The organism is Streptomyces sp. NPDC088194, from assembly GCF_040702025.1.
Taxonomy (GTDB): domain Bacteria; phylum Actinomycetota; class Actinomycetes; order Streptomycetales; family Streptomycetaceae; genus Actinacidiphila.
Window position 1 is genome coordinate 1 of sequence record NZ_JBFBIV010000005.1, and the last position, 115,343, is coordinate 115,343.

The 115,343-nt window shown below is 72.3% G+C and carries 103 protein-coding genes, 1 rRNA gene and 1 pseudogene (1 of these 105 running past the window's edge); 69 read left to right on the forward strand and 36 right to left on the reverse strand.

Features of this window, described 5'->3' with window-relative positions:
* The 9 genes from rrf to AB0399_RS03510 form a co-directional block, all read left to right on the forward strand.
* A 5S ribosomal RNA gene (gene rrf, locus AB0399_RS03470) occupies positions 1–91 on the forward strand; the annotation flags it as partial.
* A gap of 78 nt (positions 92–169) precedes the next feature.
* Positions 170–817, forward strand: a complete 648-nt coding sequence (locus AB0399_RS03475) for an HAD family hydrolase (protein WP_366410088.1) — start codon at positions 170–172, stop codon at positions 815–817.
* A 112-nt stretch (positions 818–929) separates the two neighbouring features.
* Positions 930–2,324, forward strand: coding sequence for an MFS transporter (locus AB0399_RS03480; protein ID WP_366410089.1), 1,395 nt, complete (start codon positions 930–932; stop codon positions 2,322–2,324).
* The gene (locus tag AB0399_RS03485; protein ID WP_366410090.1) at positions 2,293–3,480 is read left to right on the forward strand and encodes an acetoin utilization protein AcuC; all 1,188 of its coding nucleotides are present in this window, start codon (positions 2,293–2,295) and stop codon (positions 3,478–3,480) included. Before AB0399_RS03480 ends, AB0399_RS03485 begins: the two co-directional genes overlap by 32 nt.
* A gap of 101 nt (positions 3,481–3,581) precedes the next feature.
* On the forward strand, positions 3,582–4,382 hold the full coding sequence (locus tag AB0399_RS03490; protein ID WP_366410168.1) for a phosphatase: 801 nt from the start codon (positions 3,582–3,584) through the stop codon (positions 4,380–4,382).
* Between the two features lie 129 nt (positions 4,383–4,511).
* Positions 4,512–4,724 carry a helix-turn-helix domain-containing protein gene (locus tag AB0399_RS03495; RefSeq protein ID WP_202235362.1) on the forward strand — a complete coding sequence of 71 codons (213 nt, stop codon included), beginning with the start codon at positions 4,512–4,514 and terminating at the stop codon, positions 4,722–4,724.
* A gap of 146 nt (positions 4,725–4,870) precedes the next feature.
* Positions 4,871–4,969, forward strand: a complete 99-nt coding sequence (locus AB0399_RS03500) for an AURKAIP1/COX24 domain-containing protein (protein WP_003948845.1) — start codon at positions 4,871–4,873, stop codon at positions 4,967–4,969.
* Positions 4,970–5,133: 164 nt separating this feature from the next.
* The gene (locus tag AB0399_RS03505) at positions 5,134–6,177 is read left to right on the forward strand and encodes an NAD-dependent epimerase/dehydratase family protein (protein WP_329366066.1); all 1,044 of its coding nucleotides are present in this window, start codon (positions 5,134–5,136) and stop codon (positions 6,175–6,177) included.
* A gap of 112 nt (positions 6,178–6,289) precedes the next feature.
* Positions 6,290–7,504 (forward strand): 1-acyl-sn-glycerol-3-phosphate acyltransferase, encoded by a 1,215-nt coding sequence (locus AB0399_RS03510; RefSeq protein WP_366410091.1) that lies wholly within the window; start codon positions 6,290–6,292, stop codon positions 7,502–7,504.
* Between the two features lie 93 nt (positions 7,505–7,597).
* Here the strand turns inward: AB0399_RS03510 and AB0399_RS03515 are convergent, their stop codons facing one another.
* The 3 genes from AB0399_RS03515 to AB0399_RS03525 all read right to left on the reverse strand — a co-directional run bounded on the left by AB0399_RS03515 (position 7,598) and on the right by AB0399_RS03525 (position 11,346).
* Entirely contained in the window at positions 7,598–8,962 is a 1,365-nt protein-coding gene (locus AB0399_RS03515; RefSeq protein WP_366410092.1) for a DUF5667 domain-containing protein, read from the reverse strand.
* 198 nt (positions 8,963–9,160) lie between these two features.
* Positions 9,161–9,961 carry an ECF subfamily RNA polymerase sigma factor, BldN family gene (locus AB0399_RS03520; RefSeq protein ID WP_328467712.1) on the reverse strand — a complete coding sequence of 267 codons (801 nt, stop codon included), beginning with the start codon at positions 9,959–9,961 and terminating at the stop codon, positions 9,161–9,163.
* Positions 9,962–10,419: 458 nt separating this feature from the next.
* Complete coding sequence (locus tag AB0399_RS03525) at positions 10,420–11,346, reverse strand: HAD-IB family hydrolase (protein ID WP_329366055.1); 927 nt, start codon at positions 11,344–11,346, stop codon at positions 10,420–10,422.
* An 83-nt stretch (positions 11,347–11,429) separates the two neighbouring features.
* Here AB0399_RS03525 and AB0399_RS03530 point away from each other — a divergent pair, with 83 nt between their 5' ends.
* From AB0399_RS03530 to AB0399_RS03565, 8 genes are all read left to right on the forward strand, one after another.
* Complete coding sequence (locus tag AB0399_RS03530; protein ID WP_329366053.1) at positions 11,430–11,675, forward strand: glutaredoxin family protein; 246 nt, start codon at positions 11,430–11,432, stop codon at positions 11,673–11,675.
* Positions 11,676–11,898: 223 nt separating this feature from the next.
* The gene (locus AB0399_RS03535) at positions 11,899–12,576 is read left to right on the forward strand and encodes a 3'-5' exonuclease (protein WP_329366050.1); all 678 of its coding nucleotides are present in this window, start codon (positions 11,899–11,901) and stop codon (positions 12,574–12,576) included.
* 131 nt (positions 12,577–12,707) lie between these two features.
* The gene (locus tag AB0399_RS03540) at positions 12,708–13,418 is read left to right on the forward strand and encodes a redox-sensing transcriptional repressor Rex (protein ID WP_103887072.1); all 711 of its coding nucleotides are present in this window, start codon (positions 12,708–12,710) and stop codon (positions 13,416–13,418) included.
* Between the two features lie 73 nt (positions 13,419–13,491).
* Positions 13,492–14,856 (forward strand): glutamyl-tRNA reductase, encoded by a 1,365-nt coding sequence (locus tag AB0399_RS03545; RefSeq protein ID WP_329366047.1) that lies wholly within the window; start codon positions 13,492–13,494, stop codon positions 14,854–14,856.
* A complete protein-coding gene (gene hemC / locus AB0399_RS03550; RefSeq protein WP_329366045.1) occupies positions 14,849–15,961 on the forward strand; it encodes a hydroxymethylbilane synthase in 1,113 nt (370 codons plus the stop codon). The genes AB0399_RS03545 and hemC overlap by 8 nt, the downstream gene beginning before the upstream one ends.
* Before the next feature lie 71 nt (positions 15,962–16,032).
* Entirely contained in the window at positions 16,033–17,619 is a 1,587-nt protein-coding gene (locus tag AB0399_RS03555) for a uroporphyrinogen-III synthase (RefSeq protein WP_366410169.1), read from the forward strand.
* Between the two features lie 204 nt (positions 17,620–17,823).
* Positions 17,824–18,810, forward strand: coding sequence for a porphobilinogen synthase (gene hemB / locus AB0399_RS03560; protein WP_329366043.1), 987 nt, complete (start codon positions 17,824–17,826; stop codon positions 18,808–18,810).
* A 91-nt stretch (positions 18,811–18,901) separates the two neighbouring features.
* The gene (locus AB0399_RS03565; protein WP_366410093.1) at positions 18,902–19,453 is read left to right on the forward strand and encodes a hypothetical protein; all 552 of its coding nucleotides are present in this window, start codon (positions 18,902–18,904) and stop codon (positions 19,451–19,453) included.
* A gap of 22 nt (positions 19,454–19,475) precedes the next feature.
* Here AB0399_RS03565 and AB0399_RS03570 read toward each other — a convergent pair whose 3' ends face one another.
* Both AB0399_RS03570 and argS read right to left on the reverse strand, forming a co-directional pair.
* Positions 19,476–20,447, reverse strand: a complete 972-nt coding sequence (locus tag AB0399_RS03570; protein ID WP_366410094.1) for a DUF4253 domain-containing protein — start codon at positions 20,445–20,447, stop codon at positions 19,476–19,478.
* A gap of 113 nt (positions 20,448–20,560) precedes the next feature.
* On the reverse strand, positions 20,561–22,336 hold the full coding sequence (gene argS, locus AB0399_RS03575; RefSeq protein ID WP_329366037.1) for an arginine--tRNA ligase: 1,776 nt from the start codon (positions 22,334–22,336) through the stop codon (positions 20,561–20,563).
* Positions 22,337–22,592: 256 nt separating this feature from the next.
* Here argS and lysS point away from each other — a divergent pair, with 256 nt between their 5' ends.
* Positions 22,593–24,320 (forward strand): lysine--tRNA ligase, encoded by a 1,728-nt coding sequence (gene lysS, locus AB0399_RS03580; protein WP_329366035.1) that lies wholly within the window; start codon positions 22,593–22,595, stop codon positions 24,318–24,320.
* Between the two features lie 344 nt (positions 24,321–24,664).
* Here lysS and AB0399_RS03585 read toward each other — a convergent pair whose 3' ends face one another.
* From AB0399_RS03585 to AB0399_RS03595, 3 genes are all read right to left on the reverse strand, one after another.
* Positions 24,665–26,407 carry a DUF2637 domain-containing protein gene (locus AB0399_RS03585; RefSeq protein ID WP_366410095.1) on the reverse strand — a complete coding sequence of 581 codons (1,743 nt, stop codon included), beginning with the start codon at positions 26,405–26,407 and terminating at the stop codon, positions 24,665–24,667.
* A gap of 208 nt (positions 26,408–26,615) precedes the next feature.
* Positions 26,616–27,359, reverse strand: coding sequence for a DUF3558 domain-containing protein (locus AB0399_RS03590; RefSeq protein ID WP_366410096.1), 744 nt, complete (start codon positions 27,357–27,359; stop codon positions 26,616–26,618).
* A 90-nt stretch (positions 27,360–27,449) separates the two neighbouring features.
* Entirely contained in the window at positions 27,450–28,370 is a 921-nt protein-coding gene (locus tag AB0399_RS03595; protein WP_366410097.1) for a hypothetical protein, read from the reverse strand.
* Positions 28,371–28,598: 228 nt separating this feature from the next.
* Here AB0399_RS03595 and AB0399_RS03600 point away from each other — a divergent pair, with 228 nt between their 5' ends.
* Both AB0399_RS03600 and AB0399_RS03605 read left to right on the forward strand, forming a co-directional pair.
* Complete coding sequence (locus AB0399_RS03600; RefSeq protein WP_366410098.1) at positions 28,599–29,792, forward strand: RtcB family protein; 1,194 nt, start codon at positions 28,599–28,601, stop codon at positions 29,790–29,792.
* A gap of 187 nt (positions 29,793–29,979) precedes the next feature.
* Positions 29,980–30,396, forward strand: coding sequence for a DUF3592 domain-containing protein (locus AB0399_RS03605; protein WP_366410099.1), 417 nt, complete (start codon positions 29,980–29,982; stop codon positions 30,394–30,396).
* Between the two features lie 259 nt (positions 30,397–30,655).
* Here the strand turns inward: AB0399_RS03605 and AB0399_RS03610 are convergent, their stop codons facing one another.
* The 5 genes from AB0399_RS03610 to AB0399_RS03630 form a co-directional block, all read right to left on the reverse strand.
* Positions 30,656–31,420, reverse strand: coding sequence for an SDR family oxidoreductase (locus AB0399_RS03610; protein WP_329366024.1), 765 nt, complete (start codon positions 31,418–31,420; stop codon positions 30,656–30,658).
* 159 nt (positions 31,421–31,579) lie between these two features.
* A complete protein-coding gene (locus tag AB0399_RS03615; protein ID WP_366410100.1) occupies positions 31,580–32,104 on the reverse strand; it encodes a hypothetical protein in 525 nt (174 codons plus the stop codon).
* Between the two features lie 91 nt (positions 32,105–32,195).
* Positions 32,196–33,056 (reverse strand): bifunctional 5,10-methylenetetrahydrofolate dehydrogenase/5,10-methenyltetrahydrofolate cyclohydrolase, encoded by an 861-nt coding sequence (locus AB0399_RS03620; protein ID WP_329366020.1) that lies wholly within the window; start codon positions 33,054–33,056, stop codon positions 32,196–32,198.
* The gene (locus AB0399_RS03625; protein WP_366410101.1) at positions 33,053–33,673 is read right to left on the reverse strand and encodes a cyclodeaminase/cyclohydrolase family protein; all 621 of its coding nucleotides are present in this window, start codon (positions 33,671–33,673) and stop codon (positions 33,053–33,055) included. The genes AB0399_RS03620 and AB0399_RS03625 overlap by 4 nt, the downstream gene beginning before the upstream one ends.
* 168 nt (positions 33,674–33,841) lie before the next feature.
* Entirely contained in the window at positions 33,842–34,159 is a 318-nt protein-coding gene (locus tag AB0399_RS03630; RefSeq protein ID WP_328467754.1) for a DUF1330 domain-containing protein, read from the reverse strand.
* Positions 34,160–34,600: 441 nt separating this feature from the next.
* Between AB0399_RS03630 and AB0399_RS03635 the strand changes: the two genes are divergently transcribed.
* Positions 34,601–36,727, forward strand: coding sequence for a glycosyl hydrolase family 28-related protein (locus AB0399_RS03635; protein WP_366410102.1), 2,127 nt, complete (start codon positions 34,601–34,603; stop codon positions 36,725–36,727).
* 97 nt (positions 36,728–36,824) lie between these two features.
* Here the strand turns inward: AB0399_RS03635 and AB0399_RS03640 are convergent, their stop codons facing one another.
* Entirely contained in the window at positions 36,825–37,130 is a 306-nt protein-coding gene (locus AB0399_RS03640; RefSeq protein WP_329366013.1) for a hypothetical protein, read from the reverse strand.
* Between the two features lie 257 nt (positions 37,131–37,387).
* On the opposite strand from AB0399_RS03640, the gene AB0399_RS03645 reads away from it, so the two are divergent.
* A complete protein-coding gene (locus AB0399_RS03645) occupies positions 37,388–38,086 on the forward strand; it encodes a TetR family transcriptional regulator (RefSeq protein ID WP_366410103.1) in 699 nt (232 codons plus the stop codon).
* 33 nt (positions 38,087–38,119) lie between these two features.
* Here AB0399_RS03645 and AB0399_RS03650 read toward each other — a convergent pair whose 3' ends face one another.
* Positions 38,120–38,548, reverse strand: a complete 429-nt coding sequence (locus tag AB0399_RS03650) for an SRPBCC family protein (protein WP_329366011.1) — start codon at positions 38,546–38,548, stop codon at positions 38,120–38,122.
* A gap of 88 nt (positions 38,549–38,636) precedes the next feature.
* On the opposite strand from AB0399_RS03650, the gene AB0399_RS03655 reads away from it, so the two are divergent.
* Entirely contained in the window at positions 38,637–39,182 is a 546-nt protein-coding gene (locus AB0399_RS03655) for a TetR/AcrR family transcriptional regulator (protein ID WP_366410104.1), read from the forward strand.
* Between the two features lie 160 nt (positions 39,183–39,342).
* On the opposite strand, the gene AB0399_RS03660 is transcribed toward AB0399_RS03655, so the two are convergent.
* Entirely contained in the window at positions 39,343–39,954 is a 612-nt protein-coding gene (locus AB0399_RS03660; RefSeq protein ID WP_329366007.1) for a hypothetical protein, read from the reverse strand.
* A gap of 106 nt (positions 39,955–40,060) precedes the next feature.
* Between AB0399_RS03660 and hemL the strand changes: the two genes are divergently transcribed.
* The 7 genes from hemL to ccsB all read left to right on the forward strand — a co-directional run bounded on the left by hemL (position 40,061) and on the right by ccsB (position 48,153).
* On the forward strand, positions 40,061–41,368 hold the full coding sequence (gene hemL / locus AB0399_RS03665) for a glutamate-1-semialdehyde 2,1-aminomutase (RefSeq protein ID WP_366410105.1): 1,308 nt from the start codon (positions 40,061–40,063) through the stop codon (positions 41,366–41,368).
* Positions 41,365–42,042 carry a histidine phosphatase family protein gene (locus AB0399_RS03670; RefSeq protein WP_329366003.1) on the forward strand — a complete coding sequence of 226 codons (678 nt, stop codon included), beginning with the start codon at positions 41,365–41,367 and terminating at the stop codon, positions 42,040–42,042. The genes hemL and AB0399_RS03670 overlap by 4 nt, the downstream gene beginning before the upstream one ends.
* 318 nt (positions 42,043–42,360) lie before the next feature.
* A complete protein-coding gene (locus AB0399_RS03675) occupies positions 42,361–43,680 on the forward strand; it encodes a hypothetical protein (protein WP_366410106.1) in 1,320 nt (439 codons plus the stop codon).
* Positions 43,681–43,773: 93 nt separating this feature from the next.
* Complete coding sequence (locus tag AB0399_RS03680) at positions 43,774–44,385, forward strand: TlpA disulfide reductase family protein (protein ID WP_328467775.1); 612 nt, start codon at positions 43,774–43,776, stop codon at positions 44,383–44,385.
* 1 nt (position 44,386) lies between these two features.
* Positions 44,387–45,154, forward strand: a complete 768-nt coding sequence (locus AB0399_RS03685; RefSeq protein ID WP_329365997.1) for a cytochrome c biogenesis CcdA family protein — start codon at positions 44,387–44,389, stop codon at positions 45,152–45,154.
* A gap of 105 nt (positions 45,155–45,259) precedes the next feature.
* Positions 45,260–47,074, forward strand: coding sequence for a cytochrome c biogenesis protein ResB (locus tag AB0399_RS03690; RefSeq protein ID WP_366410170.1), 1,815 nt, complete (start codon positions 45,260–45,262; stop codon positions 47,072–47,074).
* Positions 47,071–48,153 (forward strand): c-type cytochrome biogenesis protein CcsB, encoded by a 1,083-nt coding sequence (gene ccsB, locus AB0399_RS03695; RefSeq protein ID WP_366410107.1) that lies wholly within the window; start codon positions 47,071–47,073, stop codon positions 48,151–48,153. Before AB0399_RS03690 ends, ccsB begins: the two co-directional genes overlap by 4 nt.
* 43 nt (positions 48,154–48,196) lie before the next feature.
* Here ccsB and AB0399_RS03700 read toward each other — a convergent pair whose 3' ends face one another.
* On the reverse strand, positions 48,197–48,589 hold the full coding sequence (locus tag AB0399_RS03700) for a PLD nuclease N-terminal domain-containing protein (RefSeq protein WP_328467781.1): 393 nt from the start codon (positions 48,587–48,589) through the stop codon (positions 48,197–48,199).
* Between the two features lie 116 nt (positions 48,590–48,705).
* Here AB0399_RS03700 and AB0399_RS03705 point away from each other — a divergent pair, with 116 nt between their 5' ends.
* Both AB0399_RS03705 and mqnP read left to right on the forward strand, forming a co-directional pair.
* Entirely contained in the window at positions 48,706–50,157 is a 1,452-nt protein-coding gene (locus AB0399_RS03705; protein ID WP_366410108.1) for a menaquinone biosynthesis decarboxylase, read from the forward strand.
* A gap of 115 nt (positions 50,158–50,272) precedes the next feature.
* Positions 50,273–51,190 carry a menaquinone biosynthesis prenyltransferase MqnP gene (gene mqnP, locus AB0399_RS03710; RefSeq protein ID WP_329365991.1) on the forward strand — a complete coding sequence of 306 codons (918 nt, stop codon included), beginning with the start codon at positions 50,273–50,275 and terminating at the stop codon, positions 51,188–51,190.
* A 142-nt stretch (positions 51,191–51,332) separates the two neighbouring features.
* Here mqnP and AB0399_RS03715 read toward each other — a convergent pair whose 3' ends face one another.
* Together AB0399_RS03715 and AB0399_RS03720 are read right to left on the reverse strand one after the other, a co-directional pair.
* Entirely contained in the window at positions 51,333–52,442 is a 1,110-nt protein-coding gene (locus AB0399_RS03715; RefSeq protein WP_329365990.1) for a hypothetical protein, read from the reverse strand.
* Between the two features lie 141 nt (positions 52,443–52,583).
* Positions 52,584–53,141, reverse strand: coding sequence for a rhomboid family intramembrane serine protease (locus AB0399_RS03720; protein ID WP_329374040.1), 558 nt, complete (start codon positions 53,139–53,141; stop codon positions 52,584–52,586).
* Between the two features lie 411 nt (positions 53,142–53,552).
* Here AB0399_RS03720 and AB0399_RS03725 point away from each other — a divergent pair, with 411 nt between their 5' ends.
* From AB0399_RS03725 to AB0399_RS03750, 6 genes are all read left to right on the forward strand, one after another.
* Positions 53,553–54,329 (forward strand): UbiX family flavin prenyltransferase, encoded by a 777-nt coding sequence (locus AB0399_RS03725; RefSeq protein WP_366410171.1) that lies wholly within the window; start codon positions 53,553–53,555, stop codon positions 54,327–54,329.
* An 82-nt stretch (positions 54,330–54,411) separates the two neighbouring features.
* Positions 54,412–54,867, forward strand: coding sequence for an Lrp/AsnC family transcriptional regulator (locus AB0399_RS03730; protein ID WP_328467791.1), 456 nt, complete (start codon positions 54,412–54,414; stop codon positions 54,865–54,867).
* 105 nt (positions 54,868–54,972) lie between these two features.
* Positions 54,973–56,136, forward strand: a complete 1,164-nt coding sequence (mqnE, locus tag AB0399_RS03735; protein ID WP_328467793.1) for an aminofutalosine synthase MqnE — start codon at positions 54,973–54,975, stop codon at positions 56,134–56,136.
* Positions 56,137–56,193: 57 nt separating this feature from the next.
* Positions 56,194–56,718, forward strand: a complete 525-nt coding sequence (locus tag AB0399_RS03740) for a GNAT family N-acetyltransferase (RefSeq protein ID WP_328467795.1) — start codon at positions 56,194–56,196, stop codon at positions 56,716–56,718.
* Positions 56,719–56,789: 71 nt separating this feature from the next.
* Complete coding sequence (locus AB0399_RS03745; RefSeq protein ID WP_366410109.1) at positions 56,790–57,104, forward strand: DUF4229 domain-containing protein; 315 nt, start codon at positions 56,790–56,792, stop codon at positions 57,102–57,104.
* A 106-nt stretch (positions 57,105–57,210) separates the two neighbouring features.
* The gene (locus tag AB0399_RS03750; protein ID WP_366410172.1) at positions 57,211–57,780 is read left to right on the forward strand and encodes a TetR/AcrR family transcriptional regulator; all 570 of its coding nucleotides are present in this window, start codon (positions 57,211–57,213) and stop codon (positions 57,778–57,780) included.
* Between the two features lie 228 nt (positions 57,781–58,008).
* Here the strand turns inward: AB0399_RS03750 and AB0399_RS03755 are convergent, their stop codons facing one another.
* Together AB0399_RS03755 and AB0399_RS03760 are read right to left on the reverse strand one after the other, a co-directional pair.
* Complete coding sequence (locus tag AB0399_RS03755) at positions 58,009–58,806, reverse strand: MaoC/PaaZ C-terminal domain-containing protein (RefSeq protein ID WP_366410110.1); 798 nt, start codon at positions 58,804–58,806, stop codon at positions 58,009–58,011.
* Position 58,807: 1 nt separating this feature from the next.
* Positions 58,808–60,124, reverse strand: coding sequence for a 3-oxoacyl-ACP reductase (locus AB0399_RS03760; protein ID WP_366410111.1), 1,317 nt, complete (start codon positions 60,122–60,124; stop codon positions 58,808–58,810).
* Between the two features lie 88 nt (positions 60,125–60,212).
* On the opposite strand from AB0399_RS03760, the gene AB0399_RS03765 reads away from it, so the two are divergent.
* Entirely contained in the window at positions 60,213–61,526 is a 1,314-nt protein-coding gene (locus AB0399_RS03765; protein ID WP_366410112.1) for an acetyl-CoA C-acetyltransferase, read from the forward strand.
* Positions 61,527–61,721: 195 nt separating this feature from the next.
* Positions 61,722–63,605: an AMP-dependent synthetase/ligase gene (locus AB0399_RS03770; RefSeq protein ID WP_329365980.1), complete on the forward strand. Its 1,884-nt coding sequence runs from the start codon at positions 61,722–61,724 to the stop codon at positions 63,603–63,605.
* A 141-nt stretch (positions 63,606–63,746) separates the two neighbouring features.
* On the opposite strand, the gene AB0399_RS03775 is transcribed toward AB0399_RS03770, so the two are convergent.
* Positions 63,747–63,950, reverse strand: a complete 204-nt coding sequence (locus tag AB0399_RS03775) for a cold-shock protein (protein ID WP_328467807.1) — start codon at positions 63,948–63,950, stop codon at positions 63,747–63,749.
* A 243-nt stretch (positions 63,951–64,193) separates the two neighbouring features.
* Between AB0399_RS03775 and AB0399_RS03780 the strand changes: the two genes are divergently transcribed.
* From AB0399_RS03780 to AB0399_RS03805, 6 genes are all read left to right on the forward strand, one after another.
* Positions 64,194–65,054, forward strand: coding sequence for a menaquinone biosynthesis protein (locus tag AB0399_RS03780; RefSeq protein WP_329365977.1), 861 nt, complete (start codon positions 64,194–64,196; stop codon positions 65,052–65,054).
* Between the two features lie 116 nt (positions 65,055–65,170).
* Complete coding sequence (locus AB0399_RS03785; RefSeq protein WP_366410113.1) at positions 65,171–66,376, forward strand: M23 family metallopeptidase; 1,206 nt, start codon at positions 65,171–65,173, stop codon at positions 66,374–66,376.
* 149 nt (positions 66,377–66,525) lie between these two features.
* Positions 66,526–67,725, forward strand: a complete 1,200-nt coding sequence (mqnC, locus tag AB0399_RS03790; RefSeq protein WP_328467813.1) for a cyclic dehypoxanthinyl futalosine synthase — start codon at positions 66,526–66,528, stop codon at positions 67,723–67,725.
* A 110-nt stretch (positions 67,726–67,835) separates the two neighbouring features.
* A complete protein-coding gene (locus tag AB0399_RS03795; RefSeq protein ID WP_329365973.1) occupies positions 67,836–68,528 on the forward strand; it encodes a demethylmenaquinone methyltransferase in 693 nt (230 codons plus the stop codon).
* A 416-nt stretch (positions 68,529–68,944) separates the two neighbouring features.
* Entirely contained in the window at positions 68,945–70,750 is a 1,806-nt protein-coding gene (locus tag AB0399_RS03800; protein ID WP_366410114.1) for a hypothetical protein, read from the forward strand.
* A 122-nt stretch (positions 70,751–70,872) separates the two neighbouring features.
* Entirely contained in the window at positions 70,873–72,159 is a 1,287-nt protein-coding gene (locus tag AB0399_RS03805) for a geranylgeranyl reductase family protein (RefSeq protein WP_328467819.1), read from the forward strand.
* 55 nt (positions 72,160–72,214) lie between these two features.
* On the opposite strand, the gene tgmC is transcribed toward AB0399_RS03805, so the two are convergent.
* Together tgmC and tgmB are read right to left on the reverse strand one after the other, a co-directional pair.
* On the reverse strand, positions 72,215–73,357 hold the full coding sequence (tgmC, locus tag AB0399_RS03810; protein ID WP_366410115.1) for an ATP-grasp peptide maturase system methyltransferase: 1,143 nt from the start codon (positions 73,355–73,357) through the stop codon (positions 72,215–72,217).
* The gene (tgmB, locus tag AB0399_RS03815; RefSeq protein ID WP_366410116.1) at positions 73,354–74,349 is read right to left on the reverse strand and encodes an ATP-grasp ribosomal peptide maturase; all 996 of its coding nucleotides are present in this window, start codon (positions 74,347–74,349) and stop codon (positions 73,354–73,356) included. Before tgmB ends, tgmC begins: the two co-directional genes overlap by 4 nt.
* A gap of 394 nt (positions 74,350–74,743) precedes the next feature.
* Between tgmB and AB0399_RS03820 the strand changes: the two genes are divergently transcribed.
* Complete coding sequence (locus AB0399_RS03820; protein ID WP_366410117.1) at positions 74,744–75,610, forward strand: hypothetical protein; 867 nt, start codon at positions 74,744–74,746, stop codon at positions 75,608–75,610.
* Positions 75,611–75,813: 203 nt separating this feature from the next.
* Here AB0399_RS03820 and AB0399_RS03825 read toward each other — a convergent pair whose 3' ends face one another.
* Positions 75,814–76,686, reverse strand: a complete 873-nt coding sequence (locus AB0399_RS03825; RefSeq protein ID WP_366410118.1) for a C40 family peptidase — start codon at positions 76,684–76,686, stop codon at positions 75,814–75,816.
* Positions 76,687–77,279: 593 nt separating this feature from the next.
* Here AB0399_RS03825 and AB0399_RS03830 point away from each other — a divergent pair.
* From AB0399_RS03830 to nuoN, 14 genes are all read left to right on the forward strand, one after another.
* The gene (locus tag AB0399_RS03830) at positions 77,280–77,639 is read left to right on the forward strand and encodes an NADH-quinone oxidoreductase subunit A (RefSeq protein WP_103887024.1); all 360 of its coding nucleotides are present in this window, start codon (positions 77,280–77,282) and stop codon (positions 77,637–77,639) included.
* Positions 77,640–77,700: 61 nt separating this feature from the next.
* Entirely contained in the window at positions 77,701–78,255 is a 555-nt protein-coding gene (locus AB0399_RS03835) for an NADH-quinone oxidoreductase subunit B family protein (protein WP_093785987.1), read from the forward strand.
* Positions 78,252–78,989: an NADH-quinone oxidoreductase subunit C gene (locus AB0399_RS03840; RefSeq protein ID WP_328467829.1), complete on the forward strand. Its 738-nt coding sequence runs from the start codon at positions 78,252–78,254 to the stop codon at positions 78,987–78,989. The genes AB0399_RS03835 and AB0399_RS03840 overlap by 4 nt, the downstream gene beginning before the upstream one ends.
* 55 nt (positions 78,990–79,044) lie before the next feature.
* Positions 79,045–80,382 (forward strand): NADH-quinone oxidoreductase subunit D, encoded by a 1,338-nt coding sequence (locus AB0399_RS03845; RefSeq protein ID WP_328467831.1) that lies wholly within the window; start codon positions 79,045–79,047, stop codon positions 80,380–80,382.
* Positions 80,379–81,287: an NADH-quinone oxidoreductase subunit NuoE gene (nuoE, locus tag AB0399_RS03850; protein ID WP_366410119.1), complete on the forward strand. Its 909-nt coding sequence runs from the start codon at positions 80,379–80,381 to the stop codon at positions 81,285–81,287. The genes AB0399_RS03845 and nuoE overlap by 4 nt, the downstream gene beginning before the upstream one ends.
* Entirely contained in the window at positions 81,287–82,621 is a 1,335-nt protein-coding gene (nuoF, locus tag AB0399_RS03855) for an NADH-quinone oxidoreductase subunit NuoF (protein WP_329365953.1), read from the forward strand. Before nuoE ends, nuoF begins: the two co-directional genes overlap by 1 nt.
* On the forward strand, positions 82,618–85,116 hold the full coding sequence (locus tag AB0399_RS03860) for an NADH-quinone oxidoreductase subunit G (protein WP_366410120.1): 2,499 nt from the start codon (positions 82,618–82,620) through the stop codon (positions 85,114–85,116). Before nuoF ends, AB0399_RS03860 begins: the two co-directional genes overlap by 4 nt.
* Entirely contained in the window at positions 85,113–86,537 is a 1,425-nt protein-coding gene (gene nuoH / locus AB0399_RS03865) for an NADH-quinone oxidoreductase subunit NuoH (RefSeq protein WP_328467839.1), read from the forward strand. The genes AB0399_RS03860 and nuoH overlap by 4 nt, the downstream gene beginning before the upstream one ends.
* A complete protein-coding gene (nuoI, locus tag AB0399_RS03870; protein ID WP_328467841.1) occupies positions 86,530–87,189 on the forward strand; it encodes an NADH-quinone oxidoreductase subunit NuoI in 660 nt (219 codons plus the stop codon). The genes nuoH and nuoI overlap by 8 nt, the downstream gene beginning before the upstream one ends.
* Complete coding sequence (locus tag AB0399_RS03875) at positions 87,186–88,073, forward strand: NADH-quinone oxidoreductase subunit J (protein WP_328467843.1); 888 nt, start codon at positions 87,186–87,188, stop codon at positions 88,071–88,073. Before nuoI ends, AB0399_RS03875 begins: the two co-directional genes overlap by 4 nt.
* Positions 88,070–88,369: an NADH-quinone oxidoreductase subunit NuoK gene (gene nuoK, locus AB0399_RS03880; protein ID WP_103887016.1), complete on the forward strand. Its 300-nt coding sequence runs from the start codon at positions 88,070–88,072 to the stop codon at positions 88,367–88,369. The genes AB0399_RS03875 and nuoK overlap by 4 nt, the downstream gene beginning before the upstream one ends.
* 13 nt (positions 88,370–88,382) lie before the next feature.
* Positions 88,383–90,287, forward strand: coding sequence for an NADH-quinone oxidoreductase subunit L (nuoL, locus tag AB0399_RS03885; RefSeq protein WP_366410121.1), 1,905 nt, complete (start codon positions 88,383–88,385; stop codon positions 90,285–90,287).
* 6 nt (positions 90,288–90,293) lie between these two features.
* Positions 90,294–91,889: an NADH-quinone oxidoreductase subunit M gene (locus AB0399_RS03890; RefSeq protein ID WP_329365948.1), complete on the forward strand. Its 1,596-nt coding sequence runs from the start codon at positions 90,294–90,296 to the stop codon at positions 91,887–91,889.
* Between the two features lie 8 nt (positions 91,890–91,897).
* Positions 91,898–93,547, forward strand: coding sequence for an NADH-quinone oxidoreductase subunit NuoN (gene nuoN / locus AB0399_RS03895; protein WP_329374035.1), 1,650 nt, complete (start codon positions 91,898–91,900; stop codon positions 93,545–93,547).
* A 672-nt stretch (positions 93,548–94,219) separates the two neighbouring features.
* On the opposite strand, the gene AB0399_RS03900 is transcribed toward nuoN, so the two are convergent.
* A complete protein-coding gene (locus AB0399_RS03900; protein ID WP_366410122.1) occupies positions 94,220–95,455 on the reverse strand; it encodes an XRE family transcriptional regulator in 1,236 nt (411 codons plus the stop codon).
* Between the two features lie 546 nt (positions 95,456–96,001).
* Between AB0399_RS03900 and AB0399_RS03905 the strand changes: the two genes are divergently transcribed.
* The 3 genes from AB0399_RS03905 (at position 96,002) to AB0399_RS03915 (ending at position 98,931) form a co-directional block, all read left to right on the forward strand.
* On the forward strand, positions 96,002–96,184 hold the full coding sequence (locus AB0399_RS03905) for a hypothetical protein (protein WP_328467855.1): 183 nt from the start codon (positions 96,002–96,004) through the stop codon (positions 96,182–96,184).
* A 208-nt stretch (positions 96,185–96,392) separates the two neighbouring features.
* A complete protein-coding gene (locus tag AB0399_RS03910; protein ID WP_366410123.1) occupies positions 96,393–98,369 on the forward strand; it encodes an alpha/beta fold hydrolase in 1,977 nt (658 codons plus the stop codon).
* Entirely contained in the window at positions 98,356–98,931 is a 576-nt protein-coding gene (locus AB0399_RS03915) for a hypothetical protein (protein ID WP_366410124.1), read from the forward strand. The genes AB0399_RS03910 and AB0399_RS03915 overlap by 14 nt, the downstream gene beginning before the upstream one ends.
* 1 nt (position 98,932) lies before the next feature.
* Here AB0399_RS03915 and AB0399_RS03920 read toward each other — a convergent pair whose 3' ends face one another.
* The 6 genes and pseudogenes from AB0399_RS03920 to egtA form a co-directional block, all read right to left on the reverse strand.
* Positions 98,933–99,742: a class I SAM-dependent methyltransferase gene (locus tag AB0399_RS03920; protein WP_366410125.1), complete on the reverse strand. Its 810-nt coding sequence runs from the start codon at positions 99,740–99,742 to the stop codon at positions 98,933–98,935.
* 90 nt (positions 99,743–99,832) lie between these two features.
* Positions 99,833–100,636: an SAM-dependent methyltransferase gene (locus AB0399_RS03925; protein WP_366410126.1), complete on the reverse strand. Its 804-nt coding sequence runs from the start codon at positions 100,634–100,636 to the stop codon at positions 99,833–99,835.
* Between the two features lie 127 nt (positions 100,637–100,763).
* Complete coding sequence (gene egtD / locus AB0399_RS03930) at positions 100,764–101,681, reverse strand: L-histidine N(alpha)-methyltransferase (protein WP_366410173.1); 918 nt, start codon at positions 101,679–101,681, stop codon at positions 100,764–100,766.
* A 294-nt stretch (positions 101,682–101,975) separates the two neighbouring features.
* A pseudogene (locus AB0399_RS03935) lies at positions 101,976–102,647 on the reverse strand (hypothetical protein); the annotation flags it as partial.
* Positions 102,647–104,149, reverse strand: coding sequence for an ergothioneine biosynthesis protein EgtB (gene egtB, locus AB0399_RS03940; protein WP_366410127.1), 1,503 nt, complete (start codon positions 104,147–104,149; stop codon positions 102,647–102,649). The gene egtB and the pseudogene AB0399_RS03935, both read right to left, overlap by 1 nt.
* An 18-nt stretch (positions 104,150–104,167) precedes the next feature.
* Positions 104,168–105,499 (reverse strand): ergothioneine biosynthesis glutamate--cysteine ligase EgtA, encoded by a 1,332-nt coding sequence (gene egtA, locus AB0399_RS03945; protein WP_366410128.1) that lies wholly within the window; start codon positions 105,497–105,499, stop codon positions 104,168–104,170.
* A gap of 418 nt (positions 105,500–105,917) precedes the next feature.
* Here egtA and AB0399_RS03950 point away from each other — a divergent pair, with 418 nt between their 5' ends.
* The 4 genes from AB0399_RS03950 to AB0399_RS03965 all read left to right on the forward strand — a co-directional run bounded on the left by AB0399_RS03950 (position 105,918) and on the right by AB0399_RS03965 (position 110,607).
* Positions 105,918–106,937 carry a polyprenyl synthetase family protein gene (locus AB0399_RS03950; protein WP_328467869.1) on the forward strand — a complete coding sequence of 340 codons (1,020 nt, stop codon included), beginning with the start codon at positions 105,918–105,920 and terminating at the stop codon, positions 106,935–106,937.
* Positions 106,938–107,269: 332 nt separating this feature from the next.
* Entirely contained in the window at positions 107,270–108,550 is a 1,281-nt protein-coding gene (locus tag AB0399_RS03955) for a DUF2092 domain-containing protein (protein WP_366410129.1), read from the forward strand.
* Between the two features lie 52 nt (positions 108,551–108,602).
* Positions 108,603–109,622, forward strand: coding sequence for an ABC transporter ATP-binding protein (locus AB0399_RS03960; RefSeq protein ID WP_328467873.1), 1,020 nt, complete (start codon positions 108,603–108,605; stop codon positions 109,620–109,622).
* Complete coding sequence (locus AB0399_RS03965) at positions 109,609–110,607, forward strand: ABC transporter permease subunit (protein ID WP_366410130.1); 999 nt, start codon at positions 109,609–109,611, stop codon at positions 110,605–110,607. The genes AB0399_RS03960 and AB0399_RS03965 overlap by 14 nt, the downstream gene beginning before the upstream one ends.
* Here AB0399_RS03965 and rarD read toward each other — a convergent pair.
* Both rarD and AB0399_RS03975 read right to left on the reverse strand, forming a co-directional pair.
* On the reverse strand, positions 110,597–111,622 hold the full coding sequence (gene rarD / locus AB0399_RS03970) for an EamA family transporter RarD (protein ID WP_366410131.1): 1,026 nt from the start codon (positions 111,620–111,622) through the stop codon (positions 110,597–110,599). The two genes, AB0399_RS03965 and rarD, sit on opposite strands and share 11 nt — an antisense overlap.
* A 121-nt stretch (positions 111,623–111,743) precedes the next feature.
* Positions 111,744–112,604 carry an SDR family oxidoreductase gene (locus AB0399_RS03975; RefSeq protein ID WP_366410132.1) on the reverse strand — a complete coding sequence of 287 codons (861 nt, stop codon included), beginning with the start codon at positions 112,602–112,604 and terminating at the stop codon, positions 111,744–111,746.
* Positions 112,605–112,711: 107 nt separating this feature from the next.
* Between AB0399_RS03975 and AB0399_RS03980 the strand changes: the two genes are divergently transcribed.
* Positions 112,712–113,074, forward strand: coding sequence for a helix-turn-helix domain-containing protein (locus AB0399_RS03980; protein ID WP_329365925.1), 363 nt, complete (start codon positions 112,712–112,714; stop codon positions 113,072–113,074).
* A 76-nt stretch (positions 113,075–113,150) separates the two neighbouring features.
* Here AB0399_RS03980 and AB0399_RS03985 read toward each other — a convergent pair whose 3' ends face one another.
* A complete protein-coding gene (locus tag AB0399_RS03985) occupies positions 113,151–114,176 on the reverse strand; it encodes a 2-oxoacid:ferredoxin oxidoreductase subunit beta (protein ID WP_366410174.1) in 1,026 nt (341 codons plus the stop codon).
* A 130-nt stretch (positions 114,177–114,306) separates the two neighbouring features.
* Positions 114,307–115,343 carry the final stretch of a 2-oxoacid:acceptor oxidoreductase subunit alpha gene (locus AB0399_RS03990; RefSeq protein ID WP_329365923.1) on the reverse strand. 1,081 nt of this gene lie beyond the right edge of the window, so 1,037 of the gene's 2,118 nt are visible here — the last part of the coding sequence; its start codon lies off the right edge, out of view — the gene reads right to left on this strand; it ends in the stop codon at positions 114,307–114,309.

Below are 115,343 nucleotides of genomic sequence, written 5' to 3' on the forward strand. Positions count from 1 at the left end.
GCCCGGTTACATTCCGAACCCGGAAGCTAAGCCTTTCAGCGCCGATGGTACTGCAGGGGGGACCCTGTGGGAGAGTAGGACACCGCCGAACAATTTTTCAGCTCGGGTCCCCCGATTAATTCGGGGGACCCGAGCTTTTTTGCGTTCAGCACCCCTGTACGGTGAGCCCGTGCAGTACGACCTGGTGATCTTCGACAACGACGGCGTCCTGGTGGACAGTGAGCCGATCTCCAACCGCATCCTCGCGGACTGCCTCACCGCGGCCGGACACCCCACCACCTATGAGGACTCCCTCCGCGACTTCATGGGAGCCGCACCGCACCGTATCCACGATGTGGTGCGCGAGCGGTCGGGTGCGGAGTTGCCCGCCGACTTCGACGCGGCCTATCACGCGCAGGTCTTCGCCGCGTTCGAGCGGGAGCTGGAGCCGGTGGACGGCGTGGCGGTCATCCTGGAGAAGCTGGCGGCGGAAGGGGTGCCGTACTGCCTGGCGTCGTCCGGGGGGCATGAACGGATTCGGGTCGCCCTGCGGAAGACCGGGCTGTACGCACGGTTCGGGGAGGAGCGGATCTTCTCCGCGCAGGACGTGGGGCGTGGCAAGCCGGCGCCCGACCTGTTCCTGCACGCCGCACGTGAGATGGGGGTCGCCCCCGACCGGTGTGCCGTGGTGGAGGACAGCCGGCTGGGTGTGGCGGCGGCGCTCGCGGCCGGGATGGACGTGTACGGGTACACCGCGATGACGCCGGCCGAGAAGCTCGTGGGGGCGACGGCGCTCTTCCACACCATGGCGGAGCTCCCCGGACTGCTGTCCTGCTGACCGTTCCGGCGGCACGTGCCGCAGCAGGCGTGGCGGTCCGCACCGCACTCGGCAAGGAATCGTTTCCCCGGCCCCTACTCATCCGTAGCTTTCGCGCTTAGCCTGCTCGCTTATGGATGTCGCTCGCCCGCAGGCCCTGCGGCAAGGCCGAGCCGCCCTCGCGGTCAGCTTCTTCGCGCAGGGCGTGCTGTTCGCGTTGCTCGTGACCCGTATCCCCGCGATCCAGGACCGCTACGGGATCAGCGACGGACTGCTGCCGGTGTTCCTGGCGGCCGTGCCGATCCTGGCCGGCATCGGGAGCGTGCTGACCGAGCAGCTGGTGAAGCGGGTGCGGCCGAGCGTGGTGCTGCGCTGGGTGCAGCCGACGGTGGGGCTGGTGCTGGCCGGCCTGGGTGCCGGGGACCGGCTGTGGGTGGCGGCGGTGACGTTGGCGCTGTTCGGGGTGTGCGTCGGCGGGCTCGACGCGTCCATGAACATGCTGGGCGTGAGCCTCCAACGGGCCTGGGGGCAGAGCATCATGCTGGGTTTCCACGCCGCCTACAGCCTGGGCGGCATCGTGGGGGCGTCACTGGCCTGGTCGGGCGCGCACTGGCACTTCGCGCTGTTCTCGCTGTACGCGCCCGCGGCGCTGGTGCTGATCCCGCTGGCACTGACCGCGAGCCGCTGGTACCGCGACCAGCAGCCCGACGACGCGGCCGTGGCCGCCGCCTCCGGTGCCCAGGGCGCCCAGGCGCCCGATGGTGCCCGTGGCGCGGCCGGTGAGGGCCTGGCGGTGCCGTACGGCCCCGAGCCGCCCGCGTCGGCGACCGCGGGCCTTCCCGCCGCGTCCGGGGTGTCCGGGGTGTCCGGGGTGTCCGCCGCGTCCGACCCGGCCGGCGCGTACCCGGCCGTGCCCCGGGCCGTCCAGCAGGTCGCCATGCGGATGCTGCTGCCGCTGTGCCTGGTGATGGCGTTCGCGTACATCGGCGACTCGACGGTCTCCAACTGGAGCGCGAAGTACTTGCAGGACACCCTGCACAGTTCGGACCAGCTCTCCACGGTGCCGTACGCCGTGTACATGGTGACGACGCTGATCGGGCGGTCGGTCGGTGACCTCGGGGTGCGGCGGTTCGGGGCGGTCGCGGTGGTGCGGCTGGGCACCGTGGGGGCGGTGGCCGGGTTCGCGGTGGTGGCGGTGGCGCCGGGGCCCTGGGTGGGCATGCTCGGCTTCATGCTGCTCGGGCTCGGGTTGTGCGTGGTCGTGCCGCAGACCTTCGCCGCGGCCGGGCGGATGTTCCCCGACGCGTCGGACACGGCGATCGCACGGCTGAACATCTTCAACTACGTCGGGTTCCTGGTCGGGTCGCCGCTGGTGGGCGCGCTCGGCGACGCGTGGAGCTACCGCGGCGCCATGGTCGTACCGATGGTGCTGGTGGCGGCGACGCTGGTGTACGCGCGGTCATTCGCGGCCGGGCCCGCCGGGTACGGTGTCGGCCATGAGCGGCCGCGCACAGTTGATGTGGGATGACCAGGAGACGGCGTACGACTTCGGGGCCGGGCACCCGATGGACCCCGTGCGGCTCAAGCTGACCTGGGCCCTGGTGCGGGCGTTCGGCCTGGACGCGGGGTTGAAGGTGGTGGCGGCGCCGCCGGCCGGGGACTCGACGTTGGAACTGGTGCACCGGGCGGACTACGTGGCGGCCGTGCGCCGGGCCTCGGCGGACCCGCGGGCCGCGCAGGCCGGCGCGGAGGCGGGGTACGGGATCGGCAGCGTCGACAACCCGGCGTTCGCCGCGATGCACGACGCGTCCGCGCTGATCGCGGGGCAGTCGGTGGGTGCGGCCGAGGCGGTGTGGCGGGGCGAGGTCGAGCACGCGGTGAACTTCGCCGGCGGGCTGCACCACGCGATGCCGGGCCAGGCGGCGGGCTTCTGCGTCTACAACGACGTGGCGCTCGCGGTGGCGCGGCTGCTGGAGTTGGGCGCGGAGCGGGTGGTGTACGTGGACACGGACGTACATCACGGGGATGGCGTGCAGACGGTGTTCTGGGACGATCCGCGGGTGCTGACGATCTCGCTGCACGAGACGCCGCGCACGCTCTTCCCGTATGCCAGCGGGTGGCCGGAGGAGACCGGCGGGGCGGCGGCGGAGGGCGGCGCGGTGAACGTGGCGCTGCCGGCCGGGACCGGGGACGCGGGCTGGCTGCGGGCGTTCCACGCGGTGGTGCCGGAGTTGGTGGCGGCGTTCCGGCCGCAGGTGCTGGTGTCGCAGCACGGCGTGGACACCCACGTGGAGGACCCGCTGGCGCATCTCGCGGTGTCGCTGGACGCGCAGCGGGTGGTCGCGGAGGCGTGCCACCGGCTGGCGCACGAGCACGCGCAGGGGCGCTGGTTGGCGCTGGGCGGCGGCGGTTACGCCGTGGCGGACGTGGTGCCGCGGGCGTGGACGCATCTGGTGGCGATCGCGGCGGGGACGCCGGTCGCGCCGCAGACGCTCGTGCCGCAGGAGTGGCAGGAGCAGGCGTACGCGCTGACCCGGACGTCGGTGTCGGCGCGGATGACGGACGGGGCGGCGGCGCGCTGGACGGAGTTCGACGACGGCGGGTACGACCCGGCGTCGCGGCTGGACCAGGCGGTGCTGGCGACGCGGCGGGCGGTCTTCCCGCTGCACGGGCTGCTGCCGTAGCCGCGGTCGCGGCCCGGTGCCGGACCCGGCGCCCCACCCGTGGGAGTGATTTCGGAGGGTTCGTCATGCGCCGGGCGCACGACGTGGGCAGGATCGGCCGGGTGGTGAGTGTGGGTGCGCTGCGCGCACATCTGGTGGCGGTGGGGCTCGCGGGCCGGGTGGGCACCGCGCGGGAGCAGAGCCTGGTGAACTACGGGCTGTTCGCGGCGCGTGATCCTCGGCAGACCTGCGGGCTGGAACCCGACGGCGAGTGGGGGCGGGCGGAGTTGCTGCGGTTGATGGCCGACCGGTGCGGGGTGTCGGCCGATCCGGGGCAGACGTCGGGGCCGGACGCGATCGATCCGGACCGTACGGTGGCGGCGCTGGACGCCTTCGCGGAACGCCTGGCACGGGCGGCGCACGACCGCGTACCCGTCCTGTTGGGCACAGGACATCCACATCGTCTCCTTGGTTTCTACGCAACTTTGGCCGCCGCTCTGTCGGCGGCCGGGTGCCAAGTACTCACCCCGCCCTACGCTCGCTGCATGCGTATGTCCACACACTTCGGCGTACGCGCACACCGCCTCGGCTACGTCGGAGGGGTGGCTCTGGTGCGTTCGGAGGGGGCGGAGCGCGGGGCGCACACGCACTCGCCGCTGCCGGTCCGGGCGGCGCTCGCGGCGGCTGCCGAACAGGACGGGATATTGCCGAAACTGGTGGTCGGAGACCATGGATTCGTCTGCGGGGCAGGGCAGTTGGGCATCGAGGCGATCGGTCTGGGGGACTGCGACGACCCCGCGGTTTTCGTCGCGGAAGCGGAGGGCAGGGTGTCGGTGGCCGTACCACTCGACGACACCGCTCGCTCGGACTACTACCGGCCGGTCACCCGCTACGTGTTGAAGAGTGCGTGGCTCGCACAGTAGTCAACCCTTCGCAACTCCTCTTCCCCACTCGCATCATCCGCCCCTAATCTGAGGGGGAGCGCACATGCCTGTTTGGAGTCGCCGGAGGGGAAGCCGGTGGCCGTCATGTGCGGAAGGTTCAGGTGTGTCATGGCTGTAACTGAAAGTCGGCCTCTCAACGAGGTCGTGTTCCTCACCGTCGCCGAAGTCGCGGCGGTAATGAGGGTGTCGAAGATGACCGTGTACCGGCTGGTGCACAGCGGTCATCTGCCGGCGATTCGCGTGGGTCGGTCCTTCCGGGTTCCGGAGCAGGCCGTGCACGAGTACCTGCGGGAATCCTATGTGGGGGTGGAGTCTGCCTGAGCTGCCCGAGGCGGCCCGGTAACGGGCCGGTGACGGACCGCGTGGGCCTCGGTTACGTTCGTCCGCTCGGGGCGGGTAGGCTTGGCCGACGTAGGTCGTGTGGGCTCGGACGCCCCGCACCGAGTGAAACCGAAGCGAGGGTTGTCGTGGGCTCTGTCATCAAGAAGCGGCGTAAGCGTATGGCGAAGAAGAAGCACCGCAAGCTTCTGAAGCGGACGCGTGTTCAGCGCCGTAACAAGAAGTAAGCGAGCTTTTTGCCGCTCTCCTGCCCCCTTCCTCCGCCTGATTCAGGGTGGTCGAAGGGGGCAGTGGCATGTACGGGGGCCGGTCGGGGCGCGGGGGCGTTTCGTCACCGTCGCGCAACAGCGGCGGGGTACGGTGACAGCATTCCCCGAGGAAGGCGCTGAACGTGGGCAAGGTGGTGCTCGTCACCGGAGTCGCGCGGCAGCTCAGCGGGCGGTTCGTCCGGCGTGTGCAGCGTGAGCCCGAGGTCGACCGGGTGGTCGCGGTCGACGCGGTGCCGCCGGAGCACGACCTGGGGGACGCGCAGTTCGTGCGGGCCGACATCCGGCAGCCGATGATCGGCAAGGTGCTGGCGCGGCACTCCGTGGACACCGTGGTGCACCTGGACGTCAGCGGCACCCCGCTGGGCTCCGGCGGCCGCACCCAGGCCAAGGAGACCAACGTCATCGGCACGATGCAGCTGCTGGGCGCGTGCCAGAAGGCGCCGACCGTCCGGCGGCTGGTGGTGAAGTCCACCACGAGCGTCTACGGTTCCGCGCCGCGCGACCCGGCGGTGTTCAGCGAGACCACCCCGGTCAAGTCGCTGCCCAGCGGCGGCTTCGCGAAGGACGCGGTCGAGGTCGAGGGGTACGTCCGCGGCTTCGCCCGGCGCCGGCCCGACGTGGCGGTGGCGGTGCTGCGGTTCGCGAACATCCTCGGCCCGCGGGCGGACACCCCGCTCGCGGAGTTCTTCGACCTGCCGGTGCTGCCCACCGTGTTCGGGTACGACCCCAGGTTGCAGTTCGTGCACGAGGACGACGTCAACGAGGTGCTGGTGGTCGCGGCCACGGAGGCGCGGCGCGGGACGCTCAACAGCGGCACGTTCAACATCGCGGGCGACGGGGTGCTGCTGCTGTCGCAGACCGCGCGGCGGCTGGGCCGTCCGACCGTGCCGGTGCTGCTGCCCGCGGTGACGTGGGTGGGCCGGATGCTGCGGACCGCGGGCGTGACGGACTTCTCCAGCGAGCAGATCCGGCTGCTCACCCACGGCCGGGTGGTCGACACCCGGCAGATGCGGGAGACGCTGGGCTTCCACGCCGCGTTCACCACTGCGGAAACGTTCCACGACTTCGCCCGCACCCGGCAGCCCGGCCTGCTGCCGCCCGCACGGGTGGCGGCCGCGGTCGACGAGGTGGCGGCCAGGGTGCGGCGTACGGAGCCGGCGCGATGACGGTGGACGTGGCGGCGGTGGATGCGGTGACGGCGGATGCGGTGGACGCGGTGACGGCGGTGGACGGCGTGGGATCGATGCGGGGGCCGGAGCGGCAGAAGGAGCGGCAGCCATGACGGACGCGAAGGTCATTCCGTTCGGGGATGACGCCCGTCGCCGCGGCAGTGGTGGCGGCAGTGGTGGCGCAGGAGCCGGGGCGCGGCGGTCGCGGAGCCGGGAGCGCAAGGCGGGCCCGCCGGGGGCGGGCCAGACGGCCGAGGGGGGCGCCCAGGCGCCGCTGGCGGCCGTACCGGAGGAGGGCCCGGGGATTCCGGCGCAGGCGGACGGGTCGGAGCCGGCAGGGCCGGGGGAGGGCCCGCACGGCGGCACCGCGGCCGAGGGGCCGGCGGCCGGCACGAGCGGTGCCGGCGACTCCGGAGGCCCGGGGTCCGATCAGGGCGCACCGCTGGCCGCGGCGCTCGGCGCGGTCGCCGACCGGCTGCTCGGCGGGCCGTGGGAGCGGAAGGTCGCGGCCGGGCTGTCGTTCCTGCGCCGGCGGGTGACCGGGGACTACGACGTCGACGAGTTCGGTTTCGACGCCGACCTCACCGACCAGGTGCTGCTGTCGCTGCTGCGCCCGCTGTACGAGGGGTACTTCCGGGTCGAGGTCAAGGGCATCGAGAACATCCCCGCGGAGGGCGGCGCCCTGGTGGTGTCGAACCACTCCGGGACGCTGCCGTTCGACGCGCTGATGACCCAGGTCGCCGTGCACGACCACCACCCGGCCGGGCGGCACCTGCGGCTGCTGGCCGCGGACCTGGTGTTCGTGCTGCCGGTCATCAACGAGCTGGCGCGCAAGGCCGGACACACCCTGGCCTGCTCGGAGGACGCGCAACTGCTGCTGGAGCGGGGCGAGGTGGTCGGGGTGATGCCCGAGGGCTTCAAGGGCCTGGGGAAGCCCTTCTCCGAGCGGTACAAGCTCCAGCGGTTCGGGCGGGGCGGGTTCGTGGCGACGGCCCTGAAGACGAAGGTGCCGATCGTGCCGTGCTCGGTGGTGGGCGCGGAGGAGATCTACCCGATGGTGGGCAACTCCCGCACGCTCTCCCGCGTCCTCGGCGTCCCGTACTTCCCGCTCACGCCGACCTTCCCCTGGCTCGGCCCGCTCGGCCTGGTCCCGCTGCCGACCAAGTGGACGATCCAGTTCGGCGAGCCGATCCCCACGGAGTCGTATCCGCCGGAGGCCGCGGACGACCCGATGCTCGTCTTCAACCTGACCGACCAGGTCCGCGAGACCATCCAGCACACGCTGTACGAGCTGCTGGTGGAGCGGCGGTCGGTGTTCTTCTGAGCGCCGTCTTGCGGAGATCGGGGGCGGGTACGCGTCGGGGGCGGGTGGTCCGGGTGGACCGTCCGCCCCCGACGCGTGCCGTGATGCGTGCCGTCAGCCCTGGTCGTCGCTGCTGGTCAGGCCGAGACCGGGGAGGAGACCGGGGAGCAGCGGGGGCAGCTCGACGGAGTGGTGCGGCGAGCTGGGGGTCTCCGTCGGGGTCGCCCCGGGGATGCCGGGGAGGGTGGGCTGCGTGTCGAGCAGCTTGCCGGAGCCGCCGATGAGACCGTCGGGAGCGCTGTCGGAGGGCGAGGGGCTGGGGCTCTGCCCGCTGTCCTCTCCGGCCGTGCCCTTCGTGGTGGTCGTCGCCGACGGGCTGCCCGAGGGACCGCTGCCGGGGATGCCGCCGTCGTGACCGGTCCCGGAGCCGTCCGCGCCGTGGGTGGCGGGTGTGCCGGGGCGGTCCTTCTGCGGCAGGGACAGCGGCGCGACCTCTGCGTCTATGGCGTCGAAGAGCGAGGTCACCTGGTCGGAGACGTCGGTGAGCTGGCTGGGCAGCTTGCCGCTCAGGTCGGCCCAGCCCTGCCGGTGGCTCTCCGCGAAGGTGTTCAGCAGCTCCATCGGCTGGAGCGAGCCGTCCTTCTGGTAGGCCGCGGTGAGCAGGCGGTGCCCCTCGGACACCTCCTGGTGCATCCCGGAGAGCGCCTTGCGCACCTCGCCGACCGACTCGCTGTCGAGCTGGCCGCCGCGCCCGCGGTCCATCAGCCGGCGGGCCTCCTGCATGCGGGTGGACGCCATGTCGAGGTAGACCTTGCCCCGGGAGGAGTCGCTGCCCGCCATGTCCAGCTTGATGTCCTCCATGCTGCGCTTGAGGCCGTAGAGGCTGTCACCGGGCAGGGCGTTGGTGCTCGCCGCCGCGACGCCGCCGAAGGCACCGGCGGCGACTCCCATGGTGAGCCCGCCGACCGCGATCCGGCGTGACAGCCGGGAGCGCGGGGCGAGCTTGCGCAGCGCGGCCGCGGGTGCTCGCCTGGGGCTCTCGCCGCGTTGCTCGGGCACCCGGGCGGTGGCGCGGAAGCTGCCGTCGGCGATGGCCTGCTCCATGGCGGCGATCAGCTGGGCGCGCTGCACCGTTTTCTGCTCGGGGTCCATCGCGGGGCGGGGCCGCCGGCCGAGCACCTCGGCGAGCGCGACCATCGAGACCTGCTCGGGGTCGGCGTGCCGGTCGGCGGCATGGGAGCCGTGCCCTCCGCCGGCGCTGTGCGCGCCGCCGTGGCCGCCGTGCTCGCCATGGCTGCCCGTACCGGCACCCGCGCCGGAACCGCGGGCACCGGACCCGTGGCCGTCGGCACCGCCGTCCGTACCGGTACCGGCGCCGTGCCCACCGGTGGTCTCCTCGCGGCCGCCGTCAAGCCCGGCGTCCTCGACCGCCTGGGCGAAGGCGTTCGCCCGACGGTGTGCCGTTGCCTGTCCGATCACGGGCGGCACCTCCTCTCGTCTCCACACTCGACTCCTCCCGCCGTCTGGAAGGTTGCCCTCTCCCAGGCCGTCCACCCGATCGGGTGAAAAACGGTGAGCGGCGTGCGGCGCGGAAGTGTCTGCATGTGTTGCAACGAGTGCCGGTCCGGTTGGGTTACGCAGGTCTGATGATCGGGCAGGGTGAACCGTACGCGGTGCTCATCTGGCGTCTTCGGGCAGCAGGCGGGCCAGGGTGCGCACCGCGCGGTACTGGAGCGTCTTGATGGCGCCCTCGTTCTTCCCCATCACCCGGGCGGTCTCGGCCACCGACAGGCCCTGCAGGAAGCGCAGGGTGATGCACTCCTGCTGCTGCGGGTTGAGCTTGCGGACGGCGGTGAGCAGCGCCTCGTTGGAGAGCTGTTCCAGGACCGATTCCTCGGGGCTGCGGGCCACCTCGTTGGCGTCCAGCATTTCGCCGGTGGTCACTTCGAGTCGGAACCTGCTCGACTTGAAGTGGTCGGCGACCAGGTTGCGGGCGATCGTGACCAGCCACGCGCCGAAGTCGCGGCCCTGCCAGGTGAAGGTGCCGATACGGCGCAGGGCGCGCAGAAAGGTCTCGCTGGTCAGGTCCTCGGCGGTGGCCTTGGAGCCGACCCGGTAGTAGATGTACCGGTAGACGGTGTCGCTGTAGTGGTCGTAGAGCCGCCCGAAGGCCTCGGTCTCGCCGCTCTGCGCGGCTTCGACCAGGTCCATCATGCGGCCGCTGTCGGTGTCCGACGCGGGCCGGCGGGCGTGGGCGCCCTTGTCGGCGGCGCTCTGGCCGCGCTGCGGGCTGCTGTTGCGGGTGCGTCTGCCTGCGGCGGTGCTGACTTCGGCCAGGGCGTAAGCCGAGCCGGGGACGGTGGGACCGGACGTGGCGAGGGCGGGCACGGCGAACGCGGGGACACGCGGCAACTGGTCGGAGACCAGAGCGCGCAGCGCAGCCAGGCCGGAGGTGACAACCCCGTCGTGTGGGTACACGGGACTCCCAGAGGCAGAACTTCCATCACGTGCAGTACGGGACCGTTCACCCGTCGTGGCGACGTGTGGGTACCGGAATGCGTCTGAGGAGAATAACGCTTCGTACAGGCGACGCTACACCGAGTTGTGGAATTCGCCGTTTCCGGCACTTCCTGTGCGGAATCGTGATCGACCAATTATCGAACAGGGCACCCGAGTTGACCACTTGCAGTCGTGAAGCGCTCGTGTGAAGCGCGTGTTGTGCTCGTGTCGAAGTCGGCGAAGCGAGCCGCGTGTTCGACGGAGCGAGCCATGCGGGGTGGCCGCGGTCGGCCGCGCCGGGGCGTACGCGGGCGGACCGTGAGGGGGCGGGGCGAACGAGGGCGGGTCGAACGGCGGCGGGCCGTACGGGAGCGGGGTCCGGGTCTCCGCGGTCGGGCCGGGCGGCGCGGGTTGGTGCGGTTGGTGCGGGCTCGCCGTCAGCGGTAGCGCCGGCGCACGGCCACCGCCGCCAGCACCCCACCGGTCACCGCGCCCATGCCCGCGGCCGCGGGAATCCCGATCTTCGCGGCCTTGCGCCCCGTGCGGTAGTCGCGCAGCCGCCATCCCTCGGCCCGCGCGTGCTTGCGCAGCGCGCTGTCGGGGTTGACCGCGTACGGGTGTCCGACCAGCGAGAGCATCGGGATGTCGTTGGTGGAGTCGCTGTAGGCCGCGCACCGCGACAGGTCGAGGTCCTCGGCCGTCGCCAGCGCCCGTACCGCCTCGGCCTTGGCCGGGCCGTGCAGGGGTTCGCCGACCAGCCGGCCGGTGTAGACGCCGTCGACGGACTCGGCGACGGTGCCCAGCGCCCCGGTCAGGCCGAGCCGGCGGGCGATGATCGTGGCGGTCTCCACGGGCGCGGCCGTGACCAGCCAGACCCGCTGCCCGGCGTCGAGGTGGGCCTGGGCGAGCGCGCGGGTGCCGGGCCAGATCTTGCCGGCCATGTACTCGTCGTAGATCTCCTCGCCGATGCTCATCAGCTCCTCGACCCGGTGCCCCTTGACGATGGACAGCGCGCTGTCGCGGGCGTCCTGCATGTGCTCGGGGTCCTCGGAGCCGGCCAGCCGGAAGTACGCCTGCTGCCAGGCGAACCGGAGCAGGTCGCGCTTGTCGAAGAACTTCCGCTTGTACAGCCCGCGGCCGAAGTGGAAGAGCGCGGCGCCCTGCATCACGGTGTTGTCGAGGTCGAAGAAGGCGGCGGCCCGCGGGTCGCCCGCCACCGGGAACTGCGGCTCCTCGGTTTCGGCCGCCGCGTCGCCGGACCGCGCCTCGCTGCCGAGCGCGGCCTCCGCGGCGGCCTCTCCTGCCAGCACGCTCCGCTCGGTGGCGGACTGCTTACGGGGGGTGAGCCATTTGAGAGCGGCCATGTCGCGAGCATAACCAGATCGGGGGGCGGGTCGGCTGCGGCCGGGATGCGGGCGCGTGAACGGCGCGGGACACAATGGCGGGTATGACGACGACCCCGAAGACGGTGACCTTGATCGGCAAGCCCGGCTGCCACTTGTGCGACGACGCCCGAGCCGTGATCGAGAAGGTCGCCGCGGAGACGGGCGCGGCCGTGGCCGAGCAGGACATCACCCAGGACGCGGAGTTGTACGACCGTTACTGGGAGCAGATCCCGGTGGTGCTGGTCGACGGCGAGCAGCACACCTTCTGGCGGGTCGACGAGCGGCGGCTGCGCGCGGCGCTGGCCTGAGCGGGCGCTGAGCCCGACCCCGCGCGCACCTGACCCGACCTGGCCCGACCCGGCGCTCACCTCACCTGGCGCACGGCCCCGGCCGCCCGACCCGGCGCTCGGACACGTGAATCCGTGCACGAACCCCGGGGCATTTTGAGCGGATTGCCTACGGAGCCGCGTATTCGATTACCATCAGGGGCGTTTTGTACACCCGGGGGCGATGCGTGAGGAGTGTGGGCACGTGCTTCCGGGCCGGAGTCAGGGTTCGTACGGCTATGCCGTCGTGGACTTGGAGGCGACCGGCTCGTCCTCGCACCGGCACCGGGTGGTGGAGTTGGCGGTGCTGCTGCTGGACCCGGACCTGGTGCCGCAGGGCGAGTTCACCACGCTGATCGACCCGCAGGGACCGGTCGGCCCCACCCACATCCACGGCATCGAGCCGGAGCACCTGAGCGGGGCGCCGCGGTTCTCCGCGATCGCCGCCCGGCTGCTGGCGCTGCTGCGCGGCCGGGTGCTGGTCGGCCACAACGTCGGCTGTGACCGGGCCTTTCTGGTCGCGGAGTACGCGCGGCTGGGCCTGCGGCTGCCCGCGGTGCCCGAGGTGTGCACGATGCGGATCGCGGCGGCGGCCGGCGGCGGCCCCGCGCCGTACGGGCTGTCGCTGCGGGCCCGCGCCGCCGCGATCGGGCTCACCGACTGGAGTCCACACACCGCGCTCGGTGACGCCCGCGCCACGGCGGCGCTGCTGGCCCACCACGCCCCGCAACTGCCCGGCCTGTCCGAGCTGCTGGCGACCGCGGCCGGGCTGCGGTGGCCGGAGCCGTCCGACCTGCCGGCGGCGGCGGACGGCCTGTGGGTTCGGCGCAGCAACGATTCGGCACGGCGAACAGTGCCGAATGTCCGGCATGGGCATGCGTGATGCCCATCACTTCCGCCGGGCAAATCGGACACCATCTTTGTGCACGCGTTCACAAAGACATAGCCTGGCGTCCACGGGGCGTCCCCAAAGACCGTGGTCGCCCTCAGCCCAGCTCTACCCGCAGGAGCACCGTGGCAACTGGCCGAACACACCGACCGGCGACCCGCGGCCGAGGAATTCCCGAGGCCACCGTCGCCAGGCTTCCGCTGTATCTGCGGGCACTGACAGCACTCTCGGAGCGCTCCGTGCCCACCGTCTCCTCGGAAGAACTCGCCGCCGCCGCCGGAGTCAACTCCGCGAAGCTGCGCAAGGACTTCTCCTACCTCGGCTCCTACGGGACGCGCGGGGTCGGATACGACGTGGAGTACCTCGTCTACCAGATCAGCCGGGAACTCGGCCTCACCCAGGACTGGCCGGTCGTCATCGTCGGTATCGGCAACCTCGGCGCCGCGCTCGCCAACTACGGCGGGTTCGCCTCCCGGGGCTTCCGGGTCGCCGCGCTGCTGGACGCCGACGCGGGCCTGGCCGGGCGCCTGGTCGCGGGCCTGCCGGTGCGGCACATCGACGAACTCGAGGCGATCGTCGCGGACAACCAGGTGTCCATCGGGGTGATCGCGACCCCGGCCGGCGCCGCCCAGGAGGTCACCGACCGCCTCGTCGCGGCCGGCGTCACCTCGATCCTCAACTTCGCCCCGACCGTGCTGTCGGTGCCCGACGGGGTCGACGTGCGCAAGGTCGACCTCTCCATCGAACTGCAGATCCTCGCCTTCCACGAGCAGCGCAAGGCCGGTGAGGAACGCCAGGACCCGGACGGTGACGTACCCGCCGTGATGCCGGCATGAGCGAGCGCAGCGAGAGCACCCTCGGAAGGTGCGCCCCGGCCGCGGGCCGGCCCGAGCACAGCGGGAGGCGCGCATGAGCCTCCTTGTCGTCGGGCTGAGCCACCGCACCGCGCCGGTCAGCGTCCTCGAGCGCGCCGCGCTGCCCGAGGGCGCGCGCGCCAAGCTGCTCCAGGACACGGTGGCCTGCGAACCGGCCACCGAGGCCGCGGTGCTGGCCACCTGCAACCGCATAGAGCTGTACGCCGACGTCGACAAGTTCCACGCCGGGGTGGCCGAACTGACCACGCTGCTCGCCCAGCACAGCTCCGCCGGCCTGGACGAGCTGACCCCGCACCTGTACGTGCACTACGAGGACCGGGCCGTCCACCACCTGCTGTCGGTGGCCTGCGGGCTGGACTCCATGGTGGTCGGCGAGGGCCAGATCCTCGGCCAGATCAAGGACGCCCTCGCCCTCGGCCAGCAGCAGCACACCGCCGGGCGCCTGCTCAACGACCTGTTCCAGCAGGCGCTGCGAGTCGGCAAGCGGGCCCACTCCGAGACCGGCATCGACCGCGCCGGACAGTCCCTGGTCACCTTCGGACTGTCCCAACTGGCCCCCGCCACCGGCCCGCTCGACGGCCGCAGCGCCCTGGTGGTCGGCGCCGGATCGATGTCCTCGCTCGCCGCGGCGACCCTCGCCCGGGCCGGCGTCCGCGAGTTGGCGATCGCCAACCGCACCGTCGAACGCGCCCAGCGGCTGGCCCGCGCGCTCGCCGACCAGCACCCCGGCCTGAGCACCCGCGCCCTCACCATCGCCGACGTGCCCGACGCCGTCGCGCAGGCCGACCTCGTGGTGTCCTGCACCGGCGCCACCGGCCTGGTGCTGACCGCGGACGACCTGCGGACCGCCGTCGCCCGCCGCACCGGCGAAGGACCGCTGGCCGTACTGGACCTGGCGATGCCGCGGGACGTGGACTCGGCCGCCCACCAGCTCGACGGCCTGCACTTCGCGGACATCGAGTCGCTCGCCGCGGCCTCCGCCGACGCCCCGATGGCCGCCGACGTGGACCAGGTGCGGGCGATCGTCTCCCAGGAGGTCGCCGCCTTCGGCGCGGCCCAGCGGGCGGCCCGGATCACCCCCACCGTGGTGGCGCTGCGCGCGATGGCGGCCGACGTCGTGGCGGGTGAACTTTCCCGACTCGACGGTAGGCTGCCCGATCTGGACGACAAGCAGCGCGCCGAGATCACCCAGACGGTACGCCGTGTGGTGGACAAACTCCTGCACGCTCCGACCGTGCGGGTCAAGCAGCTTGCCGGTGAGCCCGGCGGCGCCGGGTACGCCGACGCGCTGCGTGAACTCTTCGACCTCGACCCGCAGGCGGTCGCCGCCGTCAGCCGGGCCGACACCCGGCCGCCGACCCGGGTGGCACAGAACCGAATCGAGGCGGGCAATGAGTAACCCTGCGGGGCCGGGACCGGAAACGGTGCGGCCGTCGGCCGCGGCCCCCGGACCGATCGGCGCCGGTGCCGCCACCGCGGAGGCGGGCCCGGCAACGGACCGGCCCGCGCCGGCCGCTGACGTGCGCGCGCCCCACCGCGACTCCGCCTCCGGCGGGCGACCGCTGCGGCTGGGCACCCGCCGCAGCAAGCTCGCGATGGCGCAGTCCGGCATGGTCGCCGACCAGGTACGGCAGTTGACCGGCCGGCCGGTCGAGCTCGTGGAGATCACCACCTACGGCGACGTCTCCAAGGAGAGCCTGGCCCGCATCGGCGGCACCGGGGTGTTCGTCTCCGCGCTGCGCGACGCGCTGCTCACCGGCGGGATCGACTTCGCCGTGCACAGCCTCAAGGACCTGCCCACCGCCGAGCCCGACGACCTGGTCCTGGCCGCGATCCCGGTCCGCGAGGACCCCCGCGACGCGCTGGTGGCCCGTGACGGCCTCACCTTCGCCGAGCTGCCGCCCGGCGCCAAGGTCGGCACCGGCTCGCCGCGCCGCATGGCGCAGCTCAACGCGTGGGCACGGTCACACGATCTGGACATCGAGACGGTCCCGATCCGTGGCAACGTTGACACCCGAATCGGGTACGTTACTTCAGGCACGCTCGACGCGGTCGTGCTGGCCGCCGCCGGGCTGAACCGTATCGGCAGGCTCGCCGAGGCGAGCGAGCTGATCGACACCAGCGTCAGCCTGCCCGCTCCCGGACAGGGGGCACTGGCCGTCGAGTGCGCCGCCTCCAACCAGGAGTTGGCCGCACAGCTCGCCGAACTCGACGACCCGTTCACCCGGGCCGCCGTGACCGCCGAGCGATCCCTGCTCGCCGCCCTTGAGGCCGGTTGCTCCGCCCCCGTGGGCGCGCTGGCCGACCTCGTGGCCGACGGGCAGTTTACCGAGCTGCGCCTGCGCGGCGTCGTCGGCACCACCGACGGCACCTCGCTGGTGCAGATGTCCACCACCGGTCCCGTACCGGCGTCGGACGACGAGGCGCGGGCCGTTGGCCGCGAACTCGCCGTGGCGATGCTCGCCAAGGGTGCGGCCGGTCTTATGGGGGAGCGCACATCTTGAACCCCGCCGCCGTCGCTACAACCAACCCGGCCGGCACCGCCGCCGGTCCGGCCGTACCAGCAGCCGGGCACGTGACCTTCCTCGGTGCCGGGCCCGGTGACCCGGGCCTGCTGACTCTGCGCGCCGTCGAGGCACTCGCCCTCGCCGACGTGCTCGTCGGCGCCGGACACGTGCTCGACGTCGTCCGCGGCCATGCCCGCGCCGACGTGGGCACGGCCGAACCCGCCGTCAACGGTGAGGTGTTGGACACCGCCGACGCCGCCGCTGCTGCCTCACAGCTTGTCATGTCGTCCGCGCGCACCGGTAAGCGGGTGGTACGCGCGGTGGCCGGCGACCCCGGTCTGGACGCGTCCACGGCCGAGGAGATGCTGGCCTGCGCCCACGCGGGCATCCCGTTCGAGGTCGTCCCCGGCGTCGCCGCCGCCCTCGGCGTGCCCGCGTACGCCGGCGTGCCGCTCAGCGGCGACGTCCGGTTCGTGGACGCGTCCACCGCCTCCGACCAGTGCTGGGGCGAGGTCGGCGCGAGCTCCGCGACGCTGGTGGTCTCCACCACGCTGCAGACCGTCGCTGCGGCCGCCGCCGAACTCGTCGCCGCCGGGCGCAAGCCCGACACCGCGCTGACCGTCACCGTGGCCGGCACCACCACCCGGCAGCGCACCTGGAGCGCCACCCTGGCGACCATCGCGGCCGAGCTGAAGGCGACCAAGGCGCTGCCGACGCCCGAGGGGCCGATCGCCGCGATAGCCGTGGTCGGCGAGCCCACCGCGTACCGGCGGCAGCTGTCCTGGTTCGAGACCAAGCCGCTGTTCGGCTGGCGGGTCCTGGTGCCGCGCACCAAGGAGCAGGCCGCCTCCCTGTCGGACCAGTTGCGCTCCTACGGCGCGGTCCCGCACGAGGTGCCGACCATCGCGGTCGAACCCCCGCGCACCCCGCAGCAGATGGAGCGCGCGGTCAAGGGCCTGGTCACCGGTCGCTACGAATGGATCGCGTTCACCTCGGTCAACGCGGTCAAGGCGGTCCGGGAGAAGTTCGAGGAGTACGGCCTGGACGCCCGGGCGTTCGCCGGGATAAAGGTCGCCGCCGTCGGCGAGCAGACCGCGCAGGCGCTGGTCGAGTTCGGCGTCAAGCCGGACCTGGTGCCCAGCGGTGAGCAGTCCGCCGCCGGGCTGCTGGAGGACTGGCCGCCCTACGACCCGGTCTTCGACCCGATCGACCGGGTGTTCCTGCCGCGCGCCGACATCGCCACCGAGACGCTCGTCGCCGGTCTGGTGGAACTCGGCTGGGAGGTCGACGACGTCACCGCCTACCGCACGGTGCGCGCCTCGCCCCCGCCGGCCGAGACCCGCGAGGCGATCAAGGGCGGCGGCTTCGACGCGGTGCTGTTCACCTCGTCCTCCACGGTGCGCAACCTCGTCGGGATCGCCGGCAAGCCGCACAACGTGACCGTCATCGCCTGTATCGGCCCCGCGACCGCGAAGACGGCGGAGGAGCACGGGCTGCGGGTGGACGTGATGGCTCCCGAGCCGTCCGTGCACGCGCTCGCGCAGGCGCTCGCGGAGTTCGGGCGGGCACGACGTGCCGCGGCCGAGGAAGCGGGCGATCCTGTCACGCGGCCCAGCGAGCGTCGGCCGGGTGCCCGGCGCCGCTCCCGGGTCTGACGGGCCCCTCCGGGGTGGATGGTCCCGTCGGTTCCGGGACCACCCACCAGTGGATGGTCCCGGAACCGGCGTGCAGGGCACCCCGGAGGGTCAGGGCCGCCCCGGGAGCACCGACTTTGCGTCGGGAAGAGCACCCTGCGTACGGGCGTACCGTGGAAAGCCTGGTACAGATCCGCACCCTTCTCCTGAAAGGCGGCGCAGCCGATGAGCAGCCGATACGGCGAGTTCCCTGGAGCGCGGCCCAGGCGCCTCCGGACGACCCCCGCGATGCGCCGCCTGGTTGCCGAGACACGCCTGAACCCGGCGGAGCTGATCCTCCCGATGTTCGTGCGGGAGGGCGTCAGCGAGCCGGTCGAGGTCTCCTCGATGCCCGGAGTGGTCCAGCACACCCGTGACAGCCTCCGCAAGGCCGCCGTGGAGGCGGCCACCGCCGGTGTCGGCGGGCTGATGCTCTACGGCGTGCCCGAGACCAAGGACGCGGTGGGCAGCGCCGGCACCGACCCGGACGGCATCCTCCAGCAGGCGATCCGTGACGTGGTGGCCGAGGTCGGGGACGCGGCCGTGGTGATGTCCGACCTGTGCCTGGACGAGTACACCGACCACGGCCACTGCGGCGTGCTGGACGACCAGGGCCGGGTCGACAACGACGCGACGCTGGAACGTTACGCCGAGATGGCCCGGGTGCAGGCCGACGCCGGCGTCCATGTGGTCGGCGCGTCCGGGATGATGGACGGCCAGGTCGGTGTGACGCGCGACGCACTCGACGAGATAGGCCGCCAGGACGTGGCGATCCTCGCCTACACCGCCAAGTACGCCTCCGTGTTCTACGGCCCCTTCCGCGAGGCGGTCAACTCCTCGCTCCAGGGCGACCGAAAGACGTACCAGCAGGACCCGGCGAACTTCCGGGAGTCGATGCGCGAACTGGCACTCGACCTCGCGGAGGGCGCGGACATGGTGATGGTCAAGCCCGCGTTGCCGTATCTTGACGTGCTGAGGAAGGTCGCGGACACCGTCGACGTGCCGGTCGCGGCGTACCAGATCTCCGGTGAGTACGCGATGGTCGAGGCCGCGGCCGCGAACGGCTGGATCGACCGGGAGCGTGCGATCCTGGAGACGCTGACGTCGATCCGGCGGGCGGGTGCGAACCTGATCCTGACCTACTGGGCCACGGAAGTCGCCCAGCGGCTGTAGCGGCCGCGGTGGTCGTACGGCCCGAGCGGCCGCGGGACCGCGGCGGTCATGACGGCCGCCGGGCGCGTGTTGAGGAAAGGGGAGGGGTCCGATGAGCCGGGGCATACCCTCGTGGGCAACGGTGAGCGGGCTGACCGCTGCGGCGATGGCCGCGGTGTCGGTGCTCGCGATCCAGGCCAGCGGATCGTCCCCGAGCGGCAAGCCGACCGCCGCCGGGCCCACCCCGCACCCCACCGCGACCAAGCAGCATGCCCCGCAGGCCCCGCCGCCGGTGCCCCCGCACTCGGACACCGGCAAGCGGATCGTCTACTCGCTCTCCCAGAACCGCGTGTGGGTGGTGCCGCGCTCCGGCCCGACCTCCACCTTCCTGGTGCAGCCGGGTACGGTGCCGGCCCAGGTGGGCACCCACTACGTGACCGGGCGCAACGCCACCGGCACCGGTGCGGACGGCGTGAAGGTCGAGCACCTGGTGTTCTTCGAGTACACCGCCGAGACCTGGGTGGCCTTCTCCGCCCCGGTCAACGACAAGGTGACGGCGCCCTCCTCCTCGCTGCACACCGGCGCCATCCGTGCCCACCGCGCCGACGAGACGAAGATCTGGAACAACACGGTCATCGGGTCCACGGTCGTCGTCCTGAAGTGAGCGCGCGCCCGGCCGGCCCGCCTCAGTCCCACCAGAAGGTCCAGACCCCCTCGTCCACCAGGGACTTGGCGTAGGCGCGCAGGGTGCCGGGGCCCTGGGTGATGTTGTCCGGGCAGAAGGAGAGGTGCTCGGCGGCGACGGCCTCGGCCTCCTCGACGGTGGTCGGCGGGGCGGCGACGGTGGCGGTCAGCGTGGCGAAGCCGAGGGCGACCACGCGCAGGCCGAAACGGTCCTCCCAGGAACGCAGCACCGCGCACAGCCGGGCGACGTCGTGCTCGTGGTTGACCGGGCCGGTCCAGCCGATGGCGGCGGGGACGTCGGCGCTCCGGCGGGCGTACACCAGGGCCGCGCGGGGGTCCCGCAGGCGGCCGGAGCCGGTGAGCGCCGCGGTGAGTTCGGCGGCGACCGCGTCGGGCCGGCCGGCGGCGGCCTCGGCGGAGGTGAGCAGCTTCGGGGCGAGGCCGGGGAAGGCGGGGCCGAACGGGGCGACCAGGTCGCGCAGTTCGTCGTCCCACTCCGCGTCCGCCGGGTCGTCGTCGTGGTCCGCGGGGCCGGCGTCCGCGTCCTCGGCCGTGTCGTCATCGCGGTCCGCGGATACGTCTGCGTCTGCGGATACGTCTGCGTCTGAGTCTGAGTCTGAGTCCGTGTCCGCGGCTTCGGCGCACAGCGGCCAGGCGTGGGCCAGGACCTCCTCGGCGTCATGGTGGCCCGGATACGACATCGCGCCAGGGTCCAACTCCCAGGTGGCGACGTCCTCCATGCTGGGTATCCCCCCGGACTCCAGCAGCACCGGCAGCAGGCCCACCGCCCGGGCCGCCGCCGGCTCCGGCCAACTGCCGGGCCCGGTCGGGGTGTCAGCGTGCCAGAGCAGCGGCTCGTGCCAGGTCCCATCGCAGGTGGTGTCTACCAGTCGCCCCGGCGGCAGCCGCAGGCCGAGAGCGGCACCGCTGAGGTCGTCCGTGAGCCGGGGGAGGGGGTTCGGAAGCATCGCCATGCCGAGACTCTAGGACCGGGCCGCGACAGCGTCCGCACCGCGGTCCTCGGCCCCCGCCCGGGCCCGACCCGCACCGCGGTCCCCGGCGCGCACCGAGGACCGCGGGCACGGTCCTACAGGCGCTCGGGGCTGCGGATGCCCAGCAGTTCCAGGCCCTTGCTCAGGGTGCGGCCGGTCAGTTCGCACAGCAGCAGGCGGTTCTCCACCTGCGCCGGGCCGCCGTCCGCGGTCAGCACCGGGCACTGCTCGTAGAACGTGGTGAACAGCGAGGCGAGTTGGAAGAGGTACGACGCCAGCCGGTGCGGCTCGTAGCTCTCCGCGACCTCCGCGAGGCTGTCCCCGAACGCGTCCAGGTGCAGCCCCAGCGCGCGCTCGGCCGGCTCCAGGGCCAGCTCCGGGTGGGCGACGGGCCGCTGGTCGGCGCCGGCCTTCCGGAAGATGGACCGGGTCCGGGCGTACGCGTACTGGAGGTAGACGCTGGTGTCGCCGTTGAGCGAGACCATCCGGTCCAGGTCGAAGATGTAGTCCCGGCCCAGCGAGGTGGACAGGTCGGCGTACTTGACCGCGCCGATGCCGACCTGCCGGCCGTTGTCCACGATCTCCTGCTCGGACAGGCCGATCTTCTCGCCCTTCTCCCGCACCACCGCGGTGGCCCGCTCGACGGCCTCGTCGAGCAGATCCTCCAGCTTCACGCTGGCACCGGCCCGGGTCTTGAACGGCTTGCCGTCCGCGCCCAGCACGGTGCCGAACGGGAGGTGCCGCGCCACCACGCCGTCGGTGAGCCAGCCGGCCCGCCGGGCGGTCTCGAAGACCATCCGGAAGTGCAGCGACTGCCGCACGTCCACGACGTAGAGCAGGGTGTCGGCGTGCAGGTCGCCGGTGCGGTTCCGGATCGCGGACAGGTCGGTGGCCGCGTACCCGAAGCCGCCGTCCGACTTGCGGACGATCAGCGGGACCAGCTCGCCGTCCTTGCCCTTGATGTCGTCGAAGAAGACGCACAGCGCGCCCTCCGAGCGCACCGCCACGCCGGACTTCTCCAGCAGCTCGCAGGTCTCGACCAGCATGTCGTTGTACCCGGACTCGCCGACGATGTCCTCGTCGGCGATCTCGATGTCCAGCTTGTCGTAGACCGAGAAGAAGTAGATCTTCGACTCGTCGACGAACCGCTGCCAGGTCGCCAGCGTCTCGGGGTCGCCCGCCTGGAGGTCGACCACCCGGCGCCGGCCCCGCTCCTTGAACGCCTCGTCGGCGTCGAAGAGGGCGCGCGACGCTTTGTACAGCCGGTCGAGCCGGGACATGGACGCCTCGCCCGAGTCCGCGTCGGCGCCCTCGGTGTGGTCCAGCGCGTGCGGGTGCTCCAGCAGGTACTGGATCATCATGCCGAACTGGGTGCCCCAGTCGCCGATGTGGTGGCGCCGCACCACCCGCTCGCCCGCGAACTCCAGGATCTTCACGATCGCGTCGCCGATCACCGAGGAGCGCAGGTGGCCGACGTGCATCTCCTTCGCCACATTCGGCTGTGCGTAGTCGACGACGGTGGTGCCGGGGGCGGCCTTCTCGGGCACGCCGAGCCGGTCGTCCGCCACGCGCAGGGCGAGGTTCGCGGTGATCGCGGAGTCGGGCACGCTGATGTTCAGGAAGCCGGGGCCGGAGACCTCGACCTGGCCGACCACCTCGTCCGTGGGCAGCGCGGCGAGCACGGCCGCGGCCAGCTCCCGCGGATTGGCCTTCGCCCGCTTGGCCAGACCCAGCACGCCGTTGGCCTGGAAGTCCGCCCGGTCGCTACGTCGCAGCAGCGGGTCGGCGTCGACGGCCGACGGCACCGCGGCCGCGAGGGCGGCGGAGACGCGCTGCTGGAGCGAAGCGGAGAGGGAAGCGACCGAGGCCATGGAGGTGCCGTTCCGTGTGTCGGGGAGATCGGACGTGCTACGGCGACGTAGCAGCATCATTGTCCCATGGGCCCCGCGACCGGCTCACCCGGTTATCCACAGGCCGCACGGTCGCCGTCGGGTTATCCACAGGCGGGATTATCCGCTGGCGAGCGGAGGCGCCAGGTCTGGGAGAATGAACGTGCCGGGCCGCTCCGGCCGCCGGGGCCCAGGCCCCGCGAAAAACCATCGGAAACCCCCCAGGAAGAAGAGGACCGTGGCTGCAAGCACCGAGGCCGACTGGGTCTCCCGTTTCGCGGACGACGTCATCGCCGAGGCGGAGCGCCGCGCCCCCGGGAAACCCGTTGTCGTCGCGTCCGGGCTCAGCCCCTCCGGCCCGATCCATCTGGGAAACCTGCGGGAGGTCATGACCCCCCACCTGGTGGCCGACGAGATCCGCCGCCGCGGCATCGAGGTGCGCCACCTGATCTCCTGGGACGACTACGACCGGTACCGCAAGGTGCCCAAGGGCATTCCCGGGATCGACGACTCGTGGGCCGAGCACATCGGCAAGCCGCTGACGTCGGTGCCCGCCCCCGCCGGCTCCGCGTACCCGAACTGGGCGGAGCACTTCAAGGCCGCGATGACCGACGCGCTCGCCGTCCTCGGCGTGGAGTACGACGGCATCAGCCAGACCGCGCAGTACACCGCGGGCGCCTACCGGGACCAGGTGCTGCACGCGATGCGGCACCGCGCCGACATCGACGCCATCCTCGCGCAGTACCGCACGAAGAAGCCCGCGCCCGCCGCCAAGCAGGGCCAGAAGCCGGTGGACGACGCGGAGCTGGCAGCGGCCGAGGGCTCGGGAGCCGCCGCGGAGGACGACGGCAGCGGCACCGGTGCCGAGTACTACCCCTACAAGCCGTACTGCGCGCAGTGCGGCAAGGACCTCACCACCGTCACCGGATACGACGACGAGACCACCGAGCTGACCTACACCTGCGCCTGCGGCCACTCCGAGACGGTCCGGCTCAGCGAGTTCAACCGCGGCAAGCTGGTCTGGAAGGTCGACTGGCCGATGCGCTGGGCGTACGAAGGGGTGGTCTTCGAGCCGTCCGGCGTCGACCACTCCTCGCCCGGGTCGTCCTTCCAGGTCGGCGGGCAGATCGTCGGACCGATCTTCGGCGGGAAGCAGCCGATCGGGCCGATGTACGCGTTCGTCGGCATCTCGGGGATGGCGAAGATGTCCTCCTCCAAGGGTGGCGTGCCCACCCCGGGAGACGCGCTGAGGATCATGGAGCCGCAGATCCTGCGCTGGCTCTACGCCCGCCGCCGTCCCAACCAGTCCTTCAAGATCGCCTTCGACCAGGAGATCCAGCGGCTGTACGACGAGTGGGACGCGCTGTCCCGCAAGGTCGCCGACGGCACCGTGCTGCCCGCCGACGCCGCCGCGTACGGCCGGGCGGTCGGCACCGCCCGCGGCGAACTCCCGCGCACCGTCCGCCCGCTGCCGTACCGCACCCTCGCCTCGGTCGCCGACGTGACCGCGGGCGCCGAGGCCCAGACGCTGCGCATCCTCTCCGAGCTGGACCCGGAGCACCCGCTCACCTCGCTCGACGAGGTGCGGCCCCGCCTGGACCGTGCCGAGGACTGGATCTCGACCTACGTCCCGGCCGAGCAGCGGACCGTGGTCCGCGACCAGCCGGACACCGACCGTCTCGCCGCACTCGACGACGCCGACCTCGGCGCGCTGAAGCTGCTGCTCGACGGGCTGGAGTCGCACTGGTCGCTGGACGGCCTGACCACCCTCGTCTACGCGGTGCCGAAGATCCGGGCCGGCCTCGCGCCCGACGCCAAGCCGACGCCCGAACTCAAGGTGGCCCAGCGGTCGTTCTTCGTGCTGCTCTACGAACTGCTGGTCGGCCGGGACACCGGTCCGCGGCTGCCCACCCTGCTGCTGGCCGTGGGCCAGGACCGGGTGCGTTCGCTGCTGGGCGGTGCCTGACCGGCCCCAGCGGGACAAGTGCCGGGGGTGCCGGCCGGTGGGGGACCTGGCGTGGTCCCCGCCGGCCGGCGCCTGCCGGGATGACGTGACGGGCTGTCGAGTCCGCTTCCGGCGTCCACGGTCGGCGGCGCTCGGGGCGGGGGCCGGCCCGTCGGCCGCTATCGGGGTGCCCGCGATCCGCGAGGCGCGGCGCCGTACGCCCGGTGGCCTGGCCGGGTGTGTCAACTGCGGTCGCCGATCGACGCGTTGGCGTTCGACGCGCGCCGGCCGCGGGGGCTGGAGGGAAGCCGGCCGCCCGGGCGGCGTCCTTGCCCCGGACTCGTGGGGCGGCACGCCCCGGGGGGCTACGGGATGTACTCGGTCTCCGCCTCGGACGTGTAGCGGTAGCGCAACTCGCGGTGCGCGGCGATGAGTTCGCGCAGCTCGGGCGCGTTGCCGCCGTATGCCTCCTCCAGCAGCCGGGCGAGCTGGCGGGCGTTGGGGAAGGTGCCATGCTCCCGCACGTATTGGCGGTAGGCGGCGAAGTAGGCGTCCTCGACCGGCACATCGTCGGGCAGGCGCAGGGTGCCGGAGGGGTAGGTCGCGAGATCGGCCTCCGGCTCCGGTTCGGCCGCCGGCTCGGGCGCCGGGGCGGCGGTCCGCTGCTCGGCCGGGCCGGGTTCATCGGAGCGCTGCCCGGGGAGGGAGACGCCGTTCGCCTCACCCGAACCGTTGACCGGGTTGCCGCCGTTGCCGCTGCTCATGCCGTTGACCGCGTCGCCGTCCGTGCCCACGCTGCCCAACGGGCGGGTGCGGTTGGGCCCGGCGGGCACCATCACCTGGGGCTGCGGCTGCTGGTGGGCCGGGCCCTGCCCCGGGAACTCCTCGCCGGGGAAGTCCTGCCCCGGCACCTGCTGGCCCGGCACCTGCTGCGGCATCTCCTGCGGCGCGTACGCCTGCTGCGGATCGGCGTATCCGGCCGGGCCGTAGGGGTAGGGGTACGGATGTCCCTGGGCCTGGGCGGCCTGCTGCGCGGCGAACCAGGGGCTGTCGTGCGGCGCGCCCTGCCAGTCCTGCTGGTAGGCCTGCTCCTGGAGTTGGCGTTCGTACATCTGCCGCTCGTACTCCTGCGCCTGGGCCAGTGCCAGGTCGAAGTCCTGGTCCAGCTCGCTCGCGGGGCCGGCCGGCCGCACGGGCCGTGCCGCCACGGCCGCCACCTGGTCGCCGCTGCGCTCGCCCGCCTGCTCGCCAGTGGCCTGCCCGGCGGCCGGCTCGGCAGTCTGCCCGGTGGCCGGCTCGCCCGTGGCCGGAGCGCTCGCCCCTGACGCGGCCGCCGTCAACTGCTTGGCCGCGGGCTGGAGTTCGATGCCCGCCGCCTCCAGGCCCGCGTCCGCGGTCTCGGACAGCGGTACGCCGTAGCGGGCCAGCCGCAGCGGCATGATGGCCTCGATCGGGGCCCTGCGCCGCCACGCGACGCCGTAGCGGGCGCGCAGCCGGGCGCGGTAGACCAGCCGGTCCTGCTCGCGCCGGATGACCTCTTCGTAGGAGCGCAGCTCCCACAGCTTCATCCGCCGCCACAGCCGGAAGGTCGGCACCGGGGCGAGCAGCCAGCGGGTCAGCCGCACGCCCTCCATGTGCTTGTCGGCGGTGATGTCGGCGATCCGGCCGATCGCGTGCCGGGCGGCCTCGACCGCCACCACGAACAGCACCGGGATGATCGCGTGCATGCCGACGCCGAGCGGGTCGGGCCAGGCCGCGGCGCCGTTGAAGGCGATGGTGGCCGCGGTGAGCAGCCAGGCGGTCTGCCGCAGCAGCGGGAAAGGGATGCGCAGCCACGTCAGCAGCAGGTCGAGCGAGAGCAGCACCACGATGCCGGCGTCCACGCCGATCGGGAAGACGTTCGCGAACCAGCCGAAGCCCTTGTGCAGGGCGAGCGTGCGCACAGCGGCGTACGAACCGGCGAAACCGATTCCGGCGATCACCACGGCACCGGAGACGACGATACCTATCAGTATCCGGTGAGTCCGGGTCAAACGTATCGCGGCCACCCGCGACCCTCCTGCTGGTCGGCACCTGTCCCGTGAACTGGCCGACCCAGACTGCCACATGCGGGTGGCGTCGGGAGGATCGGTTGACGCCGGAGTCGACTCGCGGTCGGACAAACGTACGGATACGGGGCCCATGAGGCCGAGTTGTTACGCGCTGCGGAGGGCGGCGGGCCGAGGCGGGCCGCGGCGGGGCTGCGGCAGCGTCGCCGCGGCGGCGTCGGAGGGGAGACGGAAGCGGAGGGGAGACGGAAGCGGCGTGGAAGCGGCGTTACGCGTTGGCCGCCGCGACCGAGGCGACCACGTCCTTCGCGGCGCGCTGGGCGTCGCTGTTCACGGTCTTCGCGCTCGGGTTCTTCTTGCCCTCCAGGCCGGCGCCGTCGTACTCCACGATCAGGACGACGTTGCCGGTGCGGACCACCACCGAGTCGTTCTGCGACTTGACCTTCGAGACGATCGTCCAGCCGCTGATCGAGCGGGCCTCGTCGCCGAGCCCGGTCACGCCGGTGGCGGAGGTGCCCGCGGTCTTCTCCACCGCGGAGACCTCGTCGGTGAACCGCTTGTGCGCCTGGAGGTCGGCCGCGCCCAGCTCGGGGGAGGAGTCGTAGCGCTCCAGAGTGACCGAGAGCCAGCGGTACTGGAAGCCGTCCTTGCCGTTGCCGGTCCACGAGCAGCCGCTGCGGGAGTTGCCGGTGTCTGCGGTGTCCGTCGCGGTGCCGCCGCTGTGCTTGGCCTTCGGGACCAGCTTGCTGATCGTGTCCTTGGTGATCGTCTTGCAGGACGACGGCAGCGTCTTGAAGCGCGCGGGCGCGATCGGGGGTGTGGTGGTGGCGCTCGGGGTCGGCGCGGCCGAGCCGTTCTTCCCTCCGGAGCCGGAACTCGCGGTGGAGCCGGAGGCGGAGTGGGACGAGCCGCCGGAGCCCGAGGAGCAGCCGGCCACCAGCAGGGCGGGCACGGTCGCGCAGGCGAGCAGCACGGCCAGGCGGCGCTTGGAGGGGCGTCGACGTCGTTCCATGGTCTCGGGTTCCTTCGGCAGCGGAGGCGGTCGGCCGGTTCGGCCCACCACCCTAAGGGGTCGCGGTGGACCCCTGGCCCGCGCGCCGGTTCAGCCCTCGACCTTGTGCTGGAGGTCGCTCGCCACCTTCTCGGCGCCCTTCTGCAGGTCAGCGCTCTTCGGTGGCTGTGCGTCGGTGGGCGACGACTGCGTGTAGGTGACGGTCGCCAGGACGTTCGCGGTGCGGAAAACCAGCGTCACCGTGCGGCTCGAGCCCTTTCCGGGCTTCTTCGCCACGTCGTTGATGAATGCGGCGTTTCCCACACCGGACAGCAGCCGCGGGGCGAGATCGGGGCTGCCCGTGTTCGCGTCGTTCGCCGCGTTCGACCCGATTGCGTCGTTCGAGGAGCCGGTCGAGGACGGAGTGCCCGAGCCGGACGAGGAGTTGCCGCCCGCGCCGCTGGTCGCGCTGCTGCCGCTGGTGCCCGCGCTCCCGGTCGACGACGAGGTGGTCGGGGTTGTCGGGCTCGTGGTCGACGGCGAGCCGCCGGGCGGGGTCGACGGGATCGACGCCGCCTGGGCCCGCTTGTCGAAGTCCGACGACGCCTGCGCCTCATCGCTGACCGACGGGTCGTACGACACCACCCGGACCAGGCTCAGGCTCAGCGAGCGGGAGGTGCCGTCGGCCGCCTTCACCTTCCACGAGCAGCCCACCAGCCGGTCGGTGTCGTACGTCAGGGACTCCGCGCCCGAGTAGTCCTGCAGACCCGGCACCAGCTTCTTCAGCGAGTCCGTGTCCACGGACGTGCAGGGCTGCGGCAGCGTGCGGTACTTGCCCGGGGGAGCGGACGAGACGCTGCCGCCCGTGACCGGCCCGGTCTTCCCGTCGCCGTCCGCGCCGTCCGACGAGCCGGAGCCGGTGCACGCGCCCAGGGTGGCGACCGCGACCGCGGTCAGCACGGCCCCGGCGGCGAGCGGCAGCCTTCGTGTCGACGGCAACGTGGACCGCACCGGCCGGACCCCTTTCGTCATTCCTCGCGGGTAATTCCTTGGCGCATACGAGCGAGCCTTGGACACAATGTCTATCGCACCCGGGACCGAAACCGCCCGTCGGGGCGGTGCGCCGGACGGCCCGCGCAAGCCCGCCGGTACGACCCGATCGTCACGCCGTACGCGCCCCCACGGGCTGTGCGGAGCGTGTCCTCGCTCCCTTTCTTCGTATTGTCGCTCAATTATCCGTACCGCCATCGGGGGGAATCCATGTCGTACACCGAGCTGCCGGGCGTCCGCGTACCGATCCGGATGTGGGCCGACCCCGCGTCCGTCGAACAGGGCGCCATGCAGCAGCTGCGCAATGTCTCCTCGCTGCCCTGGATCAAGGGCCTCGCGGTCATGCCCGACGTCCACTACGGCAAGGGCGCGACCGTCGGCTCGGTCATCGCGATGCACGGCGCGGTCTGCCCGGCCGCGGTCGGTGTCGACATCGGCTGCGGGATGAGCGCGGTCAGGACCTCGCTGCGGGCGGGCGACCTCCCCGGCGACCTCTCCCGGCTGCGCACCAAGATCGAGCAGGCCATCCCGGTCGGCCGCGGCCTGCACGCCGACCCGGTCGACCCGGGCGCGATCCACGGGTTCCGTACCGCGGGCTGGTCCGACTTCTGGACCCGTTTCGACGGCCTCGCCGACGACGTGAAGTTCCGCGCGGAACGCGCCGCCCAGCAGATGGGCACGCTGGGTGGCGGGAATCACTACATCGAAGTCTCGCTCGATGCCGACGAAGCGCTCTGGCTGACCCTGCATTCCGGTTCCCGGAACATCGGCAAGGAACTCGCCGAGCACCACATCGGGATCGCCCAGGGCCTGTCCCACAACAAGGGCCTGGTCGACCGTGACCTCGCGGTCTTCGTCGCCGACACCCCGCAGATGGCCGCCTACCGCAGCGACCTCTACTGGGCGCAGGAGTACGCGAAGTGGAACCGGGCCGTGATGATGACCCTGCTCCGCGAGGTCGTCCGCAAGGAGTTCAAGAAGGCCAAGCCGGTCTTCGAGCCCGAGATCTCCTGCCACCACAACTACGTCGCCGAGGAGCGTTACGACGGCATGGACCTGCTCGTCACCCGCAAGGGCGCGATCCGCGCGGGCAGCGGCGAGTACGGCATCATCCCCGGCTCCATGGGCACCGCGACGTACATCGTGCGCGGCCTCGGCAACACGGCGGCGTTCAACTCCGCGTCCCACGGCGCCGGCCGCCGGATGAGCCGCGGCGCGGCCAAGAAGCGCTTCACCACCCGCGACCTGGCGGAGCAGACCCGCGGCGTCGAGTGCCGCAAGGACTCCGGCGTCGTGGACGAGATCCCCAGCGCCTACAAGCCGATCGAGCAGGTGATGGACCAGCAGCGCGACCTGGTCGAGGTGGTGGCGAAGCTCAAGCAGGTCGTCTGCGTCAAGGGCTGAGCCGGGCGGGAGCGAGCCGAGGCCCGCGCCCGGCTGGTGCGCCCGGGTGCCGGGCCGGTGCACGCCGGCCCGGCCTGCGGCGAGTTCAGAGCTTTCCTTGAGGTGGGGCGGGGGTGGGGGTGGGTACTGTCCCGGGCACAGGGGCCGGGGTGTGGGGCCCACGGGGGAAACGCGAGGGGGACGCGGTATGGACGCGATGTTCTATGGGGTGCCCGCGCTGATCGGGCTGGTGGCGCTGGCGGTGGCGATCGGGAGCGTGCGGCGGGCGCTGGAGTTGCGGGCGGCGTGGCGCAGCGGGCTGACCGCCGAGGGGCGGTGCCTGCGGGCGTACACCACGCACAGCGAGGACAGCACCACCCACCACCACGTGTACGCCTTCACCACGGGGGACGGGCGCGAGGTCCGGTTCGAGGAGCGGAACGGGCCGACGACCCGGGTGGCGGGCGACCACGTCACCGTGCACTACACGGCGGCGCGGCCGGAGAAGGCGACGGCGGCCGCGCCGGGGGGCGTGAAGAACGCGGCGGGCGCGGTCGCGGTGGTGGCGTTCTGCGGGGTGATGATCGCGTTCTGCGCGGTGTTCGCGATCACGGTGCCCACGTAGGCCGTGTTTTGGAAGTAGCGCCGTCCGCCCAAAGGGCGGGGCCCGTGGCGTCTGGTGCTCCCCCACAGCCTGCGGCGTGGGAGGTGCCCCCAGATCGCAAGGCGGAGGGTTGTCCTCGTAGTGGGCCTACTCGGACCAGCCCGACAACGAAGCGAGCGTGCGTGCCAGGCGCCACGGGATGGGGGCACCTCCCCCGCCGAAGGCAGGGGGGGGGAGGGACTTCCAAAACACGGCCTAGCCGCGGCCGGAGCCGCGCGGCTCACTGCTCCCGGTGGACCTTGGTGTTGCTGGCCTGGGCGCGCGGTCGCAGCACCAGGAGGTCGACGTTGACGTGGGAGGGGCGGGTGACGGCCCAGGCGACGGTGTCCGCGACGTCGTCGGCGGTGAGGGGTTCGGCCACGCCGGCGTAGACGGCCTCGGCGCGGGCGGCGTCGCCGTGGAAGCGGGTGAGTGCGAACTCCTCGGTCCTGACCATGCCGGGGGCGATCTCGATCACCCGCACCGGCTTGCCGTTGAGCTCCAGGCGCAGCGTCTCGGCGATGACGTGGGCACCGTGCTTCGCCGCCACGTAACCGCCACCGCCTTCGTACGTGCCCAGGCCCGCGGTCGAGGAGAGCACCACGACGGTGCCGTCACCGGAGCCGGTCAGCGCGGGCAGCAGGGCCTGGGTGACGTTGAGCACGCCGAGCACGTTGACCTCGTACATGGTGCGCCACTCGGCGGGGTCGGCGGTGGCGACCGGGTCGGTGCCGAGCGCGCCGCCCGCGTTGTTCACCAGGACGTGCAGCGGGGGCAGGGCGTCCAGGGAGGCGGCGAAGGCGTCGACGGCGGCGCGGTCGGTGACGTCGAGGGCGTGCACGGAGGCGCTGCGGCCTTCGGCGGTCAACTCCTTGGCGAGCGCGTCCAGTCGGTCGGTGCGGCGGGCGGCGAGTGCGACGTGGTAGCCGGCCTCGGCGAGCCTGCGGGCGGTCGCGGCGCCGATGCCGCTGCTCGCACCGGTGACCACTGCGGTACGGGAACTCATGTCGGGCTGCCTTTCGGACGGTCCTGCTGCTGAGGCCGGTTGAGCCGGTCGAACCGGGTCGAGTCGGTCGAACCGGGTCGAGCCGCTTGACGGGCTCCGGACGCGCCGGACGGCTCGGCTCCTACCTGTTCAGCATAGGTGCGGCCGTACCGCCGGCGCTCAGGAGTCCGCGTTCAGCGCCCGCAGCATGATCTTCTGGTCGAAGGCGAGCAGGGCGACCGTCGTCGCGCACATCAGCAGTGCGAAGGCGACGTGCGCGGCCGGCGAGGTCGCCTCGACGCCGACCAGGCCGAGCACGAAGTGGACGCCGACGCGCAGCGCGATCAGGCCGACGGCGAGCTTGCGGGTCTTCCTGCCGCGCAGGATCGCCTTCGCCATCTTCAGCCGGCCGCGCAGCACGGTCCTGGCCAGCACCACGTTCACCGCGACCGCGACCACGATGACGATCCAGCCGTGCGGGTCGCTCTTGACGATGTCGTACGAGGCGCCGATCAGGCCCTCGAAGGCGAAGAACCAGACCGGGACGGGCTGGTAGCCACCGGTGGCGGTGCCGGTCTTGGCGTCGGCACCGCCCTTCGCGCCGGTGCCGGTGCCCGTGCCGATGCCGGTGCCGGTGCCGGCGGGGGCGCCGCTCCGCGGGGACGGCCAGGTCGTGGTCTGCGTGACTGCCTCGGTGGTTGCCATGGACTCAGCTTCGCGTCCGCGGGGGTGCCGGCGGCAGAGCCGGACGTCCGGGGTCGGCGATGACATCTGTCATGTCCGGCCCCGCCGTTCGTCACCCCTCGGCCGCCCGGCGGGCGGCGAGTACGGTGTGCCGCAGCAGCAGCGCCGTGGTGATCGGGCCGACCCCGCCGGGCACCGGCGACACCGCGGCCGCCACCGTCGCGGCCGACGCGTCCACGTCGCCGGCCAGCCCGCCCTCCGGCGTCGGGTTGGTGCCGACGTCGACCACGACCGCGCCCTGGCGCAGGTGTTCCGCGGTGATCAGCCCGATCCGGCCGGCCGCCGCGACCACGATGTCCGCCTGCCGGGTGACCGCCGGCAGGTCGGCGGTGCGGGAGTGGGCGACGGTCACCGTGGCGTCCCGGTCCAGCAGCAGGTGCGCCAGCGGCTTGCCGACCACCGTGGAGCGGCCGACGACGGTGACCGTACGACCGGAGAGCGGGACGTCGTGGAAGTCCAGGAGCTGGACGACGGCTTCGGCGGTGGCGGGGGCGAAGGCGGGGAGTCCGGCGGCGAGCCGGCCCAGGCTCAGCGGGTTCGCGCCGTCGACGTCCTTGGCCGGGTCGAGGGCGGCGGCCAGTTCCGCGGCGACCGCGCCCTTGGGCAGCGGGGTCTGGAGGATGACGCCGTGCACGGACCGGTCCGCGCTCAGCCGCTCCAACTCCTCCCGGATGAGCGCGGGTTGGCTGTCGGCGGGCAGCGTCACGAGGTCGCAGGCCAGCCCGGCCTTCTCGGCGGCGCGGGCGATGGAGCGTACGTACCAGGCGGTCGACTCGTCCTCGGTGGCGACCACCACGGCCAGCCGGGGCCGGTTCCCGCCGGCGGCCGACTCGGCGGCGGCAAGGGCGACTTCGGCCCGGATCTCGGCGGCGCGCGGGCGGCCGTCCAGGGCCACCGAAGGCGTGGCGGTCATCGGGTGATCTCCTTGCGTACGGCCTCGGTCACGGCGTGGGCGCGGGCGGCGAGCCGGTCCACGCCCCCGATGGCGGTGGTGAGTTCGGCCCGTACCGCCTCGTCCTTGATGCCGCCGAGGTTGATCTCGACGTTCACCCGGGCGGTGGTGGCCGCGGCGCGCGCGGCCTCGGTGGCGGCGGCGATGTCGGTCACGACGTTCGGGTTGCCGAACGGCAGCAGTTCCTCGGCGAGTTCGACCACCCGGGCGGCGACGGCGATCACGTCGGCCGGCGGCCGGGCAGCACCCGCGAGCGCGCCGGCGATGGCCAGCGAACGGGCCGCCTTCTGCTCGGCCTCGGCCCGCGGCAGCTTGTACGCGTCGGTGACGGCGGTGAAGGCCCGCGCGTCCTCCTGTGCCAACTCCAGCGCCCGCAGCCGCAGTTCGTCGGCCGCCGCGGTGATCGCGGCGACCTGCGCGGCATGTGCGGCGTACTTCTCGCCGGTGGTGTAGCGGGCCACCATCGCCAGCAGAGCCGCGCCCTGGGCCGCGTGCAGGGCCGCCGCCGCCCCGCCGCCGGGTGCCGGTTCGCGGGCGGCGAGCCGATCCAGATAGCCGCCGATCGTCTGGTCCTGCATACGGGCTCCCACCTCGCGCCTGGCCACTGCCGTCGTCGCCCCGACCCTATCGCCGGGGACCGCAGGAGACCGCCGGGGACCTCCGGGGAGCGCCGCGGACGGGCGCGTTCGCGGGTGTGGTCACGGGCGCGTTCGCCGGCGCGTCCACGGCCGTGGTCAACGGCACGCTCAGTGCTGCGAGGAGGCCCGGTAGCCGTCGGCCACCCCGGCGGTGAAGACGATGTCGGAGTCGGTGTGGTCGGTGCGGTAACGCGCTATCTCGCGGTACGCGGGGGAGGCGTACCAGTCCCGCGCCGCCGCCAGGTCGGGGAACTCGATCACGATCAGGTGGCCGGGCCAGGTGCCCTCCACCACGTCCAGCACCGAGTCGTGGACGAGGAAGCGGCCGCCGAAGGGGTCGAGGGTGTCGGAGATCCGGTCGAGGTAGAGGCCGATCTCGGGGTGCGGGGTGACGCTGCGCATGTGGGCGACGGCGTAGGCGGTCATGTGGGGCTCCTCGGGTCGTCCGGTCCTGCCGGGCCGGGGCGGTCGCCCCGGCCGGTGCTCCGGTACGGCAGACGCTACGGAGGGCCGGCGCCGGCGGAATCCGTCACGCTTAGGTAGTCGCGCCCGGTGCGCGGCCCCCGCCGTCCCGCCGCACCCGCACCCGCACCCGCCGGGCCCGTACGCCACCGCCTTCCGCACCCACCGGCCCCGTACGCCCCGCGCACCGCTCGCGCCTCCCCGCGTCGCCCCGGCGGTCCCATCAGCCCCGCTCGCCCCGCCCGTACGGCCGCAAGTACTCTCGATCGTTCCGCAAGAACCCGACGGACAGGCGTAGTTGTTCGCCAAAGACACGAAATACCTGTGCAGGAATCTTGTGGTGGCGGATCGGGCCGCCCTACTGTCACCTCACCGTTTCGCCCCCTCAAGAGAAACGAGCTAGCGATGTCACGGAGCATCACCGGTGCGGTGGCAAGTGGGCCCGGCAGATCCCGACGAAGAGCGGCGGCCGCCTTCGCCGCGGTGACCGCGGCCGCGGTCGGCCTCGGTGTGCTGGCCGGCGCACCCGCGTACGCGGGCGGCGTCGCCCACGGCGGGGGGCCGGGCGCGGGCCAGGCCGCGGCCGTCACCCGCGCCGCCCTCGACCCCTCGCTCGTCACGGGCCGGGGCGCCGACCTCGGGTTCGCCGAGCAGGAGGCCGAGGACGCCGCCACCGACGGCACGGTGATCGGCCCGGGCACGGCCGCGTACACCCTGCCCGCCGAGGCGTCCGGCCGCAGTGCGGTGACGCTGAAGCCGGGCCAGTACGTCGAGTTCACGCTGCCGAGCGCGGCCAACGCGATCAGCGTCCGCTACAGCATTCCGGACGCGCCGGCCGGCGGCGGCATCACCTCGCCGCTGGACGTCTCGCTGGCGGCGAAGAGCGGCGGCGGTGTCCAGGGCCGCAAGACGATGACGCTCACCTCGCAGTACGCCTGGCTCTACAACCAGTACCCGTTCTCCAACGACCCCGCCGCGGACCTGCTCTACCCCGACCAGTGGATCACCGAGTGCGCGTGCGTGCCGGACCAGACCACGCCGACGCCGACGGTCGCCAAGCCGTTCCGCCCCAACCACTTCTACGACGAGCAGCGGCTGCTGCTCGGCCGCACCTACCAGGCGGGGGAGAAGGTCCGGCTCACGGTGCCGAAGGGCGCCGCGACCACCACGGTCGACCTGATGGACTCGCAGCTGGTGGCCGCGCCGAAGATCGACCTGCTGGCGGCGAACGTGCTGGCCTTCGGCGCCGACCCGACCGGCCGCCGGGACTCCGCGGACGCCATCGACAAGGCGATCGCCTTCGCCAGGCGGGCGCACCTGAAGGTCTACATCCCGCCGGGCACCTTCCAGGTCAACCGGCACATCGTGGTGGACCACGTCACGATCGAGGGCGCCGGCAACTGGTACACCGTCATCAAGGGCCACCAGGTCACGCTGAGCAAGCCCGCTCCTGGGGGCACCTCCCAGCCCGCAGGGCCTGGGGGAGGGTCGCTCCACACCGGCGTCGGCTTCTACGGCAAGGACGCGGCGGACGGCGGCAGCAGCGACGTGCACCTGTCCGGCTTCGCCATCGAGGGCGACGTCCGGGACCGGGTGGACACCGACCAGGTCAACGGGATCGGCGGCGCGCTCAGCGACTCCACCATCTCCGGCCTGTACATCCAGCACACCAAGGCCGGCATGTGGTTCGACGGCCCGATGCACGACCTGACGATCACCGGCAACGAGATCGTGGACCAGACCGCGGACGGCATCAACTTCCACACCGGCGTGACCGATTCGGTGGTGCGGAACAACGTCGTCCGCAACACCGGTGACGACGGGCTGGCGATGTGGTCGGACAAGGTCGAGGACGCGAACGACACCTTCGACCACAACACCGTCCAGACGCCGGTGCTCGCCAACGGCATCGCGATCTACGGCGGCACCGACAACACCGTCTCCGGCAACCTGGTCGCCGACCCGATCCGCGAGGGCAGCGGCATCCAGGTCGGCTCCCGGTTCGGCGCCGAGGCGTTCACCGGCCACCTGTGGATCACCGGCAACACCACGGTGCGGGCGGGCACTTACGACCTGAACTGGAACATCGGGCTCGGCGCGATCTGGTTCTACGCGCTGGAGAAGAACATCAGCGCCGACATCGAGGTGACCGGGGACGACTTCCTCGACAACACCTACAACGCGATCATGCTGGTGAGCGACTTCCCGGTGAAGGACCTCTACTCGATCACCAACGTGCACTTCAAGGACATCAAGGTGGACGGCACCGGCACGTCGGTGCTGAGCGCGCGGGTCGCCGGCGGCGCCACGTTCCAGAACGTGGACGCCCGCAACGTGGGCGCGGTCGGCGTCAACAACTGCGGTTCGCTCAACTTCCCGCCCAGCGGCTCGGAGTTCACGCTCACCGACCTCGGCGGCAACGACGGCGGGGGCACCACCGGGGACTGGCTCGCCCCGTGGGAACTGCCCAACACGATCACCTGCGACGACCGTCCCGCGGTGGTGCCGCCGCCGGCCCCCTCGGCATGGTGACGCGCTGAGCGCACGCCTTCGGTGAACCGCGGCCGCCCGGCCCTCCCCCCGGGCGGCCGCGGTCGTGTGGGCCCGGCGGCCGATTGCCGGGGCGCGCCTACGGGTTGGGGCGGCCGGACCTGGTGTTCACCCAGGCCGGGCCGCCCGCCGCGTGGAAGACGGCCATCGGCAGCGCCCCGAGCGCGGCCGCGACGCAGGCGGCGCCGGGGTGGTCGCCGGGGCGGGCCCAGTACAGGCTCAGCCCGGCGACCACGAAGAGCGCCCAGCCCCCGATCGCGTTCGGCACCGGCCCGTTGCCCGTCACGCTCGGGTACGGGCGGCCGGTGATGCCGCTGACGAAGTGCGGCAGCGCGTTCGCGGCCATCAACCCGGCGAACGCGCTGAGCAGGACGGTCTGGGTCATGGCGGTGCTCCTGGAGTCGAGGACGGGCGGGCAGGGGCGGGTGCGGGTGCCGACGCCGGTGCCGGACCGCGGCCGGGGTACGGGCCCGGCCGCGGCGCATGGGGGCGCAACACGGCGCAACGCGGTACGGAATGGCGTGAAACGGTGTGTCGCGGCACGCCTCGGCCGCACGACGCGGCACGTTTCGTGCAACGCGTGTTGACTCAAATGACGGTAGCGGTCGCCGGCCCTTCGGTCAACGCGTGTAGGCTGAATCTGTGACGCCCCCGGATAAGCCGCCGACCGCCTCCGGCTCGGCCTCCACCTCCCCCTCCGACTCGGCCTCCGGCCCGGCCCGGACGACCACGCGGGCCGAGCGGCGGCGTGCCACCGAGGCCCGTATCCTCGCCGCCGCGCGCCGGCTGTTCGCCGAGGTCGGGTACGAGCGGGCCACCGTGCGGGCCATCGCCGCCGCGGCGTACACCGATCCGAGCCTGGTCACGCGCTACTTCGGTTCCAAGGAGGCGCTCTTCCAGCAGGTCGCGCGGATGGCGCCGGACGATGTCTCCGCCGACACGATCGAGGGGATCGCCGAGCAACTGCTGGCCGCGCTCGCCGACAAGCTGTCGGACGAGCCGACCGACGTGATGGCGGTGCTGCGGTCGATGTTCACCCGTCCCGAGGCGGTGGTGGAGGCCCGCGAGGCGATGCTGGAGCAGCAGCGGCGCACCGCCGAGCGGATCGACGGGGAGGCACCCGACCTGCGGGCGGGGCTGGTCGGCGCGATCACGATCGGCTCGGTCATCGGGCGGCACCTGCTCGGGCTCGACGGGTTGCGGGACGCCTCGCCGGAGCAGGTCGTCGCGATGCTGCGGCCGGCCTTCCACGAACTGCTCGGCGTCCCGAACCCCCCGAGCGCCCCGAACCCCCCGAGCTCTCCGGCCGCCCCGAACTCCCCGGCCGCCCCGCCCGGTTAGCCGAAGGACCCTCGCCCGGTTCCGGGGCGCGGCTCACTCCGGGGCGCGCTCCGCGCCGGCCTTCAGGGAGGCGGCCTCGGTGTCGACCATGCGGCGGATCGTGGCGGCGCCGAGGCGGCCGAGGAGGGCGCCGGCCGGGCCTTCCATGGCGAAGGTGAGGACGACCTCGCAGCGGTCCGCGCCGTCGGGGCGGACGACGTGGTCGGCCCACTGCCGGACGCCGCCGGCGCTGCGGCTCCAGCGGAAGCGGCGGCCGGGCTCGACGGTGTCGACGGTGTACGTGGTGGGGCGGCGGCCCGGTTGGGTGAGGGTGACCGGCGTGCCGACGGCGAGTTCGGCCGCGCCGTGGACCTCGGCCGCGGTGACCGTGGGGGTCCACCGCGGCCAGCCGCCGAGGTCGGCCAGCAGCGCCCACACCGTCCGCGCCGACGCGTCCACCCGCATGTGCGTCTCGTACCGCATGCCCGCCTCCCGGGGTCCGGCTGTCTTGACCATTTGGTCAAGTCGCTCGCCCCCACCCTAGCCCTTGCGGTCACGTAGGGTGAGGGATGTGAGCGCGAAGGACGAGTTGACCGGCGCCGTGCTCGATCACCTGCTGAGCGACGCCGGCCGGGAGGGGCTCGACGGGAGCCTGCGCTCGCTCGCCGGGGCGATCGGGGTCGGCCACTCGCTGCTGCTGTACCACTTCGGTTCGCGCGAGGGCCTGCTGGTCGCGGTGCACGAGGCGTGCGAGCGGCGCGAGCGGGCGCACCTCGCGGCCTTCGGCGCCGAGGACGCCGATCCGGCTACGACGATGCGCCGGATGTGGCGGCACCTCGCCGAACCCCGGATGTGGCCGCTGTACCGCGTCGGGTTCGCGCTGCGGGCCCGCCGGCCCGGCGTGGACGAGACCCGCGAGCCGTGGATCGACGAACTGCTGCCGCTGGTAAGGGCGGTGGGCGTCCCCGCCGGCCGGGCCCGGGCCGAGGCGCTGCTGTGGCTGGCCACCAGCCGCGGCCTGCTGTGGGAACTCACCACGGGCGCCGACCCGTTGGAGGTCGAGGCCGCGGCCGAGGCGTTCTTCGCGCACTACGCGACGGCGGCGCGCGAGCGCTGATCCGGGGCCTGCGCCCGCCGACTGCGCCGCCGACTCGCCTGCCCCGGAAGGGTGTTGTGCGTGTCCAGGCCGTTGCGGTGATCCGCCAGCGGCAAACCGGGCGAAGGGGGCGAAGCACGCCGCCGGACGAAGGGGCCGGGACGGGCCCCAGGGGGAGGAGCTACGGCCAGACCAGGCAGTAGAGCTGGTGGCCGGACTCCTCGCAGCGGCGGGCGAAATCCTGCCATTCGTGCAGCATCTGGTAGATCACGAACGCGTCGCGCGGGCCGCGCCGGTCGGGCACCGTGGACCAGATGAAGGCGGCGGCGCCCAACGACTCCTCGTTGGCGGTGCGCAGCGGGTCGACCACGGACGCCGGCAGCCGGACCACGGCGTAATCCGGGTGCAGGACGACGAGTTCGAGCGGCGGGACCTTCGACGGAGGTATGCCCTCGATGCCGGTGAGCACCATCGCTGCCATCGTCTCCGGCTTGACCTTGGTGTACATGCCCTGGCCGAGTTCGTCCCCCCCGAGTTCCTCCGGGCGCATGGAGATCGGGACGCGGGCCGCCGTGGCCCCGTCGGGCGCGCCGAAGTACTTGTAGGTCACCCCCACTCGGCCACCCCTGCTCCTGCCCTCTGCGGTCGGTCGCTGTTCCGGGCGGTCGGCCCCGGAGTCGTTGTTCTCCTGCGGTACGCGATCGGCGGGCCGGCGTCGCCGGCCGGTGGGACGGGGGTTTTCGGGCTCGCGATCGCCCGGCACGTCGCCCGGTTCACCACCGCGCTGCTGCATTCCACTACCCGACCATCCGTCGACCCAACCATGCAACCCGATCATCGTCTCAGATACGAGGTCGAGACGTTGCGGCGCAACGCCCGTCGTTTGAGAGCATGTGCCTGTGAGCTATCCGTACGAAGCACCAGTGTCCCAGGAACTCTTCGACCGCGCGGCGGCCGTGACCCCAGGTGGCGTGAACTCCCCGGTGCGGGCGTTCCGCGCGGTGGGCGGCACGCCGCGGTTCATGGTCTCCGGTGCGGGCCCGTACCTGACCGACGCCGACGGGCGCGAGTACGTCGACCTCGTCTGCTCGTGGGGACCGATGATTCTCGGCCACGCGCACCCGGAGGTGATCGCGGCCGTGCAGGCGGCGGTGGTCGGGGGCACCTCCTTCGGTACGCCCACCGAGGGCGAGGTCGCGCTCGCCGAGGCGATGGTGGCGCGGGTCGAACCGCTGGACCAGGTGCGCCTGGTGTCGTCGGGCACCGAGGCCACGATGTCGGCGATCCGGCTGGCCCGCGGCTTCACCGGCCGCGCGAAGGTGGTGAAGTTCGCCGGCTGCTACCACGGTCATGTGGACGCGCTGCTGGCCGCCGCCGGTTCCGGGGTGGCCACCTTCGGGTTGCCGGACACCCCCGGGGTGACCGGCGCGCAGGCCGGCGACACCATCGTGCTGCCGTACAACGACATCGAGGCCGTACGGGCCGCGTTCGCCGCGCACCCGGGAGAGATCGCCTGCGTCATCACCGAGGCGTCGCCGGGCAACATGGGCGTCGTGCCGCCGCGGGACGGCTTCAACGCGCGGCTCAAGGAACTGTGCACGGCCGAGGGCGCCCTCTACATCTCCGACGAGGTGATGACCGGCTTCCGGGTCAGCTCGGCCGGCTGGTACGGCATCGACGGGGTGCGCCCGGACCTGCTGACCTTCGGCAAGGTGATGGGCGGCGGCTTCCCGACCGCGGCCTTCGGCGGGCGCGCCGACGTGATGGCCGCGCTCGCCCCGGCCGGGCCGGTCTACCAGGCCGGCACGCTCTCCGGTAACCCGGTCGCCACCGCCGCCGGGCTGGCCCAACTCCGCCTGCTGGACGCGGCCGCGTACGCTCGGCTCGACGCGGTCTCCGCGCAGATCCGCGAACTGGTGAGCGCCGCGCTGGACAAGGAGGGCGTCGCGCACCGGGTGCAGACCGCGGGCAGCATGTTCTCCGTCTTCTTCACCGACGCCGAGGTACGGGACTTCGACGACGCGAAGAAGCAGGAGGCGTACCGTTTCACCGCTTTCTTCCACGCGATGCTGGCGCAGGGCGTCTACCTGCCGCCGTCCGCGTTCGAGTCCTGGTTCGTGTCGACCGCACACGACGAGCAGGCGGTGCAGCGGATCGCCGCGGCGCTGCCCGCCGCCGCACGTGCCGCAGCGGAGGCCCACGCATGAGTGCCGATCCCACCGAGCTGACCGTCGTGCACCTGATGCGCCACGGCGAGGTGCACAACCCCGAGGGGGTGCTGTACGGGCGGCGGCCCGGCTACCACCTCTCCGAACTCGGCCGGCAGATGGCCGACCGGGTCGCCGGGCACCTGTCGGGGCGTGACATCCGCCACGTCGTCGCGTCCCCGCTGGAGCGGGCGCAGGAGACCGCGGCGCCGATCGCGAAGGCGTTCTCGCTGGACATCGCGACCGACCCGCGGCTGATCGAGGCGGCGAACATCTTCGAGGGCAAGACCTTCGGGGTCGGCGACGGCGCGCTGAGCCGGCCGGCGAACTGGAAGTACCTCACCAATCCGTTCCGGCCGAGCTGGGGGGAGCCGTACGTCGACCAGGTGGTGCGGATGATGGCGGCGCTGGGCGCGGCGCGGGACGCCGCGCGCGGGCACGAGGCGGTGTGCGTCAGCCACCAGTTGCCGATCTGGATCGTCCGGTCCTACGCGGAGCGGCGCAGGTTGTGGCACGACCCGCGGAAGCGGCAGTGCACGCTGGCGAGCGTGACCAGCTTCACGTTCCAGGGCGACGAGATCATCTCCGTCGGCTACAGCGAGCCGGCGATCGACCTGGTCCCGGCGAGGTTGCGGGCGGGCGCGAAGCCGGTACGGGGCTCGGTGGGCGCGTAGGCGCGTAGCCGGCAGGCGGGTAGGCGCACCCTGGGTCCGTCACGGAAGAGGGTGCGCACGTAGGCAAGGGGCGCTGGGAGGTACTCCCCGCGCCCCTTTTCGCTGCCCTTTTCCGTCAGGGCACCGTGCCCCTTTGCTTGGCACCCTTCTCGCGCATATGCCAGCTCCGGGCCTCTTTTAAGGTGATCTGTTTAGCCCATAAGTGGGCTATTCGGCGGAGAGCCCCCGTTTCCCCATGACCGTGAGGAAGTGGTGAGGGGCAACGACGCGGACGCAGAACGCAGACGCAGAACGCAGACGCCGAGAGACGGGGATCGCATGAGTGCCATGACCCGAAGGGCCCTGTTGACCACCACCGCCGGAGCCGCCGCGGGTGTCGCCATGGCGGGCTGCAGCGCCAAGGAGGGGGGCACCTCGGGTTCCGCCCCGAGCGCCCGCAAGACGGGGGAGCACTCCGGCGCGAGTGGCGCGAAGGCCCCGTCGACGACCGTGCGGCTGATCGGCGACGGCTCCACCGCCGACACCGGCCCGCAGCCCGGCCAGCCCGTGGTGGACCGGCTGGAGCCGGGCCAGACGCCCCCGCAGTTCGTGGTCTTCTCCTGGGACGGCGCCGGCGAGATCGGCAACGGCCTCTTCCCCCGCTTCCGCAAGCTCGCCGACGACCACGGCGCCAAGATGACCTTCAACCTCTCCGGCCTCTACCTGCTGCCGGAGGGCAAGAAGCTGCAGTACGCGCCGCCGAACAGCCCGCTCGGCGCCTCCGACATCGGGTACCTCGCCGACGACCACATCAAGATGACGCTCGACAACCTGCGGCAGGCGTGGAACGCCGGCCACGAGATCGCCACCCACTTCAACGGCCACTTCTGCGCCGGCGCCGGCAGCGTCGGCCGCTGGACCCCGGCGGACTGGAAGAGCGAGATCGACCAGGCCGTGTCGTTCGTCACCCAGTGGAAGACGAACACCGGCTGGCACGACGACGAGCCGCTGCCGTTCGACTACGAGAAGACCCTGATGGGCGGCCGCACCCCCTGCCTGCTCGGCCAGGACAGCCTGCTGCCCACCGCGGCCGCGCTCGGCTGGCGCTACGACACCAGCAACCCCGGCGGCAACCAGACCTGGCCGGACAAGATGCAGGGCCTGTGGAACTTCCCGCTCCAGCTCATCCCGTTCCCGGGGCACACGTTCGAGGTCCTGTCGATGGACTACAACATGCTCGCCAACCAGTCCCACGCCGCCACCAAGTCCGACCCGCGCAACTACCCGTACTGGCGCAGCCAGGCGACCGCCTCGTACGTCGCCGGGTTCCAGCGCGCCTACGAGACGAACCGCGCGCCCTTCTACATCGGCAACCACTTCGAGGACTGGAACGGCGGCATCTACATGGACGCCGTCGAGGGTGCCTTCCAGCACATCGCCTCGCTCGGCTACAAGGACGTGCGGCTGGTCTCCTTCCAGCAGCTCACCGACTGGCTGGACGCCCAGGACCCGGCGATGCTGGCCAAGCTGCGCGAGCTGGAGGTCGGCGGGCAGCCGCCCGGCGGCTGGAAGGAGTTCACCGGGCAGGTGCCGGCCTCCGACGCGACCGGGGCCGCCCCCGCGACCGGAGCCGCGCCCTCGGTGCCGGCGGCGACCTGACCCTCGCATCCTTACTTGGGGCAATTGCCGTCTTTGGGGTTGACGGTGGGGGGGTGCGGAAGATCGTCCGAGGGCCCATGCGAAACTTTTCACATGAGTTCTCCGTGCGCCTTCGGTCGCCGCCTGCTCCGTCGCGCCGCCGCGCCGGCCGGAGCCGTGGCGCTGGCGCTGACGCTCGCCGCATGCAGTTCGTCCACGTCGTCGTCCGGCGCCGGCAACTCCAACTTCGTCGGTGGCAACGGCGACATCACGATGGTCAAGGCCGCCCAGCGCAAGCCCGCCCCGGAACTGTCCGGCAAGACCGTGGCCGGTGCCACCACCAGCCTCGCCGCGTACAAGGGCAAGGTCGTCGTGGTCAACATCTGGGGGTCGTGGTGCGCGCCCTGCCGGGCCGAGGCACCCAACCTGGCCAAGGTCGCCACGGCCGAGGCGGGCAAGGGCGTCCAGTTCCTCGGCATCAACACCCGTGACCTGGACCGCTCCAACGCCGCCCGGTTCGACAAGCGCTTCGGCATCACCTACCCGAGCCTGTACGACCCGTACGGCAAGCTGATCCTGAAGTTCCCCAAGGGCAGTCTCAACCCGCAGAGCCTGCCGGCCACCCTCGTGATCGACCGGCAGGGCCGGGTCGCGGGGCGGGCGCTGGCCGCGCTCACCGAGGACCAGCTGCACAAGCTGATCGACCCCGTCGCCGCGGAGAAGTGACGTGGCGGGCGGCACTCTCCTCCTGGCCGGCAGCGCGGACACGGTGACGTCCGGAGCGCTCATCGCGGCCATACCGATCGCGATGTTCGCCGGGCTGATCTCCTTCGCCTCGCCCTGCGTCCTGCCGCTCGTGCCCGGCTACCTCTCCTACGTGACCGGCGTCACCGGCAGCGACCTCGGCGAGGCCCGGCGCGGGCGGATGTTCGCCGGGTCGCTGCTGTTCGTGCTCGGCTTCAGCGCGGTGTTCGTCTCCGGCGGTGCCCTCTTCGGCAACTTCGGCTCCGACCTCCAGGAGCACCGGCAGCTGCTGACCCGGATCTTCGGCTCGCTCACCATCGTGCTCGGGCTCGCCTTCATGGGCATCCTCGGCGGCATCACCCAGCGGGAGTTCCGCTTCCACTACCGGCCCGGGGTCGGGCTGGCCGGCGCCCCGCTGATCGGCGCCATGTTCGGGCTGGGCTGGACGCCCTGCGTCGGACCGACGCTCGGCGCGGTGCAGTCGCTGGCCTTCAGCAACGCCAGCGCCGGGCGCGGCGCGCTGCTGATGGTCTTCTACTGCCTGGGCCTCGGGGTGCCCTTCATCGTGGCCGCGCTGGCCTTCCGCCGTACGCTGGGCGCCTTCGGGTGGGTCAAGCGGCACTACGCGTGGGTCATGCGGATCGGCGGCGGCATGCTCGTCGCCGTCGGGGTGCTGCTCGTCACCGGCGTGTGGGACCACATCACCTACCAGATGCAGATCTGGTCCAGCGGCTTCTCCACAGGGGTCTGAACCGTGAGCATCACGCACAAGCCAAGCGACGGCCGTGTCCCCGGCCAAGGCCCCGGGCCGGACGCCGGCCGGGACCGCGACGTCCGGGAGGACCGGGACCCCGGCATCCAGGAAGAGGGGACCGGCGGCGAGGACGGCCTCGGTGCCGCGGGCGCGCAACTGTCCACCCAGCCGGTGGACACCCTGGCCAGCGGGCCCTCGCTCGGCGTGCTCGGCTGGCTGCGCTGGATGTGGCGGCAGCTCACCTCGATGCGGATCGCGCTGATCCTGCTCTTCATGCTGTCGCTGGCCGCGATCCCCGGCTCGCTGATCCCGCAGCACAGCGACGAGCTGAAGGTCGCGGCGTTCAAGAAGGCGCACCCGGACATCAGCCCGCTGTACTCCAAGCTGGACCTGTTCCACGTCTACGGTTCGCCGTGGTTCTCGGCGATCTACATACTGCTGTTCATCTCGCTGGCCGGCTGCATCGTGCCGCGCAGCTGGCAGTTCGTCGGGCAGCTGCGGGCCAAGCCGCCGGCCGCGCCCCGGCACCTGGTCCGGCTGCCCGCGTACAGCACCTGGCACACCGACGCGAGCCCGGAGCAGGTCGCGCAGGCGGCCCGGAAGGCGCTGCGCGGGCGGCGGTTCCGGGTCAACGCCACCGGCACCTCGGTGGCCGCCGAGAAGGGCTATCTGCGGGAGGCCGGCAACCTCTGCTTCCACGTGGCCCTGTTCGGCCTGCTGATCGGCTTCGCCTGGACCTCGCTGAACGCGGCGTCCGGCGGCAAGCTGGTCGTCGAGGGCCAGGACGGCTTCGTCAACAACCTCACCCAGTACGACGACTTCTCCGGTGGCACGCTCTACGGCGCCGACGACCTCAAGCCGTTCGGCTTCACGCTGGACAGCTTCGACGACCAGTACGCCACCAGCGGCCCGGAGCGCGGCACCGCGCTGAAGTTCCAGGCGAACATCCACTACTGGAGCGGCACCAGCGGCGCGCACACCACGAAGGGCACGATCTCCACCAACCACCCGCTGAACATCGGCGGCGAGAAGGTGTACCTGATCTCGCACGGCTACGCGCCCGTGGTCACCGTCAAGGACGCCCAGGGCAATGTCGCCTACCAGGGCCCGGTGCCGTTCCTGCCGCAGGACGCCAACCTGACCTCGACCGGTGTGATCAAGGTCCCGGACGCGATGGGCAAGAACGGCAAGCCCGACCAGCTCGCGTTCGAGGGCTACTTCACGCCGACCGGTGACACCTCGCGCGGCCCGATGTCGCTCTTCCCCGGCGAACTGCAGCCGATCCTGTGGCTCAACGCCTACCACGGCGACCTCGGCCTGGACTCCGGCATCGCGCAGAACGTCTACCAGCTCGACACCACGCACATGAAGCAGTTCAAGCTGAACACCAAGACCGGTGTGAACGGCGTCGCGCTCGGCCCGGGCGACTCCATGGACCTGCCCGGCGGCGCCGGCACCCTGGAGTTCGACGGGGTCAAGCGCTGGGCCAGCTTCAGCATCTCCCACCAGTCCGGCAACGAGCTGGCACTGGTCAGCGGCATCGTCGCGATCCTCGGCCTGATGGGGTCGCTGTTCATCCAGCGGCGCCGGATCTGGGTGCGGGCGGTGCCGTCCGACCGCGGCACCCTGGTCGAGATGGGCGGCCTCGGCCGCAGCGAGTCGGCCAGGATCGCCGACGAGTTGGGCGAACTCGTCGACCAGCTCCAACCGGCCGCCCCGGTCAGATCCGCCGCCGCGCGGACCGACGACCCCGAGCCGGCCGACGACTCCGCTGCCGATCCGGCCACCGGGCCCGCGTCCGAGCGCCCCTCCGATACCGCCGACGAGGCCACACCCGGGACCGTATCCGGGTCCGGCGCCTCGAACGCCCCCGACGAACCGCAAACCCCGCCCGACGACGAAGGAGCCCGCGCGTGAACCTCGCGGCCGCGGTCAACGAGAACTTCGCGAACTACAGCAACTACCTGATCCGCTCGGCCATGTTCGTGTACGCGCTGGCCTTCCTCGCGCACCTCGCGGAGTGGGTCTTCGGCGGCCGCAGCAAGATCGCCGTGCAGTCGGCCGCGCTCACCCGGGAGGCGGCCCAGGACGCGGCCGTGCCCGCGGTGGCGGTGCGCTCGGCAGGCGGCACCACCACGCTGGAGCGCCCCAAGGTCGTCACCCGCTCCTCCGCCAGCGACCGCGACATCGCGGACGGCCCGGGCGCCGCGGGCGACAACGACAAGGGCGACCTGTACGGCAGGATCGCGATCTCCTTCACCGCCCTGGCGTGGCTGCTGCACGTCAGCGGCGTCGCCTTCCGGGCCGCCTCGGTGCAGCGCGCGCCGTGGGGCAACATGTACGAGTTCTCCACCACGTTCGGCGCGGTGGCGGTCGGCGCGTACCTGCTGCTGCTGGTGCTGAAGAAGAACGTCCGCTGGATCGGGCTCTTCCTGACCACGTCGGTGCTGCTCGACCTGGGCCTGGCGCTGTCGGTGCTCTACACCTCCAGCGAGCAGCTGGTGCCGGCGCTGCACTCGTACTGGCTGTGGATTCACGTGTCCTGCGCGATCATCTCCGGCGCGGTGTTCTACCTCGCGGCCGTCGGCACGCTGCTCTACCTGTTCCGCGACCACTACGAGATGGCGCTGCTGGCCGGGCGGGCGCAGGACAACCGCTGGGGCGACATCATGCGGCGGCTGCCGGCCGCCGCGAGCCTGGACAAGTTCGCGTACCGGATGAACGCGCTGGTCTTCCCGCTGTGGACGTTCACCATCATCGCGGGCGCGATCTGGGCGCAGGCCGCGTGGGGCCACTACTGGGAGTGGGACCCGAAGGAGACCTGGTCGTTCATCACGTGGGTGGTGTACGCCGGTTACCTGCACGCCCGCGCGACCGCCGGGTGGAAGGGCCGCAAGGCCGCGTACCTGGCGCTGGTCGCCTTCGCGTGCTTCCTGTTCAACTACTACGGCGTGAACATCTTCGTGACCGGCAAGCACTCCTACGCCGGGGTGTGACGAAGCTCGCCTCGCGGCGTACCGCTCATCGGGACGGTACGGCTCACTCGCCTTCGGGGGAGGGGGCCGTGCCGTCCCCGCGCTTCTGCCGGTTCAGCTCGGCGAGCGAGCGCAGGAACTCGGGGTTGTCGTCCGGCGGCACCCAGTCCTCCCGCGGTGCCTCGAGCAACTGGCCGTCCAGCGGCCGGCGCTCGGCCGGGCGGGACAGCTCAGGCCCCCACGTGGGCCGGACCGCGCCGCGCGGGCCCGGCACCCGCCGCTTGCCCAGCGCCAGCCAGGCCAGCGGGCCGATCAGGATCTCGCCGAAGAAGAGCACGATCAGCAGCCAGACCACCTTCGGCAGGCCGCGCACCTGCCGGTCCGGCGTGCCGAGGCAGTCCACGAACGCGTATATCCATACCGCGATCACCAGCAGGAACGGCATGTAGCGCGTCATTTCGAGAACCCCGGCACCATGTTGACCAATCCTTGACCCCACCCAGGTTACGTCCTGGCGTCCGGCGTCCGGCGGCTCGGCCGCGTACCGCCGCCACGGGGTGGAAGACTGACCGCATGGCTTACGACGATCTCCGCTCGCTGCTGAGGGCACTGGAGAAGGACGGCGACCTCAAGCGGATCACCGCCGAGGTGGACCCGTACCTCGAAGTCGGGGAGATCACCGACCGGGTGAACAAGGCCGGTGGCCCCGCGCTGCTCTTCGAGAACGTGCGCGGCTCGCTCGCCCCGCTGGCGATGAACGTGTACGGCACCGACCGGCGGCTGCTGAAGGCGCTGGGCCTGACGTCGTACGCCGACATCGGGGAGAAGATCGGCGGGCTGCTCAAACCGGAGCTGCCGCACGGGTTCGTCGGCGTGCGGGAGGCGTTCGGCAAGCTCGCCGGGATGGTGCACGTGCCGCCGAAGAAGGTGAAGGACGGCCCGGTGCAGGAGGTCGTGCTCACCGGCGAGGACGTGGACCTGGACCGGCTGCCCGCGCTGTTCACCTGGCCGCAGGACGGCGGGTCCTTCTTCAACCTCGGCCTGACCCACACCAAGGACCCGGTCAGCGGGGTGCGCAACCTCGGCCTGTACCGGCTCCAGCGGCACGACCGGCGCACCATCGGGATGCACTGGCAGATCCACAAGGACAGCCGCAACCACTACCAGGTCGCCCAGCGGCGCGGCGAGCGGCTGCCGGTGGCGATCGCGTTCGGCTGCCCGCCCGCGGTGACCTACGCCTCGACCGCGCCGCTGCCCGGCGACATCGACGAGTACCTGTTCGCCGGGTTCGTGCAGGGCAAGCGGGTGGAGATGGTGGACTGCAAGACGGTGCCGCTCCAGGTGCCCGCGCACGCCGAGGTGGTGCTGGAGGGCTGGCTGGAGCCCGGGAAGACGCTGCCGGAGGGGCCGTTCGGCGACCACACCGGCTTCTACACCCCGCAGGAGCCGTTCCCGGCGCTGACCATCGACTGCGTGACGATGCGGAAGCGGCCGGTGTTCCAGTCGATCGTGGTCGGCCGCCCGCCGACCGAGGACGGGCCGCTGGGGCGGGCCACCGAGCGGTTCTTCCTGCCGCTGCTGAAGATCATCGTGCCGGACATCGTGGACTACCACCTGCCGGAGGCGGGCGGCTTCCACAACTGCGCGATCGTCTCCATCGACAAGAAGTACCCCAAGCACGCGCAGAAGACGATGCACGCGGTGTGGGGCGCCCACATGATGTCGCTCACCAAGCTGATCGTGGTGGTGGACGCCGACTGCGATGTGCACGACCTGCACGAGGTGGCCTGGCGGGCGTTCGGCAACACCGACTACTCCCGCGACCTGACGGTGGTGGAGGGCCCGGTCGACCATCTCGACCACTCGTCGTACCAGCAGTTCTGGGGCGGCAAGGCCGGCATCGACGCGACCCGTAAGCTGCCGGAGGAGGGCTACACCCGTGACGGCGGCTGGCCGGAGATGGTGCTCTCCGACCCGCAGACGGCGGAGCTCGTGACGAAACGGTGGAAGGAGTACGGATGGTGAGCGACGCACGCGAGGCCGCCGGGCGGCTGCCGAAGACGAGACCCGCACTTTCGTGCCGAGCGGGCGGTGGGGGTACCTCCCGGGCGGCAGCGCTGGGAGAGAGCGGAGACGAGCTGTGAGCGCCACGACGCCGGATCTGTTCGAGTCGGAGCCGCGGCCCGACAGCAGGGTGCGGGCCTTTCTGCGGCTGGTGATGATCGAGCACTCGGTCTTCGCGCTGCCGTTCGCGTACATCGCCGCGCTGACCGCGATGTTCCGCGAGAGCCACAGCGTGCACTGGCGCCAACTGCTGCTGGTGACGGTGGCGATGGTGGGCCTGCGGACCTTCGCGATGGCCTGCAACCGGATCATCGACCGGGAGATCGACGCCCGCAACCCGCGCACCGCCAAGCGCGAACTGGTCACCGGCGCGCTGTCGGTGCGCTCGGCGTGGACCGGGGCGCTGGCGGCCGTGGTGGTCTTCCTCGGCGCCGCCGCGCTGCTCAACCCGCTGTGCCTGGCGCTGGCGCCGGTCGCGGTGGTGCCGATGGTGGTCTACCCGTACGGCAAGCGGTTCACCAACTTCCCGCACGCGATCCTGGGTGTCGCGCAGGCGATGGGGCCGATCGGCGCGTGGCTTGCGGTGACCGGCTCCTGGGACTGGCACGCGGTCGTGCTGGGTCTGGCGGTCGGGGTGTGGATCGGCGGGTTCGACCTGATCTTCGGCAGCCAGGACGTGGCCGCGGACCGGGCGCACGGCGTGAAGTCGGTGCCGGCCCGGTTCGGCATCCCGGCGGCGCTGTACGGGGCGCGGGTCTGCCATGTGATCACCACCGCGCTGCTGGTCTGGTACGGCGCCACGACCGGCGCGGGCGGCTTCTGGTGGGTAGGCATGGCGATCGTGGCCGGCGCGTTCGTCTACGAGCACTCGATCGTCAAGCCGCACGACCTGAGCCGGCTGAACCGGGCGTTCTTCACGGTGAACGGCGTCATCGGCATCACGCTCTTCGTCTTCGCGCTCTTCGACCTGATCGCGCGCGGCCTGGGCTGGTAGCGGGCAGACGGACATGTGAACGGCCCCGGCGGGAGGGTGTGATCCGCCGGGGCCGTCGCCGTCCTGTGTCACGCGTCTCGCGGCCCGCGCCGCACGGCACGCCTCACCGGGCGGGCGTCGTGCGGCGCGGGTGGGGCCGCGCTCAGAACATCGAGTTGTCCGAGCCGTCGCCGCCGAACTGCTTCATGATCGCGCTCACCACGTCCTGCGGGTTGAGCGCGACCGCGCCGCTCGGCGCGGAGATCGGCGCCGCGCTGCCCTTGAACCCGATGGTCAGCGGCAGCGGGCCGGTGGACTGGCTGTCCAACTGGTGGATGTCGAAGGTGATCGACTCGATCTTGCCGTCCTTGATGGCGACGTCGGCCGCGACCTTCTTGTTCGGCACGCCCTCGGCCTTCTGCAGGCTGTCCAGGTCGGACTGCTTCATGCCGGGGATCTGCTTGAGCGCCGGGGTGACGCCCGTGGCCACGTCCTTCGCGAACTGCTGCGCGGGCACGGTGACCGTGATGTGGTCGGCGCCGCCCTTCTTGCCGGCGTCGGCGAAGGTGGCGTCCTTCGTCAGCGCGGCGCGCAGCGAGGTGACGATCTGGTTCTGGGTCTGCGGGTCGAGCGTCGGGGTGGTCGAGCCGGAACCGCTGTCCGCGCCCTGGGCGGCGAGGGCGCTCTTGACGAACGCGCTCCACACCGTCGGGTCGATGCTGACCCACTTGCCCTTGAGCGCCGACCCCACCGAACCGGGCGTGCTGGTCAGGCCGTTGAGGTACTGCTCGTTGAACTGGTTGATGGAGTCGCCGTCGGACTTGCTGGTGTCGAGCTTCTCCAGGCCCTGGATGTCGGCCCGCAGGTAGACCTTCTGGTCGACCATGCGCACCTCGATCAGCTTCTTGCCGCTCGGGCCGTCGGTGGAGAGCAGGAAGCCCGCGGAGGAGCCCTTGGTGGCGTCCGCGCCCTTGCCGAAGCTCTTGCCGAGCAGGTTCAGCGACTGCTGCGAGCTGCCGCCGATCGTGACGTGCAGCGAGGCGAGCAGGTCGGCGTCGGCCTGCGTGAAGCCGTCCTCGTTCTTCATGGCCGAGTAGATCTGGGCGGAGGTGCCGCTGAAGCCCAGGTCGACGGAGACGGTGTTCTGCTTGCCGAGTTTCTGGAAGGCGTCGCTCACCTTTCCCTGGGGCGAGGCGGGGCTGTCCGCACCGCACGCTGCGGACCCGGCGGATATGAGGGCCACCACTCCGGCGGCGGCGAGGCCCTTGCGCATGCTGATGATGACGAACTCCTAGGAAAGGGGTGGGTAAGTGGACGAGCTGGAGCAGAAGCGTAACTGTGCGGGCGCTGTGGAATCACCCGGGTTGTTCAGGGCGAGTTGCCGGCCGGTTGGTTGCCGGAATCCGGCAACCGCTCAGCCGCCGTACGGTGGTTCGCCGGCCCGTACCTCGGCCGGCCGTTCACGGAACAGGTAGGCCGCGGCCACCCCGCCGACGAGGCCGAAGAGATGGCCCTGCCAGGAGACGCCGGTGTGCACCGGCAGCACGCCCCACAGGATGGAGGTGCCGTAGTACGCCCCGACGAGCAGGCCCACCACCAACTCCAGCGCGCGGCGGTCGACGAAGCCGCGCACCAGCAGATAGCTGAACAGGCCGAAGATCAGGCCGGACGCGCCCGCGGTGTTGGTGTGCGCGGGGGAGAACGCCCAGACGCCGAGCCCGTCGATGACGATGACGGCGAAGGCCACGCCCAGGAAGCGGCCGATGCCCCGCAGCGCGGCGATGAAGCCGAGCACCAGCAGCGGCAGGGTGTTGGACGCCACGTGCCCGTAGCCGAAGTGGATGAAAGCCGAGGGGACGATGTCCACCAACTCGCCGGCCCTGCGCGGCTGGACGCCGAGGCTGTCCAGCCGGTGGCCGGTCGTCATGTCGACGACCTCCAGGGCCCACAGCAGCGCCACCCAGGCCACCATCAGCACTGCGGCGGAGGCGAGCCGGTCGCCGGCCGTGGCGGACGTGGTCCGGTCACGGGCGCGCAGCGGCGCGAGCAGTGCCCCCCCGCGGCCGGTGTACGCCGCGATGCGTCCGTACGCCACCGAATCCCCCCAATCCCGCCACGTCCCCACGTGGTTCAGTGCTCTCCAGTGTGCACGACGCCGCCGACACCGTCTGCGGTTCCCGTCCCGCTCGGGCCGATCGGCCGGAACCGTCCGTACCGGGGGAGACCCGGGCGAACCTGCCCGGGTCGGCGCCTTCCGCAGGTCGCGGCTACGCTCGACCGCGTGGAGGACGCGGACCGGGACGAGCTGGACAACGTGGGCGGCAGGGACGGCGTGACGGACGCGGACGCCGGCCGGGGCGCGGGCGCAGGCGTGGGCGTGGGCGTGGGCGGCGGTGCGCCGGGGCGCGGTGGGCGCACCCCGTGGATCGTCGGCGTCTCCGGCGCCTCGGGCACGCCGTACGCGGCGGCGGTGCTGCGCGCGCTGCTGGCCGCCGGCGAGAGTGTGGACCTGGTGGTCAGCCGGGCCGCCCGGCTGACCCTGCTCGACGAGACCGGGGCGGCGGTGCGGGACGCGCACTGGCGGGAGGACCTGGCGCGGTGGCTGGCCCGCGGCGCCGACGGCCGTCCGGACGCCTTCGCCCCCGGCCCCGACCTGGCGGCCGTACGGTACTGGCCCGCGGGCGACCTCGCGGCCGGGCCGTCCTCGGGTTCGTATCCGGCCAAGGGCATGCTGATCGTGCCGGCCAGCACCGCGTGCGTGGCCGGGGTGGCGCTGGGCCTGTCCAAGGACCTGTTGCAGCGCGCGGCGAGCGTCACGCTCAAGGAGCGCAGGCCGCTGGTGGTCGCGGTGCGCGAGACCCCGTTGAGCGGTCAGACGCTGCGCCAGCTCACCGCGTTGGCCGACGCGGGCGCGGTGGTGCTGCCCGCCTCACCGGCGTTCTACGCCGGCGGCACCACGGCGCAGGAACTGGTGGACTTCGTGGCCGGGCGGGTGCTGGACGCGGCGGGCGTGCCGCACCGGTTGTACCGGCGGTGGACGGGCGAGCTCGGCGGTGCGTCGGGCGAGCGGGACGGGGCGTCGGGCGGGACACCGCACGGATCTTCCGACGGGACGTCCGACGGGCCTTCCGACGGGTCGTTCGGCGGCATCGAAGTGTAGATGCGCAGGGCAAGAACCGTTTCATGCCTTAGATTCGTGTCCTGACAGCGCAGTCACCAGGCGAACGGGAGGGTCCAATCCGATGGACGCGGTGGACAGGCAGCTCATTCAGGCGTTGCGCGAGAACGGCCGGGCGTCCTACGCCGAGCTGGGCCGGCTCGTCGGTCTGTCCGGGCCGAGCGTCACCGATCGGATCAACCGCCTGGAGCAGGCTGGCGTGATCACCGGTTACCGCGCGACCGTCGCCCCTGCCGCGATGGGCCTGGGGGTGACCGCGCTGGTCGGGCTCCAGCTGTCGGACGCCGCCGACCACGAGGAGGTGGCCCGGCGGCTGTCGGACCTGGACGAGATCGAGGACTGCTGGTTCATCGCGGGCGACGACTCGTACATGCTCAAGGTCCGGGTCGGCGACGTGGACGGGCTCGAACACACCATCCGCAGGCTGTCCGGCACCAAGGGCGTGGCGAGGACCCGTACCACCATCGTGCTCTCCACCAAGTGGGAGAACCGGGTCGGGCACCTTCCCGAAGAGGTGTGACCGGGGCACTTCCGCCGGCTGCGCCGGGAGGTGCCCCCACCGCCGGCCGCGGGTCGGGGGAGTACCGTCGGGTGGGCCGAACCGCGTAGGAGGAGAGACACAGACATGGACGCTGGGCTCAAGCGCGAGCTGGAGGAGAAGGTCCACGCCGGCGAGCGGCTGACCCGTGAGGACGGGGTCGCGCTCTACGAGTCCGACGACCTGGCGTGGCTGGGCGGCCTCGCGCACGAGGTGCGCACCCGCAAGAACGGCGATGTGGTCCACTTCAACGTCAACCGCCACCTGAACATGACGAACGTGTGCACCGCGTCGTGCGCGTACTGCTCCTTCCAGCGCAAGCCGGGCGAGAAGGACGCGTACACGATGCGGATCGAGGAGGCCGTCCGGCTGGCCAAGGCCATGGAGGGCGACAACCTCACCGAGCTGCACATCGTCAACGGCCTGCACCCGACGCTGCCGTGGCGGTACTACCCGCGGTCGCTGAAGGCGCTCAAGGAGGCGCTGCCGCAGGTCTCGCTGAAGGCGTTCACCGCCACCGAGATCCACCACTTCGAGACGATCTCGGGCCTGTCCGCCTCCGACATCCTCGACGAACTGATCGACGCCGGCCTGGAGTCGCTGACCGGCGGCGGCGCCGAGATCTTCGACTGGGAGGTGCGGCAGCACATCGTGGACCACCGCACCCACTGGGAGGACTGGTCCCGCATCCACCGGCTGGCGCACTCCAAGGGCCTCAAGACCCCGGCGACGATGCTCTACGGCCACATCGAGGAGCCCCGGCACCGCGTCGACCACGTGCTGCGGCTGCGCGAACTCCAGGACGAGACCGGCGGGTTCCAGGTCTTCATCCCGCTGCGCTACCAGCACGACTTCGTGGACATGAAGGACGGCAAGGTCCGCAACACCCTCCAGGCCCGCACCACCATGGCCACCGGCGCGGAGGCGCTGAAGACCTTCGCGGTGTCCCGGCTGCTGTTCGACAACGTGCCGCACGTGAAGGTGTTCTGGGTGATGCACGGCCTGTCCACGGCCCAACTCGCCCTCAACCACGGCGCCGACGACATGGACGGCTCGGTCGTCGAGTACAAGATCACCCACGACGCGGACGACTACGGCACGCCCAACAAGCTGACCCGCGACGACATCCTCGACCTGATCAGGGACGCGGGCTTCCGTCCGGTCGAGCGCAACACCCGCTACGAGATCCTCCGCGAGTACCCGGGCCCCGACGGCTCCCGCCGGGAGTCGCCGCAGCCCATGCGGGTGTGACGCGGGTGACAGGAAAACGGCGGGCGGCCACAAGCGGGTAATAGGTACTCTGCTGCTATGGCACTTACCTTCGTACTCGATCCGGTGATCGACGACGACCTGCGCGAGGGCGTACTCGCGCTGTGGGCGGACGTGAGCAACGCGGGCGGCGCGGTCGGCTTCGTGCCGCCGGTCACCCCCGGGGAGATCGCGCCGTCCCTGGCGGAGTCGCTCGCCGAGGTCGAGGCGGGGCGGCGCCGGCTGCTCGTCGGCCGCGACGAGGACGGCCGGGTCGCCGCGACCGCGTTCCTCACGTACAACTCCCACCGGCTGATGACCCACTGGATCTGGCTCTACACGGTGATGGTCCACCCGCGCCACCAGGGTGCGGGGTACGGCCGGGCGCTGCTGGCCGAGGCCGAGCGGGCCGCGCGCGGGCTCGGCGGGGTCGAGGCGATCCGGCTGACCTGCCGCGGCGGCCTCGGCCTCGAACGCTTCTACGCCTCCTGCGGCTACAAGGAGGTGGGCCGGGTGCCCAACGCGATCCGGGTCGCCCCGGACGACGACCGCGACGACGTCTTCATGCTGCTGCCCCTGTCCTAGGAGCGCGGAGCGCGGAGCGGGGAGGCGGGGGTGGGCCGAGGGCCGGGATCGGGGCGTGCTTCACTGGACGCATGCTCCGATACACCGCAATGCGCTTCGGCCTCATCGTCGGCAGCTTCGTGGTCATCTGGGGCCTGGTCCGGCTGCACATCCTGCCGGCCGGGCTCGGGAACTCGAACTACCTGTGGGTCGCCCTGCTCGCGCTGATCGTCTCCGCGCCGCTGAGCTTCGTGCTGCTGCGCGGCGCCCGTGAGCAGGCCGCCGCCCAGGTCTCCAGCCGGGTCGAGCGCACCCGGCTCAACCTGGCCGCCGCCGCGGGCCAGGAGGACGACGCCGACGACGAGGCCCGCGAGGTCACGCACGGCGGGAAGCCGCACGCCGCCTGACCGGCCGGTCCCCGCGACCGACCACTGAGCACGGGGGAGGGTGGCGCCGGTGGGGACCCAGGGCAAGCGCGCGCAGCGCGTGCCGAGGGCGGTCCGCGAGCGGCAGATGCTGGACGCGGCCGTGGCCGTCTTCGCCCGCCGCGGCTACCGCGCCACCTCCATGGACGAGATCGCCGTCGCGGCGGGCGTCAGCAAGCCGCTGGTCTACCTCTACCTCAACTCCAAGGACGAGCTGTTCACCGCGTGCGTACGGCGCGAGGCCCAGGCGCTCAGCGCGGCGGTGCGCGCGTCCGTCGAGACCGGTGCCGCCCCTGACCGCCAACTGTGGTCCGGGCTGCTCGGGTTCTTCCGGTACACCGCCGAACATCCCGACGGCTGGAACCTTCTCTACGGCCAGGCCCGCAGCGGGGGCGCTCCCTCCGGCGACGAGGTCGCCGCGATGCGGGCGGAGCTCGTCGACTTCGTCACCGCGTTGATCGGTTCCGCCGCGCGCGGGGCGCCCTGCGGGCCGGCGCTGGCCGAACGCGAGGTGCGGGCGCTGGCGCTCGCGCTCGTCGGTGCGGCGGAGTCCCTTGCGGGGTCCTCGCCGGACGGGCTGGAGACGGCCGCGACGTTGATGAACTTCGCGTGGGCCGGGCTCGGCAACCTTCTTGAGGGGAGTCCTTGGGTGCCCTGAGGCCCTGGGGTACCTGACTCCCTGGGGTGCCCCCGGCCCTCCGGGGTGCCTCGTTCGCTGCGATACGGGACCTTGCGGTCCGCGGTGGCTTGTCGCGCAGTTCCCCGCGCCCCTGTTGTGGCCGGCCGCCGCGGAAGAGGTGCACCATCCAGGGGCGCGGGGAACTGCGCGGGCAACCCCCCACCGGCAGGTGGTCCCTGAACCGGCAGGCAGGGGCACCCCGGGGGGTCAGCCTGCCCCGGAAACGTGGAGACCCCGCCGTGAGCGCACCTCGAACCGTGGTCCGGAAGCCGCGAAGGTGACCGTGGAGGGCAGCGGCACCGGAGCGCGGAATTCCGCGCGCACCGTCTCGCTCAAGCCGAGCGCAGCGACACTGCGGGCGACGGTCCACATCCCGTGGGCGATCGCGCGGGGGAAGCCGAGCGGCCGGGCCGTCCAGGCGTGCAGGTGGATCGGGTTGTAGTCCCCGGAGACACGGGCGTGGCGGCGCCCGAGGTCGGCCGGCAGCCGCCACTCCTCGACCGCGGGCAGCTCGGCTTCGGGGGCGCGGTCGGCCCGCGGCTCCTGCGGGCGGCCGGTGGCGTGCCGGGCCAGATACGTACTGCGGTCGGTCCACACCGGCTCCCCGCCGAGCAGGGCCTCCGTGACGAACACCACTTCCGTGCCGCGCCGATGCGGCCGCAACTCCTCGGCGTGGACGGCGATCTCGGGCCGGTCCCGGCTGGTGAGGGGCCGCTGCGCGGCGATCTGGATCGAGGTGTGCACCAGGCCCATCAGCGGCAGCGGGAAGTCCCGCGCGGCCATGATGCGCGCGGCGAGCGGGAATCCGAGGATGTGCGGGTAGGTGAGCGGCACCCGGTCGGCCGCGGGGGAGTAGCCGCAGACCTCCGCGTACCGGGCCATCCGCGCCGGGTCGATCCGTACGTCCGGCTCGGTCAGCCGCCGGTGCGGCAGCGCGGCGCCGGCCGAGGGCTTCTTGCCGATGCCGGTCAGCGCGCCGCGCCCCAGGGTGAGCAGCAGCGCCATCTCACGCCCCCAGCAGGGACTGGCCGCAGACGCGGACGACCTGGCCGGTGACGCCGCCGGAGCCGGCCGCCGCGAACCAGGCCACGGTCTCGGCGACGTCCTGCGGCTGCCCGCCCTGGCCGAGCGAGTTCATCCGCCGCCCGGCCTCGCGGATGAACAGCGGTACGGCGGCGGTCATCCGCGTCTCGATGAAGCCGGGGGCGACCGCGTTGACGGTGATGCCGCGCTCGCGCACCTCGGGGGCGGCGGCCAGCGCGCGGACGAAGCCGATGATGCCGGCCTTGGAGGCGGCGTAGTTGGTCTGGCCGACGTTGCCCGCGATGCCGGCGATGGACGCGGTGCCGACGATCCGGCCGTGCGGGCGGACCACGCCGGCCTTCAGCAGGTGGTCGGTGACGCGCAGCACGCTGCCGAGGTTGACCTCGATCACCGCGTCCCAGCCCTCGGCGGCCATGTTGGCGAGCTTGCGGTCGCGGGTGATGCCGGCGTTGTGCACCAGCACGTCCAGGCCGCCGGGCACCGCGGCCGCGATCCGCTCGGCGGCGTCGGGCGCGGTGATGTCCACGGTCAGCGCGGTGCCGCCGATCCGGGCCGCGGTCTCGGCGAGTGCGTCGGCCGCCTGCGGTACGTCCAGGCAGATCACGTGGGCGCCGTCCCTGGCGAGCGTGGCCGCGACCGCCGCGCCGATGCCGCGGGCCGCCCCGGTGACCAGCGCCGTACGCTTGCGGCCCGTCCCCGCGGCCCCGTCCCGGGCGGAGGCCGCGCCGGTCGCTTCGGCATCTCCGGTGGTCGGCCCGCCCACCTCCGGGCCGACCTCGATCACCTGCCCGCTGACGTACGCCGACTTGGGCGAGAGCAGGAACTCCAGCGTGGAGTCGGCGGCGGCGCCGGGCGCGAGCCGGACCAGCTGTACGGTCCTGCCCCGGCCGATCTCCTTGCCGAGCGAGCGGACGAAGCCCTCCAACGCCTGCTGGGCGGCGGCCTGGTGGACGTCGGCGTGGTCCGGCCGGGCGCCGAGCACCACCACCCGGCCGCACGCGGCCAGCGAACGCACCAGCGGGTGAAGGCTGTCGCGGACCGCCCGCAGCCCGGCCGGTTCGGTGACGCCCGTCGCGTCCAGCACCACCGCGGCCGGCCTCGGGTCGCCCGGGGCGGCGGGCGGCGCCGGCTCGCCTGCGGTCAACCGCAGCACGGGGCCGTCGAGTTCGGGGGTCGCGGCCGACCAGCGCCGCAGCGCGGTCGGCTGCGGCAGCCCGAGGCGCCGGGTGAGGAAGCGGCCGGGAGCCGTACCGGTGAAGCCGAGATAGCGGTCGGCCATTGGCCTTCTCCTTACTCTGGAGTAAGTTTACCGCCGGTAAGGCTACTGGTGAGTTGTCGCTCCGGCCAAGAGCCCTCAGGAGTTCCGCATGCATACCGTTCGCCGCGTCGCCGTCATCGCCGGCCACCGCATCCCCTTCGCCCGCTCGGACGGCCCCTACGCCACCGCGTCCAACCAGGACATGCTCACGGCCGCGCTGAACGGCCTGGCCGAGCGCACCGGCCTGGCCGGCGGCGGCGCCCCCGCCGAAGGCCGCGCGACGGTGGGGGAGTTCGCGGCGGGGGCGGTGCTCAAGCACGCCCGCGACTTCAACCTCGCCCGGGAGACCGTGCTCGGCTCCGTCCTCGACCCGACCACCCCCGCCTACGACATCCAGCAGGCGTGCGGCACCGGCCTCCAGGCCGTCTTCGCGGTCGCCGCCAAGATCGCGCTCGGCGTGATCGACTCCGGCATCGCCGGCGGCGCCGACACCACCAGCGACGCGCCGCTCGGCGTCAACGACGAGCTGCGCCGCACCCTGCTCGCCGCCCGCCGCGCGAAGACCCTCGGTGGCCGCGCCCGCGCGCTGGCCGGACTGCGCCCCCGCCACGTCGTGCCCGACATGCCGCGCAACGCCGAGCCGCGCACCGGCCTGTCGATGGGCGAGCACGCCGCCGTCACCGCCGCGCAGTGGGGCATCACGCGGGCCGCGCAGGACGAGTTGGCCGCCGCCAGCCACCGCAACCTCGCCGCCGCCTACGACCGCGGCTTCTTCGCGCCCCTGGTCAGCCCCTATCGCGGCCTGGACCGCGACCAGAACCTGCGGCCCGACTCCACCCCGGAGAAGCTGGCCCGGCTCAAGCCCGTCTACGGCGGGCCCGGCGGCACCATGACCGCGGGCAACTCCACGCCGCTCACCGACGGCGCCGCGGTGGTCCTGCTCGGCTCCGAGGAGTGGGCCGCCGCACACGGGCTGACCCCGCTGGCGTACCTGACCGCGTACGAGACGGCCGCGGTCGACTTCGTCTCCGACCGGCCCGACGCGGACGGGCTGCTCATGGCACCCGCCTACGCCGTGCCGCGGATGCTGGAGCGGGCCGGACTCGGCCTCGGCGACTTCGACTTCTACGAGATCCACGAGGCGTTCGCGTCCCAGGTGCTGGCGACGCTGGCGGCCTGGGAGGACAAGGCGTTCTGTGCGGATCGCCTACGGCTGGCGGGGCCGCTCGGCACGATCGACCGGGCGCGGCTCAACGTGGCCGGGTCGTCGCTCGCGACCGGGCATCCCTTCGCCGCGACCGGGGCACGGATCGTGGGGACCCTGGCGCAGCTCCTCGCGGAGCGCGGGTCGCCCGGGCGCGGCCTCATCTCGATCTGCGCGGCGGGCGGACAGGGCGTCACCGCGGTGCTCGAACGTCCTTAGCGGGACCGCCCGGGACGCCCCGTCCCGTGAGTGCCCGGACCTTTCGGTCCGTGGGTGGCTCGTCGCGCAGTTCTCCCCCTGGCCTCGCCGGGAGGTGTCCCCAGCGCCCCTGGGTATGTGCGGCCACCTCCGCGGAAGGACGACGGCAACCCCCAAGGGGCGCAACTCACCCTCACCTCTTCTGGAGCCGCAACCATGTCGATCGAAGCAGGGCAACCGGTGCATCCGGCGCCGCAGTTGGTGACCGAGGAAGGCCGGACCGTGCAGGCGGCCGTACCCCCGTTGGTCGAGGCGCCGAGGAGCGGCAGCTTGGCGGACATCCCGTTCACCAACGCGGCCGAGGCTCCGCGGGACGTCGTGCTGAGCCGGGAGGGCGCGGACGGGACCTGGCGTGACGTGACCGCCGCGGAGTTCTGCGCGGAGGTCACGGCGGTCGCGAAGGGGCTGATCGCGGCCGGACTGCGGCCGGGCGAGCGGTTGGCGATCATGGCGCGGACCAGCTACGCGTGGACGTTGCTGGACTTCGCGGGGTGGGCCGCCGGGCTGGTGACCGTACCGATCTACCCGACCTCGTCCGCCTCGCAGATCGCGTGGATACTCGGCGACTCGGGCGCCGCGGCCTGCGCGGTGGAGAACGTGGAGCAGTCCCGGCTGGTGACCGGGCGCCGCTCCGACCTGCCGGAGCTGCGCCAGCTGTGGCAGCTGGACGCGGGCGCGATCGCGCAACTCAGCTCGGAGGGCAAGGAGTTGCCGGACGCGCTGGTCACCTCGCGGCGGCAGGGCCTGGCCCCGGCGAGCACGGCCACGCTGATCTACACCTCGGGCACCACCGGCCGCCCCAAGGGCTGCGTGCTCACCCACGGCAACTTCTTCGCCGAGGTCGACAACGCCACCGAGTTGCTGCACCCGGTCTTCAAGTCGGTGAGCGACGAGCCCGCCTCGACCCTGCTCTTCCTGCCGCTGTCGCACGTCTTCGGGCGGATGGTCGCGGTCGGCTGCCTGCGCGCCCGGGTCCGGCTCGGCCACGCGCCCAGCATCGCCACCGAGGACCTGCTCGCCGACCTGGCCGGCTTCCGGCCGACCTTCCTGCTGGCCATCCCGTACGTGCTGGAGAAGGTCTACAACACCGGCCGGGCGACCGCGGAGAAGATGGGCCGGGCGTCGTCGTTCGACCGTGCCGCCACGATCGCGCAGCGTTACGGCCGGGCGGTGGTCGCCCAGCGGACCGGTGCGGGACCCGGGCCCTCGCTGGGCCTGCGGATGGCGCACGCGCTGTACGACCCGCTGGTCTACCGCCGGATACGGGCCGCGCTCGGCGGCAAGGTCAAGTACGCGATCTGCGGCGGCTCCCCGCTGGGCGAGCGGCTCACCGCCTTCTACGCGGGCGCCGGGGTGATGGTCTTCGAGGGGTACGGCCTGACCGAGACCACCGCGGCCGCCACCGTCACCCCGCCGCTGGCGCCGCGGCTGGGCACCGTGGGGCAGCCGCTGCCCGGCACCGCGGTACGGATCGCCGACGACGGGGAGGTGCTGCTGCGCGGCGGGCAGGTCTTCACCGGCTACTGGAACGACCCGAGCGGGGTGCCGCAGGTGGACGGGTGGTTCCCGACCGGGGACATCGGCGAGCTGGACGGGGACGGGTATCTGCGGATCACCGGCCGGAAGAAGGAGATCCTGATCACCGCGGGCGGCAAGAACGTGGCGCCGGCGCCCCTGGAGGACCGGCTGCGGGCCCATCCGCTGGTCGGCCAGTGCATGGTGGTCGGCGACAACCGGCCGTTCGTGACCGCGCTGATCACGCTGGAGGCGGACGGCCTCACGCACTGGCGGCGGATGCGGCACAAGGAGGGGCTGCGGCCGGCGCAGCTCGTCACCGACCCGGACCTGCTCGCCGAACTGCAGAAGGCCGTGGACGACGCGAACTCCACGGTGTCCCGGGCCGAGTCGATCCGCGCCTTCCGGGTACTCCCGGTCGACTTCACCGAGGAGAGCGGCCACCTCACCCCGTCGATGAAACTCCGGAGGGCGGCTGTCGCCGCGGACTTCGCCGAGGACATCGAGGCGCTCTACCTCCGTTAGGGTGCCCTCGATGCCCGACCTTGAACGGTGCAGGAGAGAGGGCGGTAAAAAGGAGGCAGGGGCCCCGCGCAATTGCGGGGCCCCTTGGTACTGCAGGTTCTGGGCGCGATCGCGCCGCTGTCCGTCCCGACTAGTGGAGAACTAGCTGGGGGTGACGTTCTCCGCCTGGGGGCCCTTCGGACCCTGGGTGACGTCGAAGGTCACCGGCTGGTTCTCCTCGAGGGAGCGGAAGCCGGTCGCGTTGATCGCGGAGTAGTGAACGAAGACATCCGGGCCGCCGCCGTCCTGGGCGATGAAGCCGAAGCCCTTTTCAGCGTTGAACCACTTCACGGTTCCGGTAGCCATAAAGCCCTCCTTGGGCCCAAAGGGTTGCCCTGCTCCAGAACCTGCAACAGCGAAGTCTGAAAACTACAAAAGCCTGCGGGTTACATGATCCGCAGGCTTTAGTACTGCAAGGAAACCAAACTGCAACTTGCGATGAGCCTAGCATGTGGGGTCCGGAGCGGGGAAGGGTTGCAAGATCCTTCTTACGGCTCGCCGGGGCACCCCCGCACAGCTCCGCGGTGACCCAGGAGTAGCGTCCGCCATATGGACACAACCGCGCGTGAAAGCGACAGCGACCGGGTCCGCCCCCGGGTCGGCCACATCCAGTTTCTGAACTGCACCCCGCTCTACTGGGGCCTGGCCAGGACGGGTGCGCTGCTGGACGTGGAGCTGACGAAGGACACCCCGGAGAAGCTCAGCGCCCAGCTCGTCGAGGGCGATCTGGACATCGGCCCGATCACCCTCATGGAGTACCTCAAGCACGCCGACCAGCTGGTGGCGCTGCCCGACATCGCGGTGGGCTGCGACGGCCCGGTGATGTCGTGCGTCATCGTCAGCCAGCTGCCGCTGGACCGGCTGGACGGCCAGCGGGTGGCGCTCGGCTCCACCAGCCGCACCTCCGTCCGCCTCGCCGAGCTGCTGCTCGCCGAGCGGTACGGCGTCACCCCGGACTACTACCGCTGCCCGCCGGACCTCTCGCTGATGATGCAGGAGGCCGAGGCCGCGGTGCTGATCGGCGACGCCGCCCTGCGCGCCTCCCTCCACGACGCGCCCCGGCTCGGCCTCACCGTCCACGACCTCGGGCAGATGTGGAAGGACTGGACCGGGCTGCCCTTCGTCTTCGCCGTCTGGGCGGTCCGGCGGGACTACCTCGCCGCGCACCCCGACGCCGTGCACGAGGTGCACCGCGCCTTCCTCGCCTCCCGCGACCTGTCCCTCCAGGAGGTCGACAAGGTCGCCGAGCAGGCGGCGCGCTGGGAGGCGTTCGACGAGGAGCTGCTGCGCAGCTACTTCACCACCCTGGACTTCTCGCTCGGCACCCCCCAGCAGACCGGCATCACCGAGTTCGCCCGCCGCGTCGGCTTCCCCCCGGGCGCCGGCGTGGAACTCCTCCCCCCGGCGTGAGCCCACTGCCCTGAGCCCACCGCGCTGAGCCCACCGTGCTGAGCCCCCCGCCCTGAGCCCACCGCCCTTGAGCCGAGCGGCCCGCGTCGGAGCCCGCCGTCGGTACCGTGCGGTGGATGGGGAGACGACGGGGAGCCGCCGAAGCGCTGGACGCGTTCTTCCGGGCCGGCAGCGAGGCGGAGCGGTACGCCGCGGCGCCGCGGGTGGTCGAGGCCGTGGGGCAGCCGCGCCTGGCCGCGATCCTGGCCGGGACGCGGGAGCGGATCGGCCCGTTCGAGGGCGTCGAGGAACGACCGGACGGGCTGTTCGCACGGGGGCCACGCGGCCGGGTGGCCGTGGCCGGCCAGGTCGACGACGAGGGTCGGCTGGCCGCGCTGTACGTGGCCGGGCGGCCCGCGGCCCGCTCGCCGTGGCGGGCGGCGCCGGCCCTGCGGGCCGCACGGGTGTGGTCGGCGCGCGTGGTCTGGCCGCTCGCGCTGGTGGCCGCCGGGGCGACCCTGTGGACCGCCGGCTCGGCGGGGGAGTGGCTGGGCCGGGCCGCGGTCGTGGGGTTCCTGCTGGTGATGGCGTTCGGCTTCAAGGCGCCCTCGGCCACCGACCTTCCCCGGTGGGCCCGTTGGGCGTTCGCCGCGCTGACGGTCGCCTCGGCGGCCTCGGCCGTGCGCCTGCCGGGCCGCCCGCGGGGCACCGTGAGCCTGTGGGGGGCCGTGGAATGGGTCCTGGTGGCGGCGCTGGCCGCAGTGGTCGCTTCGAGCCGACGGGCCAGGGCGGCCGAGACGGTGTCGAGCCCCCTGCGGCTGCCGCTCGACCCGGGGGTGTGGTGGGTGATGCAGGGAGGCGGGCGCTGGCTCAACCACCACCACGTCGTGCCGGAGCAGCGCTGGGCCGTCGATCTGGTCAAGCTCGGTCCTGACGGCACCCGGGCGCCCGGTCTGCGGATCGACCGCGACGCGTCCACGTACGCGGCCTACGGGACCCCGTTGTACGCGCCGTGCGCCGGCACCGTGGTGCGGGCCGCCGACGGCTGGCCGGACCAGGCGCCGGGCCGGGTGGTGTTCGCGCCGCCGGCCGGCAACCACGTCGCGATCGACACCGGCCGCGAACACGTCCTGCTCGCGCATCTACGGCCGGGCACCGTACGGGTCCGGGTCGGCGACCGGGTGGCCGTCGGCGACCGGCTCGGCGAGGTCGGCAACTCCGGCAACTCCACCGAGCCGCACCTGCACCTCCAGGCGGACCGGGACGGCCGGAGCGTCCAGTTGCGGTTCGAAGGGGTGCGCGGCCGGCTCCGGCGGGGCCGGCGGATCAGCGTCCCCGGGTAGCGGCCCGCCGTCGTGACGGTCGCCGTACCTCCGCCCGGGGGGCCCGGGGAGCCCACGGTGGGGCGGTCGGGCAGGGGGTCCGGGGTGGGGGAACGCGCTGGCGTAGGCTGGGCCGGTCCGGATTCGTATCCTCCGAAGGGCCTGCCACGGTGACTTCCTCGACCGAACTCGCAGCCGTCCTCGACCGCGCCGCCGCAGGGGGCAGGATCACCCCGGAGGAAGCGCTCGACGTCTACCGGTCCGCGCCGCTGCACGCGCTCGGGGCCGCCGCCGACGCGGTGCGCCGCCGCCGCTACGCGGGCACCGAGCACATCGCGACGTACATCATCGAGCGCAACATCAACTACACGAACGTGTGCGTCACCGCGTGCAAGTTCTGCGCGTTCTACGCGGCGCCGAAGGACACCGGCAAGGGGTGGAGCCGCGGGCTCGACGACATCCTGCGCCGCTGCGCCGAGACCGTCGAACTCGGCGGCACCCAGATCATGTTCCAGGGCGGCCACCACCCGGACTACGGCGTCGAGTACTACGAAGAGCACTTCGCCGCGATCAAGCGGGAGTTCCCGCAGCTGGTGATCCACTCGCTGGGCGCGTCCGAGATCGACCACATGGCGCGGGTCTCCGGGGTCAGCGCGGAGGAGGCGATCCGCCGTATCCACGCCGCCGGGCTCGACTCGTTCGCCGGCGCCGGCGCGGAACTCCTGCCGGAGCGGCCGCGGAAGGCGATCGCACCGCTGAAGGAGTCCGGCGAGCGGTGGCTGGAGATCATGGAGACCGCGCACGGGCTGGGCGTGGAGTCCACCACGACCATGCTCATGGGCACCGGTGAGACCAACGCGGAGCGGATCGAGCACCTGCGGATGATCCGCGACGTGCAGGACCGCACCGGCGGGTTCCGGGCGTTCATCCCGTACACCTACCAGCCGGAGAACAACCACCTGAAGGGCCAGACGCAGGCGACGCTCTTCGAGTACCTGCGGATGATCGCGATCGCGCGGCTCTTCCTCGACAACGTCGCCCACATCCAGGGGTCCTGGCTCACCACCGGCAAGGAGGTCGGCCAACTGTCGCTGCACTACGGCGCGGACGACCTCGGGTCGGTCATGCTGGAGGAGAACGTCGTCTCCTCGGCCGGGGCGAAGCACCGCTCCAACCGGATGGAGCTGATCCATCTGATCCGCGCGGCCGGGCGCGTGCCCGCGCAGCGCGCGACCACCTACGAGCACCTCGTCGTGCACGACGACCCGGCGAACGACCCGGTCGACGACCACGTCGTCTCCCACCTGTCCTCGACCGCGATCGAGGGCGGCACCGCGCACCCCGAGTTGAAGATCCTCGAAGCCAGGTAGCAGCCGGGTGGTAGCCGGGTGGTCGCTCCACGGGCCGGGCCGCACCACGTCCGGATGGGCCCGCGCCCCTGGAAGGCCGCCCTGCTCACCTTGGACGTAGGGTGGGGCGCGTGACACGGGCCTCCTTGGAGAAGCAGCCGCAGGACGTCGCCGCGATGTTCGACGGTGTGGCGGCGAAGTACGACCTGACGAACGACGTGCTGTCGCTCGGCCAGACCCGGCTGTGGCGCAGGGCGGTGGCGCAGGCGCTGGACGTACGGCCGGGCGAGCGGGTGCTCGACCTGGGCGCGGGCACGGCGACGTCGTCGCTGCCGTTCGTGGCGGCGGGCGCGCAGGTCGTCCCCTGTGACTTCTCGCTCGGCATGCTGCGGGAGGGCAAGAAGCGCCACCCGGAGCTGCCGCTGACCGCCGGCGACGCGACCCGACTGCCGTTCGCCGACGGGGTGTTCGACGCGGTCACCATCTCGTTCGCGTTGCGCAACGTGCACGACACCGACGCGGCGCTGCGCGAGATGCGGCGGGTGGCCAGGCCCGGCGGGCGGCTGGTGATCTGCGAGTTCAGCCACCCGACGTACCGGCCGCTGCGCACCGTCTACACCGAGTACCTGATGCGCGCGCTGCCCCCGGTGGCGACCAAGGTGAGCAGCAACCCGGACGCGTACGTGTACCTCGCCGAGTCGATCCGCGCCTGGCCCGACCAGCGGGCGCTGGCCGGGCGGTTGAAGGACGCGGGCTGGACGGGCGTGGCCTGGCGCAACCTGACCGGCGGGATCGTGGCGCTGCACCGCGGCGCGAACGGGTAGCTGTATCCGGCAAGCGGTATCCGGCCTCCACGGAAGAGGAATCCGCGGTTCCGGGTCGTCGTCGCCGGTGGGGGCCATATGCTGCGATGTCCGCGGGGGGACAGCAGCCCCGCCGTCTCCCGGAGTTGCCGATGCCGTTCTGCCCCGCGTGCGGGAACCAGGTCGCCGAGGCGGAAGGCGTCCGCTTCTGCCCGCGTTGCGGCCGTGACCTGACCGCGCCTTCCCTCCCCGCGCCGCCCCCGCCCCCGCCGACCGACGCTCCCGCGCCGCAGGCCACTCCGACCCAGGTCGGGGCGCTGCCTCCTCCACCGCCTCCTCCTCCACCGCCGCCGCCGTACGGCGCGCCGACCGGGCAGACGGCGATACCGCCGGGCCCGCCCGGCTACGGGCCGGGCTACCCGCCGCCCGGACCGGTCGTGCCCTCGCCCGCCGCGGTGTTCGTGCGGAGGGTGTTCACCGGCCGCTGGGAGATGCCGCTGCTGGTCGCGCTCGGCCCGGCGCTGACCATCGTCGCGGCGGCCCTGGCGATCGCGGGCGTCGCGGGCACAGCGCTGCCCAGCGGCTCGGTCGGCATGGCCACCCGCACCCGGGCCGCCCTCGCCGCCCTCGTCCAGGGCCTCGGCGGCAACCTCAAGGCGAGCACGACCTACACCGACGACACCGGCTTCGACGACTCGGACGACGGTGACGGGTTCTCCGACGGTGGCAGCGACGGCAGCGACGGCGGTGACTTCTCCGACGGCGGCTCCGACGGTGACGAGTTCTCCGATGGCGGCAGCGACGGTTCGGATGGCTCCGACGGCTATGACGGCGGCAGCGACGGGTACGACGGCGGCTCCGACGGGTACGACGACGGCAGCGACGGGTACGACAACGGCTCCGACGGTTCGGACGGTTCGGACGGTTCGGACGGCTCCGACGGCTCCGACGGCTCTGACGGCTCTGACGGGTACGACACCTTCGACTCCGGCAGCGACGTCGGCTACACCATGAGCGGCAGTGGCAGCGGCGGTCACGCGCACACGTACCACGCGTCGCTCACCGTCCTGCCCTGGACGGTCACCCTGCTGTGGGTCCTGGTGCTGGTGCTCGGCCTGCGGATGATGCGCAAGCGGCAACTCGCCACGGCCGCCGCCTCGGGCGCCGGCCCGGTCACGACCGCCGACAGCGCCGCGGCCGCCGTACGCGTCGCGCTGCTCGCCGCCGCCGCGGCGCTCGTCATCGGCTTCTTCGCCGAGCCGCACATCGCCCTGGCGCACTTCACCACCGCGCCGTTCCTGGCCATGCTGGGGACCTTCGTGCTCAGCCTGGTCACGGCGCTGATCGTGCTGTGCCGTCCGGCGCTGACGGCGTGGCTCGCCGCGCGGCCGGGTGCCGCGGCCACGTACCGGGTGGTCTCCACCACGGCGATCGCGCTGCTGGCCACCCTGCTCATCGCGGGCGCCGTGGTCTTCGTGATCGCGGCCGCGCACTACCACGACCTGACCGGCTGGGGAGTGGCCGCGGCCGGGCTGCTGCTGCTCAACCTCGGGGTCTCCGGGCTGGGGCTGAGCTGGGGGGCGCCGTTCCGGGTCGGCGCGGACTACGGCACCAGCAACGACCACCACGTGTCCTTCGGCCTGGGCGACCTCAACCACGTGTGGGGCGGCTGGTCGGTGACCGGCACGGTCGCGGGCGGGCTCGGCTGCGCGCTGCTGATCGGGGTGCTCGCGGTCCGGCGGACCCGTGGCCGCCCCGAACAGTTCGCGGTGGCCGCGCTGTTCACCGGCCTGCTGGTGATCCTGGCCGCGGTCAGCGGCGCGCGCACCGGCGGGGACACGGCCCTGACCGGCGTGCTCGACCACGTCAGCGCGGGCACGAAGGTGCCCGAGATACTGGGTCTCGGCCTGCTGTGGACGTTCGGCGGCGTGCTGGTCGCGCCGTACGTGTGGCGGGTCTTCGGCGGCCGGGTGCCGCCGGCGTACCCGGTCGGACCTGGCGTCCCCTCGCCCTACGGGCCGGTTCCCCAGAGCGGCGCGGCGTACGGCGGGACGTACGGGACGACCGGCGGGACGTACGGCGCGGTCCCCGGTGGCGCGGTGCCGCCCCAACCCGGCCCGCCCGCCGGGGCGTACGGCCCGCCGCAGCCCCCCGGCCCGCCCGCGCCGGCGGAGCCCGTCGTGCACGACCTGGGCGTGGTGGAACCGGACCGGCTGCGCAAGCCGCCGCCGGACCCGCACTGACCCGCCGCTCTCCCGAGAGCCGCCGCTCCACCCGGAGCGGCGGCCTCATACACTCGGCATGACGTCCTCGCATCCGACGTCGAACACCAGCAACAGCCCTTCGCCGAACCGGGAGAGTCCACGTGACCGACACCGCACTGTCCGAGCGCAGCGCCGATGTGATCGTCGTCGGCGCCGGGCCCGCCGGTTCGACGACCGCGTACTACCTGGCCAAGTCCGGTCTCGACGTGCTGCTGCTGGAGAAGACCGCCTTCCCGCGCGAGAAGGTCTGCGGCGACGGGCTGACCCCGCGCGCCACCAAGCAGCTGGTGTCGATGGGCATCGACGTCTCCGAGGAGGCGGGCTGGCTGCGCAACAAGGGCCTGCGGATCATCAGCGGCGGCATGCGGCTGGAGATGGACTGGCCGGAGCTGGCCGCCTACCCGGACTACGGACTGGTGCGCAGGCGCGAGGACTTCGACGAACTCCTCGCCCAGCAGGCCGTGAAGGCCGGCGCGCGGCTGTACGAGCGGTGCAACGTCGGAGCGCCGATCGTCGACGAGCGCACCGGCCGGATCACCGGCGTCACCGCCAAGCTCGGCGAGGAGAAGACGCCGGCCGCCTTCCACGCGCCGCTGGTGGTCGCCGCCGACGGCAACTCCACCCGGCTGTCGCTGGCGATGGGCCTGCACCGCCGCGACGACCGCCCGATGGGTGTCGCGGTGCGGACGTACTTCACCTCGCCGCGGCACGAGGACGACTACCTGGAGTCCTGGCTGGAGCTGTGGGACCGGCGCGGCGCCGCCCCGCGCCAACTGCCGGGCTACGGCTGGATCTTCGGCCTCGGCGACGGCACCTCCAACGTGGGCCTCGGCATCCTCGACTCCTCGGCGGCCTTCCGCGAGCTGGACTGGCGCGAGGTGCTCAAGGCGTGGGTCGGCTCCATGCCGGAGGACTGGGGCTTCACCCCGGAGAACATGACCGGGCCGATCCGCGGCGCCGCGCTGCCGATGGCCTTCAACCGCCAGCCGCACTACACCCGCGGCCTGCTGCTGGTCGGCGACGCGGGCGGGCTGGTCAACCCGTTCAACGGCGAGGGCATCGCCTATGCGATGGAATCCGGGCAGATCGCCGCTGACGTGATCACCCAGGCGCACGCCCGCGCCACCGCCGGGCAGCGCGAACTCGCGCTCGCCGCCTACCCGCGCATCCTCAAGGACACCTACGGCGGCTACTACAACCTCGGCCGCGCCTTCGTGAAGCTGATCGGCAACCCGAAGGTCCTCCAGCTGTGCACCCAGCGCGGCCTGACCCACCCGATGCTGATGCGCTTCTGCCTCAAGCTCCTCGCCAACCTCACCGACCCCACCGGCGGCGACGCGATGGACCGCATCATCAACGGCCTCACCAAGATCACCCCGCGCGCCTGAACCGGCGCCCGGGCAACGCGGGGCCGGGCCCGTACGGCTCCGGGGCGACCGGCGGTCAGACGGGCAGGTCCCAGCCCGGACCGTCCTCGTCGCCGATCCAGACGCGCTGCCCGGTCGGGGAGACGGTGAGGCCGAAGCCCTCCTGGTGCGGTGCGCCGGCCTCCTGCCAGCGCTGAACGGCCGCTTCGACCCGGTCCCACAGCCGTACGGGCCCGCGCTGTACGACCGTCCAGCCGCCGTCCGGTCCGGGCGTGGTCCGGGCCTGTGAACCGGTGGAAACGTCCCACAGGACCTGTTCGGCTCCCGCTCCCAGCCGCTCTGCCGCGGGCGCGGCGAGCTGGGCGACCCAACCGCCGGTCCAGGTGGTGATGACCGCGGGATCGATGGTGCTCGGACGCTCGTCGCCGGGCAGCAGGGCAAGCGCGGGGCGGGGCGGCCGGTCGTGCGGGCGGGCGATCATGAAGCTGGTGTACCCGGGCAGGAACCTGCCCGTGGCGGTGCCGGGTCCGGTCACCGTGAGGAGCACCAGCCCGGACGCGTAGCCCCAACCGGACAGCGTGACCAGGATCTTCCCGCCCGGTTTCACCTGGTGCAGCCAGGCCAGGGGGATGTAGCGGACGGAGCAGGTGGCGATCAGGCGGTCGTACGCGCCGCCCTCCGGATCTCCGCGCAGGCCGTCCCCGACGATCAGCCTCGGTGCGTACCCGGCTGCGCCGAGTGCTGCGGAGGCTGCCTGCGCGACCACCGGGTCGTACTCGATGCTGGTGAGCGCGGTGCTCCCGAGGCGGTGCGCCCCGATGGCGGTCGAGTACCCGGTCCCGGTCCCGACCTCCAACACCCGCTGCCTCGCCTCGACGTCGAGCTGGTGCCACATGCGCAGCACCAGCGAAGGAAGGGTGGACGACGAGGAAGGGGAGCCGGTGACGGTCCCTTCGGTCACATCGCCGGGCCGGATGCGGCCGTCCAGTTGCGTGATCAGCGTCCGGTCGCCGTAGACGCCCTCCAGCCAGCCGTCGTCACCTTGGTGCACGGGTCGGTAGCGGGTCGGGAAGCTGTCCGGGACCTCGTCGAAGTAGGACGGTGTGAACAACTCCCGGGGAACTGTCTCGACGGCGCCACGCCACGCGGGGTCCGTCAGCGTGCCGTCCTCGGCGAGCATGTCCGCCAGCGCGGCGCGCAGTTGAGCCAGTGTGCTCACAGGTCGGAGTCCTTCTGTAGTTCGTCGCAGATGGCGTGCGCGATGGCGTCGGTGGTTTCGGCCGGCTGCCAGGCCCACTGCCCGTTGGGGTTGCACTCCAGGAAGTACCACCGGCCGTCAGCGGTCACGGCGAAGTCGAACGCGCCGTAGGTCAGGCCGAATTCGCCGAGGTAGGAAGCGATGGAGTCTGCGACCGCCTCCGGCACGGCGATTGGTCCGCACCGCATGAGGTCCTGCCGGTGACGCCAGTCGACGTCCGGGCTGTCGATCCGGGTACCGAACAACCGATCGCTGACGGCGGTCACCCGCACGTCGAACTCCTTGTCGACCGTGGCCTGGAACAGGTGCGGGCAGACGGCAACGGCACTCGTGATCTCGTCCTCGTTCACCTCGCGCACCCAGACACTGCGCGGCTGACCGTCCACCCGGTAAGGCACGCTCCACAGAGGTTTGTACACGACTGTGCCGACTTGGCGCGCCATGAAGTCTTGGACCTCGTGTTCGTCCGTGGTGATGAGGGTGTCGGGCACCAGGAACCCGTTTCTCTGCGCGGCGGCGAGTTGGGCGGCCTTGTGCTCGGCCGCACGGTTGCGCCACGGGTGGTTGACGTAGTGCGCTCCCGGGAGCGAGGCGAGGATGCCTCCGGTTCCCCACGTATGCTGCGCCGCAGCGAACCTGCGGTCTTGTTCGTCCAGCCCGGGAGGGCCCCCGTAGGGCGAGGGCCTGCGGACCCAGACGGACCGTACGTGTGCGAGATCGAGTTGCCGGCTCGGGGTGCGCAGGAGGCCTCCTTGTTCGCCCGTGCCGTATCCGGCGGACAGCGAAGCACCCGCGTACAGGTCGATGCCGGGGTCGAGGCGGACCACGGGAACTCGTCGTGCGGCGAGTATCCGCAGCGGGGGCCGGCAGCCGAACCAGGGGCTGGCACGGCTGTACCAGGAGAGCGGTTGGACGCTGCGGCAGTTCGCCCAGGCGGTCAACAGGATCGGCACGGAGCGTGGGACGCCCACCCGGTACCAGGCCGCATCAGCTCATCAGTGGCTCAATGGGCACGTTCCGAGGGAGAGTTCACACGCGCTTGTGCTGGAAGCGTTCGCACGCCGTCTTGGGCGGGCGGTTACCTGCGCGGAAGCGGGCCTGCCCCTCTCCGCGGCTGAAACGTCCGCGTTCGCCGGGGAGGCGGGTTGGTCCGGGGATACGGTGGTGGGACTCGTCACGATGGGGAGAGCCGATATGGACCCGTCCAGGCGCAATTTCCTCTCAACTGCTCTCTATGCCGCCGCGTTGCCGGTTCCGCTGTACGCCGAGGTGGTCGGTCGGACCGAGTACGGCGCGGGAGGGCACACGACTCGTATCGGTGCGGGCGACGTCACCACCGTACGGACGATGACCGAACGCATCGCGGACATTCTCGACGAACTGGGGGGAGGCCACGCCCGCCCCATGGCCGCCGCCTTCCTCGTCAACACGGTGGCACCGTACCTACGGGCCGACGCGTCGGACGCCACCCGGAAGAGCATGCTCGCCGCCGCGTCGGACCTCGTGTACCTCACCGGGTGGATGGCCATGTACGAAAAAGCGCACGGTCTCGGTCAGCGCTACTACCTGCAGGCACTTCGGCTGGCCGGGGAGGCCGAGGACCACGTGACGTACTGCCGCACGCTGCGTGGCATGGCCCTGCAGGCGGCTGATCTCAGGCATGCGAAGCGAGCGCAGGAACTCGCCGACTCCGCAGCCGAGGCGGGGCCCAAGGCGGGCCCGCGACTGCGGGCGTTCCTCACCGGACAGCAGGCGCAGGGGGCCGCACTCGTCGGCGACAAGCGCCGGGCCTTCTCCCATCTCGCCGAGACGGCGGACGCCCTTTCGCAGGCCGACAACCGGCGCGACTTCGTCGGCGGTTACGACCAGGCCGCGTACCACTTCCACGTGTCCAGCGTGCTCTACGCCTTGGGCGACGTGCGGGGATCGGTCACGGCCATGCAGGAGTCCAACCGGGCGCGGCCCCCGATGGAGAAGCAGGGCAGGGCCCACGCGAACGGACTGCTCGCCCAGCGGCAACTCGAGGTCAGGCAGTTGGAAGCCTCCTGCGCCACCTGGGACGACTTCCTCGACGACTACGCGCACTTGTCCTCTGCACGCGCCGACGAGCACTTCGGTGTCCTAAGGAGACGCCTGCGCCCGTACCTGAAGAGCTCCCGGGTGCGCGAGGTGTACGACCGGGCCGCGGACGTGGCGCGTCACAAGGCCGCGTAGAACCCTGGCCGGTCTCGGACCCGAAGGGCCCGACGGACCGCGCGTACGGCCGTACGCCCGTACGAAGGTGCGGGGAGCCGCTCAAGCTCCCTCTGGACGGTCCCCCGCACCCGCGTTCGCTTCGGGACCCGCTGGACCTACTCGCTCCGACCGGTCTGCCCGGCGGGCAGGCCGACCCGGTTGCCCGCCTTACGCAGCGGCACTCAGAGGACGTTGACCGCCCAGTCGGGCATGTAGTCCGCGAGCTGGTGGATGGCGACCGGGGTGGACGGGTTGGCCGCGTCCAGGTACTGGCCGTCACCGATGAAGACGCCGACGTGGTAGGCGCTGCCCTCGCCGCCCCAGAAGATGAGGTCGCCGGGCTGGAGGGCGGAGATCGAGACGGGCGTGCCGACGGTCGACTGGTCCTGCGAGGTCCGCGGGATGTCGACGCCGATGGAGGCGAACGCCGCCTGGGTCAGGCCCGAGCAGTCGTACGAGCCGGGGCCGGTGGCGCCGTACACGTAGGGCTTGCCGAGCTGGGACTTCAGGAACGCGATGAGCTGGTCGACCTTGCTGGACGAGGCCGCGGTGACGGTCGCGGTCGGCGTCGCGGTGACCGAACCCTGTCCGGACGAGCCGAGCGTGGTCCTGGTGGTGGAGCGCGAGGCGGCCTGGCCGGCCCGCGCCTTGGCGGCCTTGGCCGCCTTCGCGGCGGACTCGGCCTTCCTGAGTGCGGCCTTGTGCGCCTTGGCCGCGGACTTCGCGGCGTCGGTGGCGGCCTTCTCCTGGTCGGCGGAGAGGGCGGCGGACAGCGCCTCCCGTTCCAGCGCCGCGACGGCCTGCTGAGCGGAGGCAGCCGTGGAGAGCGTCGCCGCCCGGACGTTGAGGTCGCGCGCGGACTGCGCGTCCCGCGTGGCCTGCGCCGAGGCGGCCGTGGTGGTGGTGTGCGTGGTCTCGGCCATGGCCGGAGCGGCCGCGCCGCACAGGGCGAACGCGCTGACGACGCCGCCGACGAGTCCGGCCCTGCGGACCCACTTCGGGTCACGGGGCGCCGCGTGCCGTCGGCGGCCGGTATGGGTATGCGTGTCGGACACCTGTGTCCGGGATGTGTTCGGGGACATGGGTCCCTGGCTATCAGGAACGAATGGTTCCGTTCAATAAAGGTGGGATGCGCCACAGTTGACGTGCTCACGGCTCAATTGCCCGTTTCACGATCTTGCTTGACGGGTGCTTTGATCCGTTTTCGCTCCTCCGGTGACGTATGCGCTCGTGCACACTTTCACGCGCGTCATTCCCGGGTTCCACGGCTCACCCGGGCGGGTTCGGCGGCGCTATCACGGCGATTCGTCCATCGCCAATTTGCCTGCTGCGGAGGATGTCTGATAGTGGATGCGCCGCGCTGACCAGCGAGAACGCCCACGAATGTGACGTGAAGTGATCGTTTGGGTGCCATCCGCCGCAAGATCACCGCTCATCCGACTTCATGATCGTTGGTCAGGTGGTGGAGATCACAAAGCTCGTGCTGACCCCCGTGTCGCAGATCACAGACCGGGAGGCATAGGATGCAGGCGGCTTGGGCTTGTGAACTGCCTCACATAGGCGCGATCTTCGCGGTTTTGTGGCGTGGCGCACCGCCCCGGTCACGGTCCGTACATCAGTCACAGTCGACTGGAAGGAGCGGGGGACGGTGAACGCCTACGCGCCCATCCTCGTGCTGGGCGGCCTCGCGGCCGGCTTCGCGATCTTCTCCGTTTTCATGGCCTCGATCATCGGGCCGAAACGGTACAACCGGGCCAAGTTGGAAGCGTATGAGTGCGGCATCGAGCCGACTCCGCAGCCGGCCGGTGGTGGCCGCTTCCCGATCAAGTACTACCTGACGGCGATGCTCTTCATCGTCTTCGACATCGAAATCGTCTTCCTCTATCCGTGGGCGGTCACCTTCGACCGGCTGGGGATGTTCGGGCTCGTCGAGATGCTCCTCTTCGTGCTCACCGTCTTCGTCGCCTACGCCTACGTGTGGAGGCGCGGCGGCCTGGAGTGGGACTAGGGCCTGACGAGTTCCGGCAACTGACGGCGACCAGGGGACCGAGGAGACCAGGAGCCAACCCATGGGTATCGAAGAGAAACTGCCGAGCGGATTCCTGCTGACGACGGTGGAGACCGCGGCGGGCTGGGTGCGTAAGGCGTCGGTCTTCCCGGCCACCTTCGGCCTCGCCTGCTGCGCCATCGAGATGATGACCACCGGTGCCGGGCGGTACGACATGGCCCGGTTCGGCATGGAGGTCTTCCGCGGATCGCCGCGGCAGGCCGACCTGATGATCGTGGCCGGCCGGGTCAGCCAGAAGATGGCCCCGGTGCTGCGCCAGGTCTACGACCAGATGCCGAACCCCAAGTGGGTGATCTCGATGGGCGTGTGCGCCTCCAGCGGCGGCATGTTCAACAACTACGCGATCGTGCAGGGCGTCGACCACGTGGTGCCGGTCGACATCTACCTGCCCGGCTGCCCGCCCCGCCCCGAGATGCTCCTCGACGCGATCCTCAAGCTGCACGAGAAGATCCAGCACGGCAAGCTCGGCGTGAACCGCGAGGCCGCCGCCCGCGAGGCGGAGGAGGCGGCGCGCAAGGCGCTCCCCACGATCGAGATGAAGGGGCTCCTGCGATGACCGCCACCCCCAACCCGCCCCAACTGCCGGAGGAGCCCGCCGAGGGCGGGGTGCCCGCGCAGCGCCACGACGCCGGCGAGGTGATCGGCGTCCGCAAGGGGATGTTCGGCGCCAACAACGGAGGCGACACCACCGGTTACGGCGGCCTGGTCCGTACCGTCCGGCTGCCCGGCGCGACCAACCGGCCCTACGGCGACCCCTTCGACGAGATCGCCGACGAGCTGGAGGGCGCCCTGGAGGAGCAGGGGCTGCCGCCGGCCGAGGCGATCGAGAAGACCGTCGTCGACCGCGGCGAACTGACCTTCCACATCGCCCGCGAGCACCTGGTCCGGGTCGCCCGCACGCTGCGCGACGACCCCGCGCTGCGGTTCGAGCTGTGCACCGGCGTCAGCGGCGTGCACTACCCCGGCGACACCGGGCGCGAGCTGCACGCGGTCTACCACCTGCGCTCGCTCACCCACGGCCGGCTGATCCGGATCGAGACCAGCGCGCCCGACGCCGACCCGCACGTCCCCTCGCTGGTCCCGGTCTACCCGACCAACGACTGGCACGAGCGCGAGACCTACGACTTCTTCGGCATCGTCTTCGACGGCCACCCCGCGCTCACCCGGATCATGATGCCGGACGACTGGCCCGGCCACCCGCAGCGCAAGGACTACCCGCTCGGCGGCATCCCCGTCGAGTACAAGGGTGCCCAGATCCCGGCTCCCGACCAGCGGAGGTCGTACTCATGACCCCACACCGTCGCCCGACCGCCACCCCTCAACGACTCCCTGCGGGAGGCTGTTCATGAGCTATGGATACACCGCCCCCCAACAAGCCGAGGAGCGGGAGACCACCGAGGGCCGGGTGTTCACCGTCACCGGCGGGGACTGGGACGAGCTCGCCGAGACCGTGGGCAAGGCCGACGACGAGCGGATCATCGTCAACATGGGCCCGCAGCACCCGTCCACCCACGGCGTGCTCCGGCTGATCCTGGAGATCGACGGCGAGACGGTCACCGAGGCCCGCTCCGGCATCGGCTACCTGCACACCGGCATCGAGAAGAACATGGAGTTCCGGACGTGGACCCAGGGGTCCACCTTCGTGACGCGCATGGACTACCTCACGCCGCTGTTCAACGAGACCGCCTACTGCCTCGCGGTGGAGAAGCTGCTCGGCATCACCGACCAGATCCCGGACCGGGCCAGCGTCATCCGGGTGCTGATGATGGAGCTCAACCGGATCGCCTCCCACCTGGTCTGCATCGCCACCGGCGGCATGGAGCTGGGCGCGACCACCATCATGATCTACGGCTTCCGCGACCGCGAGTACATCCTCGACATCTTCGAGCTGGTCACCGGCCTGCGGATGAACCACGCGTACGTCCGCCCCGGCGGCCTCGCCCAGGACCTGCCGCCCGGCGCGGTCGACCAGATCCGCGAGTTCGTGAAGAAGTTCCGGAAGAACCTGCCGGAGTACGACAAGCTCGCCACCGGCAACCCGATCTTCAAGGGCCGGATGCAGGACGTCGGCTACCTGGACCTGACCGGCTGCATGGCGCTCGGCGCCACCGGCCCGATCCTGCGCGCCGCCGGCCTGCCGCACGACCTGCGCAAGGCCGACCCGTACTGCGGCTACGAGAACTACGACTTCGAGGTGCCGACCACCGACACCTGCGACTCCTACGGCCGCTTCCGGGTCCGCCTGGAGGAGATGCACCAGAGCCTGCGGATCGTCGAGCAGTGCCTGGACCGGCTCGCCCCCGGGCCGGTGATGGTCGAGGACAAGAAGATCGCCTGGCCCGCGCAACTCGCGCTCGGCCCGGACGGCATGGGCAACTCCCTGGACCACATCAAGAAGATCATGGGCACCTCCATGGAGGCCCTGATCCACCACTTCAAGCTGGTCACCGAGGGCTTCCGGGTACCGCCGGGACAGGCGTACGCCGCCGTCGAGTCGGCCAAGGGCGAGCTGGGCGTGCACGTCGTCAGCGACGGCGGCACCCGCCCGTACCGGGTGCACTTCCGCGACCCGTCCTTCACCAACCTGCAGTCCATGGCCGCGATGTGCGAGGGCGGCCAGGTGGCCGACGTCATCGTGGCGGTGGCGTCCATCGACCCCGTGATGGGAGGTGTCGACCGATGACCGAGCTCTCACAGGGCAGCGGCTCCCCCGGTGTGTCCCTGGGCATCCCCGAAATGCCCGCCCCCGACTACCCGGCCGACGTCCGGGCCCGGCTGGAGACCGACGCCAAGGAGGTGATCGCCCGCTACCCCGGCTCGCGCAGCGCGCTGCTGCCGCTGCTGCACCTGGTGCAGTCCGAGGAGGGGTACGTCACCCGCACCGGCATCCGGTTCTGCGCCGAGCAACTGGGCCTCACCACCGCCGAGGTCACCGCGGTCGCCACCTTCTACACGATGTACCGGCGCAAGCCGTCCGGCGAGTACCAGGTCGGCGTCTGCACCAACACGCTGTGCGCGGTGATGGGCGGCGACGCGATCTTCGAGGAGCTGAAGGAGCACCTCGGGGTCGGCAACGACGAGACCACCGAGGACGGCAAGGTCACCCTCGAACACATCGAGTGCAACGCGGCCTGCGACTTCGCGCCCGTGGTGATGGTCAACTGGGAGTTCTTCGACGACCAGACCCCCGAGTCGGCCAAGCAGCTCGTCGATGACCTGATCGCCGGCCGCGAGGTCCGCCCGACCCGCGGCGCCCCGCTGTGCACCTACCGGCAGACCGCCCGCATCCTGGCCGGCTTCCCCGACGAGCGCGAGGGCGCCGTCGAGGCGACCGGCGGCGCCGGCCCCGCCTCGCTGGCGGGCCTGCGGCTGCACCGCGGCGAGCTGCCCGCGCCGAAGGTGGTCGGCCAGCGCGACGCCTCGCCGAGCGGCGAAGCCGGGACGTACGACACCGCCACCTCGCCGTCGCCCGCGCAGCACCCCAGCTCGCACGACGCGCCCGCGCAGACCGCCGAGTCCGACCCGGCCCACCCCGCGGACCCGGTGGCCGAGCACGTGGACCACGCCACCGAGGAGGAGGGCGAGTGATGACCGTCGAACCGGCCGAGAAACTGCTCGCGCCCGTACTGTCGGCGTTCTGGGACGACCCGCGGTCGTGGACGCTGGAGACCTACCGCAGGCACGACGGGTACGAAGCGCTCACCAAGGCGCTCGCGATGGCCCCGGACGACCTGATCGCCTACGTCAAGGACTCCGGCCTGCGCGGCCGCGGCGGCGCGGGCTTCCCCACCGGCATGAAGTGGCAGTTCATCCCGCAGGGCGACGGCAAGCCGCACTACCTGGTGGTCAACGCCGACGAGTCCGAGCCGGGCACCTGCAAGGACATCCCGCTGCTCTTCGCCAACCCGCACTCCCTGATCGAGGGCATCGTGATCGCGTGCTACGCGATCCGCTCGCACCACGCCTTCATCTACCTGCGCGGCGAGGTCGTCCCGGTGCTGCGCCGGCTGCACGAGGCGGTGCGCGAGGCGTACGCCGCCGGCTACCTCGGCAAGAACATCAAGGGCACCGGCTTCGACCTCGAACTCACCGTGCACGCGGGCGCCGGCGCCTACATCTGCGGCGAGGAGACCGCGCTGCTGGACTCCCTGGAGGGCCGCCGCGGCCAGCCCCGGCTCCGCCCGCCGTTCCCCGCCGTGGAGGGCCTGTACGCCTGCCCCACCGTGGTGAACAACGTGGAGTCGATCGCCTCGGTTCCCGCGATCATCCAGCGCGGCAAGGAGTGGTTCAAGTCGATGGGCAGCGAGAAGTCCCCGGGCTTCACGCTGTACTCGCTCTCCGGCCACGTCGCCCGCCCCGGCCAGTACGAAGGCCCGCTCGGCATCACGCTGCGCCAACTGCTCGACATGGGCGGCGGGATGCGCCCCGGCCACCGGCTGAAGTTCTGGACCCCCGGCGGCTCCTCGACCCCGATGTTCACCGACGAGCACCTCGACGTGCCGCTGGACTACGAGGGCGTCGGCGCGGCCGGCTCCATGCTCGGCACCAAGGCCCTGCAGTGCTTCGACGAGACGACCTGCGTGGTGCGGGCCGTCACCCGCTGGACCGAGTTCTACGCCCACGAGTCGTGCGGCAAGTGCACGCCGTGCCGTGAAGGCACCTACTGGCTGGTCCAGTTGCTGCGGGACATCGAGGCCGGGAAGGGCCGGCCGGAAGACCTCGACAAGCTCCAGGACATCGCCGACAACATCAACGGCAAGTCCTTCTGCGCCCTGGGCGACGGTGCCGCCGCCCCGATCTTCTCCTCGCTGAAGTACTTCCGCTCGGAGTACGAGGAGCACATCGAGCAGAAGGGCTGCCCCTTCGACCCGGCCCGCTCCACCGCCTGGGCCGACAAGTCCCGTACGGAGGCCCACGCGTGACCATCACTACGAACGCACCCTCCGGTGGGCAGCCGGCGCCGCCCCCTGAAGACCTGATCTCGGTCACCATCGACGGCATCCCGATCTCGGTGGCCAAGGGCACCCTGGTGATCCGCGCCGCCGAGCAACTGGGCATCGAGATCCCCCGGTTCTGCGACCACCCGCTGCTCGACCCGGCCGGCGCCTGCCGCCAGTGCATCGTGGAGATCGAGGGCCAGCGCAAGCCGGTCGCCTCCTGCACCATCACCTGCACCGACGGCATGGTGATCACCACCCAGCTCACCTCGCCGGTCGCCGAGAAGGCGCAGCGCGGGGTGATGGAGCTGCTGCTGATCAACCACCCGCTGGACTGCCCGGTCTGCGACAAGGGCGGCGAGTGCCCGCTGCAGAACCAGGCGATGTCGGTCGGCGACCCCGACTCCCGCTTCGAGGGCCGCAAGCGCACCTTCGAGAAGCCGGTGCCGATCTCCGCGCAGGTGCTGCTGGACCGCGAGCGGTGCGTGCTGTGCGCGCGCTGCACCCGGTTCAGCCAGCAGATCGCCGGCGACCCGATGATCGAACTGCTCGAACGCGGCGCGCTCCAGCAGGTCGGCATCGGCGAGGGCGACCCGTTCGAGTCGTACTTCTCCGGCAACACCATCCAGATCTGCCCGGTCGGCGCGCTCACCTCCGCCGCCTACCGGTTCCGCTCCCGCCCCTTCGACCTGGTCTCCTCGCCGTCGGTGTGCGAGCACTGCGCCGGCGGCTGCGCCACCCGTACCGACCACCGCCGCGGCAAGGTCATGCGGCGGATGGCCGCCAACGACCCGGAGGTCAACGAGGAGTGGCTGTGCGACAAGGGCCGGTTCGGCTTCCGCTACGCGCAGCGGCCCGAGCGCCTCACCCACCCGCTGGTGCGCGGCGCCGACGGTGAACTCGCCCCCGCCAGCTGGCCGGAGGCGCTGGCCGCCGCGGCGGCGGGACTGACCGCGGCGCACGGCCGGGCCGCGGTGCTGGCCGGCGGCCGGCTCACCGTCGAGGACTCCTACGCGTACGGCAAGTTCGCCCGGGTCGCGCTCGGCACCAACGACGTGGACTTCCGGGCCCGCGCGCACTCCGCCGAGGAGGCCGACTTCCTCGCCGCCCACGTAGCGGGACACGGCGTCGACCTGGACGGCAGCGGGGTGACCAACCAGGCGCTGGAGCAGGCGCCGACCGTGCTGCTGGCCGGACTCGAGGCCGAGGAGGAGGCCCCGGGTGTCTTCCTGCGGTTGCGCAAGGCGCACCGCAAGAGCAAGCAGCAGGCGTACGCCCTGGCCACCTACACCTCGCGCGGCCTGGAGAAGGCCGGCGGCATCCTGCTGCCGGCCGCGCCCGGCACCGAACCGGAGTGGCTGGACGCGCTGGCCGGCGGGGTGGGCCTGGACGAGGCGGGTCGGCTGGCCGCGGAGGCGCTGCGCAAGCCCGGCGCGGTGATCCTGGTCGGCGAGCGGCTGGCCGCGGTGCCCGGCGGGTTGACCGCCGTGCTGCGGCTGGCCACCGCGACCGGCGCCCGGACGGCGTGGATTCCGCGCCGGGCCGGCGAGCGCGGCGCGGTCGAGGCGGGGGTGCTGCCCGGGCTGCTGCCCGGCGGGCGCCCGGTCACCGACCCGCGCGGCCGGGACGAGGTCGCCCGGGTGTGGGGCCTGCCGGCCCTGCCGACCCGGTTCGGCCGCGACACCGGGCAGATCGTGGAGGCCGCGGCGGACGGCGAGCTGGCCGCGCTGGTGGTCGGCGGCGTCGAGGTCGCGGACCTGCCGGACCCGGCCCGGGCCCGGATCGCCTTCGGCAACGTCGGGTTCCTGGTCAGCCTGGAGCAGCGGCCGAGCGAGGCCACCGAGCGCGCCGACGTGGTGCTGCCGGTCGCCGCGGTCGTCGAGAAGTCCGGCACCTTCCTCAACTGGGAGGGCCGGGCCCGGATGTTCGAGGCCGCGATCAAGCCCGACCAGGCCACCACCCGGCACCAGCTCCCGGACGCCCGGGTGCTGACGATGCTCGCCGACGCGATGGACGTCGCACTCGGCCTGTCCGACGTGCGGGCCGCGCGCCGCGAACTCGACCGGCTCGTGGGGGCTCCCACGCCGCAGGCAGGGGGATGGTCCGGCACCCACGCGACCGCGCCCGCCGAGACGTCCGTGCCGCTGCCCAGGCCCGGTTCGGGCCAGGCGGTGCTCGCCGGGCACCGGCTGCTGCTCGACCAGGGCCGGCTGCAGGACGGCGACGACGCGCTGGCCGCCACCCGGCACGCGGCCGTCGCCCGGCTGTCGGCCGCGACCGCCGCGGAGGTCGGGGTGGGCGACGGCGAGATCCTCACCGTGGCCGGCCCGGACGGCACCGTGGCGCTGCCGCTGGCCGTCACCCCGATGCCGGACCGGGTGGTCTGGGTGCCGCTCAACTCCGTTGGCCACGGCGTCACTTCGGACACCGGTGCCCGACCCGGGCAGGTCGTCTCGCTCAGCGCGGAGGTCCAGTCATGACCGCCCTGTCCACCGGCGGGAGCCAACTCGCCGCCACCACCACGGAGAACCTGTCGTTCTTCGGCACCGACCCGTGGTGGCTGATCGTCATCAAGGCGGTGTTCTGCTTCGCGTTCGCGATGCTGACCGTGCTCTTCTCCATCGTGTGGGAGCGCAAGGTCGTCGCCTGGATGCAGTTGCGGATCGGCCCGAACCGGCACGGCCCCTGGGGCATGCTCCAGTCGCTCGCCGACGGCATCAAGCTGATGCTGAAGGAAGACCTCACCGTCAAGCGCGCGGACAAGGTGGTCTTCATCCTCGCGCCGATCGTGGCCGCGATCCCCGCCTTCATGTCGTTCGCGGTGATCCCCTTCGGCCCGGCCGACAACGAGGTGTCCATCTTCGGCCACCGCACCGCGATGCAGCTCACCGACCTGCCGATCGGCATCCTCTACATCCTGGCCACGGCGTCGGTCGGCATCTACGGCATCGTGCTCGCCGGCTGGTCGTCCGGCTCGACGTACCCGCTGCTGGGCGGCCTGCGCGCCTCCGCGCAGATGATCTCCTACGAGATCGCGATGGGCCTGTCCTTCGCAGCGGTCTTCCTCTACTCCGGCTCGATGTCCACCTCGACCATCGTCGAGGCGCAGCACGGCCGCTGGTACATCATCCTGCTGCCGGTCTCCTTCCTGGTGTACATCTGCACGATGATCGGCGAGACCAACCGGGCGCCGTTCGACATGCCGGAGTCCGAGGGCGACCTGGTCGGCGGCTTCAACACCGAGTACAGCTCGATCAAGTTCGCGCTGTTCATGCTCGCCGAGTACGTCAACATGGTGACGGTCTCCGCGGTCGCCACCACCCTCTTCCTCGGCGGCTGGCGGGCACCCTGGCCGATCACCACCTTCTGGGACGGCGCCAACCACGGCTGGTGGCCGCTGCTCTGGTTCGTGATCAAGGTCCAGCTGCTGCTCTTCTTCTTCATCTGGCTGCGCGGCACCCTGCCCCGGGTCCGCTACGACCAGCTGATGAAGCTCGGCTGGAAGGTGCTCATCCCGGTCTCGATGGTCTGGCTGATGCTGGTCGCCGCCGTGAAGGCGATGCGCAACGAGAACTACGACTTCACGAAGATCGTGCTGTACATCGGTGGCGCGGTCGTCGCGCTGCTGCTGATCTCGCTGGTCATCGACGTCTTCCGGGACCGCGAGGAGAAACGGAAGGAAGCCGCGGGCGGCGGCGCCCTGGCCCCGCAGGAGCGGTTCGACCCGATGGCGGGCGGCTATCCGGTGCCCCCGCTGCCGGGCCAGCAGCCCGAGCGGGTGCCACGGCGGCCCAGCCGTGCACAGGCCCAACTCGTAGGCGCACCTGGTGCGTCCGGCGTGTCCGGCTCGCCCGGACAGGACGCCGCGCAGACGGAGAACACGGAGGACGGCGATGCCTGAGTTCCTGGACCCGGTCGCGGGCTTCGGCGTGACCTTCAAGGCCATGTTCAAGAAGCGGCTGACCGAGCAGTACCCCGAGTACAAGAAGCCGACCGCGCCGCGTTTCCACGGCCGCCACCAGCTCAACCGGCACCCGGACGGGCTGGAGAAGTGCATCGGCTGCGAGCTGTGCGCCTGGGCCTGCCCGGCCGACGCGATCTACGTGGAGGGCGCGGACAACACCGAGGAGGAGCGCTACTCCCCGGGTGAGCGCTACGGCCGCGTCTACCAGATCAACTACGCCCGCTGCATCCTGTGCGGGCTGTGCATCGAGGCGTGCCCGACCCGCGCGCTGACCATGACCAACGAGTACGAACTCGCCGACCGCACCCGCGAGTCGCTGATCTTCACCAAGGAGCAGCTGCTCGCCGGCCTGGAGGAGGGCATGGTCGAGTCGCCGCACTCGATCTTCCCCGGCATGGACGAGGGCGACTACTACCGCGGCCAGGTCACCGAGGCCGCGCCCGGCACCGTACGGCAGGTCGCCGTCTCCAAGGGCGAGAAGGCGGACGAGTCGGTGCCGGTGGAGAACCCGTACACCGGTGAGCCGGAGGCGGCCGAGACCGTCGCCCCCGGCGGCGCCGCCCCGGCCGGGACGGGGGAGGAAGCATGACCGGCTCGATGCAGTCGCTGCAACTCGCCGCCGGCTACCAGACCTCCACCGGCGAGGCCGTGCAGTTCTGGGTGCTGGGCACCGTCGCCGTGATCGGCGCGCTGGGCACCGTGCTGATGAAGAAGTCGGTGCACAGCGCGCTGTCGCTGGCCGGCACCATGATCGTCCTCGCGGTCTTCTACCTCGCCCAGGGCGCGTACTTCCTCGGCGTGGTGCAGATCGTCGTCTACACCGGCGCGATCATGATGCTCTTCCTCTTCGTCGTCATGCTGGTCGGCATCACCGCCGCCGACTCGCTCAAGGAGACGCTGAAGGGACAGCGGTGGATGGCCGCGGTGTGCGGCCTCGGCTTCGGCATCCTGCTGATCGCCGGCATCGCCAACGCCTCCCTGGACACCTTCGCCGGCACCGGCGGGGCCAACGCGGCGGACGGCGGCAACGTCCAGGGCCTGGCCCACCTGGTCTTCACCAAGTACGTGTGGGCGTTCGAGATCACCGGCGCGCTGCTGATCACCGCCGCGATCGGCGCGATGGTGCTCACCCACCGCGAGCGGACCGAGGAGCGGCGCACCCAGCGCGAGCTGGCCGAGGCCCGGGTCCGCGAGGGCAAGCAGGTCACCCCGCTGCCGGCGCCCGGCACCTACGCCCGGCACAACGCGGTGGACGTCCCGGCGCTGCTGCCCGACGGCTCGGTCTCCGAACTGTCGGTCAGTTCCACGCTGCGCGAGCGCGGCCAGATCCGCGACGTGTCGCGGGACGCGATGCGGCGGCTGGCCGAACTGGACCAGCGCTCCGACGAGTGGCTGGAACGCGCTCCGGAACAGCCCGAGTTGGAGCAAGACGGCGAGCGGGCCCCGGCCTCCGCCGAGGAGGGTGCGAAGTGAACCCGGCGAACTACCTCTATCTCGCGGCGCTGTTGTTCACCATCGGCGCGGCGGGAGTGCTGATCCGGCGCAACGCGATCGTCGTGTTCATGTGCGTGGAGCTGATGTTGAACGCCTGCAACCTGGCGTTCGTCACCTTCTCCCGGCTGCACGGCAACCTCGACGGGCAGGTCATCGCGTTCTTCACGATGGTCGTGGCCGCCGCCGAAGTCGTGGTGGGCCTGGCGATCATCGTGTCGATCTACCGAACCCGCCACTCGGCCTCGGTCGACGACGCGAACCTGATGAAGCTGTAAGGGGCTGCGAGACGTGGAAACCCTGATCGGACTGCTCGTCGCGGCACCGCTGCTGGGCGCGGGCATCCTGCTCACCGGCGGCCGCCGGCTGGACCGCACCGGCCACCTGCTGGGCACGCTGCTCGCGCTGCTGTCGTTCGTGCTCGGCGTGGTGCTCTTCGTCAACATGCTCGGCAAGCACGCCGACGCCCGCGCCCTGCACTCGCACCTGTTCACCTGGGTGCCGGTGGAGGGCTTCCAGGCGCAGGTCGGCTTCCAACTCGACCAGCTGTCGATGACGTTCGTGCTGCTGATCACCGGTGTGGGCACGCTGATCCACATCTACTCGATCGGCTACATGGAGCACGACGAGCGCCGCCGCCGCTTCTTCGGCTACCTCAACCTCTTCCTCGCGGCGATGATGCTGCTGGTGCTCGCCGACAACTACCTTCTGCTGTACGCGGGTTGGGAGGGCGTCGGGTTGGCGTCCTACCTGCTGATCGGCTTCTGGCAGCACAAGCCGAGCGCGGCGACCGCGGCGAAGAAGGCGTTCCTGGTCAACCGGGTCGGCGACATGGGCCTGTCCATCGGCATCATGCTGATGTTCACCACCTTCGGCTCGTTCGCGTTCTCCAACGTGCTGCCGAGGGCGGCGGGCGCCTCCGCCACCCAGCACGCCACGATCACCGGCATCGGCTTCATGCTGCTCCTCGCCGCCTGCGGCAAGTCGGCCCAGGTGCCGCTGCAGTCCTGGCTCGGCGACGCGATGGAGGGCCCGACCCCGGTCTCGGCCCTGATCCACGCCGCGACCATGGTGACCGCGGGCGTCTACCTGATCGTCCGCTCCGGCGCGATCTTCAACGCGGCGCCGGACGCGCAGACCGCGGTGGTCACCGTCGGCGCGGTCACGCTGCTCTTCGGTGCGATCGTCGGTTGCGCCAAGGACGACATCAAGAAGGCGCTGGCCGGCTCCACGATGTCGCAGATCGGCTACATGATCATGGCGGCCGGGCTCGGCCCGATCGGCTACGTCTTCGCGATCATGCACCTGGTCACGCACGGCTTCTTCAAGGCCGGGCTGTTCCTCGGCGCCGGCTCGGTGATGCACGGCATGAACGACGAGGTGGACATGCGCCGCTACGGCGGCCTGCGCAAGTTCATGCCGATCACCTTCGTCACCTTCGGCCTGGGCTACCTCGCGATCATCGGCTTCCCCGGGCTGTCCGGCTTCTTCTCCAAGGACAAGATCATCGAGGCGGCCTACGCCAAGGGTGGCACCGAGGGCTGGATTCTCGGCAGCGCGGCCCTGCTGGGCGCCGCGATCACCGCGTTCTACATGACGCGGGTGATGCTGATGACGTTCTTCGGCGAGAAGCGCTGGGTCCCGGACGCGGAAGGCCACGAGCCGCACCCGCACGAGTCGCCGAAGTCGATGACCGTCCCGATGATCATCCTGTCGATCGGCTCGGTCTTCGCCGGCGGCCTGTTCAGCATCAACTCGGCGTTCGTGAAGTGGCTGGAGCCCGTCACCGGGCACAGCGAGGGCAACTCGCCGCTCAGCACCGGCACGCTGACCGCCGCCACCCTGGTCTGCCTGGTGGTCGGCGTCGGCATCGCCTGGCTGATGTACGGGCGCCGGTCGGTGCCCGCGACCGCGCCGCGCGGCAGCCTGGTCACCCGGGCGGCCCGCCGCGACCTGCTCCAGGACGACTTCAACCACGTGGTGCTGGTCCGCGGCGGCGAGCACCTGACCCGCTCGCTGGTCTACCTCGACCACTCCCTGGTCGACGGCGTCGTCAACGGCACCGCCGCCTCCGTCGGCGGCCTGTCCGGACGGCTCCGCCGGCTCCAGAACGGCTACGTCAGGTCGTACGCCGTCTCCATGCTCGGCGGTACCGCGGTGGTGGTCGCCGCGACCCTTCTCATGAGGGCGGTCTGATAGCTCATGTCGTTTCCTCTGCTGACCACCACTGCGGTACTGCCCGCGGTCGGCGCCATCGCCACCGCGGCCGTGCCCGCCGCGCGGAGGGTCGCCGCCAAGTACACGGCGCTGGCCTTCTCGCTCGGCACGCTGGTGCTGGCGATCATCGCGATGGTGCGCTTCGACCCGCACGGCGACCGCTACCAGCTCACCGAGTCGCACACCTGGGTGAAGAGCTTCGGGCTCCACTACGACCTGGGCGTGGACGGCATCGCGGTCGTCATGGTGGCGCTGACCGCGCTGCTGATCCCGTTCGTGATGCTCGCCGGCTGGCATGACGCCGACCCGCTCGAAGGGCCCGACCCCAACCGGCGCTGGCGGCCCACCCAGGGCTTCTTCGCGCTGATCCTGCTGGTCGAGGCGATGGTGGTGCTCTCCTTCGAGGCCACCGACGTCTTCCTCTTCTACATCTTCTTCGAAGCCATGCTGATCCCGATGTACTTCCTCATCGGCGGCTTCGGCGACCGCGCGCACGCGGCAGGGGAGGAGGAGGCGGCCCGCCAGCGCTCGTACGCGGCGGTGAAGTTCCTGCTCTACAACCTGGTCGGCGGGCTGATCATGCTGGCCGCGATCATCGGCCTGTACGCCGCCACCGCGCAGCAACTGGGCACCGGGACCTTCTCGTTGCAGGAGATCCTCTCCGCCCGCGCCTCCGGGCACCTGCACCTGGCCACCTCCACCGAGCGGTGGCTCTTCCTCGGCTTCTTCTTCGCCTTCGCGGTGAAGGCGCCGCTGTGGCCGCTGCACACCTGGCTGCCGAACGCGATGGGCGAGGCCACCGCGCCGGTGGCGGTCCTGATCACCGCGGTGGTCGACAAGGTCGGCACCTTCGCGATGCTCCGCTTCTGCCTCCAGCTCTTCCCGGAGGCGTCCAAGTGGGCGACGCCGGTGATCCTGGTGCTCGCGGTGATCAGCATCATCTACGGCGCCCTGCTCGCGGTCGGCCAGCGCGACATCAAGCGGCTGATCGCGTACGCGTCCGTGTCGCACTTCGGCTTCATCATCCTGGGCATCTTCGCGATGACCAGCCAGGGCCAGTCCGGCGCGACGCTCTACATGGTCAACCACGGCATCTCCACCGCCGCGTTGATGCTGGTCGCCGGGTTCCTGATCACCCGGCGCGGGTCGCGGATCATCTCCGACTTCGGCGGGGTGCAGAAGGTCGCGCCGGTGCTCGCCGGCACCTTCATGATCGGCGGTCTGGCCACGCTGTCGCTACCAGGGCTCGCGCCGTTCGTCAGCGAGTTCCTGGTGCTGGTCGGCACGTTCAGCCGCTACCCGGTGCTCGGCATCATCGCCACCCTGGGCATCGTGCTCGCCGCGCTGTACGTGCTGGTCCTCTACCAGCGGACCATGACCGGCCCGGTGAAGGCCGGCATCGAGGGCATGGCCGACCTCAAGGCGCGTGAAGTGCTGGTGGTCGCCCCGCTGATCGCCCTGCTGCTCTTCCTCGGCGTGTACCCGAAGCCGGTGGCGGACATCGTCAACCCGTCGGTCAAGCACACGCTCTCCGACGTGCACAAGACCGACCCCAAGCCCGCGCTGGAGGCGAAGAAGTGAGCGCCGCACTGCATACGGGACCCGCCGTCCACACCCTGTGGACGAGCGCCGCGTCCACCACGGACCGCTTCCCCACCCCGCACATCGAGTACGCGCAGCTCTCACCGGTGCTGATCGTCTTCGGTGTGGCGATGGTGGGGGTGCTCGCCGAGGCGTTCGTGCCCCGCAGGTCCCGCTACACCGCGCAGGTGGTGCTGGCCGTGGTCGGCCTGGCCGCCGCGTTCGCCGCCGTGGTGGCGCTCGCCGAGAAGGGCTACGGCACCACCAAGGCACACATCGCGGCCATGGGCGCGGTCGCCGTGGACGGCCCGGCGCTCTTCCTCCAGGGCACCATCCTGCTGGTCGCGCTGGTCGCGGTCTTCACCTTCGCCGAGCGCCGGCTCGACCCGAAGGCGCACGGCAACCACGTCGACTCCTTCGCCGCCCAGGGCTCCGCGGTGCCCGGCGGCGACCAGGAGAAGGCCGCGGTACGGGCCGGGTTCACCACCACCGAGGTCTTCCCGCTGCTGCTCTTCGCGGTCGGCGGGATGCTGGTCTTCCCGGCCGCGAACGACCTGCTGACACTCTTCGTCGCCCTTGAGGTCTTCTCGCTGCCGCTGTACATCCTGTGCGCGCTGGCCCGCCGCAACCGGCTGCTGTCGCAGGAAGCCGCCGTCAAGTACTTCCTGCTCGGCGCCTTCTCGTCGGCCTTCCTGCTCTTCGGCATCGCCCTGCTGTACGGCTACGCCGGCACCGTGTCGTACTCCGGGATCTCCTCGGTGATCGACGGCACCGCCAAGATCACCCCGGCGCTCGCCGACACCACCGGGAACGACGCGCTGCTGCTGATCGGGCTGGCGATGGTCACGGTCGGGCTGCTCTTCAAGGTCGGCGCGGTGCCCTTCCACATGTGGACGCCGGACGTCTACCAGGGCGCGCCCACCCCGGTCACCGGGTTCATGGCCGCGGCCACGAAGGTCGCCGCCTTCGGCGCCCTGCTGCGGCTGCTGTACGTGGTGCTGCCCGGGATGCGCTGGGACTGGCGGCCGGTGATGTGGGGCGTGGCGATCGCCACGATGATCGCCGGTGCGGTGATCGCGGTCACCCAGACCGACGTGAAGCGGCTGCTCGCCTACTCCTCGGTCGCGCACGCCGGGTTCATCCTCGCCGGCGTGATCGCCACCGACAAGTCCGGTGTGTCCTCGGTGCTCTTCTACCTCGCCGCGTACTCCTTCGTGACCCTCGGCGCGTTCGCGGTGGTCACCCTGGTGCGCGACGCGAGCGGCGAGGCCACCCACCTGTCCCGCTGGGCGGGGCTGGGCCGGCGCTCGCCCCTGGTCGCCGCGGTCTTCGCGGTCTTCCTGCTCGCCTTCGCCGGCATTCCGCTGACGTCCGGCTTCGCCGGGAAGTTCGCGGTCTTCAAGGCGGCGGCGCAGGGCGGCGCGATGCCCCTGGTGATCGTGGGTGTGATCTCCTCGGCGATCGCGGCGTTCTTCTACATCCGCGTCATCGTGCTGATGTTCTTCAGCGAGCCGAAGCCCGACGGCCCCTCGGTCGCCGTGCCCTCCCCGCTGACCTCCACCGCGATCGCGGTCGGCGTCGCGGTCACCCTCGTCCTGGGCCTGGCCCCCCAGTACTTCCTCGACCTGGCCGACAAGGCGGGCGTGTTCGTGCGGTAGTTCCCCGCGGCAGGGACGGAAGGAGGGGCCCCGGTGACGAACCGGGGCCCCTCCTTCCGAGGGAACCTGCCGTGAAGAATCGCCAGTTGCAGGACCTGCTCGATGGTCAGCACGGTGAGGTCGTAGCGTGCGGAGGTGGCCTGGCCCTCCTGGTCGTCGATGGCTACGAATACCTCGTGGCCGCGTTCCACGAATTCCACCGCGTGGGCGATCACCACTGCCTCGCCGAGGTCCTTGGGACGGCGCAGCGCCTTCTCGAACTGCAACCCCCGGATCTCCTCGAAGACCTCGACGACCCGTGGTGGCGCGGTGGCGGCCCGTAGCGCCGGAAGTACGCGCACGCAGTCGCTCGCGACCAGCCGGCGCCAAGGCGTCTCGATCGAACCGTACTTCTGTGCCTTGCCGAGAACCTCCTGATGAACCTCCTCCGGCACCAGAAGGACCAACTGCGCGGCGCGGAGTACGTCGACCAGGAGCCGCTGCAGATTCGCCCCCACGAAGTGGACGCAGATCACCGCATCGAGCACGCACAGCGAGTCGAGCCCGGTGGACGAACCGCCGTCGCCTTCCACGGCTTCGTCACGCTTCTCGGGCAATCCCCACCCCTTTGTTCGGTACTCTGTCCGGCTCTGACAGCCCGTCCCCGATGAGCAGCGGCGCCGCCCCCGAGTCCTAGTGATCCTCAGTGTCGGGTTCGGGCCGAGCTCTGGCGGCGAGACGGGTGATGTCGGCTCGCTTGGGTGTCTGCGGTTCGGGTACGAGCCCGGCTTCGCGCAGGGCGGCCTCCGTCTCCTCGACGCCGCGTCCTTCGAGCATCGCCAGCACTCTCACCCCGATCCGGTGCCCGCGGTACGCGAGCATCGCCCGTTCGAGGATGCGTCGAGGAGGGCGCACGGTCTGGGAGGCGTCGATCTCCTGCTCGTAGGCCGGCCCCCAGCCGTAGCGCTGCGAGAGTTCGACACCGGTCGGGCCCTTCAGCGAGCTCTTGCGAGCGGCCGAGATCAGGTTCAGGCATTCCAGCTGGATCAGCATCACGGGGAAGCTCACCCGGAAGTGGCGTGCCAGCAGAGCGGCGGTCCGCTCGTCGACGAGCTCGTCGGCTTCGGAGTCCGGGCCTTCGTCCGGAGGACCCAGCCAGGTCCGGATGCCGGTCAGGGGGGCCAGCAGGTGCCGTGCGAACGCGTCGCAGCGCTGCTCGGCAGGGGTTCTGGCGCCACCCAGCTCGTGCACCTCCGTGCCGTCGCCCTGGAGAAGCTGCCCGAGTTCGTGGGCGAAGGTGAACCTCTGCCGTTCCGGTACGTCGCACGCGCGGACCGCGATGAGAGTGGTGTTCCGTTCGGGGTCGGTCACCGTGAAGCCGTCGACGGGTTTGGGCAGTCGGAGCACCGCCGTGTCCACGCCGGTGAGGTGCTCGATGAGCTCGTCGATGTCCGCGATCGGTGCCGCGCCGAGGCCGAGCGTGGAGCGCACGGACTCCGCGAGCGCCTTCCCCTGCTCCTCGGGCGTGGCGCAGGTGCCGACCGGGCGCGGCCCGGTCGCGGGCCGGCGAGGCGGCCGATCCGTCACACCGTCACCGGCGCCGCTGTCCAGGCGCGCGTCGAGTTCGAGCACCTCGACGACCAGACGCAGCGCGTCTTCCTTGTCCTCCTCGGCGACCGCGGGGTCGATGCGCGCGGCGATATGCACGCGTTCACGCACAGGGCTACCGGTCGTGAGCTGCCGTACCGGCAGGTCCAGGGCGTGCGCCAGCCGGTCGATCTCGGCAAGGGTGACCTGCGCCCGCGTGCCGAGCTCGATGCGGTGGAGGGTCGGCTGGGAGAGACCGGCGAGTTCGGCGAGGGCCCGCTGGCCGTATCCGGCCCGCTCGCGCTCACGGCGGATTCGCCGTCCCACAGCTACCAGATCCACTGAGCACCTCCTTGCTTGAATCAATTCTACTTCGGTGATTCACGCTGTCCATCCGTATGTTTACCAGGGGGGTACGACAGCGCGTGTGCCGGTCGTGTCGTGAGAGGGCGGCGTCGTGCGCCCGAGCGTCAGGCAAAGGCGGGGGCGAGGCGGCGTCAACTCAGATGAATATCAAGTTGTTTGTCGTTCACATCAGTTGACCTTTGCTCGGCGGGTGGGCGATGCTGAACGGCGTCGCCGCCGGCAGCCCCTCCGCCGTACGGCGAGGGGACGCGGAGACGCGTGACGGGCACGGAACGTGCAGGGAGCGGCAGGAGCGCGCCCCTCGCCGGTCGCGCGGCCGCCGCCGTGGACGCGTCCTGTGTACGGTCCGGCCACGGCGCGACCGCACCGCCGCTCCTCGGCCGGGCCCGACCTGGGCCCACCCGGCCCCACGTGGTCGGAGCCGGTCCGGGACCGGAATCCGCCGGCCGGAGCCGGGAGCGGTCCGGGTCCCGACCGCAACGGCGGCCGGCCACCCGGCCGGCCACGACCGAAGGAGAACCCGTGTCCCCTCTCGCCGCGAAGGCAAACGACAGCACCGCCCTGGCCGCCGTCCCGCTCCGTGCCACCGACGTCCAGCGGCTGGCCAACACCGAGGTCGCGCCCATCCTGTCCGTCGTCCTGGTGACCTGCTCCGTCAGCGTGTCCATCAGCGTCTCCGGCGGGACCGAGCCGACGGGCATGTAGCGGCGGGCCCGCCGTACCGGGCCGGGCGATGCCACCCGGCCCGGTCCGGCGTGCAGCTCCGATCGCGTGCGCGGATCGTCGGCGTCCTCCCGTGTCCTCCCGCCAACACCCGGCAACTCCCGCCCCCGCCAAGCTCCTTGCGGCCCGGGCGAACTCCCAGCCGAACTCCGAACTCCGAACTCCGAACTCCGAGTGAAGGGGAAGACCCGTGCCGAGACTCCGGCGGATGCTGCGTGCCGCGGTGGCACCTCCCACGGTCGACCGCGGCACCGCGCTGACCGTCATGGAACGGCTCGGCGCGGTCAACCACCTGGTGGCGAGCCTGGAGTACCTGGTCACCCCCGACGACCGCCGCCCCGGCGGCCTCAACGACTGGCAGGTCGCCCGGGGGCAGTTCGCGCGGTGGCCGCGCCCGGCCCGTGCCGCGCTCGACGTGGTGGGCCGGCCCGCCGTGACGCGCGCGCTGCACGGCGCCCGCGTCGCCGCAGCCGGCGCGCTGCTGCTGCCCCTGCCCCTGCCGCGCCGCGGCCGGCTGGCGGCCGACCTGGTGCTCACCGCCGCGTCCCTCGCGCTCTACCCCCGCAACCACTACGGCACCGACGGCGCCGACCAGGCCGCGTTCCTCGTGCAGACCGCGGCGGCGGTCGGGCGGGCCGCGGAGGACCGGCCCCGTACCGTCGACGCCTGCCTGTGGTTCGCGGGAATGCAGTCGGTGCTCTCCTACACCGCCTCCGGCTGGGTCAAGGCGTCCAGCGAGACCTGGCGCAGCGGCCGCGCCCTGCCCGGCATCCTGCGCACCGTCTCCTACGGCGAGGAGCGCGCCTGGCGGCTGGTCCGCGACCACCCGCGCGCCGCCAAGGCGGTCTGCACCTGCGTGGTGGCCCTCGAATCGTCGTTCCCCGCCGTCCACCTGGCCCGCGGCCGGGCGGCCCGGCCGATGGTCGCCGCCGCGGCCGGCTTCCACCTCGCCAACGCCGGCGTGATGGGCCTGGGCCGCTTCCTCACCGGCTTCTGCTCGCTGCACCCGGCGGTGCTGTACGTCACCGGCCCGCGCGAACGCGTCCTCGCCGACGGCCGGGTGCAGCGGCGCGACGACACCTTCCCGGTCGCCGCGGGCGCCGCGCTGGCCGCGGCCCTGACCGCCGGGGCGCTCGTCCGCGCCAGGGACCGGCGGACCGTGCTGCGCGGCCGCGGCGACGAGCGGCGGTTCACCACCGGCGCGGGCACCACGCTCGTCCACCGCCGGATCGACCCGCCCGGTGGCCGTCCGGCCCCGGACACCCCGGTCGTGGTGGTCAGCGGAGCGCTCGCGGAGTCCCCCGAACGGGCCGAGTGGCTGGTCCGCGAACTCGCCGAACGGCACACCGTGGTGACCTACCACCGGGCCGGCCAGGCCGGTAGCGCCGCCCTGCGCGGGCCCCGCCCGGGCACCGGGCTCGACGGCGCCGCGGCCGACCTCGCCGACCTGGTCCGCCACGCCGCGGCCGGCCGGCCGGCCGTGCTCGTCGGCCACGGCCTCGGCGGTCACATCGCCGCGTCCGCCGCCACCCGCCTGGACGGGCACCTGTCGGGCCTCGTCCTCGTCGACCCCCACCACCCCGACGACGCCCCCCGCCAGGACCCGGACGGGGGCGACGGCGCCGCGGGCGGTGGCGGCGACACGGGCGGCGGCGACACGGGCGACGGCGGGGCAGGCGGTGGCGGTGACCGTGGCCGCGACCCCGAACACCGCGAAGTCACCGCGCTGCTGGACCAGATGGCCGTCTCCCTGCGCCTCGGCCTGGGCCAACTGCTCCGCGACCCGGACTGGCTGCGCCTGCTGCCCCAGGACGTCCGCGGCCTCGCCCGCGCGCACTACCGCGACGCCGCCGGCTGGAACGCGGCGCGCCAGGAGTGGCGGGCACTGCGCGCGGCGCGGCGGCGGACGGGTACGGCCGCGGTCCCGGCCGCCGCCGTGCCCACCTGCCTGATCCTGTGCGAGCCGGGCGGCCCGCCGCCCGACGCCAGGCGCGCCCTCCAGGAGGAGTACGTGCGCCGCGCCCCGCACGCGGTCGTGCACGCCGTGGACGCCCCGCGCGAACAGGTCCTCGCCGCCCGGGCCTCCGCCCGCGCCGTCGCGGAGTTGGTGGCGGGGTTCGCCGCGGCGAGCCTCCCGCGGGGGAGGGCCGCCGATGTCCCCGCTTAGCGGTGGAGGGCCGGCCGGCGGGCGGGACCTCGCCGGCGCGGCGGCGATCGCGGCGCTCGCGGCCTGGTTCGCCGCCACCGTCCTGAGCCAGCACCCGCGCCCGGAGTTCAACCGGCTCGCCGTCCTCGACGGCACCGGCGCCGTCATCCCCAACTGGCGCTTCTTCGCGCCCGAGCCGGCCCGCCACGACTTCCATGTGCTGTTCAGGACCGAGGACGCCGAGGGCCGGGCCACCCCGTGGCAGGAGGGCTCCGCGATCACCCCGCGGCGCCCGCTGCACATCGTGTGGTTCCCCTCCCGCCGCCGGGAGAAGGCGCTCTACGACCTGTGCCACGAACTCGTGGCGGTCATGCGGCAGTTCGGCGGCGACCTGACCCTCGCACCGGCCTACCGGATGCTGCGCAACTCCGTCGCCCGCACCGTCTCGGGCCTGCCCGGGGACCCGCCTCGCGGCTTCCAGTTCGTGGTCGCCCGGCACACCGGCCACGACCCCGGGCACGACCCGGACTACCTCTTCGTCTCGCCGTACATCCCCTACACCCCGGACGCGCCCTACGCGTGAGTCAGGACGTGGTCGCCCAGGCCAGCAGCGCGGCGTGCGGCAGGGACAGCGCGCCGTCCCGGGTGCGGAACTGCGCCGACAACTCGTCGTAGTGGCGGCGTACTTCCGCGACGGTGCCCGGCGGAAGGGCGTGCAGGATCTGGCCGATGGTGGCGATCCCGGCGGCCGGACCCGACCACCAGACGTCGGGGTCGACCACGTGGTCCCAGCGCAGCGTCGTACACCGGGCCCCGGTCAGCCCGGCCGCCGTCAGCAGTCCGGCCAGGCCCTCCTCGGTGCGGGGGAAGTCGTCCTCTGCGGCGAGCGCGGGTACGGAGGACGGCCGGGCGGCGCCCGCCGCTTCCAGGGCGCGGCCCAGCAGCGCCTGCCCGGGGGCGGGCGGCGCGGCCCAGATCGTGACCGCGACCCGGCCGCCGGGGCCGGCCACCCGCCGCAGGTCGGCGAGCGCTGCGGCCGGGTGCCCCACGTGGTTGAGCACGAAGTTCGCCACCACCGCGTCGAACTCGCCGTCCGCGAACGGCAGTCCGGGCAGCAGCCCGTGCCGCACGTCCGCTTCCGGCACCGCTCGCGTCGCCCGCTCGACCATGCTCGGCTCCGCGTCCACCGCGCACACCTCCGCGCCGCGGCGCACCGCCAGCGCTGCCGCGGTGCCGGGCCCGGTGCCGACGTCCAGCACCCGCACGCCCGCGCCCACCCCGGCGGCGTCCAGCAGCTTGGGCACGGCGTGCGCGCACAGCATGCCGAAGCTCCGCGCGTACGCCTCCGCCCGGCCGGCCCATGCCTCCCGCTCGAACGCGTCGAAGTCGCCCACCGCACACCTCCGTGCCGTACCGAACTGGTCCCCGAACGCCTGTGGTTGATCACTTTAGAGGAGGGATACGACACTCCACGCCACTCGCGTTCAACCCCGCTCGGCCACCAGGAACGCGCCCTCGGCCGGACGTTCGGACCCCCGCCCGTAAGCGGCCGCCAGCGCTGCCTTCCCATGCGCGGTGACCGTCCAGCCGTGCCGGGTCAGCCACGCGTCCGGCGGTTCGGCGAGGCCGCCCCGCCACAGGTCGCTGATCGGCCGGAACTCGTCCCCGGTGCGGGTCTGCCGGACCATCCGCGCCAGCCCGCCGCCGTGCGTGAACGACAGCACGCTGCCGGGCGCGGACAGGTCGCCGACCGTACCCAGCACGGCCGCCGCCTCGTCGGCCGTCAGATAGATCAGCAGCCCCTCCACCAGCCACGCCGTGGGCGCCGCCGGGTCGAACCCGGCGGTCCGCAGCGGCCCCGCCCACTCCCCGCGCAGATCCACCCCGACCACGGCCCGCCGGCAGCGCGGCACCGCGCCCGCCCCGGCCAGCACCTCCTCCTTGAAGCCCACCATGTCGGGCAGGTCCAGCTCGAACACCCGCAGCCCGTCCGGCCATTGCAGCCGGAACGCCCGCGTGTCCAGCCCCGCCGCCACCAGCACCACCTGCGCCCGGCGGCCGTCCGCGACCGCTGCGCGCAGGTAGTCGTCGAAGAACCGCGTGCGCAGCACCACCTGTTCGGCCATCACCCGCCCGGTCGGCGACTCCCCGCCGGGCCCGTCCGGCGGCCGGCCCGCCGCGTCCGCCGCCCGCACGAACGCCGCGGCCAGCGGGTCGTCGAACAGCCGGTCCGCCCGCCGGCTCTCCGCCGCCCGCACCCGCGCGGTCCCGATCGCGGTCCGCCCCACACCCGCCGGTACTCCCGTCCGCTCCATGCCCGGCCAACTCACGCACCCCGCCCCGGTGTTCCCGTCGGAGGACGGAGAAACCGGGGCGGGGGAGCGGCGGGCGGGCCGAACGGCCCGGCCGGGCAGGTCAGTTGGGGACGGCGAGGAGGAGGGCGAAGCGGGCGGCGGGGTCGGTCCACCAGTGGCGGACGGTGAAGCCGCCTTCGTGGAGTTCGGCGGTGAGGGACTCGCGGCGGAACTTGCAGGACAGTTCGGTGCGCACGTCCTCACCGGCCGCGAGGTCGAAGGAGAGGTCGAGGTCGGGGATCTTGACGGTCTGCGCGACCCGCGACCGCAGGTGCATCTCGATCCGCTCGTCCTCGGCGTTCCAGACGGCGACGTGCTCGAACGCGTCCGGGTCGAAGTCGGCACCGAGCTCGCGGTTGAGGACGTGCAGCACGTTCTTGTCGAACTCCGCGGTGACGCCTGCCGCGTCGTCGTAGGCGCGGACCAGCACCGCCGGGTCCTTGACCAGGTCGGCGCCGAGCAGGAGCACGTCGTCGCTGCTGAGCGAGCGGGCGAGGGTGCGGTAGAAGGCGGCGCGCTGCGGGCCGTCGAAGTTGCCGATGGTGCTGCCGAGGAAGGCGAGCAGGCGCGGGCCGGGTTCGTCGGAGAGCGGGATGCCGCCCTCGAAGTCGGCGACGGTGGCGGAGACGGTCAGCCCCGGGTAGTCGGCGCAGATCGCGCGCCCGGCCTCTTCGAGGGCGGAGGCGCTGACGTCCAGGGGCGCGTAGCGGCGCAGGGTGCCGGAGGCGGTGAGGGCGTCGAGCAGCAGCCGGGTCTTGCGGGAGGAGCCGGAGCCCAGCTCGATCAGGGTGGCCGCGCCGGTGGCCGCGGCGATCTCCGGCGCCCGGCGGACCAGGATCTCCTGCTCGGCCCGGGTCGGGTAGTACTCGGGCAGCCGGGTGATCTGCTCGAACAGGTCGCTGCCGCGCTTGTCGTAGAACCACTTCGGCGGCAGGGTGCGCGGGGCGGCGGTGAGGCCGCCGGTCACGTCGGCGTGCAGCGTGTCGGTGAAGTAGCCGGCCGGAAGCCGGTCGTCGAGGGTGAAGCGGCTCTGGTTCTCGGCGCTCATGAGGGTGGTGTCCTTGCGTTCGGGGCGCAGCGCGATGACGCGGACGCCTTCCGGGGTGGCCAGGAGCAGGGAGCGGTCGGGGACTTCACGCCATTCGCCGAGCAAGTCCCCCGCCGCGTCGTCGGGTTCGGACGCGACGACCACCGCGCCCGGACCGAGCCGGTACCAGAGCGTGTCGCCCCACGCGCTGGCGGCGATGGTACGGCCGTCGGTGAGCAGGAAGTTGAGCCGTGCGGTGGGCCGGGCGGCGGCGACCTCGCGGACCACCGCGGCCAGCGCGCCGCCCGGCGGCTCGCCCCGGCGCAGCCGGCCCGCGAGCATCGCCCACAGCAGCGCGGAGTCCGAACGCGCTTCCAGGGCGAGCAGTTCGGCCGAGTCCAGCCCGGTCGGCAGCCGGGTCCAGTCCGGCACGGCACCGTTGTGGCTGAAGAGCCAGCGCCCGTCCCGGAAGGGCGCGGCCGCCGACTCGTCGGGCGTGGTGCCCTCGGTGGCCGACCGCACCGCGGCCAGGACGGCACCGCTGCGGATCACCCGGGCCAGCTCGGCGAAGTTCGGGTCGGCCCAGACCGGAAGCGCCCGCCGGTAGCGCGCGGGCACGGCCGGCCCCTCGTCGCCGGGCCGCTCGGGACCGGGCGAGCCGTCCGCCGGCGGCGGCCCGTACGACACGGGCGCACCGGGCTCAGCGGGCTCAGCGGGCTGACCGGGCGCACCGGGCCCACCGAGCACGCCGGGTGCGGGCTCCGGCGGGTACCAGCCGACCCCGAACCCGTCGGCGTTCACCGTGCCGTGCCGCTGCCGGCGCGGCTGCCAGGACTGCTCGTACAGCCCCCGCGGCGGCTCGACGAGCAGCCGCGCCAGCGTCAACGGCGGCCCCACGTACGCGAGATGGCGGCACATCAGGCGGCCCCTCCGCCCGCCGGACCCGAACCGCCGTGATCCGCGGCCGCGTCCGCCGGGTCCGTGACGTCCCTCGCCGTGCGGAACCCGGCGAAGATCTGCCGCCGGATCGGGTAGTCCCAGTTCCGGAAGGTGCCGCGGCAGGCCACCGGGTCCACCCCGAAGGCGCCCCCGCGCAGCACCTTGTACTCCGGGCCGAAGAACACCTCGGAGTACTCCTTGTAGGGGAACGCGGCGAAGCCCGGGTAGGGCGTGAAGTCCGAGGACGTCCACTCCCACACGTCGCCCACGAGCTGCCGGGCGCCGCTGGGCGCCGCGCCCTCGGGGTAGCTGCCCACCGGGGCGGGCCGCAGATGGCGCTGGCCGAGGTTGGCGTGCTCGGGGCCGGGGTCGGCGTCGCCCCACGGGTAGCGGCGCGAGCGGCCGGAGAGCGGGTCGTGCCGCGCCGCCTTCTCCCACTCCGCCTCGGTCGGCAGCCGCCGGCCGGCCCACCGCGCGTAGGCGTCGGCCTCGTACCAGCACACGTGCAGCACCGGCTCGTCGGCGGGCACCGCCTCCACGTGGCCGAACCTGCGGCGTATCCAGCGGTCGCCGTCGCGGGACCAGAACAGCGGCGCGGTGAGCCCCGCGTCCTGGACGTGCCGCCAGCCCTCGGGCGTCCACCACTGCGGGTCGCGGTAGCCGCCGGCCGCGATGAAGTCGGCGTACCGCGCGTTGCTGACCGGCACGGTGTCCAGCCAGAACGGCGCCACCGGCACCTCGTGCGCGGGCAGTTCGTTGTCCAGCGCCCACGGCTCGGTGCTGGTGCCCATCGTGAACGGGCCGCCGGGGACGAGGACTTCACGCGGCAGCGCGGCCGCGTCGGCGGGTGCGGGCGGCGGCGCGGGCGCGTCCAGCACGGCCGGCCCCGACCTCAGCTGGTGGGTGGCGAGCATCGTCTCGCCGTGCTGCGCCTCGTGCTGGGCGAGCATCCCGAAGACGAAGCCGCCCGCCAGCAGCCGCTCGGGGTGCGCCGGGTCGGTGTCGATGCCGGCCAGCACGTCGAGGGTCTCGTCGCGTACCTCGGCGACGTAGCCGCGGGCCTCCGCCGGGCCGAGCAGCGGCAGCGCGGGGCGGTCGGCGCGGGGGTGCCGGAACGCGTCGTAGAGGTGGTCCAGGTCGGGCCGCACCCCGGTGCGCCGACCCGCCTCGCGGATCAGCCACAGCTCCTCCTGGTTGCCGATGTGCGCCAGGTCCCACACCAGCGGCGACATCAGGCGGGAGTGCTGGGCGACGAGGTCGTCGTCGGTGACGGAGTCGGTGAGCAGGCCGGTACGGTGCCGCGCGGCCTGGAGCGCGGCGAGCGCGCGGGTGGCCGGGTCGGCGGGCGCCGCGACCGGCCCGCCGCTCGGACCCGTCGGGTTCTCCGGGGCTGGAGTGGCGGAAGGGTCTGATGAGTCGGATGCGGCTGAAGTGGTCCGGTTTTCGGCAGTGTTGCGGTGCGGAGTGCGAGGGTCTGTCACGACTAGCCTTCCGGAGGGTCAGGCGCGGCTCAACGCGTCCAACTGGTCGTGGGCCGGACATCGGCCGCGTTCTGGATAGCGCTCGGCGAAGTCGGAGACGGCCCGCCGCAGGGCCGGGGAAGCGCCGGGGCGCGCGAGGGCGCTCTCGGCGGCGGCGAAGCAGGCGCGGGCCGCCTTGGCCAGTTCGGGGTCGGCCAGGCCGACCCGGGCGGCGCGACGCCAGACGAGATCGGAGGGGAGAGGGTCACCATCCGTGCTGAGCGGTTCGGTGGCCGCGTACGCGGTCTCGGCGGCGACCGGATCGTCCAACAGGGTTGCCGCGAGCACGGTCGGCACGATCCACTGCTCGCCGTCCTGCGCGTCGGTCATCCGCAGCTCCAGCCAGCCGCGCGGGCGGACCGGCGGGAAGAGAGTGCTGAGGTGGTAGTCCAGATCGGCGACGGTGGGCCGCCGGACCCCCGGGGCACCGCGCACCCACTGGCGGAAAGTGAGCCCAGGAGGCGCGGACCAGTCCTCAAAAGCAGCTCTCACCGTGCCGACATTCGAGCCGATGTCCGAGCCGGATTCCGAGTCTGCGCACTCCTGGCGGATGCACAGCACCCTGGCGTCCAGGGCGTACCGCGCCCAGGCGGCCCGCGGGTCCTCGTCCAGCCCGTCGTGGTGCGGCTGCCGGGTCCTGCCGGGGTCCATCAGGGCCCAGTTGGCCTGCCGGGTGGACACCCAGCCGGTCGGGCGGCCGTCCCGGAAGGGCGAGTTCGCGAACGCCGCGACCATCACCGGGCCGATCCGGTGGGCGAGCGCCCAACGCCTGCGGTAGCCGGCCACGCCCTCGCTGTCGTCGCCGCTGTCCAGGTTGACCTGCAACGACGCCGTGCGGCGCATCATCGTACGACCCCAGGGGCCCTCGCGGTCGAAGAAGCGTTCCATCGCCCGGTAGCGGGGATGGTCGAGGACCCGGGGCGGTTCGCGGTGGGGGTCCATGCCGTGTCCGACGAGCACCAGTCCGGCTCGTTCGACGGCTTCCCTGAGGGTGGCGAGGTCTTCTGCCATCGCCTTCACGCACCCCGCGAGGGTGGGTGCGGGTGGAGAGCTCAGCTCCACCTGGCCACCCGGTTCACGGGTGAGCCTGCTGCCCCGGGGCAGTGCCCCTGGGGCCTCGACCGGCGCGAGCGCCGCGTCCAGTCGTTCGACGGGTATCAGTTCGCGTGGATCGGAGCGGTCCTGGACGAGCCACTCCAGCTCCACGCCGGTCCGCTCGGGCGGGCCCGTCTTGAAGCACACCCCGCGTACGTGGGCTTCCGCCCCGTCCTCGGTGAGGTCTTCACCACGGTCGGCACGCTTGGTAGCCATCGGTCCACCTCCTCAGTTCTTCTGTCGGGTGTTCATCCGAAGCGAGGACATGTCACATGTTGCTGTCGAGAGTGTAGTTCGCCATGGTGCGTGGCGGTCTTACGTAATGATGAACGGGCATGCGGTCAAGCATTCGATATCGGCCGAGTATTCCCCTGTCCGCGCGCTTCACTCTTTCGTGTGGGTCATATATGAATAAACCAGGTGATCGGGATTATACGGGCGGTGATCGTCCGTAGCTCGTCGCAGGGCGATGCCCCGGCGGTGATCAACACCTGACCGGCTACCCTGCCGGTAGGAGCAGTCGCAGGTCCCCGTCCCCGGATGGAACCCGCGGAAGTGCCCCGGTCGTCGTAGCCGCGTAGCCGCCCAAGCCCAGACCCCGCCAGATGCCAGACCAGCGACAGGAGTACCCCTCGTGACCGTCGTCGGGCCCTTCGGGCTGAGCGTGTGGGACGAGAACCTCGATGCCGACGTCCAGGCTGGTCTCGCAGCCGTGGAGGAAGGGCTGCTGGAGGCGACCAAGAGCGACGTCCCCTTCATCACCGACACGGCCAGACACCTTCTGCAGGCCGGCGGCAAGCGCTTCCGGCCACTCCTGGTGATGCTCGGGGCCCAGTTCGGCGACCCGCACGCGCCCGGCGTGGTGCCGGCCGCCGTCGTCGTGGAGTTGACCCACCTCGCCACCCTCTACCACGACGACGTCATGGACGAGGCGGACGTACGGCGCGGGGTGCCCAGCGCCAACTCCCGCTGGGGCAACTCGGTTGCCGTGCTCACCGGCGACTTCCTCTTCGCCCGCGCCTCCCACATCCTCGCCGACCTCGGACCGGAGGCGGTGCGGGTGCAGGCCGAGGCGTTCGAACGGTTGGTCACCGGGCAGATCATGGAGACCGTCGGCCCGCGCGACGGCCGCGACCCGCTCGACCACTACCTGGAGGTCATCGCGGGCAAGACCAGCTCGCTGATGGCGGTCTCCGGGCGGTTCGGGGCGATGATGTCCGGCGCCGACGAGTCGGTCGTGCACGTCCTCACGCAGTACGGCGAGCGGATCGGCGCGGCGTTCCAACTCGCGGACGACGTGCTGGACATCGCCAGCGACAGCCACGAGTCGGGCAAGACGCCCGGGACGGACCTGCGCGAGGGGATTCCGACGCTGCCGGTCCTGCACGTGCGCAGGTGGCACGCGCAGGGGAAGGGGTCGGCGACGCCGGAGGACCGGCGGCTGAACGAACTCCTCGACGGTGACCTCACGGATGATGTGCTGCACGCGGAGGCGCTGCGCCTGCTTCGGGCGCATCCGGCGTTGGAGCAGGCTCGACGGGACACGGTGCGGTACGCGGATGAGGCGCGGGCGGCGCTGGCGCCTCTTCCGGATCTTCCCGCGAAGGCGTCTTTGGCGGCGCTGTGCGATGCGGTGGTCCACCGCGCCGGTTGAGGGGGCCCCTGACCCTCCAGGGCGGGTGGTTCCGTCGGTTGGGGGACCACCTCTCGGTGGTGGGTGGTTGCGCGCGCAGTTCTCCTTCGGGGCTTCGCCTGGGTGGTGTCCCCACGCGCCCCTGGGTGGTGCCGTTCCCTCCGTGGAGAGGGGCACCCACGGAGGGAGTGTCATACCGGGGGCGTAGGGAGGGGCGCGACCCCGGAGGGATGCGCGGGGGGCGGGGGTTTGGTCGTATGGGGGTGCCCCATTTCACGGCGGACTGGGCGACAATGGCCCGGGTAGTGGGACACGTGCGAGTAGGCCGCCGCTCACGACGGAGGTAGGACGCAATGGCACTGATCCAACCGATCGGGCGACCCGAACCGGACGAGCCCGACGAACCGCGTGGCCGCGGCCGGAAGATCGCGCGCTACACCGTGCCGGTCGCCGTGGCGGGCGTGGCGGTGGCGACCATCACCCTGGTCCCGGCGCTGGCGGACGCGGGCGACCCCTCGCTGCCGAAGATCACCACCCAGCAACTGCTGACGAAGATCGCGGCCTCGAACACCCGGACCGTCGACGGCACCGTGAAGGTGAGCACCGACCTCGGCCTGCCCGACGCGCTCTCGGGGGGCGCGGCGGGGAGCCTGCTGTCGGGCGCGGGCGGCGCCGGCAAGGGCGGTTCGTCCTCGGCGGCGCCGCAGAGCCGGCTCGCCCAACTGCTCGTCGGCACCCACCAGCTGCATGTCTCGGTCGACGGCCCGGACCGGCAGAAGGTCTCGATCATCGAGCCCACCGCCGAGTACAGCGTCATCCACAACGGCACCCAACTGTGGGCGTACGACAGCGCGTCCGACCAGGCGTACCACTCGGCCCTGCCCGCGGCCGCGCCGGACCAGCAGCCGTCGCAGCTGCCCGAGGGCGTGCCGACCACCCCGCAGGCCGCCGCCGAGCAGGTGCTGAAGGCGGCGCGGGGCATCGCCTCGATCACCGTCGACGGCACCGCACGGGTGGCCGGCCGCAGCGCGTACGAACTGGTGGTCACGCCCGAGCACGCCGACACCACCACGGTCGGGAGCATCCGGATCGCGGTGGACTCCTCCACCGGGGTGCCGCTGAAGTTCACCCTCGTCCCGAAGGGCGGCGGCAAGGCGGTCTTCGACATCGGCTTCACCAAGGTCGGTTTCGGCGCGCCGGCCGCGAGCACCTTCTCGTTCAGCCCGCCCAAGGGCGTGAAGGTGACCGAGGGCAAGACGTCCGGCGCGCGCCCCGGCGACATCGGCAACGGTTCGCGGAACGCCGTGCCCGGCGCCGCCGAGCCGACCGTGCTCGGCACCGGCTGGGACTCCGTCGCGGTGATCGACACCGGCGCCCTGGCCTCTGCGGGCAAGGCGGCGGACAGCGGCGCGGGCTTCGGCTCGGACGGCAAGGGCAAGGCCGGTTCCGGCCCCGGCGGCGGCGACCCGCAGTCCCTGCTCAACAGCTACGGCACCAAGGTCACCGGCTCCTTCGGCAGCGGCACGGTCTTCCACACCCGCCTGGTCAACGTGCTCCTCACCGACAAGGGCAAGCTCTACGTCGGCGCGGTCACCCAGTCCGCGCTGACCGCGGCGGCCGACGCCGCGAAGTGACGCGGGCGGCCGGACCCGGGCGGGCAGCGGACCGGGGGAGCGAGGGAGCGTGATGGCGAAGCCGGCCCAGGCGGCGGCGCGGGACGAGGCAGCGGCGCGGGTTGAGACGGGGCCGCGGGCTGAGGCGGAGGCCCCGGGCGAGGTCGTGATCGAGACCCGCGGCCTCGCCAAGCGCTACCACGGCACCCTCGCCGTCGACGGCCTGGACCTGCGGGTGCCGCGCGGCAGCGTCTTCGGCTTCCTCGGGCCGAACGGCTCGGGCAAGACCACCACCATCCGGATGCTGATGGGCCTGATCGAGCCGACCGCGGGCACCGCCCGGGTACTGGGCCGCCCGATGCCGCGCGCCGCCCGCTCGGTGCTGCCCCGGGTCGGCGCGCTCATCGAGGGCCCGGCGCTGTACGGCTTCCTGTCCGGCCGCGACAACCTGCTGCGGTACGACGCGGCCGACCCGACCGCCGACCCCCGCACCCGCCGGGCCCGGGTCGGCGCCGCCCTGGACCGGGTGGGGCTGGCCGCCGCCGCGGGGAAGAAGGCCAAGCAGTACTCGCTCGGCATGAAGCAGCGCCTCGGCCTTGCCGCGGCCCTGCTCCAGCCGCGCGACCTGCTGGTGCTGGACGAGCCGACGAACGGCCTCGACCCGCAGGGCATGCGGGAGATCCGCGCCCTGGTCAGGGAGTTGGCCGCCGACGGCACGACCGTCTTCCTCTCCTCGCACCTGCTGGACGAGATCGAGCAGGTCTGCACGCATGTCGCCGTGATGGCCCGCGGCCGGCTGATCACGCAGGGACCGGTCACCGAACTGTCGGCCGGCAGCCGCGGGCGGCTCGCCGTCACCACGCCGGACCCGGCCGACGCGACCCGGGTACTGGCCGAGCACGGCGTGACCGCCCTGGCCACCGACGGGCAGCGCGTCACCGGCGAACTGCCCGCCGACCCGCCCGACCTCGCGGAGCTGAACGCCGCCCTGGTCGCGGCAGGCGTCCGGGTGCGCGGCTTCGGCCTCGAACGCGGCTCGCTGGAGGACGCGTTCGTGGCGCTGACCGGGGAGGGCTTCGATGTCGCGGGCTGAGACGGCACCGGAAGGCGCCGGCACGGACACGGCTACGGGCGCGGGTACGGATACGGATACGGGTGCCGGTGCCGCGCGGGACCGTACCGCTCGGAACCCCACCGCGCCGGAGCCGGACCGCGGCTCCCCCCGGGCGCCGCGGCTGCTGTGGTCCCTCGGGCTGTTCCGCTCCGAACTGGTCACCGTGTTCCGGCGCTGGCGCACCCTCGCGCTCTTCGCGGTGCTGGCGGGCGTGCCGGTGCTGGTGGGCATCGCGGTCCGGATCGAGACCCGCCACGGCAGCACGATCAGCGGCGGTTCCAACGGCGACGGCGGCCCCGCGTTCATCCAGCAGGTCAGCAACAACGGCCTGTTCCTCGCGTTCACCGCGCTCGCCGCCACCCTGCCGTTCTTCCTGCCGATGGCGATCGGCGTGGTCGCGGGCGACGCGATCGCGGGCGAGGCGAGCGGCGGCACCCTGCGCTACCTGCTGGTCGCGCCCGCCGGGCGGTCCCGGCTGCTGCTGGCCAAGTACGCCTCGGTGCTGGCCTTCTGCCTGGTGGCCACGCTGGTCGTCGCCGTGTCGGGCCTGGTCGTCGGTTTCGTGCTCTTCCCGGTCGGCGACGTGACCACGCTGTCCGGCACCACCCTCCCGCTCTCCCAGGGGATGCTGCGGGCCCTGCTGATCGCGGTCCTGGTGGCCGGGTCCCTGGTGGGCATCGCCGCGCTCGGGCTGTTCGTCTCCACCCTCACCGACAGCGGGATCGGCGCCATGGCGGCCACCGTCGGGCTGCTGATCACCGTGCAGATCGTGGACACGATCCCCCAGCTGCACGCGGTCCAGCCGTACCTCTTCCCGCACTACTGGCTGAGCTTCGCCGACGTGCTGCGCGACCCCGTGCCGTGGGACGCGATCGGGAAGAACCTCGGCCTCCAGGCCCTGTACGTGGCCGTGTTCGGGTCGGCCGCGTGGGCGCGCTTCACCTCGCGGGACGTCACCGCGTAGCCGGGCCGGCGGTCGTCGTCGGGTTCGCGGGACCGCTCGCGCTCTCGTTCCCGTCCGCGGGTCCCTCTGCGGGTCCCTCTGCGGGTCCCTCTGCGAGTCCGGCCGCGGGTCCGGCCGCCGCGCCGGCGAGCGCGAGCCGGCCCCGGCGGGCGGTGCGCAGGGCGTCCCAGGTGAGCACCGCCAGCGCGGCCCAGACCAGGAAGAACCCGGCCCACCGGTCCGGCGGCATCGTCTCGTGGAAGTACAGCACCCCGATCAGGAACTGGGAGACGGGGGTGAGGTACTGCATCAGGCCGATCGTGGAGAGCGGCAGCCGGGTCGCGGCCATCCCGAAGAAGATCAGCGGTATCGCGGTGACCAGCCCGCAGGCGGCGAGCAGCGCGGCGTGTCCCGGACCGTGGTGGGTGAAGGTCGAGTGCCCCTGGGCGCCCAGCACCATCAGGTAGGCGAGCGCCGGCAGGAACTGGACGCCGGCCTCGGCGGCGAGCGACTCCAGCCCGCCCATCGCCACCTTCTTCTTGATCAGCCCGTAGCCGCCGAAGGAGAAGGCCAGGGTGAGCGCGATCCACGGCAGCCGCCCGTAGCCGACGGCCAGCACGACCACCGACAGGCAGCCGATGCCGACGGCCGCCCACTGCACCGGCCGCAGCCGCTCGTGCAGCACCAGCACGCCGAGCGCGATGGTGACCAGCGGGTTGATGAAGTAGCCGAGCGCCGCCTCGACCACATGGCCGGCGTTCACCGCCCAGATGTACACGCCCCAGTTCACCGTGACCGCGGTCGCCGCCGAGGCGATCAGCGCCATCCGCCGCGGCTGCCGGACCAGTTCGGCGATCCACGCCCAGCGGCGCAGCGCCAGCAGGATGACGGTGGCCACCCCGAGCGACCACACCATCCGGTGCGCCAGGATCTCCAGGGCCCCGGCCGGCTCCAGCAGCGGCCAGTACAGCGGGAACAGCCCCCACAGCCCGTACGCCGCGAAGCCGTAGCCCAGTCCCACCCGCTGCTCGCCCATTCGCCCGCCCCTCCCGACGCCGCACGGCACTGCCGACGTTAGCGGGCGGCGGCTCGGCCTGTCATGGCCATATCGAACTGTGGTCATGACAGGCCGAGCGCCGAACAGCGAGGGGCGAGGGTCAGCCCTTGAGCGCGGCGGCCACCGACTGCGGCATCGGCGTGGTCGGGCGGCCGATCAGCCGGGACAGCTCGCCGCTGGTGCCGGCGAGCAGGCCGCGCCCGATCGCCCGGTCGACGTCGACCAGCACCTCGGCGAACGACGCCGGCAGGCCCGCGCCGACCAGCACGTCCAGATACTGCTCGGACGAGACGTTCTGGTAGGCGATCTCCCGGCCGGTCGCCGCCGAGACCGCCGCCGCGTACTCCGCGAAGCTCCACGCGGTGTCGCCGCTCAGCTCGTACACCTTGTTCTCATGGCCCTCGCCGGTGAGGACCACGGCCGCCGCGGCCGCGTAGTCCGCCCGCGCCGCCGAGGCCACCCGGCCCTCGCCCGCGCTGGCGACCACGGCGCCGTGCTCCAGCACCGTGCCGAGGTTCTGCGTGTAGACCTCGGTGTACCAGCCGTTGCGCAGGAAGGTGTGCGGCAGCCCCGAGTCGAGGATCAGCTGCTCGGTCAGCTTGTGCTCCTCGGCGAGCGCGAAGTCCGCCGCCGGTCCGCCCAGGATGCCCGTGTACGCCAGCAGGCCGACCCCCGCCTCGCGTGCGGCGTCCACCACGGCGGTGTGCTGCGGCAGCCGCCGGCCGACCTCGCTGCCCGACACGAACAGCACCCGGTCGCCCGCCTTGAACGCCTCCTTCAGCGTCGCCGGCTCGTCGTAGTCCGCGACCCGCACCTGCACGCCCTTCGCGGCCAGGTCGGCCGCCTTGCCCCGGTCCCGTACGACCGCGGCGACGTCCCCCGCCCCCACTCCGCGCTCCAGCAGGTCCTCGATGACGAGCCGGCCCAACTGCCCGCTGGCCCCGGTGACGACGATGCTCATGCTGTTGCTCCCGTTCTGCGGTGATATGCGGATCTCTCCGGCTTCCCCGCCACCGTAACGCGAACACTAACTGTGGGAAAGTACCTACCTTGGCGTACGGTACCTACATGAAGGTAAGTGAAGCGGCCAGGGCCGGCTGTCCCGAGCGGGCCGTCCTCGAACACGTCACCAGCACCTGGGGCGTCCTCGTTCTCGTCCAGCTGTCCGACGCGGGGACCCTGCGCTTCAGCGAGCTGCGCCGGCGGATCGGCGGGGTGAGCGAGAAGATGCTGGCGCAGACCCTGCGGACCCTGGAGCGCGACGGTTTCATACGCCGCCGGGCCCGCCCGGTGATCCCGCCCCACGTCGACTACGACCTCACCACGCTCGGGGTCCAGGTCGCCGAGAAGGTCGGCGCCCTCGCCGAGTGGACCGCCCGGAACGTCACCGCCGTCACCGCGGCCCAGCAGACCTACGACGCGGCACTCTGACGCCGCGCCGGAACGCGACCGCCCCGCCGTGCCGGGCGGTGCCGGCGGGGCGGGGCGGGTGCGGAGCGGGTCGGGTTCAGCGCGCTGGGGGCTGGTCGGTGACGGTCCAGGTGTCGGTGCCCGCGAGGAGTCCGGCGAGGTCGCCGGGGCCCTGGCGGGTGGTGGCCGCTTCGAGCTGCTCCGCCATGTCCGTGTCGTAGACGGCGCGGGTGGTGTCGCGGAAGACGCCGATCGGGGTGGCCGTGCCGGGGCCGAAGGCGGTGCCGTCGGTGAGGCGGGACAGGGCGAAGGCGTTGGTGGGCGAGGGGGAGTGGGCGTCGTGGACCAGGACGTCCGCCTCGTTCTCGGCCGTGACGTCCACGATGCCGAGGTCACCGGTGCGCGGGTCGCGGACGATGCCGCGCGAGCCCTCGGGGCCGAAGCGGACGGGCGCGCCGTGCTCCAGCCGGATCAGCGCGCTCTCCGCGGTGCTCTTGTCCTTGAGGACGTCGAAGGCGCCGTCGTTGAAGATGTTGCAGTTCTGGTAGATCTCGACGAGCGCGGTGCCCTCGTGGACGGCGGCGGCGCGCAGTACCGACTGGAGGTGCTTGCGGTCGGAGTCGATGGTGCGGGCGACGAAGGAGGCTTCGGCGCCGATCGCCAGCGACAGCGGGTTGAACGGGGCGTCGAGGGAGCCCATCGGCGTGGACTTGGTGATCTTCCCGACCTCGGAGGTGGGGGAGTACTGGCCCTTGGTGAGGCCGTAGATCCGGTTGTTGAAGAGCAGGATCTTCAGGTTCACGTTGCGGCGCAGCGCGTGGATGAGGTGGTTGCCGCCGATGGACAGCGCGTCGCCGTCGCCGGTGACCACCCACACGCTCAGGTCGCGCCGGGAGGCGGCCAGGCCGGTGGCGATGGCCGGGGCGCGGCCGTGGATGGAGTGCATCCCGTAGGTGTTCATGTAGTACGGGAAGCGGGAGGAGCAGCCGATCCCGGAGACGAAGACGACGTTCTCGCGGGCCAGGCCCAGCTCCGGCATGAAGGACTGGACGGCGGCGAGGATGGCGTAGTCACCGCAGCCGGGGCACCAGCGCACCTCCTGGTCGGACTTGAAGTCCTTCATGGTCTGCGGGCCGCCGGCCTTGGGCACCAGCGACAGCGCCGTCGCGCCGGCGAGCGGCCCGACAGCGGCGCCGGCGGACGCGCGTACGGAGGCGCCGGCGGCACCGCCGGCGCGTGTGGCGGCGGGAGTCTCAGACATCCGCGTTCTCCTTCGCGATGGCCTGCGCCAACTGCTCGGCCTTGAACGGCAGTCCGGTCACCTGGGTGTAGGAATGGGCGTCGACGAGGTACTTCGCCCGGAGCAGGTGCGCGAGCTGGCCGAGGTTCATCTCCGGCACCAGCACCTTGTCGTACCGGGCCAGTACCGCCCCGAGGTTGGCCGGGAACGGGTTGAGGTGGCGCAGGTGGGCCTGCGCGACCTGGCCGCCCTCCCGGCGGATACGGCGGACCGCGGCGGTGATCGGCCCGTAGGTCGAGCCCCAGCCCAGCACCAGGGTCCGCGCCGAGCCGCCGGGGTCGTCCACCTCCAGGTCGGGCACCGCGATGCCGTCGATCTTCGCCTGGCGGGTGCGGACCATGAAGTCGTGGTTGGCCGGGTCGTACGAGATGTTCCCGGTGCCGTCCTGCTTCTCGATGCCGCCGATGCGGTGTTCGAGGCCCGGGGTGCCGGGCACCGCCCAGGGCCGGGCCAGGGTCTCGGGGTCGCGCAGGTACGGCCAGAAGCTCTCCGTGCCGTCGGCCGCGGTGTGGTTCGGGCCGGACGCGAACTCCACCCGCAGGTCCGGCAGTTCGGCGACGTCGGGGACGCGCCACGGCTCCGACCCGTTGGCGAGGTAGCCGTCGGAGAGCAGCATCACCGGGGTGCGGTAGGTGATCGCGATCCGGGCGGCCTCCAGCGCGGCGGTGAAGCAGTCCGCGGCGGTGGCCGGGGCCACGATCGGCACCGGCGCCTCGCCGTTGCGCCCGTACATCGCCTGGAGCAGGTCGGCCTGCTCGGTCTTGGTCGGCAGGCCGGTGGACGGCCCGCCGCGCTGGATGTCCACCACCAGCAGCGGCAGCTCCAGCGACACCGCCAGGCCGATCGTCTCGGACTTCAGCGCCACCCCGGGCCCGGAGGTGGTGGTGACCGCCAGCGACCCGCCGAACGCGGCGCCCAGCGCCGCGCCGATGGCCGCGATCTCGTCCTCGGCCTGGAAGGTCCGCACGCCGAAGTTCTTGTGCCGGCTCA

Coding starts and splice junctions, on each gene's coding strand:
- AB0399_RS03480 (WP_366410089.1), top strand. CDS start 930: ATGGATGTCGCTCGCCCGCAGGCCCTGCGGCAAGGCCGAGCCGCCCTC.
- AB0399_RS03485 (WP_366410090.1), top strand. CDS start 2,293: ATGAGCGGCCGCGCACAGTTGATGTGGGATGACCAGGAGACGGCGTAC.
- AB0399_RS03495 (WP_202235362.1), top strand. CDS start 4,512: ATGGCTGTAACTGAAAGTCGGCCTCTCAACGAGGTCGTGTTCCTCACC.
- AB0399_RS03510 (WP_366410091.1), top strand. CDS start 6,290: ATGACGGACGCGAAGGTCATTCCGTTCGGGGATGACGCCCGTCGCCGC.
- AB0399_RS03525 (WP_329366055.1), bottom strand. CDS start 11,346: ATGGCCGCTCTCAAATGGCTCACCCCCCGTAAGCAGTCCGCCACCGAG.
- AB0399_RS03530 (WP_329366053.1), top strand. CDS start 11,430: ATGACGACGACCCCGAAGACGGTGACCTTGATCGGCAAGCCCGGCTGC.
- AB0399_RS03545 (WP_329366047.1), top strand. CDS start 13,492: ATGAGCCTCCTTGTCGTCGGGCTGAGCCACCGCACCGCGCCGGTCAGC.
- hemC (WP_329366045.1), top strand. CDS start 14,849: ATGAGTAACCCTGCGGGGCCGGGACCGGAAACGGTGCGGCCGTCGGCC.
- hemB (WP_329366043.1), top strand. CDS start 17,824: ATGAGCAGCCGATACGGCGAGTTCCCTGGAGCGCGGCCCAGGCGCCTC.
- AB0399_RS03565 (WP_366410093.1), top strand. CDS start 18,902: ATGAGCCGGGGCATACCCTCGTGGGCAACGGTGAGCGGGCTGACCGCT.
- AB0399_RS03570 (WP_366410094.1), bottom strand. CDS start 20,447: ATGGCGATGCTTCCGAACCCCCTCCCCCGGCTCACGGACGACCTCAGC.
- argS (WP_329366037.1), bottom strand. CDS start 22,336: ATGGCCTCGGTCGCTTCCCTCTCCGCTTCGCTCCAGCAGCGCGTCTCC.
- AB0399_RS03585 (WP_366410095.1), bottom strand. CDS start 26,407: ATGTGGCAGTCTGGGTCGGCCAGTTCACGGGACAGGTGCCGACCAGCA.
- AB0399_RS03590 (WP_366410096.1), bottom strand. CDS start 27,359: ATGGAACGACGTCGACGCCCCTCCAAGCGCCGCCTGGCCGTGCTGCTC.
- AB0399_RS03595 (WP_366410097.1), bottom strand. CDS start 28,370: ATGACGAAAGGGGTCCGGCCGGTGCGGTCCACGTTGCCGTCGACACGA.
- AB0399_RS03600 (WP_366410098.1), top strand. CDS start 28,599: ATGTCGTACACCGAGCTGCCGGGCGTCCGCGTACCGATCCGGATGTGG.
- AB0399_RS03605 (WP_366410099.1), top strand. CDS start 29,980: ATGGACGCGATGTTCTATGGGGTGCCCGCGCTGATCGGGCTGGTGGCG.
- AB0399_RS03610 (WP_329366024.1), bottom strand. CDS start 31,420: ATGAGTTCCCGTACCGCAGTGGTCACCGGTGCGAGCAGCGGCATCGGC.
- AB0399_RS03615 (WP_366410100.1), bottom strand. CDS start 32,104: ATGGCAACCACCGAGGCAGTCACGCAGACCACGACCTGGCCGTCCCCG.
- AB0399_RS03620 (WP_329366020.1), bottom strand. CDS start 33,056: ATGACCGCCACGCCTTCGGTGGCCCTGGACGGCCGCCCGCGCGCCGCC.
- AB0399_RS03625 (WP_366410101.1), bottom strand. CDS start 33,673: ATGCAGGACCAGACGATCGGCGGCTATCTGGATCGGCTCGCCGCCCGC.
- AB0399_RS03630 (WP_328467754.1), bottom strand. CDS start 34,159: ATGACCGCCTACGCCGTCGCCCACATGCGCAGCGTCACCCCGCACCCC.
- AB0399_RS03635 (WP_366410102.1), top strand. CDS start 34,601: ATGTCACGGAGCATCACCGGTGCGGTGGCAAGTGGGCCCGGCAGATCC.
- AB0399_RS03640 (WP_329366013.1), bottom strand. CDS start 37,130: ATGACCCAGACCGTCCTGCTCAGCGCGTTCGCCGGGTTGATGGCCGCG.
- AB0399_RS03650 (WP_329366011.1), bottom strand. CDS start 38,548: ATGCGGTACGAGACGCACATGCGGGTGGACGCGTCGGCGCGGACGGTG.
- AB0399_RS03660 (WP_329366007.1), bottom strand. CDS start 39,954: ATGCAGCAGCGCGGTGGTGAACCGGGCGACGTGCCGGGCGATCGCGAG.
- AB0399_RS03670 (WP_329366003.1), top strand. CDS start 41,365: ATGAGTGCCGATCCCACCGAGCTGACCGTCGTGCACCTGATGCGCCAC.
- AB0399_RS03675 (WP_366410106.1), top strand. CDS start 42,361: ATGAGTGCCATGACCCGAAGGGCCCTGTTGACCACCACCGCCGGAGCC.
- AB0399_RS03680 (WP_328467775.1), top strand. CDS start 43,774: ATGAGTTCTCCGTGCGCCTTCGGTCGCCGCCTGCTCCGTCGCGCCGCC.
- AB0399_RS03700 (WP_328467781.1), bottom strand. CDS start 48,589: ATGACGCGCTACATGCCGTTCCTGCTGGTGATCGCGGTATGGATATAC.
- AB0399_RS03705 (WP_366410108.1), top strand. CDS start 48,706: ATGGCTTACGACGATCTCCGCTCGCTGCTGAGGGCACTGGAGAAGGAC.
- AB0399_RS03715 (WP_329365990.1), bottom strand. CDS start 52,442: ATGCGCAAGGGCCTCGCCGCCGCCGGAGTGGTGGCCCTCATATCCGCC.
- AB0399_RS03720 (WP_329374040.1), bottom strand. CDS start 53,141: ATGGTGGCCTGGGTGGCGCTGCTGTGGGCCCTGGAGGTCGTCGACATG.
- AB0399_RS03730 (WP_328467791.1), top strand. CDS start 54,412: ATGGACGCGGTGGACAGGCAGCTCATTCAGGCGTTGCGCGAGAACGGC.
- mqnE (WP_328467793.1), top strand. CDS start 54,973: ATGGACGCTGGGCTCAAGCGCGAGCTGGAGGAGAAGGTCCACGCCGGC.
- AB0399_RS03740 (WP_328467795.1), top strand. CDS start 56,194: ATGGCACTTACCTTCGTACTCGATCCGGTGATCGACGACGACCTGCGC.
- AB0399_RS03745 (WP_366410109.1), top strand. CDS start 56,790: ATGCTCCGATACACCGCAATGCGCTTCGGCCTCATCGTCGGCAGCTTC.
- AB0399_RS03750 (WP_366410172.1), top strand. CDS start 57,211: ATGCTGGACGCGGCCGTGGCCGTCTTCGCCCGCCGCGGCTACCGCGCC.
- AB0399_RS03755 (WP_366410110.1), bottom strand. CDS start 58,806: ATGGCGCTGCTGCTCACCCTGGGGCGCGGCGCGCTGACCGGCATCGGC.
- AB0399_RS03760 (WP_366410111.1), bottom strand. CDS start 60,124: ATGGCCGACCGCTATCTCGGCTTCACCGGTACGGCTCCCGGCCGCTTC.
- AB0399_RS03765 (WP_366410112.1), top strand. CDS start 60,213: ATGCATACCGTTCGCCGCGTCGCCGTCATCGCCGGCCACCGCATCCCC.
- AB0399_RS03770 (WP_329365980.1), top strand. CDS start 61,722: ATGTCGATCGAAGCAGGGCAACCGGTGCATCCGGCGCCGCAGTTGGTG.
- AB0399_RS03775 (WP_328467807.1), bottom strand. CDS start 63,950: ATGGCTACCGGAACCGTGAAGTGGTTCAACGCTGAAAAGGGCTTCGGC.
- AB0399_RS03780 (WP_329365977.1), top strand. CDS start 64,194: ATGGACACAACCGCGCGTGAAAGCGACAGCGACCGGGTCCGCCCCCGG.
- AB0399_RS03785 (WP_366410113.1), top strand. CDS start 65,171: ATGGGGAGACGACGGGGAGCCGCCGAAGCGCTGGACGCGTTCTTCCGG.
- AB0399_RS03820 (WP_366410117.1), top strand. CDS start 74,744: ATGACCGAACGCATCGCGGACATTCTCGACGAACTGGGGGGAGGCCAC.
- AB0399_RS03835 (WP_093785987.1), top strand. CDS start 77,701: ATGGGTATCGAAGAGAAACTGCCGAGCGGATTCCTGCTGACGACGGTG.
- AB0399_RS03840 (WP_328467829.1), top strand. CDS start 78,252: ATGACCGCCACCCCCAACCCGCCCCAACTGCCGGAGGAGCCCGCCGAG.
- AB0399_RS03845 (WP_328467831.1), top strand. CDS start 79,045: ATGAGCTATGGATACACCGCCCCCCAACAAGCCGAGGAGCGGGAGACC.
- nuoE (WP_366410119.1), top strand. CDS start 80,379: ATGACCGAGCTCTCACAGGGCAGCGGCTCCCCCGGTGTGTCCCTGGGC.
- nuoF (WP_329365953.1), top strand. CDS start 81,287: ATGACCGTCGAACCGGCCGAGAAACTGCTCGCGCCCGTACTGTCGGCG.
- nuoH (WP_328467839.1), top strand. CDS start 85,113: ATGACCGCCCTGTCCACCGGCGGGAGCCAACTCGCCGCCACCACCACG.
- nuoI (WP_328467841.1), top strand. CDS start 86,530: ATGCCTGAGTTCCTGGACCCGGTCGCGGGCTTCGGCGTGACCTTCAAG.
- AB0399_RS03875 (WP_328467843.1), top strand. CDS start 87,186: ATGACCGGCTCGATGCAGTCGCTGCAACTCGCCGCCGGCTACCAGACC.
- AB0399_RS03890 (WP_329365948.1), top strand. CDS start 90,294: ATGTCGTTTCCTCTGCTGACCACCACTGCGGTACTGCCCGCGGTCGGC.
- AB0399_RS03915 (WP_366410124.1), top strand. CDS start 98,356: ATGTCCCCGCTTAGCGGTGGAGGGCCGGCCGGCGGGCGGGACCTCGCC.
- egtA (WP_366410128.1), bottom strand. CDS start 105,499: ATGGCTACCAAGCGTGCCGACCGTGGTGAAGACCTCACCGAGGACGGG.
- AB0399_RS03955 (WP_366410129.1), top strand. CDS start 107,270: ATGGCACTGATCCAACCGATCGGGCGACCCGAACCGGACGAGCCCGAC.
- AB0399_RS03960 (WP_328467873.1), top strand. CDS start 108,603: ATGGCGAAGCCGGCCCAGGCGGCGGCGCGGGACGAGGCAGCGGCGCGG.
- AB0399_RS03965 (WP_366410130.1), top strand. CDS start 109,609: ATGTCGCGGGCTGAGACGGCACCGGAAGGCGCCGGCACGGACACGGCT.
- rarD (WP_366410131.1), bottom strand. CDS start 111,622: ATGGGCGAGCAGCGGGTGGGACTGGGCTACGGCTTCGCGGCGTACGGG.
- AB0399_RS03975 (WP_366410132.1), bottom strand. CDS start 112,604: ATGAGCATCGTCGTCACCGGGGCCAGCGGGCAGTTGGGCCGGCTCGTC.
- AB0399_RS03980 (WP_329365925.1), top strand. CDS start 112,712: ATGAAGGTAAGTGAAGCGGCCAGGGCCGGCTGTCCCGAGCGGGCCGTC.
- AB0399_RS03985 (WP_366410174.1), bottom strand. CDS start 114,176: ATGAAGGACTTCAAGTCCGACCAGGAGGTGCGCTGGTGCCCCGGCTGC.